Below are 115,343 nucleotides of genomic sequence, written 5' to 3'. Positions count from 1 at the left end.
CGGTGAGTTCGGTGGCGAGTTTCTGCGCCGCGGTCATGGCCGCAATCGCCTCACGCCCGAGCTGTGGCGTGGTGGTCGCACCACTGGTCTGCGGAAGGCGACGGACGAGGTCCTCGGCTTCCCTGCGGACCGCGGCCGGGTCGACGCCCACCGCTTCGAGCAGCGGGCCGGCGATGCCGTCGGTCTGGTCGAGCAGTGCCACGAGCAGGTGTGCCGGACGGATCTCCGGGTTGCCCGCAGCGGACGCCGACTGAAGTGCGGCGGTGAGTGCGGCCTGGGTCTTGGTCGTCGGATTGAACGAGTCCACTGCGCGCCCCTTTCTTTCTCGGTGCACTCCACGCGCAGGCGAGTGCCCCATGTCGATTCTGCAGCCGATTCCCTGCATCGGGCAGGTCTCGGTGATGTCGAATTCTTCAACGGATCGTAAGTTGAGTTTGTTCCACTCAACTTTCCTGAGTGTAGTGACTCTGATCACAAACCGCTCGCAGGTTGTGACGGACCCGGCGGTCAGTGGCCGGGCGCCCTGCAACCGACTACAGTGGCGGCGTTCGCGCAGCACGGATACAGGGAGGATGGCGTGGAGGCTTTCGCCATCGCCCGGGTTCAGCTCAGCTTCGCGTCGATCATCGCCACCCCCACCGGAGCCGAACGGTTCGCGACGGCGTTCTACACCGCCATGTGGAGCGAGTCCACCGGCATCCGCTCACTGTTCCCCGCCGGCATGGAGTCGATGCGGCAGCGTTTCGCGACCGCGGTCGGCTGGGTCGTCGCCCGCCTCCACGAGCCGGGCACCGTCGACAGGTTCCTCGCCCAGCTCGCGCGCGACCACCGGAAGTACGGGGTCGAGCCGCTGCACTACCGCGTCGCGGGCAACGCACTGCTCGCCGCGGTCCGCGAATGCACTCCCCTGATCCTGTGGACGGCCGCGCTCGAACGCACATGGGCCGAGGTCGTCGACGGGGTTGTCGAGACGATGGCGACCGCCGCGGCCACCGACGACCTGCCCGCCTCGTGGGGCGCCACCGTCGTCGGCCACGAACGCGTGCTCCCCGATCTGGCGATCATCCGGCTCGAGGCCGACAGCCCGATCCCCTACTACGCGGGCCAGTACATGAGCGTGCAGATCCCGCAGCGCCCGCACATGTGGCGCTACCTGTCCGCCGCGATCCCCCCGAATCCGTACGGGCAGATCGAATTCCATGTCCGGCGGGTCTCCACCGGATGGGTGAGCCCCGCGCTCGTCGGCGAGACCGCCGTCGGCGACCGATGGACGATCGGCCCACCGCTCGGCGGCCTGCACGTCGACCGTGAGAGCGGCCAGGACGTGCTGATGATCGCGTCCGGCACCGGCCTCGCGCCGATGCGCGCCCAGATCATGGAGATGGCGATGCGCGGCGACAACCCGCGCGTCCACCTGTTCTACGGCGGCAAGTATCCGTGCGACCTGTACGACCTCGAGACACTGTGGCAGATCGCCACGACCAACCCGTGGCTGACCATCGTGCCGGTGCTCGAGGAGAAGGAGAACCCTTGGTGGCACCCGGTTCCCGTGAAGGAACCGCCCACCGGCCTCAACCGGCCGATGTACGGCAAACTCGGTAAGGTCGCCGGGCAGTTCGGCACGTGGGCCGACCGTCAGATCCAGATCGCCGGGTCGCCGTCGATGATCCGCACGACGCTGTACGCACTGTCGGCAGCGGGAACGCCGCGTCAGAACATCAGCTTCGACCCGCTCTGATCTGCTTGCGCAGCTTCCGTGCTGCGAGAACGTTCCGCGCCGGCGACTACATCCGCTGCGCCGCGACCGCCCGCGCGAACTCCGGATGCGCCTGCGAGATGACGAGTTCCGAACCGTCCTCCGCTACCGACATTCCCAGCGACGCCCGCTTCGGTTCGAGCACCCGCAGGGCGACGTAGATCGGGAGGAACGACAGACCGAAGACGCTGAGCAGCGCGAGACCGTAGATCTTGGGAGCGCCCTGTACGAGCGCGAACACCAGCGCGAGGAAGATGACGCCGAGGACCGTGCAGGTCGCGGCGGCGGCGATCTGCCAGCGCGTGCGGACTGCGACGCAGCGAGCGCACACGGGCCAGTCCACCGCGGCGACCTGCACCGTGTAGGCGGCCTCGAGCGCCGAACCGAACCGGTTCGATCCCTGGCGGGGCTCCGACGCGTCGGCCGCGACCGTCACCCGGACACGTCCGGTCTCGGGCTCTCCGTGACGCGGGCAGATCGGGGGGATGGGATCGATCGGTCGCATCGAACCGTCTCCGAGCGTGCTCGTCGCTCCCGAGCCCGGATATTCGACTGCCAACCGCACCTCGACCCGCTGGGCGTCCCCGTTCACCATGCGAGGGAGTATGTCAGCACGGCCCGGGCAGTGAAAGACCGGCTGCACCTGACCGGTACTCGTATGGTCGCGCGGGTACCGACGCAGCCCCTACGCGCTCGTTCCCGAAAGCGCGCACGACCTTTCGGGCAGACCTCCGCGAGAACACAGCACGAACTCCGCCCACAGCAGTAGAACGACGAAGCTCGATGTAACGCAGATCACATTCCTCGCGATGATCCATCATCAGCCACACACAGAGGAACGGACATGAGCAGGATTCACGTGTGGCTCGCGATGATCGTCGTCATCGCGGGGATCGGGCTGACGGGCCCGACCGCGTCGGCCGCAACGCCCTATTGCGGCATCCACTGGGGTTCGCTGGACAAGGTGAACCCGACGATGGTCGCCTCACCGTTCACCGCCGTGCGGGCGGGACGGCACGAGTGCTTCGACCGGATCGTCGTCGATCTCGCCGGGCCGGCCGCGGGCTACCGCGTCGGCTACGTCCCTGCCGTCCACGAGGACGGATCGGGGTTCGAGGTCCCGCTGCGCGGAGGCGCCTATCTCCAGGTGGTCGTCCTCGCGCCCGCCTACTACGTACCGGCGAACCGGCGCGAGGTCGTCGACGTGAGCGGGTACCGGACTCTGCGGCAGGTGGCGTGGGCCAACAGTTTCGAAGGCCAGACCACCCTCGGGGTCGGGGTACGGGCCCGGCTGCCGTTCCGGGTGTTCACCCTCGACGGTCCCGGTAGCGGTTCCCGGGTGGTGCTGGACGTCGCGCACCAGTGGTGAGGCCGGAGACCGGCACCTCCGGATCCGCGGATCCTTGTGATACACAGCCGCTCCCGGCAATCACGGTCGATTGCCGGGAGCGGCTGTCACGGATGCAGGGTCAGCGATAGGACGCCCGCAGCGTCTTCTTGTCGAGCTTGCCCAGCGGCGTCAGCGGCAGCGCGTCGAGGAAGTCGACCGACTTGGGGGCGTGCACCGAGCCCTTTGCGGCACGCACCTTCTCGATCAGTTCTTCGGCCGGCACCGACTGGCCCTCACGCAGCACGACGCATGCCTTGACGGCCTCACCCCACTTGGTGTCCGGCACCCCGACGACGGCCACGGACGCGACCGCGGGATGCGAGGAGATGACGTCCTCGATCTCGCGGGGGAAGACGTTGAAGCCGCCGGTGACGATCATGTCCTTCTTACGATCGACGATCGTCATGAAGCCGTTCTTGTCGGCACGCGCGACGTCGCCGGTGTGCAGCCATCCGCCGCGCAGCGCCTCGGCGGTCTCCTCCGGCTTGTTCAGATAGCCCTTCATCACGAGCGGGCCGCGCACACAGATCTCGCCGAGTTCACCCTGCGGCACCTCGTTCAAGTCGTCGTCGAGCAGGCGGACGTCGAGCCACGGCACGGGGCGGCCACACGACGCGAGGCGGCTCGGATCGTCGGGGAGGTGTTCCTCCTTGCGCAGCACCGAGATCGTCATGCCGCATTCGGACTGACCGTAGAACTGGAAGAAGACCGGGCCGAGCCGCTCGATTCCTTCGCGCAGGCGGGACGGCGACATGGCCGACGCGCCGTAGAACAGGGTCTCGAGGCTCGACAGGTCGCGGCTGTCGAAATCGGGATGGTCGAGCAGCATGTAGATCATCGTCGGCACGAGCATCGTCGCGTTGATGCGATGCTTCTCAATCGCTTCGAGCACGAGCGCGGGATCGAAATGGGGCAGCACGTAGAGGCATCCGCCGCGCAGGAGCGTGGGGACGAAGAACGCCGCACCGGCGTGCGAGAGCGGGGTGCACACGAGGAAGCGCGGCTGCTCGGGCCACTGCCACTCGGCCATCTGGATCTGGTTCAGGGCCGCTCCCGATCGGAACGAGCCCATGACGCCCTTCGGTTTCCCCGTCGTGCCGCCGGTGTAGACGATGGACGAGGTGTCCTCGATGTCGACGGGTGCGGACACGAGCCGCTGCTCGGTGAACTGCTCGGACAGGGCGAGGATGTCGGTACCCACCGAGGACGGGCCGAGGGAGAACAGGTTCTTCAGGGTCGGCACCTGCTCGCGCAGCTCCGCGGCGCGCTCTTCGAAGTGGCGCGGATCGAAGATCAGGGTCTCGATCTCGGCGTCGGTCGCGATGTACAGGTGGTCGGAGAGCGAGCCCATCGGGTTCAGGGCCGTGTTGCGGCAGCCGGCGACCATCGTGGCGCCCATCGAGATGAGTACCTCGGGCCGGTTCTTGGACAGCATCGCCACCGCCGATCCCTGCCCGACCCCGACGGACGCGAGCGCCTGCTGGAACCGGCTGATGGCGGCGCGCATCTCGGCTCCGGTGAGGACGACGTCACCGAGGTGCAGGGCGGGCCGGTCGGCGCTGCGGTCGAGCGCGGTGATGAGGAGATCGGGCGTGAATGCGGGGCGGTAGAGGTCGGCGTACTCCTCGGGCATGGTCGTCCTTCCGGTGTGCTGTGACGGTCCGTTGTGTGACGTCACCGGTCGGCGTTCTCCGCTGTGGTGACCATCACCTGCCGTTGGTCACGATAACCGCTCGGGGGCAAAAACTGAAACACGTTCCACTCTGCCTTTTCGGCGATTTCTCGCCTAGAGTCTTGGGCACGCCACAGCACACCACCGGGGGAACACGCATGCAGTCGGCCACGCCGTCACCGAGCGAGACCGAGACGGCAGTCACCGCAACCGTCGTCGAACATCATCGGCTCCGCCACGATCTCGCAGTCGTGCGTCTCGAATGCGACGACGCGATCGTCGATTTCCGCCCCGGCCAGTACGTCGACGTAGCCGTGCCGCAGCGCCCCACGCTGCCTCGTCGCCTCTCCCCTGCGCTGCCGCCGTCGCTGGACGGCAAGCTCGAGTTCCACGTGCGCACGGTCCCGGGCGGTTGGGTGAGCGGCGCGATCGTCGCCGAGACCCAGCCGGGCGACGTGTGGCAGCTCGGCGCGGCCCGCGGCGGCGACCTCCACATCGACGACACCGGCCGCATCGTCATCATGGTGGCCGGCGGTACGGGCCTCGCGCCGCTGCGGTCGTTGATCCTCGACGCGGCGCGCCGGCCGGATCCGCCCCGCACCTTCCTGTTCACGGGCGCCCGCAACCCGCGCGACCTGTACGCCGCCGACATGCTCATGCTCCTGTCGGAAGCGCTGCCGTGGCTGACGGTGGTGCCGGTCGTGGAGACCCTCGAGATCCCCGATATCCCCGACCCCTGGTTCGATCGCATCGCGCCGCGCATCGACGAGTTCGGACCCGACCCCGACGAACTGCTCGAGGGCAGCGTCGACGAGGTCGTCACGTCCTACGGTGCGTTCGGCGACCACCAGGTGCTCGTGTGCGGCCCGGCGGCCATGGTGCGCACCACCGCTCAGCGGCTGATCGAGACCGGTACCCCGGTCGAGAACATCCGCTACGACCCGTACTGAGTGCCCCCGGCGCACCGGCCGGCACTCTACGAATCGGCCGCGGTTACCCAAGCACGGGCGACGACCGCCCGACCTCATCGAGGTATCGGAGCGTCCGGTCGAGCCGGGCGGACGCCTCGTCCCGATCCTCGCGGGCCCGGAAGCTCAGCGGGCCGGTGACGGGCGGCGCGAAGAACACGAGGTCCACTTCGTCCACCCGGCCACCGGCGAGACAGAGCCCGGTTCCCCGGAGGGACAGCACGGTAGGGAGGGACCGGACGTCCCCGTTCGTGATCGTCACGTACCCTCCCTACCTCTCGGATCGTTCGATCAGGCGACCGGCGCGTCCGACGATGCCGCGTCGCGCGCCGCGATGTACCCGAACACCAGTCCCTGCCCGATAGTGGCGCCGGCACCGGGATAGCGGTGGCCGAACGCGTTGGCGGCGGTGTTGCCGATCGCGTAGAGACCGGCGATCGGGGTGCCGTCCTCGCGCAGGACCCGAGCCCGTTCATCGGCTCGCACGCCACCGCAGGTGCCCAGATCGCTCAGGGTCATCTTCACGGCGTAGAGAGGTCCGTGCGTCAGTGGCCGCATGTTGGGGTTGGGCTGGATGGTGGGATCACCGTAGTAGCGGTCGTAGGCGCTGCTCCCACGGCCGAACTCGGAATCCGTTCCGGCTGCGGCATCGTCGTTGAACTTGCCGAAGGTCGCGGCGAAGTTCTCCACCGGCACGCCCATCGAGGCCGCGAGTTCTTCCGCGGTGGAGGCGCGGTGAGCGATACCCGCCTTGTACCAGGCCTCCGGCAGCGGCTGACGGGGGAACACCCCGGCCGCGAACACGTAGCTGTTGCGGTACTTCTGGTCGAAGACGATCCACATCGACTCGATCGGATCACCGGCGCGCTCCCGTTCGAGCACCAGCTGCCCGAAGGACATGTAATCAGACGACTCGTTCGTGAAGCGCCGACCGCTCTGATCGACGATGAACGAGCCGGGCAGCGAGCGCTCCGCGAGCATGACCAGCGGTGGCTTGCCCGGCCGGGTCGGTGCGACGGCGGGGAACCACCAGGCCTGATCCATGAGGTCCAGGTCGGCGCCGATCTCCTGGGCCGCCTTGATCGCATCGCCGGTATTGGTGTCCGCGCCGAGGCTCTCGTTGTCGAGCAGACGCTCGGACTGGAACTTGCGTCGCATCGCCATGTCGTGGTCGAAGCCGCCGGCCGCGAGCACCACCCCGCGACGCGCGGTCACCGTCACCTCACGCCCGTCCTGTTCGACGACCGCACCGGTGACCCGGTCCCCGTCGGTGAGCAGACGCACCAGCGACGTCTCGGTCCACACCGGCACGCCGGCCTTCAGCACACCCGCGAACAGTCCGGCGGCGATCGCCTGTCCACCGGCGACGTATTCACGCTTGACGGCGAGACCCGCGACCCCCTGGGCGAGCCGCTTGAAGATGCGCGGAAAACCCTTGTGCGGCACGCGCAGCATGAGGTTCATCCACTTGTAGTCCGCGCCGGTGGTGGGCATGGGCAACCCCGCCTCCATCAGGCCCGGACGCAGTCGGCCGCGTTCATCACCGAGGACCGACAGGTCCAAGGGCAGGCACTCGCAGCTGCGGCCGACGGCAGAGCCACCGGGCAGCTCGGGATGGTAGTCGGCGTAGCCCTTCGCCCAGAACAGCTTCATGGGCGTGGTGCGACGGAGCATCTCGACCGTCTCGACTCCGTGGTCGACGAAGGCCTCGCCCCGCTCGACAGGGGCGGTGCCGTCCACGACCGATCGGACGTAGGTGTGGCCACGTTCGACGGTGTCTCCCGAACCCGATTCGGTCAGAACGGGATTGGCCGGCACCCAGAACGCACCGCCGGAACGGGCGGTGGATCCGCCGACATATTCGGATTTCTCCACGATGAGCGTCGACAGCCCCGCTTCGTGTGCGGTGAGCGCGGCGGCCATGCCGGTACCGGACCCGATCACGAGCAGGTCCACGGTGGTGTCGCGGGCGGGTGTCACGGGCGGTACAGGTGTCGAGGCCATCGACAGTCTCCTTCTCGTCGTTGTCTGCGGCACGGTATGGCAGTTCCACGGGCCGTAACGGCGTGATCCCGATCACCGGGAGGCGCGAGGTCGTTCGATCGTGACGTCCTCGTGCGGGCCGTCACGATCGGTAGTCGAAGAATCCGGGGGTGTGATCGACACGGAGCCGGGTGAGGGTGCGGTACGCGATGAGCCACACTCCGTCCACCTTGCGGTACTTCTCGTGGTAGTGGCCGTAGCCGTGCAGATGTTCCTCGGTCGAGCCGTTCGTCCACCACAACTCGTCTTCCATCGCCCAGACACCGGTTGCGGTGGTGTCCGAGGTCAGCACGATCTCGGGGGTATGGCCGTGATGCACACTGGTAACGGACACGGCTCCGTCGAGAACTCCTTCGATCGCGCGCCTCAACGCTTCCCGGCCGACCACAGCCGGTCGTCGCGCCGACTCGTCGTCGACAGCGGCCCCGAAGGTCTCGCTCACGACGTCTTCGGTGTGCACGCTGCCGTACAGGTCCCATTGTTTGGTGTCCATGATGCGCAGCCGCGCGGCGAACACGTTCTCGATTTCCCGGATCGCAAGCGCGCGCTCCGCTGGATCGAGGGTGATCTCTCGTACTGATTCGGTCATACTCCCGCTCTCCCGTATCAATCGGCCACAGGCACCGTGCCGGCGTGTGTGGAGGTGATGCCCATGCGTGTGAACATGGCGTGAGGATCGGCTGGTGGTGCCAGATCGAAAAGCTGCTGTCCGCGTCGATGCATCGCGGCGATGCACAGGTCGTCGTCGGAGTGAACCCAGAACTCGCCACGTGCGATCTGCTCGACCATGTGCTCGGCGGCGACGAGCGGATCGAGGCCCTTCTCGACGTTGTCGCGTTGCATGGCGGCGAACACCGCGTTGGCGGTCGGATTGTCCGTGGGTGCTTCCCGCTGGGCCGACAGGAAGATCTCGCTCCGGATCGAATGCGGGATCACGGCACTCACCTGGATCGGGGCACCGACGATCGCAAGGTCCTGGTGCAGACATTCGGTCATCGCCAGTACCGCGTGCTTGCTCACGATGTACGGGGATTGCACCGCAACGGCATTCAGTCCACCCACGGATGACAGGTTGGCGATACACGACGGAGTTCCCGCAGCGATCATTCGGGGGACAAAGGACCTCAGGCAGTAGAAGACACCGTCGACGTTGATCTGCATCAACCGCTGCCACCGTTCGCGGTCGATCTCCCACATCAGGCCGGCCGATTCGATGCCTGCATTGTTCACCAGGAGTTCGACGCTGCCGTGACGCGCGAAGATCTCGTGCGCCATTGCGTCGACGGCGTCGGCGTCGGCGACGTCGACGGCGTAGGGTTCCGCCTGACCTCCTGCAGCCACGATATCGTCGGCGACCTTCGCCGCGCGGTCTCCGTCGATGTCCGAGACGACGACCGTCATACCCAGGGACGACAGGTGCCGCGCCAGGCCTTCACCGATGCCGGCGGCTGCGCCGGTCACCACGGCCACGCCCTGGGAGAACCGTTCCCGTGCACTGCTCGACTGCATGCTCATGCCCTCAGTCCGTCGTCCGCGATGTTGGGATTACACCAAGCGGGTGGCTCGCGCCGAGGCAGTTCGTCCTTGCCGTCGAGGCTCGTGACCGGCACTCCCTGCGACCACGGGAAGTGCAGGCTGAAACCGACCAGACCGGTACGTTCGGCTGCAGGCAGGGTGCACATCTCGAGAACGGTCTGCGCCAGGTACTCCGGCGGTTCGGTCTCGTACCCCTCGGGTAGCAGCGTGGCCGCCCCCGGGGTCATGATCGCAGTGGACGGCCCGACGGCGTTGACGGCGATATTGTCGTCGACGAGTTCCGCAGCCAGGCCTTGTGTGAAGCGATGCAGGGCGGCCTTCGCCGACGCATAGATGACGTCACCGGACGTCTTGTTGTATTCACGGAACGGCCGGATCGGACTCATGCCGGTCGAGGAGCCGATATTGACGATCCATCCGGCACCCGACTTGCGCATGTGCGGAATGGCTGCTTGCGCGAGCAGGAACGGGACCTTCAGGTAGTGCTCGATCGTCCTGTCGAACGTCTCCTCGCTCATCTGCTCGATCGAGGAGTAATCGGCGAAACCTGCATTGTTGACCAGGATGTCGAGCCCTCCGACGGCGGTCACCGCTGCGTCGATCAGTCCCGCGCGCTGGTCGCGGTCCTCGAGATCGGCCGCGATCGGAACAGCGCGACCGCCCGCCTGCTCTATCAGCTGCACCGTCTCTTCCAACGTGCCCTCGAGCACGTGCTCCCGGCCGTCCCGAATCGATCGGGACGGAGACATGGAACGAGCGGTGACCACCACGGTGGCACCCTCGGATGCGAGACGCTGCGCGATCGCCCGGCCGATCCCCCGGCTGCTCCCGGTCACCAGAGCCGTACGTCCGGTCAGTCGTTGTGTCATATCGGTTCCTGCTGCCTGTTCGTCTGTGTGCTCGGACTTCTCGTCGAACCACTCCGAAGCTATGTCGCAGCACGTACGGGCGGACCGTTCCCTCCCGCTGCGTGGGAGGGAACGCCGGCTACCTCCCGGGTCGACGGAACCGCATCAGATAGGACGGTAGGTGACGAACCGGAACCGACCTGGGCCAGTCGTCGGCACGGAAGTATGCGTCGGAACCGCCGTCGACGTATACCACGCTGCCACAGAGGAAATCCGCGGCGTCCGACAGCATGAAAACCACCCAGGCGCCGAGTTGCTCGGCGTCCCCGAAGCCGCCGACGGGCACGGGGAACGAGCGGATCGCCTTCGCTTCGGACGGCGTGGACAGCTGCTTCTCCAACAACGGTGTCATGATCGCGCCGGGAGCCAGAGCGTTCAGCCGGATACCGGCACCAGCCCATTCCCGCCGTACCGCCGTGCGTCGAACCCACCGGCTGACTGCGATCTTCGAAGCCGCGTAGATGATGGACGGAGCAACCTTGCCGAACCACCGAACCGACCGGACCGCTTTGTCGGCGTCGCCCCGCAGGAAGGCTCGGACCGTCCGCGCGGGAACGGCGGGCGTGGTGGTGGTCGAATTACTGGAGAAGACGACCACCTTCGCATCGGTCGCAGCCGCGAGAGCCTCGCGCCACCCCTCGAGGAGGTCGACGACCCCGAAGTAGTTGACCTCCGCGATCATCCGAGGTCGGTCCACCCCCGGCGACGGCCCGAGGCCCGCAGCGAGTACCGCCCCGTCCAGCCGACCGCCGGAAGCCTCGAGTACCGCCTCACACGCTCGCTTCCTGCCCTGCGTCGTCGACAGGTCTGCGACGACCTCCGCTTCCTGGATATCGACACCGATGACGGTATGCCCGTCGGTGCGAAGTCGCTCCGCAACTGCCCGGCCCATTCCGGATGCGGATCCCGTCACCGCGTATACGCCCATGTCCCGCCCTTCGAGTTTCGGTGCGCCGCCATCCCCAGCGGCGGATATTTGACAGACTATGCCAAAAATGGTGTTCTCGGAATATGCGTCAGGAAACCTCCGACCCGCCAACGACATCGAGCGAGTCGGCAGCCGGGCGCAAACGTGGCCGCCCGTCGGTGATCGACCCGGGAGCAATCGCAGAGACAGCCTTCCGGCTCTGGTCCCGGAAGGGATACGCGGACACCAGTTGGAACGATCTCGCAGAAGCGACCGGTATCAGCGCTCGCACGTTGATCAGGCACTTCTCCACCAAATCCGCTATCGCCTGGATCGGCGTCGCCTCCGCAACCGACCGCCTACGCGAATCGCTCGCCACCACCTCCGAAGAGGTTCCGATGGCGGAAGCCATCCGAACGGCGATCGGCGAATCCGTGTCGCACCGCCCGAGCGTGCAGCGAGTCGGCCCCGAATGGCTGCGACTCATCGCGGACACACCGGAACTGGCCGCGATGGCTTCCGAGGCGTATCGGCCGTGGATCACCGAACTGGCCGGCTACATCACTCGGCGGGTTCCCGAAGTCCCGGCGGCGATCGCTCGCGCCCTCGCGACCGCATACCAGGCCGCATCGTTCGCAGCGTTGACGGAATGGGCCGAGGACGGTGCCCACGGGGATCCCGCAGACGCCGTCGACGCGATGTTGCGCTGGATGGACATCGTTCCTCGCTCTACGCCACTACTCCCTTGAAACCCTTCTCACAGCCCGAGAATCCGGAGATCATCATGTCGACAGTTCCCCCCGAATCGGCTACCGCGCCTACGGTCGACCCACTCGCACCTGCGCGTCTCGGACCGATCACCCTGCGCAACAGAGTCATCAAATCCGCGACCTTCGAGGGTGCCGCCCCCGACGCCCTGGTCAGCGACCGTCTCATCGACTTTCACGTCAAGGTCGGTGAAGGCGGGGTCGGCATGACCACCGTCGCCTACCTTGCAGTCGCACCGGAAGGGCGTACCGAAAAGGACCAGATCTACTGGCGTCCGGAAGCCCTCGACGGACTTCGACGCCTCACCGACGCCGTGCACGCCACCGGAGCGAAGGTATCGGCACAGATCGGGCATGCGGGTCCCGTCGCCAATTCCCGATCGAACGGACTCCCCTCGCTCGCGCCGTCGGCGCGCCCGAACCCGTTGTCGATGAGCATCGACCGGAAGGCGAGCGAAGACGACATCCACCGCATCATCGCCGCGCACGGACAGGCGACGCGGTACGCCCGAGAGGTCGGATTCGACGCGGTCGAAGTCCACCTGGGGCACAACTACCTCGCCAGTTCGTTCCTGAGCCCGAAGGTGAACCGCCGTAAGGACCGCTGGGGCGGATCCCTGGCCAACCGTGCCGAGTTCGCACGGCGCATTCTCGCCGCGGTCGCCGAAGCGGCAGACGGCGAGATAGCGGTCCTCGCCAAGATGAACATGGCCGACGGGGTGCCGGGCGGGCTCTGGCTGGACGAATCCCTGCCGTTCGCGAAGATGCTCGAGTCCGACGGGCATCTCGATGCACTCGAACTGACCGGCGGGTCGTCGCTGCTCAACCCGATGTACCTGTTCCGCGGCGACGTACCGCTCCGGGAAATGGCCGAGACCCAGATTCCGATCCTGCAACTCGGCATGAAGATGTTCGGAAACTTCGTCTTCCAGCACTATCCGTACGAACCCCTGTACTTCCTCGAGTACGCCCGTCAGTTCCGCGACGAACTGGACCTCCCACTCGTACTCCTCGGGGGCATCACCGATCTCGACGGAATGCAGGTCGCGATGCGCGAAGGATTCGAATTCGTCGCGATGGCCCGAGCACTGCTTCGCGAACCGGATCTGATCGCACAGATCCAGCGGGATCGCGACACACGGTCGTTGTGCATCCACTGCAACCGGTGCGCAGCCAGCATCTTCACGGGCACGCGGTGCCCGCTGGTAATCGATTCCCCGGCTTGAGAACACGCCGAAACGGCCCCGCCGCGAAGTTTCGCGGCGGGGCCGTTTCCGTGCTTTCAGTGCAGTCGCGGCAGATTCGGTCCGGAAGGCAGGTCGAGGTGCGTTTCGGTGAGTACACTTCGCGCGACCGCGCGATCGATACTGTCCCGAAGCGCGTTGCACTCCCGGCGGTGGACTCCGGTGGCCGGGTCGCCCTGGGAGATCACCGGGCACTCCGACGTATCGGATTCCCACTGGACCGACGTATGAGCAGGGCTGAACTTCTCGACCAGCACCCCGAGTCCACATCGGTCACAGGCCAGTTCCTGCATTGTCATGACGGACCTTCCCGACCCTCCGCCGGCGCCGAGAACTCGAAATGCTCGGGGTTCGGCGCGCGCAGCAGGGTCCAGTAGTCGACCAGCCGCCACGGACACGGCACGACAGCGCGCCCCTCACTGTTCCGGTAGTAGCCGTTGGTCTCCGTACCGGGATGCACCCACACGGTCTTGTCCAGCGCCTCGTCGACCTTGCGGTTGTACTGTTCGAGCACGTCCTGTCGCACGTCCATCGCATCGTGCCCGTTCTCCACGAGGTACTGCAGGCACTCGACGATGTAGTGGACGTGTTCCTCGCTGAGAATGTTGTGGCCTGCACCGTGGTTGGGCGCCGAGTTCGGTCCCGCAGTGACGAACAGATTCGGGAAGCCGGACACCTGGATTCCCAGATATGCGCGGGGGTCGTCGCCGCCCTTCCACTCCTCGGCGAGGGTACGTCCGCCCACCCCGACGATGTCGATCGACGTCGTGAACTCCAGTTTGAAGCCGGTCGCGAGAATGATGACGTCGGCCGGCACGAACGTGCCCTCGGTGGTGATCACGCCCTTCGGTGTCACTTCCCGGAACGATGCTCGATGCAAGGTCGCATGGTCACGCGTGAGTGCCGCGTAGAAGCCCGGGTCCTTGACGATCCTCTTGCTGTAGGGGCGGAAGTCCGGTGTCAGCTTCTCTACCAGCTCCGGACGATCCGGGAAGTGGGTACGCAGATGGTTCAACGCCGTCTGGAGCACCATCTCGTTGGCCGGTGAAGCGGAGAAATGCGTCTTCGCCCATTCCGGATCGATGCGCGGCATCACGTAGAGGTTGTCCGAGGCGAACCAGTACGAACGCAGTCGGAACCACTCGTGATACCGCGGAAGGTGTGCCAGCGCCCACTTCTCCCCGTCCGGGACCTCGTTCACGACAGCCTTTTCCGGCACGATCCAGTGCGGCGACCTGACCACGACGTCGAGCGTCTTCACCTGGTCGACGATGCTCGCGACCACCTGGACGGACGTGCACCCGGTGCCCAGCACGACGACCCGTTTACCGGTGAGGTCGAGGGTGTCGTCCCACTCGGCGGTGTGCACGATGGTGCCGCCGAACGTATCCATACCCGCGACATCCGGAATGTTCGGTGAATTGAGCATCCCCAACGCTGTCACGACGGCCTTCGCGCGGTGCACCTCGCGAGTTCCGTCGGCGGACTCGACGGTGACCTCCCATACGTGCTGATCCTCGAGCCATCGCGCGGACTGCACCTTCGTGCGGAACGAGATGTGCTCGGCGAGCCCGTAGGTGTCGACGACACCCTTCAGATACTTCTGGTACTCGGTACCGGTCGGATAGTACTTGGACCAATCCGGGTTCAGCGCGAACGAGTACGAGTAGTAGTGGCTGGGCGTGTCGACGGCAGCACCGGGATAGGTGTTACGCGACCAGGTTCCGCCGATCTCGTCGCGTGCTTCGAAGATGCGATAGGTGAAGCCGGCCTCGCCGAGCTTGATCGCTGCGTTGATGCCGACGATCCCGGCACCGATCACGATGACGGAGAATTCCGGCGACGGCTTCCGTGTGACCGGGACGCAGCGCTCGGAGAGGACGAAACCGGCCTGCTCGCGGAGAATCGGAACGAATTCCTCGTCGACCCGCTCCGAGGTCGCAACGGCAGCCATGCGCAGGAACAGCTCGGGGTCGGGAACACCGAGCCGATCTTGCGCATCCGGCGTGAGCACTTCGTGGGCGCGCTCCCGGATGTCCGCGATCACGTCGTCCGGATACTGTCCCGGAGGTGTCACCGGCCGCGTTCCGGTGCGGTAATGGTTGCCCGGTTCTGTGATCGTCAGGCGCGGTGCGAACTCGTCCAGCAGTGCGACGTCGCCGGTCGCGTGCACCATCGACATCAACAGGGGCGCCGGATCGCACACGTCGATGGCAGCGTGCAGACGGGCTTCGCGCTCCCCTATATCCGCATTGGCAGAGATGGTCTCGGTCACAGCCGTGCTCCCTTCGAAGAATCTGCGGCGGAGGTCCCGAGTGCCCTTCGGTCGACGATCTCGAATCCCTTGTACCCGGCTGCCGCGATCTCGGCGCAGATATTGCCGTAGTTCGCGAAACCGCCGATGTACGGCATGAAGACCCGGGGCTTGCCGGGAATATTGGCACCCATGTACCAGGAGTTCGCCGACGGGAACAGGGTTCCCGCAGCCTTCTCGTTGCACTCGGCGATCCACTCGTCGACGGCCTGCGCCGTCGGTTCGATCGAAGCCGCGTCGTGCGCGTCGAGATGGTCGAGGCAGTCGGAGATCCAGTCGACCTGCTGCTCCGCCATCAGCACCATGTTCGCGAGCACACTCGGGCTTCCTGCGCCGACCATGAAGAACATGTTCGGGAAACCGTGGGACGCGAGCCCCAGATAGGTACGCGGTCCTGCAGACCATTCCTTGCGGAGGGTACGTCCCGCGCGGCCCCGGATATCGATGCGTGCGAGCGCACCCGTCATGGCATCGAACCCCGTGGCGAACACGATCATGTCCAGCGGATAGTGCTGTTCGCTCGTGCGCACCCCGTCTTCGGTGATCTCCACAATCGGTGTGGCTCTCAGGTTCACGAGCGTGACGTTGTCGCGGTTGAAGGTCTCGAAGTACCCGTCGTCGGTAACGATGCGCTTCGTCCCGATGGGATGATCGGTCGGAATGAGTTGCTTGGCGATCTCCGGATCCTTCACCATCTCGCGGATCTTCGCCTCGACGTACTCGCGCGCGCTGTTGTTGGCCTCGATGCTGGTCGTCTGATCGGGGAACGCTTTCGCGAACAGATAGCCGCCGCGCTGCCACCATTCGTCGTACACTCGGCGGCGCTCGGCTTCGTCGACCTCCATCGCGCCCTTCGGGTACGGAGTGAACGGCGTGCCCCCACCGCTCATTCGCGCCAGACGCCGTCGCTCCGAATAGGAAGCCTTGACCTCGGCGATCTGCTCTGCGGTGAGCGGGCGATTGCCGGCGGGGATCGAGTAGTTGGGGCTGCGTTGGAAGACGAACACGTGGTCGGCTTCCTTGGCGATCACCGGAATCGATTGGATGCCCGACGATCCCGTTCCGATCACACCCACACGTTTGCCGGCGAAATCGACAGGCTCATGCGGCCATTCACCGGTGTGGTAGGACTCACCGGCGAAGGTGTCGCGGCCGGGAATGTCGGGCCGGTTCGTGGCCGACAGCACCCCCGTGGCCATGATGCAGAATCGCGCGGTCACCGATCGTCCGGTGTCGGTGGTGACGGTCCACAGCGCCGATTCCTCGTCGTACACGGTGGAGACCACCCGTGTCAGGAACTCGAAGGCATTTCGCAGGTCGTGCCGGTCTGCGACGTGTTCGAGGTACGCAAGGATCTCTTCCTGCGTGGCGAACCGCTCGGACCACGTCCATTCCTGCTGCAGGTCTTCGTCGAAGGAGTACGAGTAGTCGATACTCTCGACGTCGCAGCGGGCACCCGGATAGCGGTTGTGGAACCAGGTCCCTCCCACTCCCGCAGCGGATTCGAAACCGTGGACGGTCATCCCGCGCTTGCGGAGCTTGTAGACGGCGTACAGCCCGGAGATGCCGGCACCGATCACGACGGCGTCGACGTCGCTCGAAGGAGTCTCGGGAATCATACTGCGGCTTCCTTCATCTGCTTGGCCCACAACCATTCGTGGCCCCAATAGCTGTCTGCGGTGATCTCTTCGGCCGTGTAGTAGGTCTCGTCGACGAGCATGCCCTCGGTGCCGTATTCGATGTCCCATCCGCCGGGAACCTGAACGTAGAACGAGACCATCTTGTCGTTGGTGTGGCGACCGAGCGTGGACGACACCGGAAAGTCCCGGGCGGTCACCTGATCCAGGGCACGACCGACTGCGTCGAGCGAGTCGACCTCCACCATCACGTGAACGAGTCCCGGATCTCGATCCTCGGGGCTGGGCATGAGAGCCAGACTGTGATGACGCTGGTTGACACCGAGGAAACGGATCCGCATCGGGTCCATACAGGGAGGCGTCGGCAGCCGGAACGCTCCGCGCGGAAGGAATTCGAGCACGTCGGTGTAGAAGTGGAACGACTCGTCGAACGCGGTGGTGGGCATGACCACGTGCCCGAGGCCTTGTGCCCCCGTCACGAACTTCTGGCCGTAGCGCGTGATGACGGGACTGTGATCGAGAGCCGGTCCGAAGAAGAACTCGAGCGGTGTACCGCCCGGGTCCTTCATGATCAGTCCGCCTTCGACTCGTCGTCGCTCGCATGTCTCGAACGGCATGGCCTCGAAGTCGTACCCCGCGGTCGTCAGCCGGTCCGCAAGGGACCGCAGAGCCGTACCGTCCCGGACCTCCCATCCGACCGCCGTGACGCGGTCGACCTCGCCGGGCTCGACGGTGATCCGAGCCGGACGTTCGTCCATACGGAAATGAAGTGCGTCGTCCTCCGGACCGCTGCCCTCCGCGAAGCCGAGCACGTCGAAGCCGAGCTCCTTCCAGCGGACCATGTCGGTGGCCTGGACACGAACGTATCCGAGTGCCTTGATCTCAGTCACAGAATTCCTTTCCAGTACGCAGAAGTGTCAGATCATCACGCGGAGAGGCCCGTCCGGAACGTCGACTCCGAGGGACGCCATGGCCGACGCGTGGTAGGTGGTACTGGTCACGTGGATGGCATGGTGCAGGCCGGCGTGTGCATCGCGCCAGAAGCGTTGCAGGGGATTGTCGACCCGGAGCGCGTTTCCTCCGGACCGGTCGAAGATCTCGTCGGCCGCGCGGACCGCGCGCCATGCGGAGCGCACCTGATTGCGCCGTGACGTGGCACGGGTCTCGAAGTCGACCTCCTTGCCGGCGTCGACGATGTCCCAGATGCGGTCGACATTCGAAAGGAGTTGTTGCCGGGCCGCGTCGATTTCGGCGGCTGCCTCCCCGAGGGCGTGCAGTACGTACGGATCGTCCTTGATGGCGGTTCCGGCAGCACCGACACGGCTGCGCTGATAGTCGATACCGGCGGCGAGTACACCTTCGCAGATTCCGATGGTGGCGGAGGTGATGCCGAGGGGGAACATCGTCGACCACGGCATCCGGTACAACGTTTCGGTGACGCCGTATTCCTTGGCGGCTGTCCCGTCGATTACGTCCTGGCCCTTCATCACCCGGTAATCCGGGATGAATGCGTCCTTGACGACGATGTCCTTGCTTCCGGTGCCGCGGAGACCGACGACGTCCCATGAGTCGTCGATGATCTCGTAGTCGGAGCGCGGCAGGATGACGTGCAGACCGACCGGCGGCATGATCGGCTTTCCGTCCTCGTCACCGACCATTGCGCCGAGGAAGATCCACTCGCAGTGGTCGGTTCCGGACGAGAACTGCCACCGGCCCGACATCCGGTAGCCACCGTCGACGGGAACTGCGATACCCCCGGGCATGTAGGGCGACGCCTGCCAGGTATCGGCATCGGTACCGAGCACCTCGTCCTGAACCTTGGGGTCGGCGAACGCAAGCTGCCACGGGTGGACACCGACGATTCCTCCGACCCATCCCGCAGAACCGTAGATGCTCGCGGTCTTCATCACCGTCTCGGCGAACTCGCGCGGGTGCGCCTCGTAGCCGTTGTACTTCTTCCGCTGGAGCAACCGGATGATCCCGGTTTGCCGCAGGCCTGTGGCCATACGGTTCGTCAGTCGGCCGAGTTCATCGGAATCGTGCGCCTCCGCACGGATCTCGTCGGCAATTGCGACGATGTTGTCGAGCACTTCGTAACTCATGGTTTCTCCCGGAGGATCGGTAGTAGTGCGGAATTTCGGGTCAGGATCCCGATTCGGCGGAGGCCGTCTCACGAGCACGAGTGAGGTTCGGCGCGAAGGCACTGCGCCCGGCGGCGACGTTCTCGTCGACTTCGGCCTGCCAGTTCGTCAGGGCGCGCTCGGTGTCGATCTCGTACTCGAAACGGTTGACCATCTCGGGTCGGATGTCGTCGACGTCGACGTAGAACTGCTCGTACCACCGGCGTAGCTGGTAGACGGGACCGTCCTCCTCGCACAGAAGAGGGTTGTCGATCCGCGACTTGTTCTTCCAGATCTCGACGTCCTGTTCGAATCCGATCGCGATGCCCTTGGCGACGGCCTGAGCGATCTGCTCCGCCTCTTCCGCGGGCACTCCCTCCGGCCGCTCCACGATCACTCCGTACTGCAGACGGAAAGCGGTCGGCGAGATCGGATAGTGGCAGTTGATCAGGTAGATGTTCGGCGCTTCTTCGGGATCGCGACCGGGACTCCACAACTTGTCGATCATGTACGACGGACCGTAATAGGTTGCGTCGGACATGTTTTCGGAACTGTAATTGGTGGTCTGGCTGACACCGACTGCATCGGCTCGGGGCCGCGACCGCATCACCTGGGTCGCCGTATGACCTTCGAAGACGTTGCGGAAATAGGTCGGCATTCCGTAGTGGACGTAGAAGAAGTGCGCCATGTCGACGACGTTGTCCACGATCTCACGGCAATGGGATCCGGTCACCTCGATCGAGTTCCACACCCAGTCGGTCCAGCCGGGATCGCCGTAGGTGGGAATTTCAGGAATGGCCAGCTCTGCCGGCGGCTTGCTGCCCTGCGGATCGTGCCACACGAAGAGCTGACCGCTCACTTCCGCCACCGGCCACGCCCGTGTGCGGGCGAGCGGGGGGACCCGACGGGCGTAGGGAATCGCAGCGCACTTGCCGTCACCGCGCCAGCGCCAGTCGTGGAACGGACAGGCAATGGTGTTGCCCTTGACAGTCCCCTGTGCCAGGTTCCCACCCATATGCCTGCAGTAGGCGTCGAGGACGTTGATCTTGCCGTCCTCACCCGCGAACACCACGAGAGCCGTCCCGAACGCGTCGACCTGATGAGGCTTGCCGTCCGCGAAGTCGCGCACGAGCCCCAGGCAGTGCCAACCTCGTGCGTACCGCTCCGGCGGTGTGCCGGCATCGATGATGCGAACCTGATCTTCGGTGTCTATGGAATCCACGGTGCCTCCTGGTCGGCCGATCGCGACAAACTCGCGCGTCGCACAATGACCAGGATCGAGAACCCGGACGCCGCTGTGATGTCCGTCTCCCGCAGAACGGGAGGGTAGTTTCGACGGAAGGAGGGGCGCCTGGCACGGTTTGCCCATGCTTGCCGCGCTCGGCACATCGCAGGTACCGTGACGCGCGTCACACCGGGGGTGTCAGGAGGAAGAATTGAGTACGTCACGCAGTGATGGTCTGCCCGTGTCCGTGGTGGACCGGATCTCCCTGGTTCTCGAGGCATTGAGCACGGGCCCGATGACGCTGGCCAAGGTCACGGCACGCACCGGACTTCCGAGGTCCTCGGCGCACCGCCTGCTGGAACAGCTCGCGACTGCCGGCTGGTTGGCCAGATCGCCCGAACAGACATACGAGCTGGGGGTGAAGGCATACGAGATGGGCCAGGCGGCGCTCAATCAGAACCGCCTTCTCCATCATGCGCGTCCCCTCATGCATGCATTTGCGCACCGGACCGGATTCACGGTGCAGCTGGGAGTCGTGGACCATGGGGATACCGTCTATCTGGTCAAGGTGAACGGACGCGCATCGGGCGCGACGCCGACGGCTGTCGGCCAGCGCGTGCCGGCGCACCTGACGGCCCTGGGCAAGGTCATCATGGCGTACTCGACCGTCTCGGCCGGATCCACGCCCGACAGGGCTCGAACCGACTCGGCGACTACGCCTTCGGCGACGCTCCGGTTCGACAACGAGATGGCGCAGGTGCGTGATCGCGGTGCCGCGTTCGACCGCGGTGAGGCGTTCCCCGGCACAGCCTGTGTGGGGGTGTCCATCGGTCCTCCCGATCACATGTACGGGAACCTTGCAGCGCTGTCGGTGTGTGCTCCCGTGAGCGTGCTGGATCATCAGAAGATGATCGGCCCCTTGCGAGTTCTGGCCGGTGAGATCTGGCAGCGTTGTGTCGCAACGGATCTTTCGCGGCAGTGAGCGACGAGCGGCTGTCGCGGGCCATGAGCATCCCGCGACAGCCGCCCTCCCTCGGCAAGGTCGTGTCAGTTGCGCTGTACGAACTCCACCAGGTAGCCGTCGGGATCGCGAACTGTGCCGATCACCATTCCATAGGCCTCGAGCTCCGTTACCGGTGTCTCCTCGACGCCGCCGTGGTTACACGCGTCGGCCATCGCCCCCGTGACGTCATCGGTGTTCAACACGATCTTGACGAACATGTTGCCGTGCTCCGGTGAGAGCCGCGCGTCACCGTTCGTCGGCAGGACGAGTTCGAGACCTGCAGCGCCGGCCCGGACGATCGACGCCCGGAAGGCCGGGGTCTCCAGATCCTTGTCGTGCACGAATCCGCATCCCCGGATATAGAACTCGGTCGATCTTTTCAGGTCGGCAACTCTGAGCGCGGTGAGCGAGAGCACCGTCTGCGCATCCGGATTCCGCACGGTCATCGCGTCTGGGACCCGCCGTTGAAGTCCAGCGTCTGACCGGTGATTCCACCGGCCTCGTTCGAGGCCAGGTAGGCGCAGAACGCGCCGACCTCGATGGGATCACCCAAACGGCCGATCGGGATGGTCCGGAGAATCTGCTCGATCATTTCCGCACTCATCTTCTCTTCGAGGTTCTTCTGATGACCCAGCGCCACGATGTTCGCGGTGACACCGTACTGCCCGGTCTCGGCCGCCAGGTGACGGATGAACCCTTCGATGCCGCTCTTGCCCGTGGCATACATCGATTGATTGATGTTCTGACCTGTGCGCGCGGACCCCGAGGAGATCTGGACGACCCGCCCCCAGCCGGCCTCGCACATCCCGTCGAGGGCGACCTTGATGCAGTTCATCGCGCCGTAGATGTTCAGATCGATGGGGGCACGCCACTCCTCGGGCGACAGCTCGCGGAACGGTTTGATGACCCGCCCCTCCGCCACTCCGGCATTGTTGACGACGATGTCGACGTGCCCGCCGAGTTCTTTCTCCGCCGCGCGTACACGGCCGAGGACTGTGTCGTAGTCGGTGACGTCGAACGCCGATGCGACGGCCACGTTTCCCTCTTCGACGATCGCGGCGGCGACCTTCTCCGCACGTTCCGCGAAGAGATCGTTGACGATGACCGAGGCGCCCTGCCGTGCAAGAACCTTCGCGATTCCCTCACCGACACTCTGACCCGCTCCGCTGACCAGCGCGATACGTCCCTCGAGACTGAACACAGGTACTCCTTCCCGTCGACATTCGACGAATCGTGGTGTGGCCCAGTGCACAGCAGTACACCGTTTTTTGTCAACCAATATTGGATCCAATAAGCGCATCGGATCTGCTACGGTCACCGCATGACCCAGATCTCACCCGATTCGGACCCGGGTGCAGGCCCGGCCGAGCCGATTCTCTGTTCCGTCACAGATGGCGTCGCCCGCCTCACCCTGAACAATCCGCGCCGCAAGAACGCGATCACCCTGGACATGGCCGCCGAGATCGCAGCCTTCTGCGACCGGGTCGAATCCGACACGACAATCGGTGCCGTGGTGGTCGATGCCAATGGCAGCTACTTCTGCAGCGGCGCCGATACGCGCGACCTCGCATCCTCTTCTGCCGATCCGGCATCTCCCGAAGCAGTGCGACGCACGTCGGCGGTCTACAACGCCTTCGTGCGAGTCGGCTCGCTACCGGTACCCACGATCGCCGTCGTGATCGGCGGCGCCGTGGGAGCAGGCCTGAACCTCGCCATGGCCGCCGACATCATGGTGGTCACGCCGGACACCGTCCTCGACAGCGGATTCTCCGCCCGCAACATCCATCCCGGAGGCGGCCACATCTCGCTGCTGGGACGGGCGATGGGTTGGCCGGGGGCGATCGCGCTCGCAGCATGCGGGCAGTCCCTGACCGGGGCCGAAGCCGTCGCGCGAGGACTCGCCTACACCGCTGTGGCCGCCGAGGACATACCGGCCACCGTCGAGGAGCTCACCCGCACGGCCGCCGCTGATCCCGAACTGACGCGACGCATCATGACGAGCGCACGCCTCGAACTGGGGCCGCCCGCCGTGAGCTGGGAATCGGCACTGGAGATCGAACGCGGCGTGCAGATGTGGTCGATGGCTCGCAAGGGCCGGGCGTCCTGGTCGTCGCGCGGACCGGGCCGCTCATGACCGCCACCCACACGGAAGACCTCGACGAGATGGAGTCACGTCTCGACGCTCTCCGCACCGAGGTACGGGCCTTTCTCGCCCACGAGATCGCCACGGGCGCATTCGCACCCGACATCGACAGCTGGATGACCGGATTCGACCCCGGTTTCAGTACGCGTGTGGCCGAACAAGGTTGGCTGGGCATGACGGTCCCCGTCGAATACGGCGGACACGGACGCAGCCCGCTCGAGCGTTTCGTCGTCAGCGAGGAGATGCTCGCGCACGGCGCTCCCGTCGCCGCACACTGGATCGCCGACCGGCAGATGGCGCCGAGCATCCTCGCCAACGGTTCGGAGGAGCAGAAAAAACGGTATCTTCCGGAAATCGCCTCGGGCCGTGCCTTCTTCGCCATAGGCATGAGCGAACCCGACGCAGGATCCGATCTGGCCGCGGTGCGCACCCGCGCCGTCGACAACGGCAGTTCGTGGACGATCACCGGAACCAAGGTCTGGACGACCGGTGCCCACCTCGCGCACGCGATGGTGCTGCTCGCCCGCACCAACGGACAACCGGGCGATCGCCACGAGGGCCTGTCCCAGTTCGTCGTCGACCTCCCGCATCCCGATATCGAGATCCGGCCCCTGCGGAGTATCGACGGACAGGCCCATTTCAACGAGGTCGTCTTCCACGGCGCGCAGGTGCCTGCGTCGGCTCTGCTCGGCAGGCGCGGAAACGGCTGGGCACAGGTCATGGGCGAACTCGCGTTCGAACGTTCCGGACCCGAGCGCTATCTGAGCACGATGCCTCTCCTGCGAGCATGGGCAGCCCACCTCGCAGCGACCGGGGCCACTGCCGAACAGCGGCAGACATTGGGCACTCTCACCGCACGCGCGTGGGCGCTGCGCCGCATGTCCTTGCAGGTCGCAGCCGAACTGACGGCCGGCCGTAAGCCGGATGTACTCGCTGCGATGGTGAAGGATCTGGGGTCGACCTTCGAAGGTGATCTGGTCGAAGCCGTGCGAGCCTCGAGCGGTCTCGTCGCCCGGCGCAGTGGAACCGATCCGCTCGCGCGCATGCTGGCCCACAGCGTTCTGCATACACCCGTGTTCACCCTCAGGGGTGGTACCAACGAAATTCTGCGCGGGATCGTCGCGCGCGGATTGGGGGTTCGATGAGCGAGTTGACGACCGAGCTGACCGCGGCCACCGCTGCGATCGTCGAGCGTGTCGGAGTCGATCCGCAAACGCCGTCGGAAGGCGTGTCCGAAGAGCTCTGGAGGCATCTCGTCGACGGCGGTTTCGCCACCGTCGGCGTGCCCGAAGCGGCAGGTGGGGGTGGCGCGACACTCGGCGACGCACTCGCGGTCGTGGCGACCGCAGCGAGGCACGGCGCAGTGGTGCCCCTCGTCGAGCACGGCATCCTCGCAGCTTGGCTCGCAGCCACCGCGGGGTACGTATCGACCTCGGAGTTCGCGACCGCGGCAGTAGGTGATGTGCACTGCTCGATCCGCCGCGACGGCGACGCCCTGCTGTTCGACGGCACGGTGACGGGTGTCCCCTATGCGGCCGATGCGGACACTCTCGTCGTGGTCCTCCCCCCGGAATCCGGTGCGGACGGTTCCTCCGTCGCCGTCCTACCCATGTCGGGGAGCGGCGCCGAGGTATCGGCCGACACCGATCTGATCGGAGTTTCCTACGCCGACATCGTTTTCCGGGATACGCCGGTGGTCTTCCACGGAAGTTCACCGGTGCCCCTCGCCGAATTCCTGCACCGTGGCGCTCTCGCCTACGCAGCTGCCACAGCGGCTGCGGCCGCGGCGGTACGGGATCACACCGTTCGCTATGCGTCCGAGCGCATCCAGTTCGGTCGTTCACTCGCGAAATTTCAAGCCGTTCAGCAACAACTCGCTCGGCTCGCCGCCCGGACCACGATGATGGAGGTCGCCGTCGACGCCGCGATCGCCGCGCACGACGATCCGGCGATCGGCCGGCTCGCGGCAGCAGCCGCGAAAGTGGTCACCGCGATGTCCGCGCACTCCGTGGCTGCCGCCGGCCATCAGATCCACGGCGCCATCGGCACCACCTCCGAACATCGTCTCGGCCGTTTCACCACTGCATTGTGGAGCTGGCGGGACCGGTTCGGCTCCGAGCAGTTCTGGGCGGAAGATCTGGCGAGCCGGATACTGGACGACGGCATCGACGTCTGGGATGTCGTGACCGGAACCCGCGCGCAGGACGACAGCACACAGACCACGGACAGGAACCCGGTATGAGCCTCTCCCCTCCCCCAGGAAACACGACCGCACCGACGACCGTCGACGACGCTTCCGTGATCGACGGTCGCGCCGCGTGGCGAGCGGCCGATCGGAACCCCGGGATCGGTGCGCTCGCCGGGCTCCGAGTTCTCGACCTCAGCAGAGTGCTCGCCGGTCCGTATACGGCTCAGACCCTCGCCGACCACGGCGCCGAGGTGATCAAGGTGGAAGCACCGTCGGGCGACGAAACCCGCGGTTGGGGTCCGCCTTTCGACGATTCGGGCGAGAGCAGCGCATACTACGCCGGCCTCAATCACAGCAAGGACAACATCTGTCTCGATCTCCGGACGGATGCGGGCCGCGAGGTGCTCTCGCACCTGCTGCGCGGCGCCGACGTGGTGATCGAGAACTTCAAAGCCGGCACGATGGCCCGTTGGGGTTTCGACTACGAGACCGTGCTGGCCGAGGAGAACCCCCGCCTGGTGTACTGCAGAGTGACCGGCTTCGGAGTCGACGGTCCGATGGGCGGCCTACCCGGATACGACGCGGTTCTGCAATCCTTCGGTGGCTTGATGAGCGTCAACGGATATCCCGACGGCAATCCGCTGCGCGTCGGCGTTCCGATCGTCGATATCGTCGCCTCACACATGGCGGTCAGCGGCATCCTGCTCGCATTACGGGAGCGGGACAGCAGCGGTCGCGGACAGCTCGTCGACATCACGCTTCTCGACTCGGTGATCTCGCTTCTACACCCCCACGCAGCCAACTGGGTCTCCAGCGGGAAGGTGCCTCGACGTACCGGCGACTACCATCCGACGGTCGTGCCGTACCAGGTGTTCGCCGCCCTCGACGGCGACTTCTTCGTCAGCGCGGCCAACGACCGGCAGTTCCGCTCCTTGGTCACCGTCCTCGGCAGACCGGACCTCGCCGATGATCCACGATTCGTCTCCAACGGCGTGCGTTCGCAGAACCGCGACGACCTCGCTGCTCTGCTCGGTGAACTCATCGCCGGGTGGAAACGCGACGACCTCGCGGCCGAACTCGAACGCGCCGGCGTCGCCGCCAGCCCGGTCAACACCGTCGACCAGGCCCTGACCGCTCCCCAGACCGTTCACCGTGGGCTCTTCATCGACACCGTCGACTATCGTGGCCTGGGTGTGCCGATCAAGCTCGGACGAACCGCGACACGCATACCCCGGACTGCAGTTCCCCTCGGAACGGACACCGCGGCGGTGCTCCACTCGATGGGGTACGGCACGGAGGCCGTCGACACGCTGCGTGCCGCGGGCGCGTTGGGGCGTTCACAGCCGACCCGGCCGTAGACGACTCGGAGCGAGACTGCAGGAAGGAGCGAGGTGAGCCGACGATCGACGCAGGCAGGTGACAGTGCCGGAACCGGTGCTTCCCCGGCAGTTCGCGGCGCCGAATGGGTCGCGACCGAGATCGAGCGGTTGATCGTCACCGGCGACCTGCTGCCCGGCCAGCCGGTCCGGCAGGAACTGATGGCCGAGCGCCTGGGAGTCAGCCGGCTTCCCATCCGGGAAGGACTCCGCCAGCTCGCCTCGCAAGGTCTCGTCGAACACCGTCGCAACGTCGGGTACGCGGTCGTCAGGCTCGAACAGTCCGAGTTCGATCAGATCTACCTGATGCGCCATGCCCTCGAGCGGGAGGTACTGGCGTCCCTTCCGAAGTTCGACGCCGACGCGCTCGCCGAGATCCGCATGCTGGGCGAGCGCGTCGCGAAGGCGGCGGAACGCGGGGACCTGCTCGAGATGCGCCTCGCGAACCAGGACTTCCACTTCGCGATGTTCGACCGCTCCCCGTTGCGCCTCGTCGTGTCGGAGATCCGCCGATTGTGGCGTCTCGCGATGCCGTATCACGCGGCCTATCTCTTCGACGCCGAAGTGCGACGACGCGTGATAGCCGAACACGACGCCATGATCGACGCCCTGGCCGACCACGACAACGAGCGCCTGATCGCGTTGATGAACGAACACCGGCGCGGAGGCGAGGCGGGGACGAACATGCTGCTGCGGAACACCACCCGCGAAGGCTCGTAACGCGCACCTTCCACAGATGACGACCGGCTCGGCGCGTATGCACGCCGGGCCGGTTCGACAGTCGGCTCATGCCGAACGGACGGCGCTCAACAGCTTCTTCAACGGAACCGTCTCGTCCGCGAACAGTTCTCGAGGCGGGCGGTACCCGCGCGCGAGCGCCGACCGCAACGCTACGAAGTCGGCAGGCGCGTTGACACATTCGGCAGCGAGCAGCCGGTCGTCCTCGAAGTAGAGTGCGACACGGCGACGCGGCTTGCTCGGATCGGTGCGGACCAGCACATCCGTGTGGCCACCGACCAGTCCGACGATCTGCAGCTTCCACGATCCCTGGTCGGACCAGAACCACGGCACCGGCCGTTCGGCCGCCTCGTTTCCGAGCAACGTCGCGGCTGCCACCTCGGCCTGCTCGGTCGCATTGTCGACGGATTCGAGACGGAACCGTGCTCCTTCGTTCGTCTCCTGTACGGTGCAGTCGCCGATGGCGAGGATGCGCCCGTCCGAGGTCGAACACCGCTCGTCCACCACGATGCCACGATCGCAGGTGAGTCCGAGTTGCTCGGCGAGGTCGGTGCGCGGTTCCGCGCCGACACCCACGAGCACCGTGGCTGCGCCGATCTCACGACCGTCGTCGAGACGGACCGCACGAATTCGATCACCGTCGAGTGCGATCTCGACGGGTTTCGAATCGAGATGGACGTCCACGCCCATCTCTCGGTGTGCCGCGAGCAGGAACTCGGCCGTTCCCGCTCCGACAGCACGGCCCATCAACTGCGGGCCCGCCTCGACGACCGTGGCCGAGACACCGAGGCCTCGCAGCGTGGCGGCCACCTCGAGCCCTACGAAACCACCTCCGACGACCACCACCGGCCCGGCAGCAACACGTTCCGCCAGCCGGCGTGCGTCGTCGAGTGCGCGCAGCACCAGGACATCCGGATGATCGGAACCCGGGACGGCCAATCGCCGCGCCCGCGCGCCGGTGGCGAGCACGAGTCGATCGAACGTACGCGTCTCGACGGACCCGTCGGACTGCTCCAGATGCAGAGCGACGCCATTGCCCTCACGCTCGGCCCGGCGGACCGTCGTACCCAGCAGAATTTCGATCTCGTTGTCCGAGTAGTAATTCGCGGAACGCAGCGCCAGCTGGTCCGGCGTCGCTTCACCCTTCAGCCACGCCTTCGACAGCGGTGGCCTCTGGTAGGGCAGATGCGTCTCGTCACCGACCAACGTCAGCTGTCCCGTATACCCTCCGAGCCTGAGCCGATCGGCCAGGTGCACCGCCGCGTGTGAGGCACCGACGACGACCACGCTGCGTGGCCGGTCGTCGGTGCTCGTACCGTATCCGGTCATCTCACGCCTGCTCGTCCGGGATCGTCACGTGCAGGTCCACACCCTCGCGGAGGATCAGCTGGCAGGACAGGCGTGACGAATCCTCACGATCACTGGCGGTGCAGTCCAGCATGTCGTCCTCGTCCTCCGACGGAGCCTCGAAATGGCGGTGGTCCTCCTCGGCGAGGTAGACATGGCAGGTCGCGCACGACAGCGAACCTCCGCACTGCCCGACGATTCCGGACACCCCGTTGCGGACCGCCGTCGACATCACCGAATCACCTGCCACCCCGTCGATCACGCGCTCGGTGCCGTCGGGCTGGACATAGAAGACTTTGGGCATGTCGGATCCCTACCAGGTCACGGGGAGATCGACGATGGGCTGGGTGAGGTTGTCGTCGTCCACCACTGCCTCGCCGGCGAGCCTGAGGGACGGGAGTCGCTTGAACAATTCGGTGATCGCGACCTGCATCTCCATCCGCGCCAGTGGCGCACCGAGGCAGTGATGCAACCCGTAGCTCAGCGTCAGATGCGGATTGTCCTTCCGGCGTACATCGAAGGTTCCGGGATCCGTGACGGCGATGCCGTCGTGATTGACCGAAGCCGGATCCACGAGAACTGCTTCGCCCTCGGCGATGACCTGGCCGTCGATCTCCACGTCCTCGGTGGCGACGAACGGAACGAGCCCACCGCCTCCTGCGACGGTGTCGTAGATGGACATACGGCCGTTGCGGAGGATCTCCTCGACCGCCGTGGGGGCCACGGCGTCGACATCCTCGAGAAGAACCGCCAGCTGGTCGGGGTTCTTCAGGAGCGACAGGACCCCGGAGCAGATGAAGTTCGCCGTGTTGTCGAATCCTGCAACGATCAGGATCATCGCGATGGGGAGGATTTCGCCGTCGGTGAGCGAATCGTCCTTGTCCGGCGCGTTGGCCAGATCGCTGAGGAGATCCTCCCGGGGATTCTTGCGCCGGTCCTCGATCAGCGCGGTCAGATACATGAAGAGCTCGGTCATGTTCTGCACGACCTCGTCCTCGGGCATGTTCGCCACCGCGAGCGTGGCGGCACTCCACTTCTGGAACTTCGGTCGGTCCTCCGGCGGAACGCCCAGCAGGTTGGACAGCATCTGGATCGGCAATGCCACGGCATAGTCGTTCACCAGATTCGCCGAGTCACCCTTGGCGACCATGGCGTCGATGAGCTCGTTCGCGAACTCGACCGCCGATTCCCGCATGGCGCGCACACGCTTCGGCGAGATCGACTTCTGTACGAGCTTGCGAAGCTTGGTGTGGTGCGGCGGATCCTCGAACTGGATCGTGGACTTCAGGAAGTCCGGGAACTCCACGAAGTAGGGCACGGCCCGCTCACCGGTCCGGAAGGGCTTCCGAACGAAACGGGGATCGCTGAGCATGTCTCGCGCCGCAGCGTTCCGGTGGATGACCCAGACGTCGCCACCGATCGGCATCGTCATCTTGGTCATGGGCCGATCGGCCGAGATAGCGACATACCGCTGGACGGCGTCCTGCGGCGGGACGGGCGCGAACGGGTAGGAAGTATCGACCACCCGATCGGTGGGAGTCGTGGAGGTTTCCGTTGAGCTCACTGTAATTCTCCTGGGGCTGAACCGATGTCGTGAGTCTTGCTCAGGACGAGGCGGGAAATTCCGCCGGGGCGACGACCTGTGGCACGGCATCGGCGGTGATCGCCATGATGTCCTCGAACCGCTCGGCCACGGTCTCCACCGTCAAGCCGGGATCGTGGATGCCCACCGTGTTGACCAGAGCGAGACGATTGACGATGCCTCCGGCGACGTTGAACACCTCACCGGTGACCGTGCAGTCCGGATGGACGAGATATGCCGCGACGGGCGCGACGTGCTCGGGACGCAACTGCGTGCGCATGTACTCCATCACCTCGGGCGACAGAGTGTCCGCCGAGGCCTCGGCCATCCTCGTACCCGCGCCGGGAGCGATGGCGTTGACCTTCACACCCGATGCCAGGCCTTCGACCGCCAGGTTGCGGGTGAGACCGAACAGCGCGCCCTTCGATCCGCCGTAGTGCGACATGTCGGGATTGCCCAGCATGGCCTGGGAAATGGTGTTGACCACGCGGCCGGCCGGCGACTTCAGCAGGTGCGGCCACGCCGCGCGGCACAACCGGAGCGCACCGAAGTAGTGGACGTCGAGATGCCGCTGGTACTCCTCGTACGGAACCTCGTCGAACCGCCCGGTTCGCACGATCCCTGCGTTGTTGATGACGGCGTCGAGACGACCGAACTCCGACACAGCGATGTCGACGAGAGCGTTGGCTCCGTCCTCCGTGGCGACGTCGGCGGCACATGCCACGGCGCGTCCACCTGCCGCGGTGATTGCCGCGACGACCTCCGTGGCCGGGTCGTCTCCATCTACTCCGGAACCGTCGATGGTGGCTCCGAGATCCCCGACGACCACTGCGGCACCACGAGCGGCGAGCAGTTCGGCGTGGGCGCGGCCGATTCCGCGGCCCGCTCCGGTGATCACGACCACCCGGTCGCTGAAATCCAATGTCATAGCTTGTCCTCGAATGTGGTGGGAAGAACCGGAGTCAGGGACGAGTGTCGCCGCCACCGATGGAAACGTCGGCGGTCCAGATGGTCCCCAGCGCTTCCCGTGCGGACTTCTCGAAATCGAAAACTTCGACACCGACCGTCATGTAGAGCGTGGTGCGGTCGGGACCACCGAGCAGGCAGGCCGAGGCGACACCGTTCTCGAGCGGGACCGGAACGGCGTCCGTCATGCCGTCCTCGGTGAAGCGGGCTACGTAACCGCTGCCGGGCATCGCCGCCCACACGCCGCCCTCGGCATCGAGCCCGATCCCGTCGGGAAGGAACGGGCAGGCGGCGAACGGACGCGGATTGGACAGCGATCCGTCGGCGGCACGATCGATGACCGTCAGCCTCTGCGCCGTCACCTCCGCAGTGAAGACCTTCGTCCCGTCCGCGCTGATGGTAATACCGTTGGCGCACAGCAGAGGACCCACCTGATCTGCGGTGGATGCGGTCCCGTCGGGCTCGACGACGATGATCGGGGACGCCACCGGCTCGGCGCCCGCGAAGAGGTCGAAGCCGAGTTGGGTGACGTACGCGCGTCCGTCCGCATCGACCACCATGTCGTTGATGGGAGCCGGAGCGAAGGCCGAGACATCGGCATACACCTCGAGGTCGTCGGGTCCCTTCCCGCCGTGAACGAGGACGAGCTTCTCGCGCATGGAGGTGACGATCAGCCGACCGTCCGGGAGCCATCCGAAACCGCCGAGGTGGATCGGCACGTCCGTCCCTTCACGCCGGCCCGAAGCGTCCACCACGACCGTCGCGTTGCCGTCGGCATCGAGGGCTTTCAATGTCGCGGTGTACATGTCGGTGAACCAGAAGGTTCCGTCGTGCCAGCGCGGGCACTCGGGCCACGAGAATCCGCTCGCGATCCTGCGGGGTTCGACGATGCGCGCCTTCGCCTCTGCGACAGCGGCGGCGGTGTCGGCAACTACGTTGGTCATGTCGTGCCTTCCAGTGAGAGGGACCGGGCAGGTGTCCTGCGGTGGTTCTGCCAACGCGACGAGGACGACCCGAAGGGGCCGTGAACTACGTCACAACTGCGTTCATGAGGGACCCTAGGTCCCGGAAAATCGCCTGTACGGGGTGCATCCCGCTGAGCGGTCAGCTTCCTTCCGGGTGCGTCCGGAGCACACTCTTCATCTGCCTGGCGACGAGATTCGTCGTCCACCGGGGCACGAGACGGACGAGTCGGTCGAGGACGTTCGCGTCCTGGCCGATGACCACGCGGAAGCTGCCCTTCTCCATCCCGGAGACGATCAGCTCCGCCGTCCGCTCGGGCGTCGTCGCACGCACCTTACGACCACCCGCGTCGATCATCTTCACACCCGAGTTGCCGCTGAGATTCGTACTGATGTTGCCCGGGAAAACCGTCGTGACCACCACACCGGTATCCGAGAGTTCCTGGTACAGGCCCTCGCTGAACTGTTTGACCGCCCCCTTAGAGGCGCTGTAAACCGTCTGTCCGGCAAACGGGACGAGACCGGACAGGCTGGCGATGTTCACCAGCGAGGCCTCCGGTCGCTGCCGGAGCTCGGGCACGAACGCCAGGCACATGTTGACGACACCCCAGAGATTGACCTGCAGAACACGTTCGATCTCGCTCCGTTCGAGCTCGAGAACCGGGACGAACCGGTGGATGACGCCGGCAATGTTGACGAGGCCGTCGATCCGTCCGTGTTCGGCGAGGACGGCTGCGGGCAACGCATCCACCGCCACCCGATCCGTGACGTCCACGACGTGCAGCGAGACCTGTGCGCCCCGGTCACCGGCGAGCACCTGCGTCTCGCGCAACCACTCTCCTTTCAGATCGACGAGCGCGACCCTGGCTCCCCGCTCGAGCAACGTCAACGCTGTCTGTCGTCCGATACCGTTGCCGGCTCCCGTGACGACGACGACCTTCCCGCCCAATCGCATGCGACACCTTTCCCTGTCCGGTGGCGCACCACGCGACACCACCCGTCTCTTCGTCTACCGGCCAGACGTCCTCGGATGTTCGGAGCCGACCGCACAGCGGGAGACCGAATGTGGTTCGTCTTCGGATCACGTGTCCGCGGTGGCCCGGCTCTCCTTGCCGTTGTGCTGCACGGAGCCGTCGTTCTGCACGGAGCCCAGGTAGGCATGTTCGATCCGGCCGGGATCCGCCGCGAGAGTCGCTGCTGCCTCCGAGAGCACCACCGACCCGTGCACCAGCACGGCGGCACGGTCGGCGACGTCGAGAGCAAGGCGCACGTGCTGTTCGACGAGGAGCACGGACATCTCCCGTTCCTCCACCAACCGCCGTAGCACCGATAGGATCTCGTCGACGATCACGGGTGCGAGGCCCATACTCAGTTCGTCGATCAGCAGAACCTTGGGCCGCTGGAGAATCGCCCGGGCGATGGCCAGCATCTGTTGCTCGCCCCCCGACAGGCGACCTGCGGCCACACGAAGCCGCTTTTCCAACGCGGGAAAGTACTCGAGCATCTCGTCGACGGCGCTGGAACGGCGACGGCGATCGTGTACTGCGAGCCGGACGTTGTCGGTCGTGCTCAGTTCCCGGAAGAGTGCACGGTCGTCGGGGACGAGCACCATTCCCGAACGCACGGCATCACGCGGCCGGCCCGGCACCACATCGAGTCCGTCCACGACCACGTCGCCACCGAACCGGGGTATCAGCCCTGCGAGGGAGAGCAACAACGTGGTCTTACCGGCTCCGTTCGGTCCGAGCAGGCAGGTGATCGTCCCCTTCTCCACTCGCAGGTCGACCTCCCGGACACAGGGACGCTGCGGCAGGTAACCCGTCGAGAGATTCCGAATCGTCAGTCCGCTCACGAGAGCGCCTCCTGGGGATCATGAGTCGGTGCGGCGGCCGACTCGGGAATCGCGTCGTGCCCGGGAGCCGCCGGATCCGGAGGGAGACCGAGATAAGCGCTGATCACAGCTTCGTCGGCCCGAATTTCCTCCGGTGTACCGCACGCGATCACCCGCCCCAGATCCAGGACGACGACGCGGTCGCAGATCGTGAGGACGAGTTCCATATCGTGATCGACGAGCAGGATCGACGTACCGGCGTCGCGAGCTGCGCGAAGCCGGTCACCGAGCCAGCGGCTCTCGGAGCTGTCGAGGCCTGCGGCCGGTTCGTCGAGCAGTGCCACTTTCGGCGACGAGACCAGCACGCGCGCCACCGACACCAACTGGCGCCTGCCCTGGGACAGGGTCGACACCTCGGCGTCCGCGACATCTCCGAGACCCACCGTGTCGAGGACGGTACGCACTCGCTCCGAGACCGCTACCGCGGAGGACTCGTGTCCTCTTGCCGCACCGACGGTCACGTTCTCGACGACCGACAGGTCGTCGTACAGTTCGACATCCTGGAAACTGCGGCCGAGTCCTCTCCGGCTGAGACGGTAGGGCCGCAGGTCGCTGACGTCCTCCCCGTCCAGGACGATGGCACCGGTCGCCGGAGCGAATCCGGTGACGGCGTCGATAACGGTGGTCTTTCCCGCACCGTTCGGGCCGATGAGCCCGACGATCTCTCCGGCGCGGACCTCGAAGGAAGCCCCGGACACCGCGTGCACCGCACCGTATTTCACATCGAGGTTCTGCACCGACAGGAGCGGGCCGTCCGTCTTCGACGTCGGCACCTGCGCGGCCACCGGTTCGACCTCGCGGGTGTCCGCTGTTCCGCCGAGGGACGTCTTCCGTCTCGACGGCCAGGGGATCCTTGGCAGCTTCCCGGCGATACCGTCCGGATTGACCATGATCGTGACGATGAGCAGAATTCCGCTGATCACCGCGTAGTAGTCACCGATGTGCAGGAATCTGTCGACGAGCAGGAACAACAGTCCACCCGGCGCTATGATCCCGGCCAACACTGCACCCGTGATCGACGTGATGCCGGCGATGTACATGATCGCGAACAGAGTGATTCCGAGGAACACCGTGAACGGCTCCGGTGTCGCCAGCGTCTGTTGATACGCCATGAGCGATCCGGCGAGTCCGGCAAGAAAGGCACCGATGGCGAATGCCGCCAACTTTGTTCGGGGGACGTCGATTCCGGATGCCGCGGCAGACCGCTCGTTCGCTCGGACCGCGAGCATGTCGGTCCCCAGGCGACTGCGTCGCAGCCATGCCACCCCGAGCGCCGCTGCGACGAGCACCGCCAGACACATCAGGGCGAAGGCGAGTCGTGGATAACCCTCCCCCGCACCGATCCCCAGATCGATTCCCAACAACCGCGGGCTGTCGACGGGGGCTCCCGCGACACCGCCGTTGAGTTGCGGATTCCGGAACCAGAATGCTTCCAGGAAGACCGCCAGCGCCAGCGTGACCACCGTGAGGGGCAGACCGCGCACCCGGAGAGCCGGCAGCCCGATCACGATGCCGATCACCATTGCGAACAGCGCACCGATGAGCGGCGCGAACGGGAACGGGATCCCGAGATTCGTGTTGAGGACACTGATCGAGTAGGCACCCACTCCTGCGAGCGTGAGCTGCGCCAGCGACACCTGCCCCGTATAGCCCGTGACCACCACCTGGGACAGTGCGATCACGGCGAAGATGATGCTGCTGATGATCGCGGCGCGATAACTACCTCCGGTGACGAGCAGCGCGACGACAGCGATCGCGACGGCCACGAGCGCGGGAGCGAGGATCTGCTCGGGACGAGGTGCGTGACCGAGTCTTTGGCGGACGATACTGCCGCGATCGGGCAGTGGCCGTCCTTTGAGGACGAGGAAGACGAGGATCAGCAACAGCGTGATGGCCTCCGCCGCACCTGCTCGCGGGAACCAATCGAAGGTTGCTTGCAGGTTCGTGGTCTCCGCTTGCAGCGCTCCGATCACTATTCCCGCAACCACGGTCAGCCAGATCGACCGGAAGTTCCCGACAAGGGTCGCCGCGAGGGCGGGAACGATGAACATCGAGTAGGCAACAGGATTCAGGGCCACGATCGGCGCTATGAGGATGCCACCGAGGCCGGCCACCACGGACGAGAGCGCCCAGTTGCCGAACGCGATCCGATCCGGTGAAAGACCCGTCAGATAGGCACCCTTCTCCGACTCGGCCGCCGCCTCCGTCGCGATTCCGAAGCGACTGCACCGGAACACCAGTGTGGCCACCAGAGCTATCGCGATGATCGTGGCAGCCAGCCAGATCCGGTCGGTCGGCGCTTGCCGGACGCCGATGGTGATGCTGTCGAGAGCGAAGATCGGTTCCACAGCTACGATCTCGGTTCCCACACGCAGGGCGATCAATGCCTGCAGCACGATCATCAGGCCGATGGACGCCACGGCCTTGGCGATCACCGGTGCGTCACGAAGCGGCCGGAAGATCAGTGCATAGAAGACCAGGCCGAGCAGCGCCGCGATCACGAGCGACAGGGCCATCGCCGGGGCGACCCCGAGCGGTCCACCGAGATCGACCGTTCGGGGCAGCCCCGGGATCGGGACCATCAGCTCACCCGTACGCAACAACGCATAGGTGTAGGCGGTGTAGAGGGCCACGGCACCGGTGGCGAAGTTGACGACGCCGGAACTCTTGAACGTCATCACGAGTGCCAGCCCGATTGCTGCGTACACGGCTCCGTTGCCGAGACCCAGTACGAGATAGGCAAGATGGTCGGTCATGTTGTGTCCTTGTGGGATTCAGCCGGTCCGTCAGCCCGTGACCGTGAGATCGACAGGGATACCCTGATCGTCGATCTCACCGATCAGCATCTGCGACGAGCAGATCGACGGCATCATCGGGAATGCGGTTCCGTTGCAGGTGAAGGTGATTCCACCGCCTGCAGGCATCTCGACGTTCTCGCTGGTGCGAAGCGCTTCACGGATGGACGCCGCATCGACCTCACCGGTGATGCCGTCCGTTGCACCGGCAAGAGCCATCACCGTCTGGTAGCCGGTCGAGCCGTATCCCGTGGGGGAAAGATCGGGGGCGTACTCCGCGAGAATCGAGCGGAACAACACGGTGTCCGGCCGATCCGACAGCGCGTCGGTCGCGGTGATTCCGATATTGCCCTTCACGTTGTCGATGCCGATGGCCTTGACCACGTTCTCGTCCAGACAGGTGGGGATCAGCACCTTCTTCACGGTCGGCGCTGTCGTTTGCACTGCCTTCAGCACCGAAGTGCAGGTGGCGGCATCCCCGATGAAGCTGACGCCTTCGGGGTTGTTCGCCAGCCCCGAGGTGACGACGGGGGTCGGATCCGGGATGCCCAGAGCGACGGGAACCACGTCGAGTCGAACTCCGAAGCCTTCGAAGATCGGCTTGCCCATCTGGTCGATCATCGCCGCGATTCCGCCGCCGTCACTGGCGAACATGGTGAACGACGACATTCCTTCTCGCTGCGCCGCCGTAGCAGCTGCTGTGAGGGTTCCGGGCAGACCGGCGGAGAGCGATGCGACATCGGGCGACGTCAGCTCGATCGGCGCGACCCCGTTGAGCGTGACGTACGGGATGCCGGCTCCGATGACGATCGGAACGATCGCGGGCCCCATGGATGTGCCGGGCGACAGCACGGCTGCCACCTTCTGCTCGACGAACTGATTCGCACAGGCTGTCGCCGAGGTGGGTTCCTCCTGTTGCTTGCAGACGACGAGTTCGACGGGGCGGCCCGCAAGTCCGCCACCGTTGTTGTTCAGGTACTCGACCGCAGCCTCGGCCCCCTCACGCATCTCCGGCAGTGATACCGCGGCACCGCCCTCCGTCGAGACGAACCCGATCTTCACCGGCTCGCCGCTCGCCGGGTCGCTCGGCAAGGCGGATGTGGACGAAACTTCCGCCGCTGCATCATCTTGCGTTTCGTCACTTGCACATGCTGCGGTGCCGAACATTCCGGCGAGCATCAATGCACTCACTCCCGCAACCGTACGGAACTGTCGATTCCGACCGCTCGAATTCATAGCGCGGACTCCTTCAAACGATGGTGAGGTCCGACTGGAAGAGATGCCGGACACATATTTCCAGCCCGGTGATCTGCATCACTTCCGACGTGGGCGCTGAATTATGTGCGCATGCCCCGTACCGGTGGACGGTGGCCTCCCGTTCAACGGGATGGCATCCGGACGAAGACATCCACTCGACCTCGGCCTCGAGGACCCGAGAAGCCGATGGGCGCGTCCTGGCCGGTGGCCACCGAGGCGAGGCCGGCATCGGAGACCACCGCCATGTCGACGATCTCGTCGAAGGCTCGCGATGAACCGCTCAGCGGAACTCCGTCTTGCCGCGCGGGATCGTTACCGGCGAAATGCATACGAACATCTCCGAATCACAGGGCATCCGGCAAGGAGTTTCATGGGCATGAGCACACGATTTGCGTTCACGAAGATTTTCGTCGAGGACATCGAGGCCGAAGCGGATTTCTATGCAGCAGTTTTCGGTATGAAGGAAAAGAATCGCCTCACGGTCCACAAGGGTGAGGACACCGTGGAAGAGATCATCCTCACCAGCGGCCGGGATGACGATTCCTCACTGATCGTGTGGCGGTTCGTCGGGCGGCCCACTCCCCCGGCCGGAGAATCCGTGCTCGGATTCAACGTGACCGACGTCCACGCCACCGTGCGGGCAGTCGAGAAGGCCGGCGGAACTGTCGACACACCGGTCGAGGAGATGCCCGACATCGGCTTCGCAGTCGCCTTCGTCAAGGACCCCGAGGGGCATCTCATCGAGATCACCCAGAATCTGTAGACAAAAAGGCGCTACCTGCGCACGCCGGTCGCAATGGCGGCAGGTAGCGCCCGAGGTGACCTCGCGACGAGGCACGTACTGTCGGCGCCGCTCTTCCGTGTCCGGCACGGACCGGACACGGAAGAGCGATCACTCATCGAACTTCGAGAGGAGCTTCTGCCGGATAGCGACTGGGCGCCATCGCGTAGAACTCGGTCAACTGCGCAACGAATGCCATGTCGTTCATCGGGTCGCTCGGCTCGTCGACGGTGTGACCCTTGGCCCGCATGTCGGCGATCAGCATGTCGAACACCTTGGCGGGAGTCAGGTCGTCGGTGTGGTCCTGATAGCGGCGGACGTCGTCGACATCGTCGAACAGCAACGCCGTGTAGTGAATGAGCAATCGTATGTCGTCCTCACCGAAACGGCGAATCTCCGTGTCGCCGTTCCGGACCGACCATTCCCCGTCCCCGACGGCATGCAGCCGGGAGGTCATGTCCAATTCGGGATAGTCACGCTGGTCTCTGGCTCCGTTGGACTCTCTGCGGTGGTACATCCGGGAATTGTCCGTGAGAAAGGCGGTATTCCAGAACGGGGCCTCGATTCGAGCAGGGTCCTCGTCCGGGCCGTCCGGCCAGTACGTGAAACCACCGTCGATATCGGACTTGTTGAAATACGTGAGTACCTGGGCCGACTTGACCTCCCACGCGTCGAAGAGTCCGGATTTCGACATGATCGCCAACAGCCAGATCGGCGTGTTGAACAAACCCATACCGCGGAAGACAGCGGTGTCGAAATGGCCCGGATCGTAGCTGTGCGAGGGACCGCACAGGTTGAAGAGCAGGTCGTGCACCATGCCGTACTTCGCTCCGTGAAGCGACCGTGCAGTGTCGAGAAGCTTACGTCCGAAGTAGATGTCGTGTAACTCGGGGTAGAAGACTACGCCGTCGTTACCGAGAAATCCCCGGAACACCGGTGCGACGAAATCCGACAGTTTCGCATCCGCTTTGCGGTCCTTTCCGCCGGAGATCGCGAGGTATTCCTCGGTCGACGAGAAGTGATGGGCGAGGATGAGACGCCACGGCCCGTTCTCCCGGATGACGGAGAAGATCGTCGCGATCTCTTCCGGTGTATAGAAGTTCTCGATCACGGAAGGCGGCGCCGCAGGAATCATCGGATGGCGGTCGAGGGTGGTCATTGGGGCTCCTCTCTGCCGGGGCATCAAGCCCGGCCGGAACGGCGATCCGCGTCACAGTAGGCACTGTCGAACGCATCGGATCAGGCCGGATTCCACGCAGTGGGACGTTACCGTCGCCGTTCTCTGTTCGATCCGATTCGAAATTCATGGGCTGTCACGGCCGAGTATCCGATCTCTTTGCTCCATAGCGGCATTCGCGCATGCCCCTCCCGCCCGATCACCCGCTCAGTGGAACAACCGGTTCGGCCGCTCTTGTGACCTGTGACCTAATGCAGCCACTGCGTTTTGGTTTCGGTTCTATCCGTGCCTGCCTACCCGACTACGTGGAGGAGAAGTGCTGTGAAGATTCGTTCACACCCGACGGTGGTTGTCTGCCTCGGGGCCGCTGTCGCCTTGTTCGCGTCCGCGTGTGGAAGCGGAGAAGCTTCCTCCCTATCGCCCGCAGGCGACCCTGTGCGTGGTGGAACGTTGGTGTATTCGTACAACACCGAGGCACAATCGGTCGATCCCGCAACCTGTGCCATCGGCATCGGTGTCGGTCCGTGCCAAGCGGTGTACGGTGCGCTGCTCGACTACGATCTCGAGACCGGTGAGATCGAGCCGGGGATGGCGGAGTCCTTCACCACCGAGGACGGCAAGGCCTGGACGCTGAAACTGCGGCCCGGTCTGACCTTTTCCGACGGCACTCCCTTCGACGCGGCTGCCGTCGCGTTCAACTGGGACCGCATACTCGATCCTGCTCTTCTTTCGCCGAGCGCCTCGGTCGCCAAGACCATCGACTGGGAGATCGTCGATCCGACGACCCTGTCGGTTACCTCGAAAGAGGTCAACTACCAACTCGATTTCGGTCTTACCGAAGCACTCGCGTACATCGCCTCCCCGACCGCGATCGAAGCGCTGGGCGCGGATTTCGGCAACAATCCCGTGGGCGCCGGACCGTTCACCCTCGCCTCCTGGGCTCGCGGCACAGAGATGGTCCTCGACCGTAATCCGACCTATTGGGATCAGCCCCGTCCGTACGTCGATCGACTCGTGCTGAAGACGATTCCTGCCGACGACCAGCGTTTCAATGCCCTCCAGGCCGGCGAAGTCGACGTCATGGCAGTCACCGTGCAGAAGTACGCCGATCGAGCCGAGAACGCAGGTATGAACGTCACCTCTGCTCCTCTGCTCGGAGGCACGGGCTTCCGACTCAGCCATCGTGGTCCGCTTGCCGACCCCAATGTGCGAACCGCGATCGCGAAGCTCATCGACAACGAGCAGATCATGAATGCTGTCTATGCCGGTGAACCCGTCGCGTCCGGTTTCACCCCCGAGGACAGCCCGCTCTACGATCCGGAATCGGCGTGGCCCGAACCGGACGTCCCAGGGGCACAGAAGCTTCTCGACGACTACCGGTCCCGCACCGGCAGTGGTGACATCGAACTGACCTACGTTCTCACTGCCGGAAGCCCGGTACTGAGCCAGACAGCCGAGCTGATCCAGTCCCAATTGCAGCGAGTCGACGGTCTCCGGGTGCGTATCGTTCCTCTCGAAGGCGCGGCCTTCGCGGCGGCGATGACGTCCGGTGATTACGATCTGATCGTCAGCGGTCTCGGGGGCGCCCACCCCGACAATCTCTACAAGGTCTTCCGCACCGGAGGGTCGTCGAACAACTCGGGCTACTCGAACCCGGCGGTCGACGAGGCGCTCGACCTGACTCATACGTCGAACGACCCCGCAGTGGTCGAGAGCGCGTACAAGACGACCATCAACGAACTGGTCGCAACGAACGCCTACCGGTTCTGGCGTCACGCCCGCACCAACCTGATCAGCCCTCCGAACGTTCACGGAGTCGAGGTTGCGTACCAGTACTGGTTCCGTCCCGAACTGGTCTGGATTCAGCAATGATGTACCGAGCCGTAGCACGGCATGCCGCAAAGCTCGTCTCGGTTCTCACCCTGGTGAGCGTAACGACTTTTCTTCTCCTGGAGACCATCCCGGGCGATCGTCTCGCCTCGGTTCTGCCCGAGGGCGCGACCCCGGAGATGCGCGCCGCCGCCGAGGAGCGGTTCGGCTTGAACGGATCGCTGGTGGAGCGCTTCGCCGCGTGGCTGGGGTCTGCCTTCCAGGGCGACCTCGGACGTTCGATGCAGTCGCAGGTTCCTGTCACGGAATCGATCCTCGAGCGTTTGCCCGTCACGCTCGAACTCGCGACCTTGTCGATTCTCCTCGCGCTGCTCATCGCCATTCCCGTCGGTGTCTACTCGGGCTATCGGCCCGGTGGCCTCGTGGACCGTATTGCGACATTCCTGTGTTCGATCACCCTCTCGATCCCGAGTTTCCTGCTGGGCGTGTTGCTCGTCTTCGTTTTCGCGGTGACACTGTCGGCACTGCCGGTCACCGGATGGACACCACTGTCCGAAGGACTCGTGCCCCACATACGTAGCCTCGTTCTCCCGGTGGTGACACTGGCCGCAGTCGAAACGGTGGGCTTCATTCGCCTTCTCCGGAACGACATGGTGTCGACGCTGCAACAGGACTTCGTTCTGTCTGCCCGGGCACGAGGACTGTCCACACCGCGGATCCTGCTGGTCCACGCACTGCGCCCCTCCTCGTTCTCACTGCTGACGGTGATGGGCGTGTCACTCGGTCGCCTGATCGGTGGGACGGTGATCGTCGAGTCCCTGTTCTCGCTCCCCGGACTGGGCACCCTGGTGATCACCGCGATCACCGGCAGGGACTTCCTCCTGGTGCAAGGGATCGTCCTCGTGGTGGCAGTCGCATACGTCCTGCTCAACGCCCTCGTCGATCTGACCTATCCCCTTCTGGATCCGAGAGTGAGGACTTCGTGAGTCACAGCCTCGACAAACCCATGCCGGTCGTTTCAGACGAGCAGCTCCCGATCCTCGATCCGCAGGACGGCAGTGCCCCCGTCGACGAACTCACTCCACCGTCCGCCGAGGCGAGGCCCGTCGGGCGCCGTCGCCGTCGTCGGGACGTCGGAGCATTTCTCGGCGGGTGCTGGCTGGTGGCGATCGTCCTCGCCGCCGTGTTCGTCGACCTGCTGCCATTGCCGGCCCCGGATGCGGTGGGAGACCTGTACTCGCTACCCCCGTTCCAGAGCGCCCAGCACGTCCTCGGCACCGATCAACTGGGCCGCGACCAGCTCAGCCGGGCATTGCACGGTGCACGAATCTCCTTGGCGGTTGCGATCGGTGCCACCCTGGTCGCGATGGTGATCGGAACCGCCACCGGTCTCGTCGCGGGATATTTCCGTCGCGCGTTCGACGTGGTCTTCGACCTGTCGACCAATACGATCCTCGCGTTCCCGCCGCTCATTCTCCTGATCGCACTGGTCGCGCTGCGGGAACCGAGTGCGGTGACTCTTGCGATCGGACTCGGTGTCGTCGGAGCACCGACGTTCGCGCGCATCGCCCGCGCCAACACCATCGCCTACGCAGATCGCGAATTCGTCATCGCCGCGAAATCGATGGGCTCGAACAGCATCCGCATTCTCCGTCGCGAAATCCTGCCCAACGTGCTGTTGCCCGTGGTCTCGTTCGCCACCGTCGTCGCGGCCACACTCGTCGTCGCGGAGGGCTCTCTGAGTTTCCTGGGTCTGGGCGTTCCGCCGCCGGCACCGAGTTGGGGCGGAATGATCGCCGCCGGACGCGAGAGTCTCTACGAAAACCCGTCGTTGGTGCTCGTCCCGGGCGTGTTCTTCTTTCTCACCGTGTTCTCACTCAATCGGGTCGGCGACTGGGCACGTGGGCGCGTAGGCCGGGAGTCCTCGCTGTGACCGTCGACGGAAAGGAGACCCGTGCCATGACGGGGATACTTCAACACCAGGACACCGAAGCACCGACGCTGTCGGTGACCGATCTACGCGTCTGGTTCGATACGCCGCGCGGGATGGTCCGGGCGGTCGACGGCGTGACCCTCGACGTCGCGCCGGGACGAACCCTCGGCATCGTCGGGGAGTCCGGATCCGGCAAGTCCGTGCTGTCGAGGGCTGTGATGAACATCCTCGCGCCGAGTGCCGTGGTGCGCAGCGGCTCGAGGATCGAATTCGAAGGTCGCGACACTTCGACCCTCGGCCGGGAGGAAACCCGCAAGCTGTGGGGTGCGCGGATGGCGATGGTGTTCCAGGACCCGATGACCTCGTTGACTCCGGTCCTCACGATCGGCGCACAGCTCACCGAGACCCTGCGCCGGCACCTTCCGATGAGCAGGTCCGAAGCTCTCGACCGGGCGGAGGAACTGCTCGAATGGGTGGGCATCCCCGAACCGCGCAAACGTTTGAAGCAGTACCCGCACAATCTGTCCGGAGGTATGCGCCAACGCGTCGTGATCGCCTTGGCATTGGCATGTTCACCGCGACTGCTGATAGCCGACGAGCCGACGACGGCACTGGACGTGACGGTGCAACACCAGATCCTCACTCTGCTCGAAAGGCTGCAGCGGGAGCAGGGCATGGCGATGGTTCTCATCACACACGACCTCGGCGTCGTGGCCGGAAGGTCCGACGAGATCGCGGTGATGTACGCGGGGCGAGTCGTCGAGCAGGCACCGACCAAGGTCCTGTTCCAGGAGATGCGGCATCCCTACACGCGTGCGCTGGTGGGGTCGATCCCACGGATCTCCGACCCCAGCCATACCCGGCTGCGCGCGATTCCGGGTCGACCGCCCACCGTCATCGATCCGCCGCCGGGATGCGCGTTCGCTGCGCGTTGCCCGCACGCGCGGCCGCGATGTCTTGCCGAGACACCGGCACTCACGACGGACGCAACGGCCGGTGACCGGCACCGTCATGCCTGCTTCTTTCCCGTCGGTACACCTGCCGGGGACGACGCGTGGACCACCAATCTGGACGAAGGACGGACCGCCGCCGGTCTTCCCGTGGACTCGAGGAGCGTGCTCTAGATGGCCGGTACAGGAACCGCTCACCTGCGGGAAGCGGACAGCCACGATCTGTTGCTCACCGTCCGCAATCTGGTCGTCGAATACGACACCGGGCGCGCCGGGAAGGTGCAAGCGGTTTCGGACGTCAGCTTCGACATCGCACGCGGCGAAACACTCGGCGTGGTGGGTGAATCGGGTTGCGGAAAATCGACAGTCGCCAAGGCCGTCATGCAACTGCCGCGGCCCACCTCGGGAGAGGTGAAATTCAAGGGTGTCGATCTGGCTGCGATGTCGCCGCGTGAGTTGCGTTCGGCGCGACGAACCCTCCAGATGATCTTCCAGGATCCCATCTCGTCGCTCAATCCCCTACGCAAGGTTCGACACATCGTCTCCGAAGGACTGGACGTGGCCGGCGGACGCAGTCGCACGGAGAAGCAGGCCATGGTCGACGACATCCTGTCGGTGGTCGGGCTCGACCCGACCGTCGCGGGAGATCGGCGACCGCACGAGTTCTCGGGTGGCCAGTGCCAACGCATTTCGATCGCTCGCGCCGTGGTGGTCGAGCCCGAGCTGGTGATCTGCGACGAACCCGTCTCCGCTCTCGACGTGTCAGTCCAAGCCCAGATCCTCAATCTGCTCGAGGACATGAAGGAGCGGTACGGGCTGACACTGTTGTTCATCGCTCACGATCTCGCTGTCGTCAAGAACGTCAGCGACCGGGTGATGGTGATGTACCTGGGCAAGATCTGCGAGGTCGCGTCACCGGACGTGCTCTATGATGCTCCACTGCATCCGTACACCGAGGCGTTGCTCTCGGCGATTCCCGAACCCGATCCCGAGGTCGTGCCGACACAACTCACCCTGTCCGGTGACCTGCCCTCGCCCATCGATCCCCCGACCGGGTGCCGGTTCCGCACGCGATGCCCTCGCGCAGAATCCCTCTGCGCTGAGGAGGAGCCTCGGATGCGGGAGGTTCGCCCCGACCACTACGTCGCATGCCATTTTCCTCTGGACTCGGCGTAGCGAAATGCTCTTCGAACACATCGATGCTGCGGTGCCTGCCACGGACATGCATGCAACATCTCACGTCTTCGACAAAGGAGAAGGACTGTGAAGGAACTGGCAGGACGTGTCGCCGTTGTAACCGGCGGGGCGAACGGGATCGGGCGCGGGCTCGCCACCCGGTTCCTGGAGGAAGGCATGAAGGTCGTCATCGCCGATCTCGATGAAGCCGATCTCGCCAAGACGGCCACAGAGCTCGGCGCACTCGGGGAAGTCCTGCCCGTGCGAACGGACGTCGCCGATGCCGAGTCGGTCCGGGCGCTCGCCGATGCCACCATGGAGCGTTTCGGCGCGGTCCACGTTCTCTGCAACAACGCAGGAGTCGGCGGGATGCAGCGATTCGCGGCTACCAGCCTGGCCACCTGGGAATGGACGATCGGTGTCAATCTTTGGGGGGTCGTCAACGGCTGCAACATCTTCCTGCCGCTACTGGCCGCTCAGGACGAAGCCTACATCGTGAACACCGCGTCGATGGCGGGCTTCACGACCACTGCACCGCTACATCCGTACATGGCGTCGAAGGCGGCTGTGGTCGCAATGTCGGAAAGTATGGCGCACGAGTTCGCGACGGAGTTCCCTCACGTGGGCGTGGCGGTCCTCTGCCCGGCATTCACCGCAACCTCCATCCGCAACGACGAGCGCAATGCTCCGGCCGGCCACATCCCGAGATCACAGGCCGATCCGGAGCTGGAAGAGCTGCGTAATCAGGTGAACAGCACCATCGAGAAGGGGGTCTCGACCGAATACGTCGCCGACCTCGTCGTTACTGCCATGGCCGCCAGGAAGACTCACATCTTCCCGTCGCCCGAGTGGCTGGATCGTTGGCAGGAACGCGTCGATCGGGTGCGCGCACAGCTCGATTGAGTTCGTACCGAACGCCCGAGGGCCGGCCCGGATCATCGCCCGGGCCGGCCCTCGCATAGCACCGTCAGTCCCGAACGCCGACCTCGGCAGCTCGGTTTTCGTCCGCCTGGAATGCTTCGATGCGAGGATCCGACGTGATGAATCGCCCGGCGGCGATGTTCTCGTCCACTTCCTTGCGCCAGAAGCTGATCGCACGCTCGGTATCGATCTCGAACTCGAAGCGCCGCGTCATCTCCGGCTTGATGTCTTCGACGTCGACATAGAACTGCTCGTACCAGCGCCGCAGTTGATACACCGGGCCGTCCTCCTCGCACAGCAGCGGGTTGTCGATCTTCGCCTTGTTCTTCCAGATCTCGACGTCCTGGACGAACCCGAGTTCGACGCCCGTGGTGAAGGACTCGGCGATCTCCCTCGCCTGCTCGTCGGTGAGCCCCGCCGGCTTCTTCACCGCCGCACCCCACTGCAGTACGAAACTCGTGGGCGATACCGGATAGTGGCAGTTGATCAACACCGTTTCGAGCTCGCCGACCGGCGAGTCGTTCCACAAGTAGTCGATCATGTACGAAGGGCCGTAGTACGACGCCTCCGAACGCCCGATCGAATCGTCTTCGCGCGAATAGCTCGTGCCCAGGTCCACATCGTGCCGCGGTTTGGTGTTCATGTTCTGGGTGGCGATGTGACCTTCGAAGATGTTCTTGAAGTACACCGGGAACGAGTAGTGAATATAGAAGAAGTGCGCCATGTCGACGACGTTGTCCACGATCTCCCGGCAGTGGGAACCCTCGATCGTCAGCCGGTTCCAGGTGAAGTCCGTCCACTCTCCTTCGGCGTATCCCTCGATCTCCGGAATGGTGACTTCCGGGGGCGGCGGATTACCTTGCGGATCGTGCCAGATGTACAACTGCCCGTTGCGTTCGAGCGTCGTCCACGACTTCGTGCGTGCCAGCGGCGGAACACGGCGCGCATACGGAATGCTCGAGCACTTACCGTTGCCGGCCCACCGCCAGTCGTGGAACGGGCACGCGACCGAGTCGCCCTTGACCGTGCCCTGGGTCAGGTCACCACCCATGTGTGGGCAGTAACCGTTGAGTACGTTCAGCGAACCCTTGCTGTCGGCGAAGACGACCAACTTCGTCCCGAATGCCTCCACCGCGTGCGGCTTGCCGTCGCGAAATTCGTCGAGGAGTCCGAGGCAGTGCCAGCCTCGGGCATATCGGGTCGGGGGCGGTCCGGATTCGATGACGCGAACTTCGGTTTCTGAGGACGTCATAGTTACCTCCGTGTCACACATGGCTCGGCCTGTGAGGTGGGCGGTTGTACCCACCGGACGAGATCGCGTCGAACGATAGTGACGCCGACCACCCTCGGACAGGGAACGTTGCGCTGAGTGGGAGAGTTGCCGGTCCAGCCGGCGAAGGCTCGGCTATGGCAGGGCGAGGACCGATCCGTTCAGTGGGTAGCCCGCTCCGGCAGGCATTCCGACCATGTGCGCCCGAGATAATCGACCATGTGCTCGAACAGTTCCTGTGCCGCCGAGAGTGCGGTGGTCATTGTGGCGAAGCCGTGCATCACGCCGTCGTAGCGATGTAGTTCTACGTCGACACCACAGGCCTGCATACGCCGGGCATAATCCTCCGTTCCGTCGCGAGTGGGGTCGACCTCGGCCGTCGCAACGAAAGCCGGTGGCAATCCACTCAAATCGGAAGCGAGAGCGGGATTGACGTAGACCGAATCGCGTTCGGCCTTGTCCGGCACGTACAGATCCCAGAAGCGATGGCAGTCGGCCGGCGAGAGCAGTACCGTCTCGTGTTCGGGGTTCGTGATCTCCATGGTCGTGGTGCCGTACAGGCTGACCTGCCCGACCGGCAGCGGCAAGCCGCGGTCCCTCAGTTGCTGGGACAGTGCGAACACCAAAGTCCCTCCCGCACTTTCGCCCGCCAATACACCTCGGTGCACATCGGCCGCGGCAAGCTGATCCGGATCCGACACGATCCATTCCCATACTGCGCGACAGTCGTCGAGTGCTGCCGGGTAAGGATGTTCCGGCGCCAGACGGTAGTCGACCGAGACGACGACGGCACCCGTGGCGTTGCTGAGCTTGCGCAGGTACTCCTCGTTCTGGTCGAGGCCACCGACGGTGAAGCCACCGCTGTGCATCCACTGGATCAGCGGCAGACCTTCGCCGTCCGACGGCCGGTAGATCCGTATCGGCACTCCTCCGGCCGAGGAGGGGACGACGAGATCTTCTCGGTGATGGATCGGCGTGGTGCCGGGGGCGGCGCCGGCCGCCAACGAAGCTCGTAGTTCGGGCACGGGTATCTCGTGCATCGGCCTTCCCATACGTTCGGCCGATGCATCGACGATTTTCCGGGCGTCCGGGGACAATGGCATGTCGATCAGCTCGTTTCGTGGAGGAATCGTTTCGGATCCGTAGTCGAGGTGACCCGGGATATCAGGGCGTGGCCTGGGCGGCACCCATGTGGTCGGCGAAACGGACGGACTCCTGCGTGTCGAGTACGACCTGCACGCTGCTGAACGCAAGTGCACCTTCGACAGACCGAACAGTGCCACGAACGACACCGCTCGAGACGTTGTGCGGCCTGCCGTCGACGATCTTGGTGACGAAGAGATACGACGTGAACGACGCGCTCTCGTGGTCGCTTTCCGTGAGGAACACGTTCGTGCCGAAGTGACGCAACGGGTACGGGCTGTTGTTGCGATGGTCGTCCTTCCACGCCATCACAGCGTCCGCACCGCGCAGGTCGACGCGAATGAAATCCTCGTAGTCGGTCGTTCCCGTGTCGCTCGCGCAGCTGAATGCGAGGTCGTCGCACATCAGTGCCCGCAACGACTCGGCGTTCCATTCGTCGTAATGGAACCACCACGCTGCAACGAGTGCCGCGACATCTCCGGGTGTGATTGACGAAACCAAGGTGTGTTCTCCTGTCTACGGTCGACGCCGCCGCGCTGTCCGTACAGTTGCACGCGGTCGAATCAGCAGTTCGACCGGACGGTAGCCACGGCACGACGAGTGGAGAAGGACGTGTCCCGGTCGGCGGGCCGTTCCGACGACGAGTGGCACCGGTCCCGGGCCGGACTATCCACGAGCGGCACCGATTCCCGCGCGTCGGCCGAAGAAGCTGCCGTCTCCGAGGCTCGCACCACTGGCGTAGCCACCCGCGCAGACCCCGGCCGTGCACCGTCCCGCTGCGAAGAGTCCTGCGATCGGCTCGCCCGAAACATGCAGCACGCGCGAGTCCGTGTCGGTCTTCAGTCCGCCCAGGGGGAATCCGCTCGTCATGCCCCGCAGGTCGAATGCTGCGATCGGTGTCCCGATGGGCCGCACCCATTTCTCGTGCTTGGAGAACAGCGGGTCCGCGCCGCTCTCGGCATGCGTGTTGTAGACCGTCACCGTGGAGGTGAGCGAACCGGCGGGTAGTCCCATCTCGGTCTCGAGTTCTGCGGCGGTTTCGCACACCCACGTCGGTTGTGGACCCGCAGATCCCGGTCCCAGCACTTCGTCGTACGCGCGTTGGTCCAGGATCAGGAAGGCTTCGTTGTTCTGGTGGAACAGCATCGCCTGACCGATACGGCCCGGATAGGTGTCCTCCGCGATGAACCGTTGACCGTGCGCGTTGACCAGGATTCCCCGAACCATGAGTTGAGGCGAGGCATGGACGGCGACCTCTGCCGCATCCATGTGGGCCGTGGCGGCACCCAGCGCCTGTCCGATGCGGATAGCTCGGCCGTCGTGAGCTTCGACAGCGGAGCCGGGGCGTCCGACGAGTGCCGGTGCATAATCGCGCACCATCTCCTCGTCGAATGCGAAACTCCCCATCGCGAGCACGACACCGCGACGGGCGCGAACGGTGATCGTCTCGCCGTACCTGCGTGCGAGCACACCCACGACCCGGCCGTCATCGTCCACGACCACCGTCTGGACGCGGATGTCGTATTCTGCTTTCACACCCAGTTTTTCGGCCGTCTCGACGAGCGGCTTCATCAACATGTACCCGCCGCCGCGTTCACCGGTCTTCTTGTTGTCCATCTGCGGTAGATGTCCACGCGGCGCCGGAGGAATCATGTCCTTGAAGGGCGCTGCGTTCTCCCCTCCCGAATACATGAGTCCTTCGTCGTGCGCAGGTTCCCAGCCGGGGTCGCCCCAGAACTCCTCCTTGAAAGGCACTCCGGCCTCCACCAGCCAGTTGTAGTGGTCGACGCTTCCTTCGCAGTACGCGTCGACCTTCGCGTCGTCCGTGGCCGGGCCCAGCGCAGCTTTCAGGAAGGCCTTCATGTTCTCGACCGTGTCGTCGAATCCGCATGCCTTCTGCAACGGTGTACCGCCGCCGAGGTAGATGAATCCGCCTGCCATGGAGGCGGCGCCGCCCCAGCCACCGGATCGTTCGAGCACGAGTACGTCGGCACCGGCACGTGCAGCTTCGACGGCAGCGGTGACACCGGCGATCCCGTAACCGGCGACGACGACGTCGGCGGACAGATCCCATGTCGAGATCTCGGATTCGGATATGGGACGCACAGAATCGTCGGACATCGCGTTCTCCTCGGGGTAGCGGCGGTGGGTCGGCCGCACCGTCCCACTCCTCCCACACGGAAAGGGATGGATCGTCCCGCTCAGTGGTCGGTGAGCGAGGCACTCACGATGGTGACCGCCGACACTCGTCCCGAATCGGTTCGATCGGCGTGGACCGATGGAGAACGAAGGTTTCGCCGCAGCGGGCGGTGAAACCACCCTCGCCTCGTCTCAGGAGGACAACGGATGTCCGATCCCTCAACCCCGCCGCCCGGTGGTCGTCTCGATCGTGCAGTGGCGGCCAGATCCACGACCTTCATCATCGCCGCCCTGGTTCTGGCGGAATGCGTGAGCGCCTTCGAGGCCGGGATGATCTTCATCGCCCTCCCACGGTTCGGTGAGATCTTCGATGCGCCGGCCTCGACGACCGGATGGGCGGTGACCGCCTACATGCTCGTGGCGGCTACGACGGCACTGGTCGGCGGCCGCCTCGGCGACATGTACGGCCGTAAGAAGGTCCTGATCATCGCGATGATGGTGTCGACGCTGGGGTCCGTGATCAGCGTCTTCGGCGATTCGATGGGAGCGATCATCGCGGGCCGAGGTGTGCAGGGCGCGGCCGGCGCGATCCTGCCGCTCTGCTATGGACTTGCACGAGAAGCACTTCCACCGAGCAAGGTCTCCCTCGCGGTGGGATATATCAGTGGCGCGGCACTTCTCGCTGGTTCGGGTGGCTACTTCGTCGCGGGCGTGCTGCTCGATGTGGCCGACTGGCATATGATCTTCGTCTTCGCCGCCGTACTCGCCGTCGTCGCCTCCGTGGTCGCGGCGTTCGCCCTGCCCGGCGCCCACACCCGCACGCAGCTCCCCCGGTTCGACTACCTGGGCGCTGCACTGTTGACTCCGGGCCTGGTCGCACTCCTCTACGGCATCACGCAGGGGCCGACGTGGGGCTGGACCAGCTTCGGTGTCCTCGCCCTCATCGTCGGGGGCCTTGCCGTCCTGGGTGTGTGGACCGTGTGGGAGTTGCGATTGGAAGAACCGCTCGTCAATCTCCGAGCACTCGCAACCAAGCGGATGACTCTCAATCTGATCGGTGTTGCAGTCCTGGCTCTCGGCCCTGTCGGAGCCGTTCAGATCGTGACTCCGATGATTCTTCAGGCTCCGACATCCTTGCCCGTCGGACTGGGCATGTCGGCAACCGTGGCGGGGCTCATCGGCGGTGTCGGCGCCATCGTCGGATTCGCGGCATCTCCGGTAGCCGGACTGGTCGCGGGGCGCTGGGGAGGCCGGTCGGCGTTCTTCATCGGTGCCGTCCTCTTCGCCGTGGCCAATCTTCTGATTCTCGTCGGACACAAGTCACTGGCAGTCATGATCGCCGTCTTCGTCGTTGCTGCCGTCGCAACAGCTTTCGCTTACACCGGCTATCCGAAGATCGTCATCGAGTCCGTTCCGGAGGATGTCACCAGCGTCACCACCGGGGTGCTGGCCACGGCACGCCAGGCGTTCTCCGCTATCAGCGTCGCCATCGTCTCGGTCATGCTTTCGATCTGGACCGTGCCGGAGACGACCATGCCGACATCCGCATCCCTGAATCTGGCAGTCGGATGGTTCGTTCTGTGCTCGCTCGTCGTGGCCGCGATCTGCCTGTTCATCGGCCGTCCGAAACAGGAGACCGCCCCCACAGCGGACGCCGGGGACGATGTCGACTTGTCACCCGTTCAGGCCTGATCACACCCTTCCCGAATCTGGCGCGGCAGAGATCGCCATGGCCTCCGGTCCGCAGGCAGGTCCACACGGCAACCCGTGTGGACCTGCTTGTTTCTATCAGGAAAACCATCCCGCGAAGCGGGACGCTCACGTGCCGGTCCGACCTGTCGATCGTAGGGTTTCAGGCATGGCAGACGAGAAGATCTTCGTGGTCGACCGAGTGGTCACGAAGCCCGGATGTGCTCGCACGTTCATCGACAGGTACATCGACGAATATGCACCCGGGGGGCGCGAACGAGGAATGACTCTCGACCGAATTCTCGTCAGTCCACCGATCTGGTCCGACGACGAAACCAACGTCGTCACCATCACGTGGTCGGTCTCCGGCGTGGAGTCGTGGTGGAACATGACGCGTCAGGGCCGCCGGGATCCCGAACTGGGACGTTGGTGGACCGCGATGAACGAGTACGTAATCGAACGGTCACGGACGATGGCAGCCGAGGCCGGCGACGTCGAAAGGCTTGCCGATGTATAACGTGATCCGAGTTGTACATTTCGACGAATCCGCACCTGCTTCGGCGCGCTCCGAGTACATCGAAGCCGCGCGAATCGCCGTCAAGGAAGCCGACTCCGAGGGATACTTCGTCGCCCCCACTCTGCCCGGCGTGATCAACGGCGGAGACGTCCTGATGCACCTACGTTTTCCCTCCGCCGACGTCGCCGCTCGACATACTTCCCACCTCGACGCCGAGCTCCGTACCCCGATCGCGGCATATGTGGACGGGGTGGGCTACTCCACTGCTCCGGCACAGACACGTCCCGACGAACCACGGTCGATCTACCGGGTGCTGCTCGTCCGAGTAGATCCCGACACGCCCGCCGAAACCGTGGAGCAATTCGAAACCGACCTGTTGAAGATGCCCGGCTACATCCCGTCGATCGTCGCGTGGCGGTTGAGCCCCGTGACCGACACGATCGGTCGTACCGGGTGGACCCACGTCTGGGAGCAGGAGTTCACCGACCACGACGCCCTCATGGGCCAGTACCTGAATCATCCGGTTCACTGGAGTATCGTCGACCGCTGGTTCGACCCGGAGTGCCCGGAAGTGATTGTCCGCGACCGCGTCTGCCATACCTTCTGCGCTGTCGACGGCGTCACCATTGCATAGGCGACGGGCATCGTCGGCACCGAGGATCGACCTGACTCCCGAATGAAGGACCGAGCACGAAGAGGAGAACGCGACTATATCTCCCGGGCCTCGTTTCCACCGCTGACGTGGTCCGGGACGGCTTCGGTCACAGCGAGCCTTGCAGTGTGCTGCGACCGAAGCCCGAAGCGACTCAGTCGAACAGTGAGCGCACCATCTTCCAGATCTCCTGCCGAGCCGGCTCCGTCAACGACAGGGACGGAAACGTCAGGAAGCCGTGGAAGAGTCCGTCGAATCGCCTGTGCCGAACGTCCACACCGGCAGCCGCGAGTCGCTGCGCGTAATCGTCACCGGACGAACACGGCGGATCGAGTTCGGCGGTGATCACGACAGCCTGCGGCAATCCCGCAAGCGAATCGGCCCGGGTCGGGATCACCCGAGGATCGTCCCTGCCGTCCGGGGCGTACTGCTCCCAGTACCACTTCATCGCTTTCGTGGTGTTGTAGTACCCCGAACCGTACTTGCGGTACGACTCGGTGTCGAAATCGTCGTCGATGACCGGATAGAAGAGCGCTTGGCCGAATACCCGGGGGCCGTCGTTGTCGCGGGCCGCGATGGCCACGGTCGCGGCGAGATTTCCTCCCGCGCTGTCTCCGGCCAGCACGATCCGCGCAGGATCTCCACCGTAGGTCGCGGCGTTGGCGGCGGCCCATTCGAGCGCTGCATACATGTCGTCGTGGGCTGCCGGTGCCCGATGTTCGGGGGCCAGCCGGTAGTCGACGGACACCACGACGGCGCCTGTCCCGTCCGCCATCGAACGGCAGAACTCGTCATGACTGTCGAGATCGCAGAACACGAAGCCACCACCGTGGGCGAAGACGACGACCGGGATCTCGGCCTCGGAACGGTCGGGGCGATAGACCCGAAGCGCGAGATCTCCGCCCGGCCCGGCGATCGTGATGTCGTGCACGTCCCGCATGGCGGGCAGGTGTTGAAGGGGCGCGCGGCGGCTGCGGATGAGGTCACGGAGTTCCGGAGGCGGAACCGTGGTGACGTCGGGAAAGCCGGCGTCCAGGGCCTTCAACATGGTCTCGACTTCGGGGTGCAATGACATACGGGTCTCCTCGGTGTGGTGCGTGGGGCCACGCTAGGTACGCGAACGGCTGATTCGGAACCCGGTCTCCCGGCCAGCGGTCGACCGAAATGCCGTCACGCTCAGTGGGACGAAGGCTTCGCTCGGGTGTATCCGGGGGCGACGATGGCGAGCAGTTCGGACCGGCGGCCCATCGCCCCGGTCGCCCGAGACGTGGAGGAATCGACACCATGGCCACCACTCACAGCGCTCGACCGGCATCCGACGCCGCCTACGACCCCGACGTCTCGAAGCTGGTCGAGGCGATGCGTTCGCGAGGTGCCGGTCCTCTCCGGGACCTCGGGGTCGAGGCTGCCCGGCAGTCGCTGGAGTCCATCGTCCGTCCACCCGGACCCGACATGCGTTCGGTGCGAACGCTGACATTTCCCGGGCCTCACGGAGCAGTTCCCGTACGCGTCTACCGTCCTCGTTCCGCCCCGGAACAGAACACACCTGCACTGATCTGGTTCCACGGTGGCGGCATGATCATGGGCACTCTCGACTCGTTCGACCGTCTTGCGCGAGAGGTCGCGGAGTCGACGAATGCCACGGTCGTCAACGTCGGTTACCGACTGGCACCCGAACACCGCTATCCCGTGGCCCACGACGAAGCCTACGCCGCGCTCCGATGGGCCCACGAGAACGCTCACGACCTGGGACTGGACCCGGACCGCATCGGAGTAGGCGGAGACAGCGCCGGAGGTGGACTCGCCGCGGCCACGGCTCTCCGGGCTCGCAACGAAGGCGGCCCCCGGATTGCTCAGCAGGTGCTGGTCTATCCCGGCCTCGAACGTCGTTCCGATCGACCGTCGATGCGCCAGTTCGGCGACAGCCCTTTCCTCCGGGCCGAGGACATCGACTGGATGAAGTCGTTGTATCTGGGAGACGACCCGAGCACCGATGACGAGTACGGAACCCCTTTGTTGGCAGAAGATCTCACGAATCTTCCTCCTGCGGTGGTGATCTGCGGCCATGCCGACCCCCTACGAGACGGCGTGGAGGAGTACGGACGACGCCTGCAGGACGCACGGGTGCCGACGGCGATCATCCGCTACCCCGGGGTCGGGCACGGCTTCTTCATGCAGACCCACAACTTCTCACGGGCCAGGGCCGCGATGACAGAGGTCGGTGTGCTGGTCGCCGCACGGTTCGCCGGATGAACCCATCCGGGATTCCTCCCGGTGAGCAGACAGTCTGCATTCCACATTCCCGATCGTCCTCGTAGCTTGGCCGCGAGCGGCGCAACCCGGCTCGCTCGTAGACGCCGAGGAGGCGACGATGTCCCGCAAGCCCGGAATCCAGAGGGATCTCGACGAAGTCGAACAGGTGGACGTGGTGGTGGTGGGGATGGGCGCAGCCGGATGCGCCGCCGCCCTGACTGCCCACGACGCGGGCGCTCGGGTACTCGTGCTGGAGAAGACCGGGGCCGAAGAGGCCGGCGGAAACACCCGCGTCTCGGGTGGCGGCTGGTTCCACCACGAGGATCCCGAACGCGCTGCCGTGTATCTGCGTGCGCTGTGCGGCGACCGGGCACTGCCCGAACCCGTCGTCCAGGCGTGGTCTCACGGCACCCGCGAGGTGTCTGCGTGGGTGGCGTCGCTCGGTGTCGATGTGGGGCCGCACGGCCACTACAACTCGGCCGGAGCAGAGTATCCAGAGTTGCCGGGCAGTGATTGCTACGGCGGATTGCATTGCGTTGAGGGAGTACTCGGTCACGGACGACTCTTCGCTGTTCTGGAGAAGGCGTTGAGCGAGCGTGGAATCGTCGTCCGGTACGACACACCCGTGGCACGGCTGACGACCGATTCCGCAACGGGTTCGGTGACCGGCGTCGTCACCACGGAAGGCGAACGAATCCACGCTCGGCGCGGCGTCGTGCTTGCCACCGGCGGCTTCGAGGGCAACCCCGAACTGGTGCGCACTCATCTCGGCCTCGAGGACGTACCGGTATGGGGAAGCACCGCCGCAACCGGCGACGGCCTTCGCATGGCTCAGGAGGTCGGGGCGGATCTGTGGCACATGGACAACATGATGGCGGTCAACGGCATCACCGACCCGGCCTCACGCCACGGCTACTTCGCGATGTTCATCCATTCACGTGGGGTGATCTGGGTCGACGACACAGGCAATCGGTTCGTCGACGAGTTCGTTCCGTCCGGGCACGGACAGGCGTTGATCGACGGACAGTACGTTCTGCATCCGCATCGCCCCATGTGGGTCGTGTTCGACGAGAAGACCAGGTCGGCAGGCCCGATCAGCGGGTCTGCCGACGTCCTGCCGGTCGGATGGAACGTGCTGATGAACGGCTACCGGTGGAGCGACGACAACATGACGGAGATCGACGCGGGATGGATCCGGCGCGGTGAGACTCTCGAAGAACTTGCTACGGCGACAGGATTGCCCGCCGATGCTCTCGCAGAAAGCGTTTCGGCGTACAACACTGCATGCGCGGCGGGAGTGGACGAACGTTTCGGGCGTTCGGCTGCCACACTGGTGCCGCTCCTCGAACCGCCCTTCTATGCCTACCGCAGCGGACCGATGCTGGCGTGGACCAACGGCGGTCCACGTCGTGACGAACACGCTCGTGTGCTCGATACAGACGGCACTCCCATCGAGGGGCTCTATGCCGCGGGCACGGTGAGCTCGACATTCAGTTGGGCCAAGGACGGCGGTTTCCACATTGCCGACGCGTTCGTGTTCGGTCGCATCGCAGGCGCCCACGCTGCTCGTCGAATCGGTTGAGTTCGCGGTCCGATAACTCACTCGTTGGGAGGACGAAGGAGTTTCGCTCCGGACGCCTCCCATAGATCGGGACGATCCGTGCTTCACGCACCCGCCGCGCGCAGACTGCCGGGAAACGACGTTGCGAAGGAGTGTCATGGTACCTGTGCCGAACCGAGACCCGAAGGTGCGAATCGGAATCACCAGCCCGATCGTCACGCGGCTGCCGGGCGTGTCCAGCGAATGGGAGGCGACCGCCGGTATCGACGAGCTGACACGGATCGCGGTGACCGCGGACCGCCTGGGATTTCATCACCTCACCTGTAGCGAACATGTTGCCGTGCCGGTACCTGTCGCCGAAGTTCGTGGCGGGACGTACTGGGATCCACTGGCCACCCTCGGCTACCTGGCGGCACGCACCGAGCGAATCCGGCTCGCCACGCAGGTTCTGGTCCTCGGTTATCACCATCCGTTGGAGATCGCCAAGCGTTACGGCACTCTCGACGCTGTCAGCGGGGGGCGTCTGATTCTGGGTCTCGGCGTCGGCACGCTGCAGGAAGAGTTCGATCTGCTCGACGTGCCGTTCACCGACCGCGGTGCACGGGCGGACGATTCCCTGACTGCGCTTCGTGCCGCGCTCTCCGAGCGCGTACCGTCCTATCGCGGAGAATATTTCGAGTTCTCCGACATGGTCGTGGAACCTCACGCGGTACAACCTCGGGTGCCGTTGTGGATCGGCGGGCGCACACCCCGCTCCTTGCGACGGGCGTGCGAGCTGGCCGATGGCTGGGTTCCTTTCGGCCTGTCGTTCGACGACGTGCAGGCCATGTTGAACAGGAGACAGCCGCAGCCCGGATTCGAGGTCGTGTTGTCGGCTGCCGGACTCGATCCGCTGGGCGACCCGAACGGGGTGAGGAGGAAGCTCGATCGCGCCGTAGCGGCGGGGGCAACGATCATCGGAGTCGGTGTGGCCGCCCGGTCGGTCGACCACTACTGCGAGCAGCTCGAGGCTCTCACGACCCTGCACGCCGACGCCTTCCGGAGGACGACGGACTGAGCCGCCCTTTCGTGATCCGCTTCACAACGACATCGGGATGTGGCACTATTCCTAATCGAAATACCCACGTCCTCGCGCTCAGTGCGCCGCGGTTGTAGGAGCAATTATGACGATTCAGGCTGAAGCCGACCACACGGCACCCAGCGCAGTTCTCGATCGTGTCGGACTCGTGCTCGATGCGTTCGACGGGGCGGGCCGGCTCACTCTTGCCCAGATCGTGCGTCGGACCGGCCTCCCCCGCTCGTCCGCCCATCGCATGCTCGAACGCCTGGTGTCGATGCGATGGTTGCACCGGGAAGGCCGCGACTACACCCTCGGACTACGCCTGATGGAACTCGGCTCGCTCGCCGTCCACCAGGACAGACTGCACGCGACCGCCCTACCGCACCTGCAGGAACTGCATCGTGTCACCGGCTTCGTCGTCCACCTGGCCGTCCTCGACGGCGACGACCTCGTCTATCTCGAGAAGATCGGCGGACGTCTCGCCACCGCTGTGCCTACCCGTATCGGAGGGCGCCGCCCTGCGCGCAGCACTGCCCTCGGCAAGGCGCTCCTGGCATACGAAGGCGCCCCTGGTGACACATATGATCACATCCGCGAGCACGGTATCGCCTTCGAAAAGGAGGAGTCGCTGGCAGGATTCGGGTGTATCGCGGTTCCGATCGGTCCCGTGGGTTCCGCAGTCGCAGCGGTATCACTCTGCGGGCCCCTCCCCCATCTGCGTTTCGAACACCGGCTGACCGCACCCGTCCGCATGACGGCCACCACCATCTGGCGCAAACTCGACCGCAACCACGTCGTCCCGACCCTGCAGAATCGCCGCACGTTACGCGCAGCACCCAGCGTTCGAGAACACCAGTACGCCTGACCGAGCGTTCTCGCCCCGGAACTGCGGTTACTGCTGTTCAGGACCGGCTTCGTCGGACGTATCGCCGTTCGAGAGACCTCTCCAGCTGCCCGGGTTCCGGGGACGAGGCATACCGAACTCGTCGATCTCGCTGTGCGCGAACCGTTCTGCAGCACTGTCGATATCCTCGATCAATTGATTCGACAACTCGATCTCAGCTCGGAAGTACCGCTCGGCCCATCGCAGACTCATCTGCGAGAAGCCCCAGCCCGGCTCCCGATCGGAGTGCTCGGCATGTTCTCCGGCGCGGCGTAACTTGTCTTCGAGGTTGACGATGTGGTCGCGCACGATCGCCTTCAACTGTTCCGGATCGTTGAGATGCCCCATGTACATCCGAAGCATGACACCGTGTTTGAGCACCGGGATTTCCACCGGTGCCTCACGCGACCACGTCCGCACGGCCTCGATGCCGGACTCGGTGATGGCGTAGACCCGCCGCCCCCGCGCACCCGGCTCGCTCACTGCGCGGGAACGTACGAAACCGAGCTTCTCGAGCTTCTTCAATTCCGCATAGACCTGGCTGACGGACGGACTCCAGTAGAAGAAGCCGATACTCCAGTCGGCCCACTTCTTCAGATCGTTGCCGGTGAGTTCCTCGCCGAACGACAGCATGCCGAGGACCGCCCAGCTCGTGGCGGGAAGAGCCGGGTACGAATCAGCACCGTGTTCTGACACCGCGAAAGCGTAACAATGCCGGTGAACGACGTACGGCTCGAATCTCCCACTGCGCGGGAGCAGGACCCCACATCGACTACGACACGAATAACGTCGGCCGAACCACCCTTGCCCATGCCATCAGAGGAGCTGACATGACCGTTTCCGAAGCCGACGCCCGCACTCAGCGCATCCGCACCACCGTGCACGCCTATCTCGATGCCGTGGCCGCAGGCGTGGCCGCCGACATCGCCGCCCTGTACGCCGACGACGCTACCCTCGAGGATCCTGCCGGCAGCGAGCCTCGCGTGGGCCGGGCAGCGATCGCCGAGTTCTACAAGGGTGTCGAGGCCACCGAGAACACCACCGAACTGCTCACGCTCCGGGTCAGCGGGTCGACCGCGGCCTTCCACTTCCGCGTCGTCACGAAGGCGGGCGATCAGACCTACGAGATCGAACCCATCGACATCATGACGTTCGACGACGAGGGACGAATCACCAGCATGCGGGCGGTCTGGGCACCGAGCGACATGCGTGTTCGCTGACCGATCGGCGGGACACGGTTCGCACGCCGCACCACAGGTGACGGACACTGGAACGAACCGACCGATAGGAGCTTCTCGATGACAGCGGAACACGCGGTGCTGGATCCTCGGCGGATCCGCGACGTGATGGGCAACTTCTGCACGGGTGTCACGGTGATCACCGCGCTCGACGGCGACGAACCGCTGGGATTCGCATGCCAGTCGTTCGTGTCGGTCTCGCTGGACCCGCCGCTCATCTCGTTCTGTCCCGCCCGCACGTCGACGACCTGGCCCAAGATCCGCGAGGTCGGCACCCTGGCAGTCAACGTCCTTTCCGAGAGCCAGCGCACCCTGTGCGGCGCGTTCGCGGTGAGCGGCGGTAACAAGTTCCGCGGGGTTCGGTGGGAGCCGGGCGACAACGGCGCTCCGGCGCTCGAGGGAGCCCTTGCGCGGGTCGAGGCGACCGTGGAGACCGAGTACGAGGCCGGCGACCACACGATCGTGCTGGCCAGGGTCACGGGGCTGACGTCGCTGCACTCCCGCGGTCCGCTCCTGTTCTTCCAGGGCACCTACGGCGGTTTCGAACGGCGGTGATGCCGCACGCGGGGTGAGGGAATAGACGGTCACCGGTCGAGGTTGCTCCGAAGGTGTGCCCGGCGGCCGATACCGGGCCCCGACGCGAAGGATTACCGGTGACCGTTCCCCTCTCCATCCTCGACCTCGCACACATCGGCAAGGGTGAGACCGCCCGTGAGAGCTTCGACGCCAGCGTGAAGATGGCCCAGCTCGCCGAGCAGTGGGGTTACCGGCGAATCTGGTACGCCGAACACCACAACATGCCGACGATCGCCTCGTCGGCGACGAGCGTGCTCATCGCGCACGTGGCCGCGCACACCTCGTCGATCCGTCTCGGCGCCGGCGGCATCATGCTGCCGAACCACTCTCCGCTGACCATCGCCGAACAGTTCGGCACCCTCGCCACCCTGCATCCCGGTCGCATCGACCTCGGTCTCGGCCGCGCCCCCGGCAGCGACCAGAAGACCATGCGGGCGCTGCGCCGCGACCCGACGTCGGCCGACAGCTTCCCGCAGGACGTCCTCGAACTGCAGGCCTATCTGAAGGGCGAGTCGCGGATCCCGGGAGTCGACGCGATCCCCGGTAAGGGCACCGACGTTCCGCTGTACATCCTGGGCTCGTCGTTGTTCGGCGCGAAACTCGCTGCCCTGCTCGGTCTTCCGTACGCCTTCGCGTCGCACTTCGCGCCGCAGGCCCTCGAGGACGCGGTGCGGCTGTACCGCCGCGAGTTCCAGCCCTCCCCCGACCACCCGGAGCCGCACGTCATCGCGGGTGTCGGCGTGATCGCCGCCGACACCACCGAAGAAGCGCAGTCGCTGTTCGAGGCGACCAAGCGGGCCCGGGTCGTCCAGATGGTCGGACGCGGGCGCACGTTCAGCGAGGAGGAGATCGACATGCTGCTCGACTCTCCCGCCGGCATGCAGGTGCTCGAGATGCTCCGGTACACCGCCGTGGGCACGCCGCAGGAGGTGCGCGACTACCTCGACCGGTTCACCGAGCGCGCGCAGGCCGACGAGCTGATCGTCGTGTCGTCGGCTCCCGGACGCGACGCGTGGCTGCGCTCGCTCGAGCTTGTTGCGCAGGTCAGCGACCTCGTCCCGGCCTGATCGCCGAACACCGGCGGATCGGGCTACCGACGGGTACACTTCAGCGGCCGGCCAGGCACGGCTGAGAACCACGAGTCGTCAACCGCCAGGAGCACGATGAAGTACCGCACCCGCGCTGTTGCAGCGGCAGTGCTGACCGCCGCAGCGGCGATCACTGCACCGGCCGCCGCGACAGCCGATTCCCTCCCCACCGACGGGCCCACCATCTCGGTGACGATCCGCAACGACACCGACGCACCGATGGTGCTCACGTCGACCGAGAACCCCTACGGCAGATGGGTGGACGAGCCGGCCGCGGTGGTCCCGGCCCGTTCCACCGAGACGGTCTCGGCGAGCAGCGCCGACCGGCGCGGGTTCGGCATCCAGATCGACTACACGATGCCCGGCGCCGCGACCGTGGCGCTCATGGCCAACAACTACGGCACCGGCGTCGCGAACGGCGACGGCACCCACATCGAGGGTGCCAACCGACACGGCTTCGCGGTCGCTGCGATCGTGGAGGACGGATATCCGTTCATGACAGCGGACTTCGTCGTCACCAGGCCCTGAGACGACGAACCGGGCCCGAAGGGATACCTGCGTATCCTCCCGGGCCCGGTTCGTTTGTGTGTCAGCGGGTGGCCGCGTCCATCACGGACAGGTGCGCGAACAGCGCGCTCGTGCCGATCGGATTACCGCCGCCGGGGTAGACGGTGCCGCTCGGTGCGGCCATCGTGTTGCCCGCCGCGTACAGGCCGGGGATCGGAGCGCCCTCGCTGTCGAGCACGCGCCCGACGGTGTCGGTCCGCAGACCGCCCTTGGTGCCGAGGTCGGAGATGCCGAACTGCGCCGCGTGGAAGGGTCCCTGTTCGATGGGGACCAGTGCGGAACCACCGCCGGTGAAGGCGAGATCGTAAGGTTCGTCCCCGCGACCGAAGTCCTCGTCGACTCCCTTCGCGGCCAACTCGTTCCACCGCGCAACGGTCGCCTTCAGGGCTTCGGCGGGCACACCGATCTGCTCGGCGAGTTCCTCGAGGGTGTCGGCGGTCTTCCACAGTCCCGCGTCGACGTACTTCTCGGTCTCGACGAGAGGCACGTTCGTCGCCCCGACCGGCGGGACCTCACCGCTCCGGTCGTCGTAGATCATCCAGAACGGCAACGTCATCTCGCCGCGCTCCATGCGGGCGATGACGTCGCGGCCCAGACGGTCGTAGGGCGCGTACTCGTTGGTGAACCGCGCACCGTCCTGGTCGACGAAGATGCCTCCGGTGAAGCACAGCGCGAACGCCGAACGTCCGTCCGGATGGGTCAGACCCGGCGACCACCAGGCCTCACCCATCAGGTCGACATCGGCGCCCACGGCGATACCCGCCTGGTGTGCCTTGCCCAGATTCGACCACGGACCCATGGAATCCCGTGCGGCGCCCGGAACGCCGTACTTGCTGCGCATCTCGTCGTTCTGATCGAAACCGCCGGCGGCGAGGACGACGCCCTTGCGCGCGCGGATCGTCCGTCGCTCACCGTTGTTCTCGACGATCGCGCCCACCACCACACCGTCTTCGACGATCAGTTCCTCGAGCGGAGTGTTCCGGTACAGCTGAACGTTCGGGTACTTGCGCATGGCGATGAGGAAGCGACCGATGAGGGCACGGCCGCCGATCAGCATGTCGGGAAGCGGGTCCCCGTTGCGTTCACGGCCCAGCGGCCCGCGGATCGACTCGTTGAGTTCGGGATCGCCGGCGATGGGCAGGGGCGACGGGACGATGTGACGGCCATCGGCCCGGGCCTTGGGAGCCTTGCCGAAGTAGTCGGGCCACGGGTAGACCATGAACTCGAGGTCGTCGTCCGATTCGAGATAGTCGATCAGCGGCGCACCTCCGCGGACGTAGGCCTCCTGCAGTTCACGAGGCGTTCGATCACCGACGACCGCGTGGTAATAGGTCAGCGCGTCCTCGATGGTGTCGTCGTCACCGGCACGCTGCAGGACCGCGTTGGTAGGAAACCAGACGCCCCCGCCCCCGGAGTACGCCGTGGTGCCGCCGAAGTACTCGGACGCCTCGACGAGGATCACCGAGAGTCCCTCGCGCGCGGCGGTGTACGCACCGCAGGCACCTCCGGCTCCCGATCCGACCACGAGGACGTCGCATTCTTCCGCCCACTCCGCCATGACTGTTGCCTTCCGTCGACCGTTCGTGTGGAACACGCCACACTAGGCAGATTGCGGAGGGTCGCGACACGAATATCTCGCTGTACGGGAGGAATTGTCCGCTCGGGCGCGCTCGACCGCGGTGCGGTCAGTCGCGCTCGACCGCGGTGCGGTCAGTCGCGCTCGACCGCGGTGCGGTCAGTCCCGCCGGTTGCGCGGCTTCCACACCACGAGGGCGTTGCTGCGCGGAATGGGCACCAGATCGCCGCGTGTCGAACGCAACTGGGCGACCTCGGCGTGGAGTTCGGCGACGCGCTGCTGCAGCGCCTCGACCTGGTTGGTCAGCTCTATGATCCGTTTGATCCCGGCGAGGTTGACACCTTCGTCCTGGGAGAGGCGCTGCACTTCGCGCAGCAGTTCGACGTCGCGCGGCGAGTACCGGCGGCCGCCGCCGCTGGTGCGGTGCGGGGTGACGAGTCCGAGCCGGTCGTAGTTACGCAGCGTCTGCGCATGCATCCCGGCGAGTTCTGCCGCCACCGAGATGACGTAGACGCGCGCATCGGGGTCCGGTGACAGATCCCGTGGCATTCTCGTCTCGCTCATCACGCACCTGCCCATCCCTCTCGAGGATCGAAACCGCTAGCCTCTTCTGCACGAAGATAGTTGTGCAGCGCTTCCGTCGCCTTCTCGTCGAGATTCTGCGGGATCGCGACCTTCACCGTGACGAGAAGATCACCGGCGCCGCCCCCGCGCTTGGGGACGCCTCGTCCGCGGACCCGCAGGACCCGGCCGTCGGCCGTTCCCGGCGGGATCTTCAGCCCGACGCGGCCGTCGAGGGTCGGCACCGAGACGGTGCCACCGAGGACGAGTTCGCCGTAGCTGACGGGCAGCACGAGGGTCAGGTCGTCGCCCTCACGACCGAACACGCGGTCGGGGCGCACGTGCACCGTCACGAACAGGTCGCCGGACGGGGCGCCGCGCAGACCGGCCTCGCCCTGACCGGCGAGGCGGATACGCGAACCGTCCTTGATGCCTGCGGGAACCCGCACGGTGATGGTGCGGGTGCGGTTCTGCACGCCGGTACCGCGGCAGTCGCTGCAGGGGTTGTCGATGATCGATCCGCTGCCCCGGCAGTCGTCGCAGGGTTCCGAGAATCCGAACGCGCCCTGGTTGCGGGAGACCACACCGCTTCCGTTGCAGTTCGGGCAGACCCGCGGGCTCGTTCCCGGCTGGGCACCGCTGCCGTGGCAGGTGGTGCACGGCGCCGGGCTGGTCATCCGCAGGGGAACCGTGACGCCCTGGACGGCGTCGCGGAAGTCGAGCGTCGTCTCGGTCTCGACATCGGACCCGCGGCGCGGACGCGAACGGCCGGCGGTGGAAGCGGTGCCGCCACCGGCGCGGGTGAACAGACCGCCGAACAGGTCGCCGAGACCACCGTCGCCGCCGCCACCGCCGAACAGGTCGCCGATGTCGAAGGTCGCTCCGGTACCAGCTGTGAAACCGCCGGCGCCGGGTCGGAAGCCACCGCCGCCGGGGAAACCACCGGAGGCGAACATGCGCCGGGTCTCGTCGTATTCCTTGCGCTTGGCAGGATCCGACAGGACGGCGTTGGCCTCGCTGACGGCCTTGAAGCGCTCTTCGGCCTTCTCGTCACCGTGGTTGGCATCGGGATGCAGGTCCCGCGCCAGTTTCCGGTAGGCCTTCTTGATCTCGTCCTGCGTTGCGTCGGGGGAGACGCCCAGGTCCTTGTAGAAGTCCTTCTCGATCCACTCCCGCTGGCTCACCGGGCGCCTCCTCCTCTCGCGTTTTCTTGTTCTTACTCTGTGCCCGGCTCCGCCGACGGCGCGTTGCCCGGCGTGTCCGCCGGATCGCCGTCGGTCACCGTCACCATCGCGTGCCGCAGGATGCGGTCGCCGAAGCGGTAACCCTTGCGGAGCACCGTCCCGAGCACCGGGTGGTGACCGTCGCCTTCCATCTGAACCGCCTCGTGCAGTTCGGGATCGAAGGTGTCGCCTTCCTCGCCGAACGCGACGAGGCCGAGGCTGTCGAACACGCCGGTCAGCTTGTCGGACAGCGCCTTCAGCGGACCCGTCTCCAGGTCGCCGTGGGCGCGAGCCCGGTCGAGGTCGTCGAGGACGTCGAGGAACCTCGCCGCGACGGAGGCCTTGGCCTCCTCCGCGATCGCCGTGCGCTGCGCCTCGGCGCGGCGACGGTAGTTCGCGTACTCCGCGGTCACGCGCTGCAGGTCGGCGGTGCGCTCGGCGAGTTCCTTCGCCTCCTGCGACTGCCCTTCGGTCTGCTCGGCCTTCTCGGTGTCACCCTCCGCAGGAACCGACTCGATCACCTCGCCCTCCTCGGCGCGCGGCTCCTCGGTGGAGTCGCGCACCTCGAAGGTCTCGGGGTCGATCCGTCGCTTGTCGGTGACGGTCACCGGTTCCTGCTCGGGCTTGTCGGCACTCACTTCTTCTCCGAATCGCTCGGCTCGTCGACGACCTCGGCGTCGACGACGTCGTCGGCACCTGCGGCCGTGCCGTCACCGGCAGCGGCACCCTCGGCGCCCTGCGCCTCGTAGATGGCCTGGCCGAGGGCCTGCGACTCGGTCGCGAGCTTCTCGACGGCGGCCTTGACCGCGTTGATGTCGGAGCCGGAGAGGGCGTCGTTGGCCTCCTTGATGGCAGCCTCGACCTTCTCCTTGACGTCGGCCGGAACCTTGTCCTCGTTCTCCTTGATGAACTTCTCGGTCTGGTGCACGAGCGACTCGGCCTGGTTGCGGACCTCGGCCTCCTCGCGACGCTTGCGGTCCTCCTCGGCGTGTGCCTCGGCGTCCTTGACCATCCGGTCGATCTCTTCCTGGGAGAGGCCGGAGCCCTCCTGGATCCTGATCGTGTTCTCCTTGCCGGTGCCCTTGTCGCGGGCGGTGACGTGGACGATGCCGTTGGCGTCGATGTCGAAGGTCACCTCGATCTGCGGGACACCGCGCGGAGCCGGCGCGATGCCGCCGAGCTCGAACGAGCCGAGCAGCTTGTTGTGCGCCGCGATCTCACGCTCGCCCTGGAAGACCTGGATCTGCACCGACGGCTGGTTGTCGTCGGCGGTGGTGAAGGTCTCCGACCGCTTGGTGGGGATCGTGGTGTTGCGCTCGATGAGCTTGGTCATCACGCCGCCCTTGGTCTCGATACCCAGCGACAGCGGGGTGACGTCGAGCAGCAGCACGTCCTTGACCTCGCCCTTGAGGACGCCGGCCTGCAGGGCTGCACCCACGGCGACGACCTCGTCGGGGTTCACACCCTTGTTGGGCTCGCGGCCACCGGTGAGCTCACGCACCAGGTCGGTGACGGCGGGCATACGGGTCGAGCCGCCGACCAGCACGACGTGGTCGATGTCGCCGACGGAGATGCCGGCGTCCTTGACGACCTGCTGGAACGGAGCGCGGGTGCGCTCGAGGAGGTCGCCGGTGATCTTCTGGAACTCCGAGCGGGACAGCTGCTCGTCGAGGAACAGCGGGTTCTTGTCCGCGTCGACGGTGATGTAGGGCAGGTTGATCGAGGTCGACTGCGAGGACGACAGCTCGATCTTGGCCTTCTCGGCAGCCTCACGCAGACGCTGCAGGGCCATCTTGTCCTTGGTCAGGTCGACGCCGTGCTGCGCCTTGAACTTGTCGACGAGCCAGTTGACGATGCGCTCGTCCCAGTCGTCGCCACCGAGGTGGTTGTCGCCGGAGGTCGCGCGGACCTCGACGACGCCGTCGCCGATCTCGAGGAGGGAGACGTCGAAGGTGCCGCCACCGAGGTCGAAGACCAGGATGGTCTGCTCCTTCTCGCCCTTGTCGAGGCCGTAGGCGAGGGCAGCCGCGGTGGGCTCGTTGACGATGCGCAGGACGTTGAGGCCGGCGATGGTGCCGGCTTCCTTCGTAGCCTGACGCTGTGCGTCGTTGAAGTACGCCGGGACGGTGATGACCGCGTCGGTGATGTCCTCACCGAGGTAGGCCTCGGCGTCGCGCTTGAGCTTCATCAGCGTGCGGGCGCTGATCTCCTGCGGCGTGTACTTCTTGTCGTCGATGGCCACGGTCCAGTCCGTGCCGATGTGGCGCTTGACCGAACGGATGGTGCGGTCGACGTTGGTGACCGCCTGGTTCTTGGCGGGCTGGCCCACCAGAACCTCACCGTTCTTCGCGAATGCGACGACGGACGGGGTGGTGCGCGACCCCTCGGCGTTGGCGACCACAACGGGCTCGCCGCCTTCCAGAACGGAAACGACCGAGTTGGTGGTTCCGAGGTCGATGCCGACCGCACGAGCCATAATTTTCCTCCAATGTTCCTGCCGCGACGCGTGCGCGCCGCGAAAACGTTCCATGCCCGACCTGAGCCTGTTCGGCTCAGGTGAGCGCGGTCGACTCAAGCCTGCACCCGAGCGGTCCACGCCGTCAAGTGAAGTTGAGTCTCATGCGCTCAAGTTGTCTGACTCATCCAACGGCAGGTCGTGGGGATTTGTTCCGGGAGTGGCACACATCACTCCTCCGGATTGCATCGGCTCGCTTCGGGGACGGATACACGACGTCGGCAAGGCGCCTCTGTCCGCACCGGTGCGCAGGGACGGGTTGTCCACAGGGGCCGCGTCGATCCACAGATCGGCAGGTCGAGGGCTTCGATGCTCCGGGTCCGTCGTCGCCGTACACGACCCTCGCTGCATGAACGAACCGAACTTCCTTCTGCGCTCCGACCTGCTGGCCGGCGGGACGACCTCCGACGAGATCCGTCAGGCCGTCCGCTCGGGACGACTGCGGAACATCACCCGCGGTGTGTACGTCGACGGTGGCGTGGACGTCGACGCGCTCACCCTGCACCATGCGCGCGTACTGGCGCGACGGGGACGGACCACCCCGGACGCCGTCGTCAGCCATGTCTCCGCTGCAGTGCTGCACGGCCTGCCTCTCTGGAACGTCGACCTCTCCCCCGTCCACATCAGCCGCGACCGGTCGAGTGGACGTCGCACCCCGACCCTCCATGTACACAAGTGCGCCTATCAACCCGAGGAGGTCTGCGTCGTCTCGGGTCTGCGCACCACGACCGTCGCGCAGACCGTTGTCGACCTGGCACGAACGCTGCCGGCAGACTCGGCGGTGATCGCCGGCGACGCGGCGCTGCGGGCACATCCCGATATCGCACCCCTACTTCTCGATGCGCTGGCATCTTCGGGGATGCGGCACGGGATCGCTGCCGCCCGGCGGATCGTTGCCTTCCTCGACGGTCGCAGTGAAAGTCCCGGCGAGTCGCTCAGCCGACTACGGATCCGGTCTACGGGGCTACCGACACCGAAGCTGCAGTACGAGCTGCGGACCCCTTCCGGAGCATTCGTCGCTCGTCCCGACTTCCTCTGGGACGACGAAGGTGTGGTCGGGGAATTCGACGGACGGAGCAAGTACGGTTCGGACGAACCCGGCGCGACGGCCGAGACCGTCCACCGCGAGAAACTGCGGGAGGACGCGATCCGAGCCCTGGGCTTCGAGGTCGTGCGGTGGACGTGGGCGGATCTGTTCCGCTTCGAGGCCGTCCACGCCCGTCTGCTGCGCGCCGCCGGCAGAGCCCGTCGACGTTGATTGCACGATTCGGGGACGGATGCTCGATGACGACACCGAGCATCCGTCCCCGCGCTTACGCTGACCGCGCGTCGTTCGCCGCGACCAGCCCTTCCGCACTACGCGCCGCCACCACTGCAGCCTTCGCGGTGAACGGATCGAGCAGCGGATGCTCGGCGCGGGATCGCCAGTGCCGCACCGCATCGACGGCCGCCGCACGGATCTCGGCGGGCGACGCGTCGTCGGCGAGACCGAGGCGCCGGGTGGCGCCGATCCCGGACCCACCGATCACGCGATGCAGAACCTGGACCTCCTCGTCGGGCAGCGACACCGACGACGACCGCAGTCTGCCCAGCAGGCGGAGTTCGGCGAAACCGTGGTCGTCGGCCAGTTCGCGTCGCACGGCTCCCAGCAACTCGTGGTCGCCGCACGCGTGCAGGACCCGCTCGAGCGCCAGCAGCGCCGAATGGGTCTTGAGCTGATCGGCACGCTGACCGAACTGCACGTCGATGACCTGACGCAGCTCGTCGAGCCCGCTGCGCGCGACGAGTTCCGCGGCGAGGGAGGGTGAATCGCGCGCGCCGAGCTGCACGAGCAGCACCGCGGTGCGGATGCCGAACAGACCGAACCGGTCGACGAGACGCGTCCGCATCCCGGGGTCGACGGGCAGGTCGACGTCGGGCCGTGCGAAACGGTCGGCCGACAGCATCGCGACCTGCAGTTGTTCCGCCGGCACCTGTGCGAGCGCCTCGAAGGCTGCGAACTCGTTCTGCCGCAGGGTCCGTGCGGCGAGGGCGAGCAACCCGGCGACCGGCACGACCGCCTGGCACAGTCCGGTGCGTTCGAGTTCGTCGGTGAACCTCGCCGCGACCTGCTTCGCCGACATCATCGCGTCGGCACGACCGGCACCGACCTCGTCGGCACGCGACACCACCCCGACGATGCCGAGCGGACCCGATCCCCCGCCGACGTGCCGGCCGATCCGTTCGAGGAACTCGACGTCGGCGGCACCGAGCGAACGCATCAGGTAGACGACGGCGTCGGCCCCGGAGGCCGATTCCTCCGGGGTGAGCAGCGCCAGGGTCCGCGCCGACACGTCCTGCGACAGCGACGACGTGCCCGGGGTGTCGATGATGGTGGTCTGTGCCAGCGCGCTGGCCGGCCATTCGACGTCGATGAAGTCGACGTGGTCGGCGGTGAGTTCGCCGAGGTCGAAGGTCAGACGCCCGTCGGGACGCTGCACCGGCACCGGCATGCGGCGGTCCCCGTCGTACCAGGCGTTCACCGACGGCACCGGGCCGTTGCGGTACCACGTCACGACACGCGTGCACTCCGTCGCGTCGGTGGGCGCGATATCTTGTCCCACAAGCGCATTGAGCAGAGTCGACTTGCCGGCCTTGAGCGATCCGGCGAGCGCGACCCGCAACGGCTGATCGAGTCGTGCGGCGCAGTGGTCGAGCCGGTCCGCGACGGCCGGGTTCCCGCCGTACGACGCGCGGGCCCGGTCGAGCAGGTCCCGGGCGCGCGCGAGAGCCGGGGTCACGCCGACACTCCCGCGAGTTCCGCGGCGCGCTCGCGCAATCGGCTCAGTTCCGCGACCTGCGTGTCGAGTTCACCGATCCGACGGCGGCGTTCCTGTTCCTGCACGGTCGCGGCCTGACGGGTCGCTTCGAGCGACTCGTCGAGCGAACGCAGTGTCTGTTCAGCGATCTCGGTGAAGTGATCGCGCAGCTGACGCTGGATGAGGCGAAGTCGGTCCTTCGATTCCTTGCCGACCTGGAAGCTCACGTCGTCGGTGAAGGCGCGGATCGCGTTCTTCGCGTCGGCGCGGCGCTTGGCGAGCCGGACCTGCTTGTCGTCGCGATACGCCTTGGTGCCCAGGACGACTCCGGCTCCCACCGAGATCGGGTTCACCAGCGCCATCCCCATCAGGGTGGTGACGAGACCGAACATCAGCACGCCACCGTAGGAGCCTTTCATGCCGACGAGCACCTTCTGACCGATACCGATCCGGCCGGATTCGAGATCGGACAGGTTCTCGACGGGATCGAGCAGCTTCGACAGGTCGCCGAGATGCAGCGAGGGCAGGGACGCGTCGTCGAGCGCGAAGTGCTCTGCGACCCTGCCGGCGAGGATCTCGGCGCGTTCGTGCGCCCACACGAAGTTGTCGCCGACGGATTCGGCGACCTGCTCGGCAAGCCACTGCCCCAGCCGCGGCCATTCCTTGCCCGGATCGCAGTCGTCCACGGACGCTTCGGCATCGCGGGTCACCGTGCGCAACCGGTCGCGCAGGTCGTGGTCGATGTCGGCCGCGAGATCGGCGATACCGTCCGACAGCGTGATCTGCCACCGCGCCGCCCGCGTCCGCAACGCCTCGGTCGCAGCACGCGCCCGGTGCAGGTCCTCGATCGCGGCGTTTCCCGATTCGGGGTCGCGCAGGGCGGCGAGTTCGCTCTCGCGTCCGAGTGCGAGATGGTCGACGACGGTCTTCACGTCGTGTGCGACCGACAGTCGCGCCGAGTCGGCGTTGCGCGCGACCACCTGGTCGCGCAGGAAGTCGTAGATCGCGTCGAAGCCGGATTCCTGCTGCAGCGAGGCGTCTTCGGTGCGCAGGGCGTACTCGCGCAGCAGAGACGAGACGGGCAGCAGCGGCAGGTCGAGTCCGGCTCGTTGCAGGTGTTCGCGGTCGGCGTCGACGATCGCACGCCAATGCGGATACACGTCGGTCTTGGTGACGAGCACCGCCGACGCCGGGCACAACGTCTGCACCTGTCGCAGGAACGACATCTCCGGTGCGGTGAACTCCTGGCTCGCGTCCGAGACGACGAAGACCGCGTCCGCAGTGGCGAGGAGGGTCAATGTGGCTGCGGTGTGCGGGTTTCCGTGTCCGCCCACGCCCGGGGTGTCGACGAACACGAGTCCGTCGGCGAGCAGTGGGCTCGGCACGCTCACCTCGAGCCGTTCGACGTCCCGGCCGGCACTGCGCGGCGCGACCTGCTGCAGGTCGTCGAAGGGGACGGCGATGCGCGGCGCCGAGCCGGTCGGGACGAGTTCGGCGGACGGCTCCTGCCCGTGCTGCACGAGCGTGGGGACCGCGGTGGTCTCGTCGTCGCCGACAGAACACACCTCGAGGCCGAGCAGTGCGTTCACGAAGCGGCTCTTGCCCTGGTTCAGTCCGCCGACGACGACCACCCGCAGTCGCGGGTCGGAGACCTTCGTGCGGGCGGCCGTCAGCCGGTCGATGAGATCGTTGCGCCCGGCGCTGCGGGAACGCGCGATCGCGGAGTCGATCAGGTCGAGAAGCGCTCGGCGTCTCGAGGGATCGGATGAATGCTGCGTATCCGGTGAATGCTGCATGGGCTGCGTCGACTCGCCTTCCATCGGTGCGGGCTCCGGCCATTATGTCCCGGAGCCCGCACCGCTGCGGTCAGGGCAGCAGTCCGTCGAGGTCGGTGGAGTCGGCGACACCGAGCGAAGAGTCGCCACCGGTGCCGGCGAACAGGCCGCCGCCGAGACCGGAGGTCGCGGTGAGGACGCCCTCGCCGAAGAGTCCCGCAGCTCCCGAGGCGGAGCCGAAGACGTCCTCACCGACCGACGCCCAGCTCTCCGCACCGCCCGACAGGGCCGTATCGACCTGCGTGGACAGTTCGGCACCGAGGTCGGCTGCGCTCTCCAGACCGCCGGAGACACCGAGGTCGGCGGCAGCGCCCAGGTCTGCTGCACCACCGAGATCCAGCGCGCTTTCGAAGTCGGTGGCTGCACCCAGGTCGACCGACGTTCCCAGTCCACCGGCCGCGCCGATCCCCGAGTCGATCGCCGCGCCGAGGTCCGCTCCCACGTTCACTCCGGCCCCGAGTTCCGCCGCCGCGTCCAGCGCACCGTCGAGGGCATAACCCAACTGACCGGTGGCTTCGGCACCGGCATCGAGGCTGCCGCCGATCGTCGTCGCGAGCTGCGTGCCGAGATCGGCACCCGCATCGACGGGCACCGACCCTGCGGCAGTCTCGAGTGCGCTGCCGAGCTGCAGACCGAGTTCGGCGCCGGCCGAACCGCCGGTCGCGAAGGTCGAGCCGAGGACGGACGACAGATCCGTTCCGAGGCTCGTCCCCACCTGCACGGTCGAATCGACGGTCGCGCCGATACCCGTGGTGGATCCGATGGCGACGTTCAACGCCGACGACAGTTCGGTGGTCGCGGTGGTCTCGAGGCCCAGCGCGCCGCCGAGCACCCCGCCGACCAGCGTGCCGAGTTCGATGCCCGTTCCGGCCTCCGCGTCGATCTCGCCACCACCCGAGAGGACCGCGTCGAGGTCGACGCCGCCGAGCAAGCCTCCCTGCGCGCTGCTCTCGATGACGGTCCCGAGCGCGGCACCGAGATCGGCCGCAGCTCCGCCACCCGCTCCGAGCAGGGCCGAGAGGGACGCACCGAGCCCGAGGGTCGCGCCCACGCCGGCGTCGAGACCGGCGGAAAGGTCGGTTCCCAGTCCGGCCCCGAGATCGACCACACCCCCGAGGACGCCGCCCAGGCTCGTGCCGAGCGCGCCGGTCAGTTCCGTGCCCACGCCGAGAACGCCACCGAGCGTCGTGCCGAGCGCGACCCCCAGTTCGGCACCGCCGTCGAGGGCCGCGGTGAGCTCGGTCGAGAAAGCACCACCGGCATCGACGGCCGATTCCAGCAGGCCACCGAGAGCGAGCCCGATGTCGGCGCCGAGCGTCCCGCCGATACCCAGGGCTCCTTCGAGGGTGGTCGCGAGGTCGGCGCCGAGACCGCCCGATGCCTCGACGGCAGCGTCGATCGCGGCGGCGAGATCGGCGGCGGCACCGACGCCCAGGCCCAGACCGCCTTCGAGCGCCCCGGCCAGCGCACCACCGACATCCAGAGCACCCCCGACGGCGAGGTCTCCACCGAGTTCGAGACCCGCGCCGAGTGCACCACCGAGCGCAGCACCCAGGGAAGCACCGAGCTCGCCACCGGCTTCGAGTGCCGCTCCGAGCTGCGCACCGAGGTCGGCGACGATCCCGGTCTGCGCGCCGACACTCCCGCCGAGGTTCAGTCCGCCACCGAGACCCAGGCCCCCACCGAGGCCTGCACCCACACCGAGGCCCAGGCCGGCAGCGCCACCCAGGCCCACTGCTCCACCGAGACCTGCCGCTCCGCCGAGGCCGGCCGCGGCGGTACCGGCGATCGACGCTCCGACGTTCGCCGCACCGTTCAGCGCTGCGGTCAGTTCGGCGGCGGTCCCGGCGAACAGACCGCTGTCCGCAACGAGCGGGGCGACGGCGACGATGTCGGCGTGGCACACGTCGTCCAGTCCGGCTTCGGCGAGGACGGCCTCGGGGTTGCTGCAGTACCGGGCGAGTTCCTTCTCGTCGCGGAACAGGCCGAGGATGAAGTCGAGTACGGCGTTGGTGGCCATCACGTGTCTCCTGAGTCGTCGGGATCTGGGAACGACGCTACGAATCCGCGGGTCATGGGCACAGGGGGTGCGGCCCCCTGTCTGCCGTCGCCCGTTAGGGGATCGGGGTGCGGGGGCATCGGGGCCGTTAGGGGATCGTCCCCACGATCGGGCAGGTGGGCGGTGTGGGAGCTAACAGGTCACGGGGTGGGAACGACAGGCTCATCGAGACCGAACGATGGAACGAGAACGCGGACCGATGTCCGCCCAGAACCCGGGAGCGTGCATGTACTCAGGACTCGGCGTCACGATCGGGGCGGCCAACTCGGTGGCCCTCACCGTGCTCGACCAGCCCCGATCCGGCGATCCCAGCGTTCTGTCGATTCCTACCGAACTCCACCTCCCCGAGGGCGGGGCCCCCGTCCTCGGCGCCGGTGCCCCGATCCCCGGCACGCAGGTGTTCTCCGGCTATGCGGCCCGGGTCGGCGATCCGGTCGGCATCCTCGCCGACGACGGCTCCACCTACCTCGGTGAGGATCTCGTCGCGTCGACCGTGGCCTGCCTGCAGTACCGCACCGGTACCTCCGATGTGCCGACGATGCTGGCGCATCCCGCCGCGTGGTCGGCGCACACCGTCGAGGCCCTGCAGGCGGCACTCGTCCGCGCCGAAGTGACCGCACGGACGATCCCCGAACCGATCGCGGCGGTGCGCTGGCTCGACGCCATCCACGGGCCGCTGGGCGACGACGTGACGGTGGTCTACGACCTCGGTGCGCGCTGCCTCGACGTCGCCGTCGTGCAGGGCGGCGCCCACCCGACGCTGCTGGGCCGACCGCTGAGCAGCGACGACGTCTCCGGCGATCACCTCGACCACCTCGTCACCACCTATCTGCTGGGAACGCTCGGTGAGGACGCAGCCGGCCTCGATCCGTTCGATTCCGAGACCGTCACGGCACTCGCCGACTTCCGCTCCCGGTGCCGCGCGGCGAAGGAAGCGCTGTCCAGCGACACCGAGACGGTGGTGCCGGTCGCGCTGCCCGGCCTGCACCGCGACCTGCGTCTGGTGCGCAGCGAGTTCGAGGAACTCGCCCGGGAACCGCTCGAGGCGTCACTCGCCGTGGTGCAGGACGCGATCCGCGGGGCCGGGCTCGATCGTTCGGACATCGGACGCGTGCTGTTGATCGGTGGTGGCTCGTCCACCCCGCTCGTCGCCGAACTGATCTCGTCGGAGCTGGGTCTGCCGATCGTCTCGTCGGCGCGACCGGCCTTCACCGCCGCGCACGGAGCCGCGCTCGCAGCGGCCGAGGCAGGTGCCGCAACTGTGGCTGCCCCGGTGGCGCCTCCTGCACCTGCCGTCGACGACGAGCCCGAGACCGTCGCGCTGCCGGTGGTGTCCGCCGCGGAGGCGCAGCCGGTCGCTGCCGCGCACCGGCCGGCGGTCGTCGACACCGCGACCGGCACCCCTGCACGCGCCCGTGCCCGTTCGTTCACGCTGGTGGGTGCCGCTGTCGCTGCCGTCGTCGTCCTCGCCGGTGGCGGACTGGCGATCGGCACCCTGTCGTCGGAGGCCGAGACGCCCGGTTCGGAGGTACGTCCGTCGAGCGAAGTCGTGGCCGGGAACCCGACGACCACCGAGAGCGTCCCCGGTACGGCCGTCCCCGGCACGACCGGCGCGCAGCCGTCCGAGTCGGGAACCGTCGTCCCGGTCCGGGTGCAAGGTCCGGACGGGACCGTGACCGCTGTCCCGGCCGCCGCGACGCCCGCTTCCGGTGCCGCACCCACCGGCGCTGTACCTGCACCGGACCCGACCGCACCTGCGCCGGCGACACCCGGGGAGACCACGCAGGCACCCCAGCCGGCACCGCAACCCGCTCCCGCCCCGGCCCCGGCGCCCGCTCCTCAGCCGGCCCCGCAACCGACCGCGCCGAGCACGGGTGGCAGCGGCGTCGGCGACGCCCTGTCGGGTGCAGGCCAAGGTGCGGGCGCGGTCGTCGAGGGTGTCGGCAACGGCGTGGGCCGGGTGCTCGACGGCACCGGCAACGTGGTCGGTGGTGTCCTCGACGGCACGGGGCAGGTCGTCGGCGGACTGCTCGGAACCGAGCGCTGACCGATCCGATGACGTCCGCTCCCGCTCCTCCCCGACGCCCGATCCCCCGGGAGGTCACGCGCGCCCTGACCGTGGCCGCTTCCCCGCGACTGTTGCTCGTCGGCGGCACCGGAACCGGGAAGTCCGCCGTACTCGCTTCGCTCCGCACCGATCTCGCCGATGCCCGCATCGTCGACGACGCACACCGCATGACCGCCGCGGAACTGCAGGAGCTCGTCGACCACATCCGGGATGCACCGACGGGGATCGTCGTGGCCACCGAAGCCCGACCGCACCGAGCCGAGATGCGTTCGCTGACAGCAGCGTTCGCGGGACACGGGACGGTGGTGGAACTGGGTTCGTGGACGCCTCGTGAGATCGCCGGTCGCGCGGCGTCGTTCGAGCTCCGGCTCGCACCGCCCCAGATCCGTGCCCTGCACCGCCTCACGGGCGGCGTACCGCATCTCGTCGACACCGCCTTCGAGGCCGTGCGGACGGAGGGTGATGTCCGGCGGGTCGTCGAGGAGGCGATCCGCCGGCAGCTCCTCGCGGATCTCGATCTCACCGCGGCCCTGGCGCTCGTCGATCTCGGTGCCGCGCTCGATCCCGGCGAACTCGCCGCCGTACTCGACATCCCTGTCGAGCGCGCCCTCGACCTCGTCGATGCCGCTCGTGCGAGTGGCCTGCTCGGCACGGATGCCGCGAGCCTCACCACCGGGGCGAGCGGTGTGCCCGCCGGCGTCCTGGGGAGACACAACCTGTTCGCCGTCGCGCGTCGTCTCCTCGCGACCCGCATCGATGCCGGAACGCTGACGCCGCAGCTCGCCCGCGGTCTAGCGACGATCGGTCTCACCGACCCGCACCTCGCCGATCGGCTCGTCGACTTCGCGGCCGACGCGCCACCGCACGAAGCCGCCGAGCTCCTCGACGCCGCCGTACCCGCGGGAGCCGATCCAGCGACCCTTGCGGTGCGACGAGCCGAAGTCGCCTTCGCAGCAGGGGATCTCGAGCGAGCCGAACAGATCACCGACCGGTTGCTCGACCGCGCCGACACGGCGGACGTCGACGACCTGCGCGCCGCCACCCGGATCTCCGCGAGCATCGCCGCACATCGTGGCATGCTCGACCGCAGTGCCGACCTGTTCGAATGGCTCGGCCCCGACCGGGTCGGTACGGACGCTCCCCTCGCCGCCACCGTGCTGCTCGCCGCCGGTCGCCCCTCGGCCGCAGAACATCTCCGCGGTGCCGCCACATCGGGTGCGCCGACCTCGTCGGCCTCCGCCGCGCGACTGCTCGAGGAGGGCCTGCGCGAATCCGTCGGCGGCGACGGCCGGATCGCAATGAACCGCCTCGCCCGCGCCCTGACGAGCCTCGGCTCCGACGGGTCGCTGCGCGCCTGGCCCGACACGGTCGACGCCGTCGCCGCACTGCTGTGTCTGCACTCGGGTGAACTCGGGCACGCACGCGCGATCCTCGACCGTCCGGAGACGCCCACCGTGCGCAATCGCATCCTGGTGGCGTGGACCGAGATGCTCGGCGGTGATCTCGCAGCCGCCGCGGCCACCGCCGAGGCCGTCGCTCCCGAGGTGACCGGGCAGCGCGACCTCCTCTTCTTTCATGCCCTGCAGGTCGGGTTGGCGCGACGGAACGCCGACCTCGGAGCGTTGACGGTGCGGTGGCAGGCCGCGCAGTCGGTGGTGGCGGAGTATTCCGTCGACCTGTTCGGGCTGCTGCCCCTGGGGGAACTGTGGCTGGCCGCCGTCCGACTCGGAGAGTCCGCGCGGGTCGCGCATCTCGTCGCCGCTGCCCGCGCACTGCTCACCACCCTCGGTGAGCCACCGCTGTGGGGTGCGGCGCTGCACTGGTACGGGGTGCAGGCCGCGATCGCCGCGGACCGTCCGGCCGACCTCGTCCCGCACGCCCGCGCCCTCGCTCTGGCCGCGGAGACCACCGCCTACGCCGCGGTGCTCGCGCGGGCCGGGCACGCATGGCTCTCGGTGCTGCGCGGTGAGGTCGACGCGGTGCGCATCCGCGAGGCGGCCGAGTCCCTCGCGTCCGTGGGTCTTCCGTGGGACGGCGCGAAGCTCGCGGGAGAAGCAGCGCTGCGGACGGACGACACCACCGTCGCCACCGGATTACTGCAGGTCGCGCGGACGATCCGGCAGGACGGTCCGGCCGGTCGCGCCCCGGTCGACATCGCCCCCGATGCTCCCCCGGGCGGTCCGGACGAATCCCCCCTCGGTGCACGGGAGAAGCCGGGTGCACTGTCGGAGCGCGAGGCGCAGGTGGCCGACCTGGTTGTTTCGGGCCTCACCTACCGAGAGGTAGGAAACCACCTGTACATTTCCGCGAAGACCGTGGAACATCATGTCGCCCGTATCCGGCGCCGACTCGGTGCCGGTTCCCGCTCGGAGCTCCTGTCACTGCTCCGGGCCATGGGGCACGGCGCAGATGTACCCCGTCACACACACTCCGACCGGAATGGAGGCAAGCCGGCATGTCCGTAGGCGTAGGCCTGAGGGTGGGGACCACCGTGTCGTCGGTTGCGGTCACCTCACCGACGCCGGGACGGCCGGACCCCGCACCGATCGAGCGGTTCACCGCCGTCCACCTGCACTCCGACGGCACCGCGACACTGGGCGACCACGACGTCGTCGACGGGCACACCAGTTCCTTCACCGGCTTCGTCGATCGTCTCGGCCACTCCGGTGGTGTCCGCGCCAACGACGGTTCGCTCTCCCGCGCCGAAGACCTCGTCGCCACGGCCATGGAATGCCTCCTGGCCGACGCAGCCTCTCTCATCGGCGACACCCCGTACACCGCAGTGGCGACGTACCCCACCGACTGGCCGAGTTCGACGGTCGCGGTACTGCGCAACGCCCTCGACTACGTCGGGTTGCGTCATGTCTCGCTCGTCTCCGACGCCGAGGCCGCCGCGGCATGGTTCGAATCGCAGGTCGCGCACCAGACCGGGCGGCTCGTCGCGGTCTACCACATCGACCCGCAGGGCTCGACCGTCACGCTCGTGCGCTCGGGAGTCGCGGCGGGTAAGGCCTTCCGATTCCCCGAGGACGACGCTCCGTCGGTCGCCGCGCAGCTCTCGTCGGCGCTCGGCGCGTTCGGCTGGCTCGTGAGCAACCTCGACGCCATCGTCGTCACGATCGACGAAGCGGTCGACCCGAGCGCAGCGCAGCTCGTCGCACAGTCGGTGAAGACCGGACTCGGCGTGCGGTGTGCCCTGGCGCCCGAGCCGCACCAGACGATGGTGCGTGGCGCCGCTCTCGCGGCGGCCGCCGGCTCGGTCGACCTCCTCGGCTCGACGCAGATCCTGCCCACCGCCAAGCTCGCCGAACCGCGACGCAGCGAACTCGACCCCGAGATCACCGCGGTGATCTCGAAGATCACGGCGACTCCCCCTCCGGGTGCCACGCCCCCTGCCGCCGCGACGCCCGCGGCGAACACGTCGAAGGCGACGGTCGCCGCCGTCGCGTCCGGGGAAGTCGCCGACGAGAAGCCCTCGGGTCGTTCGTCGAAGGTCACGGCCATCGCGGCGGCTGCGGCGATCGCGCTGCTCGTGGGCATCGGCGCGTTGGTGTTCGGGCTGCGGGACTCCCCGACGGCCACCGCGGGCACGCAGGTCGCCGAGACCCCGACCGCACCCACGACCACGACGACCTCGAAGGCGCGCCCCACACCGGCTCCCCGCAGCACCGAGGAGACCACCACCGAGGAGTCGACCGAGCCGGCCACCGCCGAGCAGACGATCCCGGTGGCTCCGCCGGTCGTGCAACAGACCTGGGTCGATCCCACCACCGGCACGAGCGAACAGTCCTCTTCTTCGTCGTCGTCGCCCGGCTCGACCACCTCGAGCACGTCCGACACGTCCTCGACCACGTCGAGCACCGGCTGGTCGCGGCGGAACCAGCCCGATGATTCCTCGGGTGGCGGACGCGGTAGCGGAGGCAGCGGCGGAGGCGGTGGTAGCGCCACCACGACGACGCCGCCGGCAACCGACACGACCGATCCCGAGCCCTCCGAGGAACCGACGTCGACGCAGACGCCGACCGTGGAGCCCACCGACGCTGAGACCGGCAACTAGACAGAGCAGGTATCCGGGTGGTGACCTACGGCACTATCGGCGGTCGCCGGGCCGTCCCGTAAGCTGTCCCGCGGGTCGGCTCGCCGATTCCACGAAGCACCTGTTCAAGAGCACATCGAGCACACATGAAAGGCCTCCATGCGTCTCTCGTCGGCGTCGCGCGCCGCAGTCCGTTCCACCACCCGCCGCGTCGCAGTCGCAGCGGCCTCCGCGGTTCTGCTGGCAGTGCCCTTGAGCGCCACAGCGAGTGCCGCGCCCGCCGAACAGTTGCCTTCCGCTGAACTTCCCGCCGAACTCGTCGAGGCGATCCAGCGCGACCTGGGTCTGTCCCCCGAGGAGTACCTCGATCGTGCCGCCCGCGCGCAGGAGCTCGGCGACTACGCCCGCGACTTCCGCTCCGAGCACCCCTCCGAGTTCGCCGGTGCCTGGCTCGGCGAGGACGGCAAGCCGGTCATCGCCGTCACGAATCGCGAGGCCGCCGAGCGCGCTGCGCAGGACGGCTTCCACGCCACGGTCGCGCCGGTCTCGGCCGACGGACTCGAGCAGGCCCTCGCCGAACTGAACCGCTGGGTGGCGGGACTCCCGCGCGAGGTGTCGTCGCAGATCAACTCCGCGTCGATCGATGTGCTCAACAACCAGATCGTCCTCGACATCGTGAACTCGCCCATCGGGCGCGCACTGAACCTGCCGTCGCTGGTCGCGAACGTGCAGGTCCAGCTGTCGCCGGGCATGCCGCCGAACGATCCGGCCCCGATGGGTGGCGACACCTACATCACCGCCGACGGCGACGTCCGCGCCACGCCCATCGAGCGCATCGGCATCTGCTCGTTCGGCTTCAACGGTGTCGACGCCGACGGTAACGCCGTCAACCTCACCGCCGGTCACTGCGACGCGGTCGCCCGTGCCGACGGTGGTTCGACGGTCTACCTGCCCAACCGCGCGAACATCGACGAGAGCGTGCGGATCGGCAAGTTCACCGAGTCCACGGTGGGCACCGACAGCACCCTCGACTACGGCATCGTCTCTCTCGACGAGGCCGGCGTCGAGGCCGGCCTCGACCGCCCGTCGGTCCGCGGCGGCAACGGTTCGACCCTCACGGTCACCGGCACGGCCGTTCCGGTCGTCGGCGCGCCCGTCTGCAAGTCGGGCCAATCCTCGTCGTTCACGTGCGGCCTCGTCGTCGCCGATCGCATCGAGACCCAGCTGACCTACGACTCGGGCTTCTCGAGCACCATCCGCGGCTTCGCGACCTCCGCCTGCACCCTCGCGGGTGACAGCGGTGGCGCCATCGTCACCGGCACCCTCGCCCTCGGCGTGATCAGCGGATCGAACAGCGCCGGCGCACCGAACTGCGTCGAGGCGAACCTGGTACTCGCGCCCAACGGTGGCACCTCCAGCCTCGGCATTCCGATCCAGGAGATCGAGAACGCCACCGGCACCCGGGTCCGTACTGCGGCGAACCCGGCATAACGGCCGGAACCGTCCGGTCCGTTCGTCACAACAGTCACACGAGTCTCATCCGTAACCGAGAAGTACCTATGTACTTCCTCGCTCACCCCTTAGGATCGGACGGACGCCGATCCGCGGGGGAACGGCGCCTTCGCGCGTGCATGCGTGAAGGAACGAGAAAGGTATCCATGCGACGCACCTTCGCACGTCGGACGGCCGTCATCGGTTCGGCCGCACTGCTGCTCCTCGGTCCTGCCGTTGCCATCGCGCAGGCCGAACCCGAGACCGAACCCGCGCAGACGTCGTCTCTGCCGGCCGAGCTCGTCGAGGCGTTGCAGCGCGACCTGAACATCGATGCCGAGCGCTTCCTCGCCGATGCGCAGCGCAGCCAGGATCTCGCCGCGTTCGCCGAGAAGGCACGGGAGCAGTTCGAAGCCGTCTTCGCCGGTGTGTGGCTGGACGACCAGGGCACCGCCACGGTCGGCCTCACCGAGGGTGACGGCTTCGAGGAGGCCCGCAAGGCCGCCGAGGATGCCGGATTCACCGTCGCCGAGACCGAGCGCAGCGAGGACGCCCTCGAAGATCAGCTCGGCGCACTGGGCGACTGGCTCGAGACCCAGCCGCCCGCCGTCGCCGACGTCATCCGCGGTATCGCCATCGACGTGGTGAACAACGACGTCGTCGTGCGCACCGACAACGTGTCCGGTGTCGAGCTCCCCGACTTCCTCGACGGGGTGCGCGTGCTGTTCGCTCCCGCCGAGCTGACGCCGGAAGGCGCGACCGACCTGCAGCCCATCGCCGGTGGCCTCGACGCCCCCGACGCCCTCTTCGGTGGCGACGCCTACGCCGCGCTCGGCGCCGGCGAGGGCCTGCGCTGCTCCCTCGGCTTCAACGGCGAGGACGGCAGCGGACAGCCCGTGAACATCACCGCCGGTCACTGCGACCCCAACCGCGCGCAGGCCGGCACTCGGTGGGCCTCCCAGGTCCACCAGCTCATCGGCGACAACCTCGGCCAGCACCTCGGCTCGTTCGAGAAGACGGTGCTCGACGGCAGCGACTACGCGCTGATCCGCCCCACCTCCGATGCCGCGGGTCGCTTCGAGAACAACGGCGTGCGCGTTCCGTTCGCCGCTCCGCTGCCCATCACGGGTATCGCGGATCCCGTCGTCGGCGCTCCGGTCTGCAAGTCGGGCCTGCGCACCGGCTACAGCTGCGGCGTCGTGACCGCCACCGGCCAGAACGTCGAGATCGGCCACCGCGTGCTCGAGAACGGCTTCTCCACCAACCTGTGCGCCCTGCAGGGCGACAGCGGTGGCACCCTCGTCACCGGCACCCTCGCCCTCGGCATCTCCAGCGCCTCGAACGTCGGCCAGTACGGCATGTGCGAGATCGCCGGGTTCGTCAGCGGCCTGCTCGGTGAGAGCCCCGAACTGTTCGCCACGCCGATCAAGACGGTCCTGGCGGAGAACCCGGGCCTGAAGGTCCGCACCTGGTAGGACAGGCTCCATACAAGAACGCGGCCCGGCTTTCCCAACATGGAGAGCCGGGCCTCGTCGCATACTCAGCGGTATGTGCTGCCACAGGAGCGTCACCGAGGAATCAAGATCGAGTCAGGTTAGGCTCTCTCCAACTCGGTCGGAACACGTGAGTCGGCCGCAAGAACAGAGGGAGAAGAAGTGCTCGGATCATCACTCCTGGGAAGCCTGGCGGTAGTGCTTACAGATCCACAGGTGCTGTGGAACTTGATCAGACTTTTTCTGGCCGCCTGACCAGGGTACGAAACAGCCCCGCCGCCCTTCCGGGCGACGGGGCTGTTCTCGCTCTTCCTTACTTGGCCCACTGCGTGGTTCCCGGAGGCGCGAGCAGATCCTGGACCACTGCGATACCCGCGACCACAGCGGTCGGGCCACCGGCGACGAAAGCACCGATGGTGCCGCCACCACCTGCTCCGACCACACACCCACCGATGGCACCCGGAATCGTCCCGACAAGGCCGACGGCCGCGCCGACGATGCAGCCGATGATCGCACCTGCAACGGTGCCGATGGCCGTAGCCATGCCCAGCTGCGAAATGAAGTTCTGCTGCGACTTCAGGTTCTCCTCAGGCGACGCGACGTCGGTCAGCTTCAGGGCAACCGGGGTGATCGACGGCCCGACCTTGTCCTCGGGATCAACCGGCACGGCCTTATTCAGGTCCGTCGTCGGGGTCAGGGTCAGCGTCTTGCCGTCTTCGCTGATCTCACGCTCGAAGGGGAGCTGCAGATCGCCGAGCTGGATCGCGAGGGGCAGGCTGAGGACAGTGTTGCCGTCGTCGTCCTGCAGCTCGACGCTTTCACCGTCGCCGGAGATCCGGAACTGTCCGGCGTCGATGACAGTCTCGATGGACTCACCGTCGGGACGAACCTCGTAGTTGATGGCGTTCTCGTCCTGCGCAGCGGGCGCCGCGTACGAGGTACCGGCGGTGATGCCCATGGCGGCGATCGTCATCGTCGCCACAGCGGCAAGCTTCTTCAGCTTCATCTTTTTCCGTTCTGTGACATGGCGCACGCCTGTTAAGACGCCCCCATTCTGCTGTATTGACCTGGAGTTCTACGTCCCCCGACGCGCACAGCCCACATGCGAACCCCATGTACCGGGCGAATCATAACCGACATCACATCCGGAGTGTTATACCCCTTTGTCCGAATGGATACCGCATCGTGGCCGGTAGAGCGTGTCGTGACGTCCGTGTGACACACGCCTCGTTCCGGGCAAGTTAGGACATCCTGCGTGAAGGCGGCATCACGTTTGACCTCTAGCGTGTCCGGGCACACGGTCTCCGATTCGACGCGGATTTTGCTACTGACGGGTAACTCCAGTTCAGACCAAGTTACCGGTGGGTAACTTAGCTTGCGTTACGATGCGGTGACTCATACCAGGCGGCACGACGCCGCCCCCGACACGAAAGGCCACGTATGAATGCCCTGACGATTACGTTGGGCACGATCGGCGTGCTGCTGAGCCTCGTGTGTTGGTTCGCGTTCATCAGCGGCGCATTGAAGATGGTCAACACGATTCGGGTCGGCCAGCCGGCCCCGGACCGCTGGCGGCCGTTCTTCCCGCGCTTCAAGCAGATGGTCGTCGAATTCCTCGCGCACACGAAGATGGTCAAGTTCCGGACCGTCGGCTGGGCGCACTGGCTGGTGATGGTCGGCTTCATGCTCGGCGCGATCGTCTGGTTCGAGGCCTACGGCCAGACGTTCGATCCGGAGTTCCACTGGCCCCTCATCGGTGACACCGTCGTCTATCACTTCATCGACGAGATCCTCGGCCTCGGCACGGTGATCGGCATCCTGACGCTGATCTACATCCGCCAGCGCAACCATCCGCGTCAGCCCGGTCGGATGTCGCGCTTCAGCGGCTCGAACTTCAAGGCCGCCTACTTCGTCGAAGCGGTCGTGCTGCTCGAGGGCCTGGGCATGATCATGGTGAAGGCCGGCAAGATCGCCCTCACCGGCCACTACAACGCCTACACCGACTTCTTCACCATGCAGGTCGCGAAGCTTCTCCCCGCGAACGCCGTCATGGTGTCGATCTTCGCGTTCGTCAAGCTCATGTCGGGCATGGTGTGGCTCTACATCGTCGGCCGCAACATCACCTGGGGTGTCGCATGGCACCGCTTCTCGGCCTTCTTCAACATCTACTTCAAGCGTGAGGACGACGGCGGTCCCGCCCTCGGTGCCGCACGTCAGATGATGTCCGGCGGCAAGCCCGTCGACATGGAAGACGCCGATCCGGACAAGGACACCTTCGGTGCCGGCCGCATCGAGGACTTCACGTGGAAGGGCTGGCTGGACTTCACGACCTGCACCGAGTGCGGTCGTTGCCAGTCGCAGTGCCCCGCCTGGAACACCGGTAAGCCGCTGTCGCCGAAGCTGCTCATCACGTCGCTGCGCGACCACGGTTACGCCAAGGCTCCCTACCTGCTCGCCGGTGGTCGCACCGATCTCGGTGGCGACGAGGTCGGTCTGGTCGACGCCGAGGGCAACCCGGACGAGGCCAAGCTGGCGAAGATCCCGGCGTCGGCTCGCGAGGAGTCGGGTCGCAAGCTCGTCGGCGAGACCGAGGGACTGCTGGAAGCAGGCGAGCTCGCTCCCGTCATCGACACCGAGACCCTGTGGTCGTGCACCAACTGTGGTGCGTGCGTCGAGCAGTGCCCGGTGGACATCGAGCACGTCGACCACATCATCGACATGCGTCGCTACCAGGTGCTCATCGAGTCGGACTTCCCGTCCGAGCTCGCGGGTCTGTTCAAGAACCTCGAGAACAAGGGCAACCCCTGGGGCCAGAACGCCAAGGACCGTCTCAATTGGATCAACGAGATGGAGTTCGACATTCCGGTCTTCGGCCAGGATGCCGACAGCTTCGACGGCTACGAGTACCTCTTCTGGGTCGGCTGTGCCGGTGCCTACGAGGACCGCGCCAAGAAGACCACGAAGGCCGTCGCCGAGCTCCTCGCGACCGCCGGCGTGAAGTTCATGGTCCTCGGTGCCGAGGAGACCTGCACCGGCGACTCCGCTCGCCGCGCGGGCAACGAGTTCCTGTTCCAGCAGCTGGCGCAGCAGAACATCGAGGTCCTCAACGGTGTGTTCGAGGGCGTCGAGCAGAGCAAGCGCAAGATCGTCGTGACCTGTGCGCACTGCTTCAACGCGCTGAACAACGAGTACCCGCAGGTGGGTGGCAGCTACGAGGTCGTCCACCACACGCAGCTGCTCAACCGTCTCGTGCGGGCGAAGAAGCTGGTCCAGGTCAAGGCCGTCGGCCAGGACGTGACCTACCACGACCCGTGCTTCCTCGGACGGCACAACAAGGTCTACAACGCTCCGCGTGAGCTGATGGCGGCGTCGGGCGCGAAGCTCGTCGAGATGCCGCGTCACGGCGAGCGGTCCATGTGCTGTGGTGCCGGTGGTGCTCGCATGTGGATGGAGGAGAAGATCGGTAAGCGCATCAACATCGACCGTGTCGACGAAGCGCTCACCACGAATCCCGCCAAGATCGCGACGGGCTGCCCGTTCTGCCGCGTCATGCTCACCGACGGTGTGACGGCGCGTCAGGAAGAGGGCAAGGGCGAGGGCGTCGAGGTCATCGACGTCGCGCAGCTCATGCTCGAGTCCATCTCCCGCGTCGAGGCTGCCAAGCTCAGCGACAACCTCAAGGTCGTCCAGCAGCCGAAGACGCCGGTCGAGGTCGAGGAGACCGCGGAAGAGGTCGAGAAGGAGCGCGTCGAGGAGGTCGAGGTGGCAGCGGCAGCGCCGGCTGCTCCGAAGACCACCGGTGCCCCGAAGGCCGGCGGTCTGCAGATGAAGGGTGGTCTCAAGGCTCCGGGCGGACCGAAGGCTCCCGGTGGTGCGAAGGCTCCTGTTTCCGAGGCAGCCGAGGCTCCCGCAGCTCCGAAGGCGAAGCCGGGCGGGCTGCAGATGAAGGGTGGCCTGAAGGGTCCGGGCGCGAAGAAGGCTGCGGCTCCGGCTGCACCTGCCGCGTCCGAGGCTTCTGCTGCTCCTGCGGCCGAGGCACCGGCAGCGCCGAAGGCCAAGCCGGGCGGACTGCAGATGAAGGGCGGCCTCAAGGCTCCGGGTGCGAAGGCCCCGGGTGCCGCGAAGCCGGCCGCACCTGCTGCCCCTGCCGAGTCGTCGTCGGAAGCTCCCGCAGCCGAGGCACCTGCGGTGCCGAAGGCGAAGCCGGGTGGCCTCCAGCTCAAGAGCGGCCTGAAGGGCCCCGGCGCCAAGAAGGCGGCTTCGGCAGCGAACTCTGCGCCCGCGGCTCCTGCCGGGGAAGCACCTGCTGCGGAGGCTCCCGCTGCGGAAGCCCCTGCGGAGCAGCCGAAGGAGTCGGCGATCCCGAAGGCGAAGCCGGGCGGACTGCAGCTCAAGAGCGGTCTGAAGGGACCGGGTGCGAAGAAGGCTGCGCCTGCCGCTCCGGCTGCTGCGCCGGCGAAGGCGGAGCCGACGCCGGAACCCGAGCCGGTCGCCGAGGCTCCTGCGGAGCCCGAGGCGCCCGCGACCCCGGCGAAGCCGGAGGTCGAGGCACCGAAGGCGAAGCCTGGCGCGCTCGGCTTCAAGCCCGGCGCGAAGGCACCTGGCCGCAAGTAGGTACGCAACGCGAGGTTGAGGCTCGCAACGCTGGCAGTGACTGCTGGCGTTGCGAGCCTCACTTCTTTGTTGCGTACCTCCCCGTCGGCCCGCTCCCCCGCGCCGCCCGCGCGAACGCCTCCCGCACCTTCGTTGCGACGGCGCCGCGGGTCCCGAGGTCCTGCCACGTCCACCGCACCACCGTCCACCCTGCGTGACGCAGTGCGTCCTCCCGCAGCTTCTCGCGGTAGACCACGTCCTCGGCGGCGGTGGTCGCGACCCCGTCGCGGCGGTACTTGATCCGACCGTCGAACTCGCCGATCACACCGTGCTCCGGCCACAGGAAGTCGACGCGAGCGAGCCACCTGCCGTCGGCGGAGAAGACGTCCACCTGCGCGAGCGGCAACGGGATCTGCTCACGGACGAACAGGACCCTGCTCCGCGACTCGCCGGCGCTGTCGCTGCACCCGCTCGACAGCTGCACGGCACGACGCGCATGCGCGATGCGGGGATGGCTCCCCATCCGTTCCACGGCACGGGTCAGATCGACGGGGGCAACCAGCCCTGCTCGCAGTGCACTGTCGGCAAGTACGACGGCCTGCTCCACCGGCACCGTTGCGGCCACATCCGTGATCGTCCGTGCGACCGACAGCACCCGCGCTCCCCTCCGATCCACGACGTCCGCCTCACGGAAGAGCGCGGCGTGCATGACGCGGCCGGGTGTCCTCCGCGCTCCACTCGGCGCGTTGCGGGTGAGGTGCACATCGTCGAGTGGGATCTGCCAGACGTCGAGCCCGTGCAGTACCGCGGCCGATACGTGGCTCAGCGCCGAGGTCGGTCCGGCATTCGCGATGAACGCCCGTGCCCGCAGAGCATGTCGAGCGTGATCGTCGGCCCCCGCATACTGGTCGGACTGGACGAAGACTCCCGACGCGAGCCGAGTCCACGTTCCGTTCCGCACCAGACGTCGGATCTCCGTATCGGTGACGCCGCGCGCATGTGCCTCGCGCCGCAGGATCAACTCCCCCATGACGCCCAGCATCGCCCGTCGCCCCGGGCCCGTAGGTGCCTACAAGGACGAATCGGCCGGATCTGTGGATGAACCGACCGCCTGTGGAGAACTCGTCAGGAGACGCCGATCGCGGGGCCGAGGACGGGCCACGAGTTGTGCAGGTCGTCCTGCCAGTAGCCCCAGTTGTGGGTGCCGTCGTCGTGGATGTCGATGGTGGCGGGGATGCCCAGTTCGTCGAGGCGCGTCGCCATGCGTCGGGTGCAGTCGGCCGCGGCGGCTTCGATGAGTCCGCCCTTGATGACCACGTCGGCGAGGTCTTCCTCGTCCTTGATCCACTCGGATTCGAGATTGTCGTAGCGGCCGGGCAGGCCGGTGCGCGACGACAGGTACAGAGTGGTGCCGCGGAGTTTCTCGGCGTTGACGTACGGATCGTTGGCGACCCAGGTGGGGTCGTCGAACGACCCCCACATGTTGAGCGGGTTGCCGAAGAAGTTGACGACGGTCGTAGTGACGAAGGCCTGGCCGAGGGGGTCGCTCGTGCGTGCACAGCCGCTGAAGCTGCCCACCGCGTCGTACAGATCCGGTGCAGCGATGGCGAGATTGAGCGACGACGTACCCGACATCGAGAAACCGATCAGGCCGTTGGTGCCGGTGGTCGCGTAGGTGCTGTCGATGACGGGCGGCAGTTCCTCCGTGAGGAAGGTGGCCCACTTGTAGCGGCCGAGGTTCGGGTCGTCGTGCTTCCAGTCGGTGTAGTAGCTCGACTCGCCGCCCTTCGGGATGACGACGTTGACGTGCTTGTCGGAGAAGAAGTCGACGATGTCGGACTGGTCCATCCAGCTGTTGTTGTACGACCCGCCGTCGACGCCGCTCAGCACGTACAGCGTGGGGCCGGGAGTGTCGGTGTCGGTGGGGCGCAGGATCCGCAGCTCGATGTTCTCGTCCATGGACGGCGAGTAGACCTCGATGTCGAGCTGCTGGTCGTCGACGACCGTGGTGCTCACGAGCCGGGCTTCATCGGGTTCTGCGGACGCCGTCGACGCTCCGAGTCCCCAGGTCGACGCCACGACCGTCGTCACGACCGCCAACGCGGATATCCGCCGCATAGATATACTCCGATTCCGTTCCCCTGCGCAGCCCCCGGAACACCTTATAGGGCCGCAGTGCACTTGCCGATAATCGTCACTGTTCGAAGGATGACCCGTGTTTGGCCGATCGCTCCTGCTGACCGTTCTCGCCGCGGGTCTTCTCGGATCCGGCGTGGCGGCCGCCTCGCCCGCCACGCTGCCCGTTCCGTACGAACTTCCCGACACGGTGGCTCTCGAGCTCGAGAATCCGGGTGGTTCGGCTCCCGGCTCGAACGACCCGAATTGTCGCCCGACCGCCGACAAGCCCAATCCTGTTGTGCTGGTCCACAACACCAGTGGCAATCGGCAGGTCGCGTGGCAGACGTTCTCGCCTCTGCTCGCCAACGCCGGCTACTGCGTCTTCGCTCCGACGTTCGGCGCGTTCCCCGGTCCGTGGCCCGTCAGCGCTCTGGGTGGGATGGCGCCGCTCGAGCCGAGCACACATCAGCTCTCCGCATTCGTCGATGAGGTGCTCGCGCAGACCGGCGCCGAGAAGGTCGACATCGTCGGCCATTCGCAGGGCACGTTGGTCGCGGCGAAGTGGATCGGTGACGGCGGCGCCGACAAGGTCGATCGGCTCGTGTCGCTCGCTCCCCTCTGGGACGGGACGACCATCGTCACCAGCGACGGTGTGATGCGCGACTTCGAGTACGCGACGTGCCCCGCCTGCGCCGACATGCTTCCCGGTTCGCAGTTCCTCGAGGATCTCGCCGCGACCGGCCGTTTCGTCGAGCCGGTGGAGTACACGAACATCCTCACCGCCCACGACGACGTGGTGCAGCCGTACACGAGCGGCCTGGGCGAGGACCCGAACGTCACCGACATCGTGCTGCAGGACGTGTGTGCCTCCGCGAAGACCACGCACCTGCAGATGCTTGCCGATCGGCTCACCGCGGAGCTCGTGCTCTCCACCCTCGACGGGTCCGTTCCGGCGCCCACCGGCTGCGTCGACTGACCGCACCTCAGCTCTCCCGCGCGGAGAGCACCGCGTCGAGCACGGGCACGATGACGTCGAGCGCGTCGGGTGAGGTCATCTGCCAGTGCGTCGCCGGCACCTGATGGTTGTCGACGGCACCCGTCACAGCCGCGTCCCATCCGGACGCGCCTCGGGTTCCGGTCGGGTCGTCGGCTGCCGCGGTGAAGTAGACGATGTCGCCGTCGTACGTCCCCGGCCGATGCTCAGTCATCAACTCGGAGTTCCGCTGTGCCGCCGCGACCAGCCTGGTCACCACGCGTCTCGTGTCGTCCTCGGTGTTGCCGGTGAGTGAAGCGACGGACGTGACGAGGTCGTCGACGTCCTCGGCACCGGCTGCGGCCGCGTCGTCGATTCCGAATCCGGCGAGCAGCTCTCTCATCGACACATCGCTCGACTCGCCGGTCCGTGCACCGTTGCCGGCGAAGCTGTCGAGCATCACCAACGTGTCGACCTGTTGTCCCTCCGCTTGCAGACGCACAGCCATCGCGTGGGCGATCACGCCGCCGAGCGACCAGCCGAACAACCGGTACGGCCCCTCGGGCTGCACGGTCCGCAATTCGTCGACGTAACGCGCCGCGAGTTCGTCGAGGGTGGCGGGTTCGAAGTCGTCCTCGGTGACGGCCGGGGTCTGCAGACCGTAGACGGGCGCGTCGTGATCGAGCTGACGTGCGAGAGCGGTGTAGCACCACGACAATCCGACGATCGGGTGGACGAAGAACAGCGGCGTACCCGCGCCCTGCATCCGGATCGGCAGGACCGGAACCACGGATTCTTCGACGTCACCGGCACTTTCACGATCGATGAGTGCCGCGAGTCCTTCGACACCGGGTTCCCGGAACAGCCACTGCAGAGGTACTCGCGTCGGGAGCTCCGCATTCAACCGGGAGACGAGCTTGGTGGCCACCAGGGAATTGCCGCCGAGTCCGAAGAAATCGTCGTCCAGGCCCACCTGCTCGACACCGAGCACCTCGGCGAACACCGACGCCACGATCTGCTCGACATCGGTGACCGGAGCCCGGAACTCACGAGCCACGACGGCCGGTTCCGGCAGTGCCCGACGATCCAGCTTGCCGTTCGACGTCAACGGCAGTTCGTCGAGAACCATCACGATGTCCGGAACCATGTATGCCGTCAGGAAATTGCCGACGGTCTCTCTGATCGCCATCGGATCGATGGTCACACCGGCTTGTGGGACCACATACGCGACCAGTCGTTCATCTCCCCAGTTCCCGGCACGCACGACTGCAACTGCGTGAGCAACACCGTCACACGAGGTGAGAGCAGCCTCGACCTCGCCGAGTTCGATACGGAATCCACGGAGTTGGACCTGGAAGTCGGAACGGCCCGCGTACTCGAGCAGACCCGAACTGTTCCACTCGGCCAGGTCTCCGGTGCGGTACATCCGGCCTTCGCCGAACGGATCCGCAACGAACCGGGAGGCACTGAGGGACGGCCGACCGAGGTATCCCTGCGAGAGCTGTTCTCCGGCAACGTAAATCTCACCTTGCACGCCTACCGGGACCGGATGCAGCCGTTCGTCGAGCACATATGTGCGCAATCCTGGCAAGGGACGACCGATGACACTCGAACGGGCCTGTCTGGACATCTCTTCGGTCAGCGCCAGGAACGACACATGCACCGTGGTTTCGGTGATGCCGTACATGTTGATCAACTGCGGCGCATCATCCGCGTGGCGGTCATACCACCCCGTGAGCTTCCCGAGGTCCAGCGCTTCGCCACCGAAGATCACGTACCGGAGCCGGAGGTCGTCTGCAGACGCCGCAGCACGATCCGCTTCATCGAACTGGTAGAAAGCCGACGGCGTCTGGTTGAGGACGGTTACACCGTGTCGCGCAACCAGAGCCCGGAACTCCTCCGGTGACCGCGACGTCAGGTAATCGACCACTACCAGAGTTCCGCCGAACAGCAAGGGACCCCACAACTCCCAAACGGAGAAGTCGAACGCGTACGAATGGAACATCGTCCATACGTCGGACTCGTCGAATCCGAACTTCGTCTGCGCATTGGACATGAGTTCGACGACGTTGCGGTGGGTGACCGCAACTCCCTTGGGTCGTCCGGTGGACCCGGACGTGTAGATGACGTACGCAAGGTTCGACGACCGCAACGGCGCCAACCGGTCCACGTCGGTAACCGGCGCGGACGAGAACTCGTCGAGCTCCAACCGATCGACGTGGAGAATCTCCGCACCTTCGACTCGGGGAAGCTGTTCGGCTTCGTCCGTCGAGGTCAGAACGACGGTGGGGTCACCGTCCGTGAGAATGTATGCGAGTCGGTCCTTCGGTGAAGTGACATCGACAGGCAGATATGCGGCTCCCGCCGTGACCACCGCGAGAATCGCCACAACGAGTGATTCGTCCCGAGGAAGCGCGACCGCCACGAGAGAACCCGGCCCCACGCCGGATTCGATCAACCTGCGTGCCAACTTGTTCGACCGAGCGGACAGCTCCGCGTAAGCCGACACCGCATCCCCCGCAACGGTGGCCGTGTTGGCCGGCCAGTTCCGGGCAGCCCGAGCGAACAGCGCAGGGAGCGTCGACGACGTATCGACCTCGGCACCGGGCACAACCCATGCAGAGACGAGTTCTGTGCTCTCGTCCTCGGTCACGAACGGGATGTCGCCGATCGGTTTCGATGGATCCTCGACCGCACCGGACAGCACACGCGCGAATCGATTCGCGAAACCGACCACCGTCGCCTCGTCGAACAGATCGGTCGCATACGTCATTGCGACCGCCATACCCACAGCTTCACCGCGGTCGTCGAACTGCTCCGACACCGTCACCTGCAGATCGAACTTTGCCAACGACACATCCGCATCGATCGCAGACAGTGACAGGCCCGGCAACTCGAACTGCGTACGTCCCGTGTTCTGCATCGTCAACATCACCTGGAACAGCGGATTCCATGCGGTGGACCGAACCGGATCGAGCACCTCGACCAACCGCTCGAACGGCACCTCGGCATGACCGAAGGCGCCTAGATCCACCTCACGCACGCGGCCGAGCAGATCCTCGAACGTCTCCGAGCCGTCGACCTGCGTCCGCAGCACCAAGGTATTGACGAACATGCCGATCAGGTCGTCGAGGGCACGCTCGCCGCGACCCGCCACGGGTGTGCCGATCGCGATGTCCTCGGTGCCCGACAGCCGAGCCAGCAGGACGGCCAGAGCAGCGTGGACAACCATGAAGCGGGTGACGCCGTGTTCTGCGGTCAATGCATCAATGCTGCGCAGGAACGACGGGTCGAGAACGAACTCGTGTGTTGCACCCCGATTCGAAGTCGCTGCCGGACGCGGTCGGTCCGTCGGCAGAGCGAGGACGTCGGGAAGATCCGCCAGCTGTTCCGTCCAGTACGACAGCTGCCGCGAGATCAACGACTCCGGATCCGTCTCGGATCCGAGTACCTGGCGCTGCCAGAGCGTGTAATCCGCGTACTGCACGTCCAGCGGCTTCCACGACGGCATCTCACCCGCAGCACGGGCCGCATACGCCACCATCACATCCCGAGACAACGGACCCATCGAGAATCCGTCCGCCGCGATGTGGTGCACCACCACGACCAGCACATGTTCGGTCTCCGAGACCTGCAGCAACTCGATCCGCAGCGGCGGCGCGACCGTCACGTCGAACCCGGTGCTCACCGAGGCGACGACCCGATCGAACACTTCTGCCTCGGAAACGCGCGCCACCTGGAGCGCGACTCCGGCGTCGTCGACACCGAGCACGATCTGGCGCCCCGCACCGTCGACCTCCGGATACACGGTGCGGAGGATCTCGTGCCGCTCCACCACGTCCGCCACAGCGGCCCGTAGTGCCTCGACATCCAGGGCTCCGGACAGGCGGATGACCACGGGGATGTTGTTCACCGCCGAGTCCGGATCGAATCGGTTGAGGAACCACATCCGCTGCTGCGCCAACGACAACGGGATTCGTTCAGGACGAGCCTGGGGAACGAGCGGAGCGATTCGTCCGGATCCGCGTTGATCCGACACGGCGATCGCGAGTGTCTCGACGGTGGAGGCTTCGAACAACATTCGAACCGGGACTCGGCTGTCGAGGGCTTCCCCCAGACGCGCGACCACACGCGTCGCCATCAGAGAATTGCCACCGAGACCGAAGAAGTCGTCGTCCAAACCAACCCGTTCGACGCAGAGCACGTCCTCGAACACCGACGCCACCGCACGCTCGACTTCCGTCACCGGCGCCCGGAACTCGCGCGTCAGGATCTCAGGCTCCGGCAACGCCCTACGGTCGAGCTTCCCGGACGCATTGAGGGGCAACACATCCAGCACGACGAACTGTGACGGGACCATGTACCGGGGAAGGGATGCCCCGAGCGCGTCACGAACGCCATCCAACTCGATGGTGGCACCCGAAGCAGGAACCACGTAGGCCACCAGCTGCGGGCCGAGTTCACCGTCGTGCACCACGACGGCCGCCTGCCAGATCTCGGGCAGACCTGTCAGCGCCGTCTCGATCTCCCCGAGTTCGATCCGCAGACCGCGCACCTTGACCTGGTGGTCGGTGCGGCCGAGGTACTCCAGCATGCCGTCGGTGTTCCACCGCACCCTGTCGCCCGTGCGGTAGAGCCGGCCACCTCCCCTCGTGAACGGGTCCGCGACGAAGCGCTCGGCGGTCAGGTCGGGTCGTCCGATGTACCCGCGCGCCACCTGGACGCCCGACAGGTACAACTCGCCCTGCACTCCGACCGGGACCGGGCTCAAACGTCCGTCGAGCACGTAGGCACGGACACCGCGGAGCGGTTCACCGATCGGAACCGACACGGATTCCGTGCCAACACATCGGAACGCCGTAGACGTCACGGTCACCTCGGTCGGGCCGTAGGTGTTGTCCAGCACCGCATCCGAACGCGACGCGACACGTGCGACGAGATCCGGCGAGAGCGCCTCACCGCCCGCAGACAGATACCGCAGCGACGGCGGAAGCTCGAGTCCTTCGTCCGCGACGAACAACGCCAGCATGGACGGGACGAACTCCATGATGCACACGTCCCACCGACGTGCGACCTGCACCAGGTACTCCGGGTCCCGGTGGCCGCCGGGCTCCGCGATCACGAGACGCGCACCCACCTGCAGCGGATAGAACAGCTCCCACACGCTGGCGTCGAAGGTGATCGGTGTCTTGTGCATGGCGGTGTCTCCCGGACCGAGCCCGTACCGCTCCGCCATCCACGCGATCTGATTGACGACCGACCTGTGCGTGATGGTGACACCCTTCGGTCGTCCCGTCGATCCCGACGTGAAGATGACGTACGCCGTGTTGTCGGGATGCGGCGCAATCGGCGGAACCGGGCTCGCGCCGGGTGCATCGAAATCGATGGCATCGACGTCGACTGCGTCCACAGACGGCGGAAGCGCATCTCCATCCGTTGCCGTGGTGAGAGTCAACAACGGTGCGGCAGTCTCGAGGACGTACGCCGTCCGGTCGAGCGGGTGTTCCGGATCGATCGGCAGATATCCCCCGCCTGCCCGCAGGATCGCGTAGATCGCGACCAGCATGTTCGGGGACCGGCTCATGCAGACGCCGACCAACACTTCGGGTCCGACCCCACGTCCGATGAGATACCCCGCGAGCGCGTCGACCCGACGATCGAACTCGCCGTACTCGAGGACGTCGTCGCCGAACACAACTGCCGGTGCGTGCGGTGTGCGCTGCGCCTGAGTGGTGAACCCGTCGAGCAGCAGTGCATCGGTTACCGGTACCGCGGTGTCGTTCCATTCTGTCAGGATGCGGTGCCGCTCGGCATCCTCCATTACGTCCACATCGCAGATGAAAAGATCAGGATCGGCGGTCGTCGTCGAGAGAAGCCGGACCAGGCGCTCCGCCATCAGATCGACGGTGTCTGCATCGAAGATGTCTGTGGCGTAGTCGATCTGACCGCGGTACCCGTCACCGCCCGGCGTTTCGACAAGGGTGAAGGACAAATCGAACTGCGCGGACTTCCGATCGAATTCCAACGCCGAGAGAGAAAGTCCCGGGAGTTCGACTGCAGACTGGGTGTAGTTCTGGAAGGCCAGCATCACCTGGAACAATGGAGAGAACGACTGGGACCGTACCGGGTTGATCCGGTCCACCAATTTCTCGAAGGGTACATCCGCATGCGCAAACGCATCGAGATCCGCCCGGGTCGTGGTCGTCATCAACTCACGGAAAGACGAGCTCGGGTCGACGTTGGTCCGCAACACCAGAGTATTGACGAACATCCCGACCAGGTCGTCCAGCGCGCGCTCCCCACGACCGGCCACCGGAGTGCCGATCGCAATATCGGCGGTACCCGACAATCGGGCCAGCAACACCGCCAAGGCCGTGTGCACCACCATGAACGGAGTAGCGTGCTGCGCGGCGGCGAGTTGCCTGACGCGAGCCACGACTTCCGGCGGGACCGTGAAATCGACGCGTGCCCCCAACCCGTCCCGAGTCGCCGGGCGTGGCCGATCGGTAGGAAGCTCCAACGCGTCCGGCAGATCCGCAAGGAACGCGGTCCAGTAATCGAGTTGCTGGGAGATCAACGAGTCCGGATCGGATTCGTCACCGAGCACGGCACGTTGCCACAGGGCGAAGTCCGCATACTGCACCTCGAGCGGTGGCCATGCGGGCGCTTGCCCTGCGATGCGAGCGGTGTAGGCAACGACGACGTCCCGTGCCAACAGTCCGATCGAAACCCCATCGGCCGCAATGTGGTGCACAACCAGCGCAAGGACGTGCTCGTCCTCGTCGATCCGCAGTAGTGCACCACGAATCGGCGGCGCGTTCGTGACGTCGAAACCACCGGTGAGAAGCTCGGTGACGCGAAGTCGTAGCTCGTCCTCATCGGCCACCCGGACACGTTCGAGGCCGGGCGGTATCCAACCCGCAGGAAGCACCTTCTGGGTGCCTACGCCGTCTACTTCCGGATACTCCGTGCGCAGCACCTCGTGCCGGGAGATCACGTCCCGCATCGCTCTCTCGAGGGCCTCGATGTCGAGGTCGCCGCTCAGGCGAATTGCAAACGGAATGTTGTACGCCGCCGACTCCGGATCGAACCGGTTCAGGAACCACATCCGCTGCTGAGCGAGCGAGAGCGGAATCTGATCGGGACGTTCTTGCGCCACCAGCGGAACCACAGCATCGGCACCGACCCGCCCTTCGAGGTTCGCAGCGAGAGTTTCGACGGTCGGTGCATCGAACAACGAACGCAACGGGACCCGCGCGTCGAGAGCCGCTCCGAGACGGGACACGACCTGGGTCGCCACGAGGGAGTTGCCTCCGAGGGCGAAGAAGTCGTCGTCCAGGCCGACCTGCTCGACACCGAGTACGTCTGCGAACACCGATGCGACAGCACATTGGGTTTCCGTGACCGGAGCACGGAACTCCCGCTCCTCGAGCTCCGGAGCCGGTAGCGCCTTCCGATCCAGCTTTCCGGACGCATTGAGGGGCAACGAATCCAGCATGACGAACTGTGTCGGAACCATGTACGACGGCAGCACTTCACCGACAGCGCCGCGCAGCTGGGTCGCGTCGACGTCACCGACCGGAACGATGTAACCGACCAGCTGATCCGAACGGACGTCGACCGCTGCTGCAGCGATCCGATCCATGCCGCGCAGCACCGCTTCGATCTCGCCAATCTCCATGCGCTGGCCACGCAGTTTGACCTGAAGGTCGTTGCGGCCGACGTATTCGAGTTCGCCGCCGCGATTCCACCGGACGAGATCGCCGGTGCGGTAGAGCCTCTCGCCGGTACGCCCGGCCGGGTCGGCCACGAAACGTTCGGCAGTCAGTCCCGCACGTCCCTCGTATCCACGCGCGACCTGGATGCCCGACAGATACAGTTCGCCCATAACGCCGACGGGCACGGGACGCAGTCGCGCGTCCAGCACACGCGCGTGCGTGTTCCATACAGGTGTACCGATGGGAACCACGACGCCGTCGTCGGCGCTCGCCTCACGGTGAGTCGCCTGAATCGTCACTTCGGTTGGGCCGTACAGATTGTGCACGTCCGCGCCGAACTTCGAGCGGGCACGCTCGGCGGTCGCCGACGACAATGCTTCTCCGCCGGCGAACACCGCTCGCAATGCCGGGGTCGGCACCGTCGACTCGTCGAGCACGGCGTCGAGCACGGTCGGTACGAACTGTGCGATCGTGATGTCGAAGTCCACCAGCGCCCGAGCGAGATAGGCGGGGTCGCGGTGTCCGTCGTGCGATGCGATCACGAGTCGGGCACCGGAGATCAGCGGCAGCATGAACTCCCACACCGAAGCGTCGAAGGTCGCGGGAGTCTTGAGCAACACCACATCGGAGGGTCCGACATCGAACCGTTCTTGCATCCAGGCAAGTTGGTTGACCACAGCGGCGTGCGTGACCGCGACGCCCTTCGGCCGCCCTGTCGAGCCCGACGTGAACAGTACGTAGGCGACGTTCGCCGGCCGCAACTCTCCGCGACGTTCATCGGCTGACAACGGCTCGGAATCGAAGCCGGAAAGTTCGACGGTGTCGACCACAACCACTTCACGATCGGTACGGAACTCTGTTCCAGAAGTCGTCAGAACGACGGCCGGATCGGTGATGTCGAGAACGTAGCCGACACGCTCCGACGGCTGTTCGGGATCCACGGGCACGTAGGCGCCGCCGGCCGCGAGGACCGCGTAGATGCTCACCACGAGATCGACAGACCGCCCGATTGCGACCGCGACGGTGGAGTCCGGAGAAACGCCGACCGAAATCAGATACCGAGCAAGAGAATTGACTCGTCTCGAGAACTCGCGATACGTGAGAGTCGTGTTCTCAGCGGAGACCGCGGCAGCGTCGGGGGTTGCCGCTGCGCTTTCGCTGAACCATTCGGGGACAGTCATCGGCCCCACGAGTTCACGTGTCGCAGACTCACCGAGTGCGCGTACTGTCTCCGTCTCCGCAGGTAGCATCCACGGCAAGTCACCGACCGCCACTGCTGCGTCGGTGACGACGGCGTCGAGTATTCGCAGGAAACGCTGCGCGATCGCGCCGACCGTCGCATCGTCGAACAGGTCGGTGGCATACGTCCACGCCATCGCGATACCTGCGGGCTCGTTGGCATCCGATATCGTTTCGTGCACTGTGACCTGAAGGTCGGTCATCGCATGACCGAGCGGCACCTCGACCGGCGACATGCGGACTCCACCGAGACGAAAGTCGGTGGGCTGTGCATTCTGCAGGGTCAGCATGACCTGGAACAGCGGGTTCCGAGACTGCGATCGAGTGGGCGCGAGCACGTCGACCAGCGACTCGAACGGGATGTCCGCGTGGGAGAACGCCTTCAGGTCGATACTCTTGACCGAGTCGAGCAACTCGAGGAACGGTACACTCGGTTCGATTTCGGTTCGCAATACGAGAGTGTTCACGAACATGCCGACGAGATCGTCGAGCTCAGCGTGGCCACGTCCGGCGACAGGTGTGCCGATGACGATGTCGGTGCTGCCACTCAGTGCTGCAAGCTCCACTGCCAACACGGAGTGAAGCACCATGAAGAGGGTTGCATTGCGTTCTCGCGCCAAGCGTGTCAGCCCGGCGTGGACCGTCCGGTCGACCGTGATGAGGTGTGTCGCGCCGCGGTGGGATGCGATCGCCGGCCGAGGCCGGTCCCACGGCAACTCCAACTGCTCGGGGGCACCCGTGAGCGTCTCGATCCAGAAGCGAATCTGACCGGCCATGACACTGCTCGCGTCATCGGCCGAACCCAACATCTCACGTTGCCACAATGCGTAATCTGCGTACTGCACGACCAGGGGCGACCACGTGGGTACGGCCCCTTGGGCCCGGGATGCGTACGCCAGCATGATATCCCGCGTCAGCGGCCCGGCAGAGAAGCCGTCACCTGCGATGTGATGCACGACGAGTACGAGAACGAACTCGTTCGCTGCAGGTTTGTACAGTCGCGCGGCCAGCGGCACTTCGGTCGTCACATCGAAACCGGTGGATACGAATTCGGCGAGGCGACCGAGGATCTCGCTCTCACTCACCGGTATGGGAGAGAGGTCCACGTCGACGTCCGATGCCGGCAGGATTTTCTGCACGCCGATTCCGTCGATCTCCGGATACACGGTGCGCAGGATCTCGTGACGGTCGAGAAGGTCCTCGACGGCGTGCTGGAGTGCCGGCACGTTCAGGTCGCCGGACAACCGGATCGCCAGCGGAATGTTGTAGGTCGCGGACGCCGGATCGAAGCGGTTGAGGAACCACATCCGCCGCTGAGCGAGGGACAGCGGCACATGTTCGGGTCTGGTCCTCGCTGTGAGTGCAGGTCGGTCGCCGGAACCACTTCGCCTTTCCGCAGCAGCTGCGAGGTCGGAGACCTTCGAGGATTCGAACAACAGGCGCACTGGAATCTGCGCCTCGAATGCGTTGCCGAGACGGGCAGCGACACGTGTGGCGATGAGCGAGTTGCCACCGAGATCGAAGAAGTCGTCGTCGGCACCGACTCGTTCCAGGCCGAGGACCTCCGCAAATACGCTGGCAACGATTTCTTCTGAAACCGTACTCGGAGCGCGGAATTCGCCGCTACCGAATACGGGATCGGGGAGTGCGCGACGGTCGATCTTTCCGGATGCGTTCAGCGGCATCCTCGGCAGCGCGATGATGCTCGAGGGCACCATGTAGCGGGGAACCTTCGATGCAACTGCGACGGCGAGGGAGTCCGTATCGATATCCGCGCCGCCTTCCGGCACGACATAGGCGACGAGATGGTCTCCGAGTGTTTGGTGGGAGTGCACGACCACCACGCACTGACGGACCGTCGCATCACCGAGAAGCGCCGACTCGATCTCACCCAGTTCGATGCGGAGGCCCCGCAACTTCACCTGGAAGTCCGAGCGTCCGACGTACTCGAGTTCCGATTCTCGATTCCATCGAACGAGGTCACCGGTACGGTACATCCGACCGCCGTCGCCACCGAACGGATCGGCGACGAACCGCTCGACGGTCAGATCGGGGCGTTCCACGTAGCCGCGGGCAAGCTGAACTCCGGCGAGGTACAGCTCCCCTGTCACGCCGACGGGCACCGACCGGAGATGCGCGTCCAGTACGTACATCCCGACGGAACCCTGCGCCGTCCCGATCGGAATTACATCCAGGTCGGTGGCGGAGACCGCGTGGCGGCTGACGGATACTGCCGCTTCGGTCGGACCGTACTCGTTCGACAGCGCCGTCGCGGCGTTGACAGCGCGGAAGGCCCCGGCGAGCTTGGGGGTGAAGACTTCTCCACCACAGAACACCTGGCGAAGGGAGGCGAGTTCGCCCGGTTCGGCGGACGCAACCACCTCGGTGAGCATCGACGGGACGAAGTGCGCAGATGTCACCTGGTTCTCGACAATTGCCTCGATGAGACGTCGAGGATCGCGGTGCGCGTCAGGTGCGGCGACGACAAGTCGGGCGCCCGATGTGAGGGGCCACCAGAACTCGCGGACCGACGCATCGAAAGTGAACGGTGTTTTCTGCAGGACTGTGTCATCGGTGCCCAGGCCGTAGGCATTCTGTCGCCACGACAATGAAGCAACGACCGCATTGTGGGGAACTGCAACACCCTTCGGCCGCCCGGTCGAACCGGACGTGAAAATCACGTAGGCGATGTTCTCGACATGCAGCGGCGCGTTCCTGTCGGCGTCCGAAACGGTCCGTTCGGAGTAGTTCCCGAGCTCGAGGGTGTCGATCTGAACGATCTCGAGATCATGGTCCGTGGCGAAATCGTCGCCGGACGTCGAGAGGACCAGGAGTGGGTCGGCGGTCTCGAGGACGTAGTCGTTGCGGTCCTGCGGCAAATCGGGATCAACAGGAACGTATGCGCCGCCCGCCTTGACCACTGCGTACATACCGATCAACAGGTTCGCCGATCGACGCTGCGCCAGGGCGACCAAGGTGTCGGGACCGACCCCGCGGGACACCAGGTACCGGGCCATCGCATTGACCTGCGCATCGAACTGCGCGTACGACAGGGTCACGCCGTCGGCCGACAGTGCCGGCGCGTCGGGGGTCCGCGCCACCTGACGGTCGAACAGATCGACGAGAGTCTCGCTGTGCAGGGGTTTGACGCCACGGTCCCACTGGACGAGTGCCCGTTCGGCGGGTTCCAAGATGTCGATGTCACCGACCGCTACCTCAGGCTCGGCAGTGACGGCACCGAGTATCCGACGGAACCGATCTCCGAATGCATCGATCGTGGAACCGTCGAACAGGTCGGTAGCGTAAGTGAATTCAGCTGTCCACCCCGAAGGATCTCCTGCTACGTCGTGCGAATCGGTCAGCGTCAACTGCAGGTCGTACCGAGCTTCGGTGAAATCCGTGTCGAGCGCAGAGATGGTCAGCTCGTCGAGTTCGAACACCGACAGCTGCATGTTCTGGAACACGAGCATGACCTGGAACAACGGTGTCCGCGACTGGGAGCGGGGCGGATCGAGCACCTCGACGAGCCGCTCGAACGGCACGTCCGCGTTGCCGAAGGCGCCCAGGTCGGTGTCGCGCACCTGCGCGAGCAGCTCGGTGAACGGCAGCGACGGGTCGATGTCGTTGCGCAGCACGAGGGTGTTGACGAACATGCCGATGAGGTCGTCGAGTTCGGCCTCCCCGCGACCCGCGACGGGCGTGCCGATGGTGACGTCGCGCGTACCGGCGAGTTTCGCGAGCAGGACGGCGAGCGCGGCGTGCACGACCATGAAGGTCGTCGCGTTGTGTTCGCGTGCGAGTCGTTGCAGCGCACCGATTGTGGCGGGGTCGATCTCGAAGGTGTGGCGGGCACCGCGGTTGGTGGCGACCGGCGGACGCGGATGGTCGAGCGGCAGTTCGAGCGGCTCGGGCAGGTCTCCGAGTCGTTCGGTCCAGTAGGCCAGTTCGCGTGCGACGAGACTGTCCGGATCGTCCTCGGATCCGAGCAGGTCACGTTGCCACAGGGCGTAATCCGCATACTGCACGGCGAGCGGCGACCACGACGGCGCCTCACCGCGGCGACGCGCGTCGTAGGCGACCATCACGTCGCGGGTCAGCGGTCCCATCGAGAAGCCGTCCGCGGCAACGTGGTGCACGACGAAGACGAGCACGTACTCGTCGTCGCCGACCCGGTAGAGGCGAGTGCGGACCGGTACCTCCGAGGTGACGTCGAATCCGGCGTTCACGAATTCGACGACGGTGGGCAGGATGTCGGCCTCGTCGATCGGCACCGGTGTGACGTCCGGGCGCACTTGTGCGACGGGCAGCACGACCTGGTGCCCGACACCGTCGACCTCCGGGTAGACGGTGCGCAGGATCTCGTGGCGCGCGAACAGATCCGCGACGGCGTCCGCGAGGGCCGTCAGGTCCAGCGAGCCGGTGAGGCGGATGGCGACCGGGATGTTGTACGCGGCGGAGTCGGGGTCGAGGCGGTTGAGGAACCACATCCGCTGCTGCGCGAGCGACAGCGGTACCGAGTCGGGTCGCGGCTGCGCCTGCAGTGCCGGGCGGCCACCGGAGCCGGCGTGTTCCTCGGCCCGCACGGCCAGTGCTGCCACGGTGGGTGCCTCGAACAGCACACGCAGCGGGACACGCGCGTCGAGTGCGGTGGCGAGTCGCGCGATCACCTGGGTGGCGATCAGCGAGTTGCCGCCGAGTTCGAAGAAGTCGTCGTCCGCACCGACGCGGTCGACGCCGAGCAGGTCGCGGTAGATGCCGGCGACGATCTCCTCGATCGGGGTGGACGGCGCGCGGTACGCGCGGGTCGCGACCTCGGGCGCGGGTAGCGCCTTGCGATCGATTTTGCCGTTCGCGTTGAGCGGCAGCGCGTCGAGGATCATGACGACCGACGGCACCATGTAACTCGGAAGGCTCTGCGCGAGTGCGTCCTTCACCGTGTCCGCGTGGAGGGACTCGTCACCGGTGAGGTAGGCGACGATCCGGTCGCCGGTGTGCGGGTCGCTGTGCACGACCGTCACGGCCTGCGCCACACCCGACTGTTCCCGCAGGGCGGTGTCGATCTCGCCGAGTTCGATGCGGAAGCCGCGGAGTTTGACCTGGAAGTCGGCGCGGCCGCGGTAGTCGAGGGTGCCGTCCTCGTTCCAGGCGACGACGTCGCCGGTGCGGTAGAGACGCTCGCCGGAGCCGAACGGGTCGGCGACGAACCGGTCGGCGGTGAGGTCGGGGCGTCCGGCGTAGCCGCGTGCGAGCTGGGCACCCGCGAGATAGAGCTCGCCCGTCACACCCACCGGCACGGGACGGAGGCGACCGTCGAGGACGTGGACGCGCGTGTTCCATTCCGGGCGGCCGATCGGCACCGAGTCGGTGTCGTCGCCGGTCACCGCGTGCGCTGTCACGGAGACTGCGGCCTCGGTCGGCCCGTACAGGTTGGCCAGGTCGACGTCGGGGTGGAGCGACCGGAATCGCTGCGCGAGCGCGGGGGGCAGCGCCTCACCGATCGCAAGCACGCGCCGCACCGACTGGCTCAGCGCACCGCCCGCCGTGTCGAGCAGTGCCTCGAGCATCGACGGCACGACGTGCAGGGTCGTCACAGCCTTCTGCCGCATGACCGCGTCGAGATAGACCGGGTCGCGATGACCGTCGGGTGCAGCGATGACGAGTCGACCACCGGAGACGAGTACCGACCAGAATTCCCACACCGACAGGTCGAACGTCGCGGCCGTCTTGAGCAGCGCAGCGTCGTCGGAGGACAGTCCGAAATGCTGCGTCTTCCACAGCAACTGGTTGACGATCGCCGCGTGCGGAACCGCGACCCCCTTGGGCCGCCCGGTGGAACCCGAGGTGAAGATGACGTAGGCGGGGTGCTGCGGGTCGAGCGGAAGACGACGTTCGGTGTCGCGCACCGGGCTGTCGTCGAGCGCGTCGAGTTCGGGTGCGTCGACGTGCACCACGGCGCGACCGCCGGCATCGAAGTCGTCGTCGCGACCGGTCAGCACGCACACCGGGTCGGCGACCGACAAGATGTAGTCGATTCGCTCGCGCGGGTGGTCGGGGTCGAGCGGGACGTACGCGCCGCCGGCCTTCGCGACGGCGTACATGCCGATGAGCAACTCGACGGAGCGGCGCATCCCCAGCGCAACGGCCGTCTCGGGCCCCACGCCGAGGTCGATCAGGTGACGGGCGAGGCGGTTGACCCGTCCGTCGAACTCGCGGTAGGTGAGGGTGCCGGTCTCGTGGTCGAGCGCGACGGCGTCCGGTCGGGCCGCGACCTGCGCGTCGAACAGCGACACCAGCGTCCCGGTGGGTACGTCGTGTCGAGTGTCGTTCCACTCGTGCAGGATTCGCGTGCGCTCGACGGCGTCGAGGATGTCGAGATCACCGACGGGACGGCCGGGTTCGGCGACGATTCTGTCGAGCAATCGGACGAACCGATCGACGAACACGCGGGCGGTCGACTCGTCGAACAGGGCCGACGCGTAGGTGAGATAGCCGACGACGCCGGTGGGTGTGCCTGCCTCGTCGTAGCGGTCCTGGACGATCCAGTGCAGGTCGAATTGCGAGGTGTCGTGTTCGAGGTCGACGAGGGCGACGTCGAGTCCAGGCAGCGCGAGGGTGCCCTGTTCGAAGTTCTGGAACGAGAAACCGACCTGGAACAGCGGGTGCCGCGCGGTGGAGCGCTGCGGGTTGAGCACCTCGACGAGCCGCTCGAACGGCACGTCGGCGTGCGCGAAGGCGCGCAGGTCGGATTCGCGGACGGTAGCCAGCAGGTCGTCGAAGGTGACACTGCCGGACACCCGGGTGCGCAGCACGAGGGTGTTGACGAACATGCCGATCAGGTCGTCGAGTTCGCGCTCGCCACGACCCGCGATGGGCGTGCCGACCGCGATGTCGTCGCTGTCGGACAGTCGCGCGAGCAACACCGACAGGGCCGCGTGCACGGCCATGAACAGCGTGGCGTGACGACTCTGGGCGAGGTCGACGAGCCGGGCGTGGAGGTCGGCGTCGATGCGGATCTCGACGCGTCCGCCCTCGTAGGACTGCACGGCGGGTCGCCGGCGGTCGGTCGGCAGCGACAGCTGGTCGGGCAACCCGGCGAGGGCACCGCGCCAGTAGTCGAGTTGCTGCGACACCAGCGAGTCGGGATCGTCCTCGGACCCGAGCACACGACGCTGCCACAGCGCGTAGTCGGCATACTGCACCGACAGCGGCGCCCATTCGGGCTCGGAACCGGTGAGAGCCGAGGTGTAGGCGACGAGCAGGTCGCGCACCATCGGGGCGATCGAGAAGCCGTCGCCGGAGATGTGGTGGACGACCATCGCGAGGACGTAGTCGTTCGCGCCGAGTTCGAAGAGCCCGATCCGCAGCGGCACCTCGGTGGTGACGTCGAAACGACCGGTCGCGAACGGAGCAACCGCCGCGAGCAGGGCGTCGTCCCCACCGGTGACGGTGTGCATCTCGATGTCCGGGGCGGCGTCGGCGGCCGGCAGCACGACCTGCACCGGCCCGTCGGGAGTGTCGGGGTAGACGGTCCGCAGCGATTCGTGTCGCTCGACGACGTGGGCGACCGCGATCCGCAGCAGGTCGACGTCGACCGAGCCCGACAGGCGGATGGCCATCGGCAGGTTGTAGGCCGCCGAGTCGGGATCGAAGCGGTTGAGGAACCACATCCGCTGCTGGGCGAGCGACAGCGGCACCTGCTCGGGCCGCTCCCCCGTGACCAGTGCAGGTCGTGCGGCCTGCCCACCGTGCTCGGCGACCGCGGCAGCGAGCGCGTCGACGGTGGGGTGCTCGAACAGCGTGCGCAGCGGGATGTCTGCGCCGAGGGCCGCACCGATGCGGGCGATGACGCGGGTCGCGATCAGCGAGTTGCCGCCGAGGGCGAAGAAGTCGTCGTCGAGACCGACCCGCTCCATCTCGAGCACCTCGGCGATCGCGGCCGCGACCGCCTGTTCCGTCGGGGTGACGGGAGGTCGGAACTCGCGGACGGCGGCGACGGGTTCGGGCAGAGCGCGACGGTCGAGCTTGCCGGATGCGTTGAGCGGCAACGCGTCGAGCACCATGAGCACGTCGGGCACCATGTAGCGCGGCAGCGACCGGCCGACCGCCGTACGCGCCGCCTCGACGTCGACACTTGCGCCCGAGGACGGAACGACGTAGCCGACGAGTTGCTGACCGTGGTCGCCGTCGTGCACGACCATCACGGCCTGCGCGATCTCCGGCAGCGCAGTCAGAGCACTCTCGATCTCACCGAGTTCGATGCGCAGACCGCGCACCTTCACCTGGAAGTCGGTGCGGCCCAGGAAGTCCAGCTCCCCACTCGGCAGGATCCGGACGAGATCGCCGGTGCGGTAGAGACGTTCGCCGTCGGGTGCGGCGACGAACCGTTCGGCGGTGAGGTCGGAACGGGCCTGGTAGCCGCGTGCGACCTGCACTCCCCCGAGGTAGAGCTCACCGGGCACCCCGACCGGCGCCGGACGCAACCGCGCGTCGAGCACCTGCACGGTGGTGTTGCGGATCGGCCGGCCGATCGGGACGCTGCCCGCATGCTCGCCCTCGACCCGCAGAACCGTTGCGGTGACGGTGGTTTCGGTGGGTCCGTAGGTGTTGTCGAGTGCCGCTGTCGATCGTGCGGCGAAGTCGGCGGCGAGATCGGCCGGCAGAGCTTCACCACCGACCGACAGGTAGCGCAGCGACTCGGGAAGTTGCAGTGCCGGATCGGCGAGGAACACCGCGAGCATCGACGGGACGAACTCGAGGATGCTCACGCGCTCCTCACGCGACACGCGTGCCAGGTATGCGGGGTCGCGGTGCCCACCCGGAACTGCGACGACGAGGCGTGCCCCGACCTGTAGGGGGTAGAACAGCTCCCACACCGACGCGTCGAACGTGATCGGTGTCTTGTGGAGCGCGGCGTCACCGGCGCCGAGGTCGTATCGCTCGCGCATCCACGCGATCTGGTTCGCGGCCGAACGATGGCTCACCGCAACACCCTTCGGACGTCCGGTGGAGCCGGACGTGAAGATGACGTAGGCGGTGTTGTCGGGTCGCAGCGGTGCGACGCGGTCGGCGTGGGTGAGCGGCGCGTCGGAGACGTTCGACGGCGCATCGATCTCCAGCATCGGTGCCGCGGCGGGCAACGAACCCCGATCGACTGCGGTGGTGAGCACGACGACGGGCCGCGCGAGGTCGAGCACGTACTCGGTACGGTCGGCGGGATGTTCGGGGTCGAGCGGAACGTACGCTCCCCCGGCCTGCAGGATCGCGTAGATCGCGACCATCATCTCGATCGACCGGCCGGTGTACACGCCGACGAGGCTCTCGGGGCCCACTCCGAGTCCGACGAGGTGCCGCGCGAGACGGTTCACCCGCGACGCGAACTGCGCGTACGTCAGTGTCGTGTCCTCGAAGATCAGTGCCGGCGCGTCCGGGGTGCGGGCGACCTGCTCGCCGAAGCGGGCGAGCAGGGTCTCGTCGACGGCCCCCGCATCGGTCGCATTGATGTCGGACAGCAGACGGATCTCGTCGTCGCCGCGCAGGTCGATGTCACCGACCGCGACCTGTGGCGCACTCACCGCGGCGTCGACGAGAGCGACGAGGCGCTGCGCGGCCTGCGCGATGGTGTGTTCGGTGAACAGGTCGGTGGCGTAGGTGATCGAGCCGTCGATGCCGAGGCGTCGGCCGTCGGCGTCGAAGGTTTCCCCGAGGTGGATCTCGAGGTCGAGCTTGGCGCCGGTCGCGCCGGGCTCGACGGTACTCAACCGCAGCCCGGGCAGGTCGATCTCCGAGCGCATGAAGTTGTGCACCACGAGCAGGGTCTGGAACAGCGCCGAGTAGGCCGTGGAGCGAACCGGGTCGAGCAGTTCGACGAGACGCTCGACCGGCACGTCAGGGTGCGAGAAGGCTGCGAGGTCGACGTCGCGCACCTGGTCGAGGATCTCGTCGAAGGTGGCGCCGGCGTCGATGCGGGTGCGCAGCACGAGGGTGTTGCCGAACATGCCGACGAGGTCGTCGAGGGCTTCCTCGCCGCGACCGGCGATCTGGGTGCCGATCGGGATGTCGCTGCTCCCCGACCAGCGGGCCAGCAGCACCGCGACGGCCGCGTGGGCGAGCATGAACAGCGTGATGCCTCGTTCGCGGGTGAACTGTTCGACGCGGTCGGCGAGCTCGGCGTCGAGAACGATGGGGACGGTCGCGCCCCGCGACGACTGCACGGGCGGACGCGGCCGGTCGGTGGGCAGTTCCACCAGGTCGGGCAGGTCGGTGAGGGTGTCGGTCCAGTACGCAAGCTGGCGGGCGAGCAGCGACTGCGGGTCGTCCTCGCTGCCGAGCAGCTTCTGCTGCCAGAGCGCGTAGTCGGCGTACTGCACGCGCAACGGCGACCAGCCGGGCTCGGCACCTTCGCGACGCGCGAGATAGGCGGTGACGACGTCGCGCGACAGCGGTGCCTGCGACCCACCGTCACTGGCGATGTGGTGGGCGACGACGGCGAGGACGTGCTCGTCGTCGGCGAGACGGAACAGCCGGGCACGCACGGGCACGTCGACGGTGAGGTCGAAACCGCGCGACGCGAAATCGGTGAGGACCGCGGTGATCTCGTCGGCCGCGACGTCCTGCGGCCCGAGATCGGACGCGGCCTCGCCGGCGGGCACGATCACCTGCGACGGACCGGTGTCGCTGTCGGGGAAGACGGTGCGCAGCGCTTCGTGACGGTCGAGGACGTCGAGCAGCGCGGCCTGCAGCGCAGGCACGTCGAGCTCGCCGCTCAGGCGCAGCACCATCGGGATGCTGAAGGCGGCCGAGCCGGGGTCGAAGCGGTTGAAGAACCACATGCGCTGCTGCTGGAGCGACAGCGGGATGCGGCCGGGTCGGTCGACGGCTACGAGGTCGGGACGACCACCGGAACCGGCGGTGCGTGCGACGGCGGCGGCGAGCGCGGCGACCGTGGGAGCGTCGAACACCGTGCGCACGGGCACGGTGGTGTACAGGGCGGCACCGAGCCGCGCGACCAGCTGGGTCGCGTTGAGCGAGTTGCCGCCGAGCGCGAAGAAGTCGTCGTCGAGGCCCACGCGGTCGACGCCGAGCAGGTCGGCATAGACGGACGCGACTGTCTGCTCCACCGGTGTCTCGGGTGCGCGGAAGGCGCGCGCTTCGAAACCGGGGACGGGCAGTGCCTTCCGGTCGAGCTTGCCGTTGGCGGTGATGGGCAGCGCGTCGAGGACGAGGATCTGCGCGGGCACCATGTACGTGGGCAATTCGTCGACGAGCCGGTCCCGCAATGCGTGCGGGTCGGCCGTGGCGCCGGTCGTGGGAACGACGTAACCGATGAGGCGTTCGCCGGTACGCGCGTCGGTGTGCAGGAGGACGACGGCCTGGGCCACCTCGTCGGCGCGGCTCAGTGCCGCCTCGATCTCGCCGAGTTCGATGCGCAGGCCGCGGACCTGCACCTGCGCGTCGCTGCGGCCGACGAAGTCGAGTTCGCCGGTCGCGGTGCGGCGCACGAGGTCGCCGGTGCGGTACATGAGCCCACCGGTGAACGGGTTCGCGACGAACCGCGCGGCCGTCAGTCCCGGCTGCGCGTTGTAGCCGCGCGCGAGACCGGCACCCGACAGGTACAGCTCGCCGATGACACCGTCGGGCACGGGATGCAGACGCGTGTCGAGGACGACGGCACCGGCACCCTCGATGGGCACACCGATGGTGATGCGGTCGCCCGGCGTGAGGGGCGCGGTCTCGGTGATGATGATGGTGGTCTCGGTGGGACCGTAACTGTTGACGAAACGGCAGACGGGACCGAACTTCTCGACCAGTTCAGGCGGACACACGTCGCCGCCGATCACCACGGATTCGAGGTCGGGCAGGTCGTCGGGGATGACGGTGCCGAGCGCGGCGGGCGCGGTGATGATGTGCGTGATGCGTTCGCGGCGCAGCAGGTCGGTCAGTTCGGTGCCGGCGACGATGTGCGGCGGGACGACCACCACGGTGGCACCGGCGGAGAACGCCGAGATCTGCTCGAACACCGAGGCGTCGAAGCTCGACGACGAGAACCGCAGCATCCGCGAGCCGGTGTCGATCCCGAGTTCGGGCCGATGGTCGGCGGTGAAGGCATTGAGGCCGCCGTGGGTGACGACGACACCCTTCGGCGTGCCGGTCGAGCCGGACGTGTAGATCATGTACGCCGCCGAGTCCGCACGCACCGCGGAAGTCACCGGCGCAGAAGAGTAATCGTCGGCGTCGACGCTCAGCCACGGAACATGCGACGGTCCGTCGCCGAGTCCGAGGATCGCGCGGGAGTCGGTGAGCAGGTATGCGATACGCGCTGCCGGGAGCGCGGGATCGACGGGCACGAACGCCGCACCGGTCTTGACCACGGCCCACAGGGCAACGACAGCGTCGAGGCTGCGCGGGAACGACAGTGCCACCACCGTTTCCGGTCCGGCGCCGTGGTCGATCAGCTTGTGCGCGAGACGGTTGGAGGCGTGGTCGAGTTCGGTGTAAGTGAGCTGCCGGTCGCCGTCCACCACCGCGATACCGTCCGGGTTCGCGGCGACACCGGTGGCCAGGATCTCGGGGAAGGTCTTCTGCGGCAGCGGCGTCGGCGCCGAGTACGACAGTGCCCGATCGGTTTCGGCGCCCGACAGGAGTGCGATGTCGCCGACGGCAGCAGTCGGGTCGGCCGTGCTCGCGTCGAGCAATTGCACCCACCGCGCGGCGAGATCGGCGGCGGTCGTCTCGTCGAACAGGTCGGTCGCGTAGGTGAGTTCGGCGGCCAACCCGCCGGTTTCGTCCTCGCGCAGCGCGATGTCGATGTCGAACTTGGCGATGCCGAGATCCGCTTCGAGCGGCTCGACCCGCAGACCGGGCAGTTCGAGTTCACCGATGCCCTGGTTCTGCAGCGACAGCGCGACCTG

Annotated in this window: 81 protein-coding genes and 1 pseudogene (2 of these 82 cut by a window edge); 38 read left to right on the top strand and 44 right to left on the bottom strand. The window is 66.5% G+C overall.

All coding sequences use genetic code 11. The features are described from left to right. Positions 1-307 carry the start of an ATP-dependent chaperone ClpB gene (gene clpB / locus ACNJ7K_RS26390; RefSeq protein ID WP_230791451.1) on the bottom strand. The gene continues 2,249 nt to the left of window position 1, outside the view, so 307 of the gene's 2,556 nt are visible here — the first part of the coding sequence; the start codon lies at positions 305-307; its stop codon lies beyond the left edge, outside the window. 270 nt (positions 308-577) lie between these two features. On the opposite strand from clpB, the gene ACNJ7K_RS26385 reads away from it, so the two are divergent. Next, positions 578-1,738 (top strand): FAD-binding oxidoreductase, encoded by a 1,161-nt coding sequence (locus tag ACNJ7K_RS26385; RefSeq protein WP_120283639.1) that lies wholly within the window; start codon positions 578-580, stop codon positions 1,736-1,738. A 46-nt stretch (positions 1,739-1,784) separates the two neighbouring features. Here ACNJ7K_RS26385 and ACNJ7K_RS26380 read toward each other — a convergent pair whose 3' ends face one another. After that, the gene (locus ACNJ7K_RS26380) at positions 1,785-2,351 is read right to left on the bottom strand and encodes a hypothetical protein (RefSeq protein WP_006553007.1); all 567 of its coding nucleotides are present in this window, start codon (positions 2,349-2,351) and stop codon (positions 1,785-1,787) included. 249 nt (positions 2,352-2,600) lie between these two features. Here ACNJ7K_RS26380 and ACNJ7K_RS26375 point away from each other — a divergent pair, with 249 nt between their 5' ends. Then, positions 2,601-3,125: an AMIN-like domain-containing (lipo)protein gene (locus ACNJ7K_RS26375; RefSeq protein WP_026061274.1), complete on the top strand. Its 525-nt coding sequence runs from the start codon at positions 2,601-2,603 to the stop codon at positions 3,123-3,125. Positions 3,126-3,225: 100 nt separating this feature from the next. Here the strand turns inward: ACNJ7K_RS26375 and ACNJ7K_RS26370 are convergent, their stop codons facing one another. Continuing rightward, positions 3,226-4,779, bottom strand: coding sequence for an AMP-binding protein (locus ACNJ7K_RS26370; protein WP_120280220.1), 1,554 nt, complete (start codon positions 4,777-4,779; stop codon positions 3,226-3,228). A gap of 197 nt (positions 4,780-4,976) precedes the next feature. Between ACNJ7K_RS26370 and ACNJ7K_RS26365 the strand changes: the two genes are divergently transcribed. Next, positions 4,977-5,768: an FAD-binding oxidoreductase gene (locus tag ACNJ7K_RS26365; RefSeq protein ID WP_120280221.1), complete on the top strand. Its 792-nt coding sequence runs from the start codon at positions 4,977-4,979 to the stop codon at positions 5,766-5,768. Between the two features lie 43 nt (positions 5,769-5,811). Here the strand turns inward: ACNJ7K_RS26365 and ACNJ7K_RS26360 are convergent, their stop codons facing one another. The 6 genes from ACNJ7K_RS26360 to ACNJ7K_RS26335 form a co-directional block, all read right to left on the bottom strand. Next, positions 5,812-6,048: a hypothetical protein gene (locus tag ACNJ7K_RS26360; RefSeq protein WP_487042538.1), complete on the bottom strand. Its 237-nt coding sequence runs from the start codon at positions 6,046-6,048 to the stop codon at positions 5,812-5,814. Positions 6,049-6,077: 29 nt separating this feature from the next. Further along, positions 6,078-7,790 (bottom strand): 3-ketosteroid-delta-1-dehydrogenase, encoded by a 1,713-nt coding sequence (locus ACNJ7K_RS26355; protein WP_487042537.1) that lies wholly within the window; start codon positions 7,788-7,790, stop codon positions 6,078-6,080. Between the two features lie 121 nt (positions 7,791-7,911). Continuing rightward, positions 7,912-8,418: a nuclear transport factor 2 family protein gene (locus ACNJ7K_RS26350; RefSeq protein WP_487042536.1), complete on the bottom strand. Its 507-nt coding sequence runs from the start codon at positions 8,416-8,418 to the stop codon at positions 7,912-7,914. Between the two features lie 17 nt (positions 8,419-8,435). Continuing rightward, positions 8,436-9,344: an SDR family NAD(P)-dependent oxidoreductase gene (locus ACNJ7K_RS26345; protein WP_487042535.1), complete on the bottom strand. Its 909-nt coding sequence runs from the start codon at positions 9,342-9,344 to the stop codon at positions 8,436-8,438. After that, complete coding sequence (locus ACNJ7K_RS26340) at positions 9,341-10,234, bottom strand: SDR family NAD(P)-dependent oxidoreductase (protein ID WP_487042534.1); 894 nt, start codon at positions 10,232-10,234, stop codon at positions 9,341-9,343. The genes ACNJ7K_RS26345 and ACNJ7K_RS26340 overlap by 4 nt, the downstream gene beginning before the upstream one ends. A 118-nt stretch (positions 10,235-10,352) precedes the next feature. Further along, entirely contained in the window at positions 10,353-11,201 is an 849-nt protein-coding gene (locus tag ACNJ7K_RS26335; RefSeq protein ID WP_487042533.1) for an SDR family oxidoreductase, read from the bottom strand. Here ACNJ7K_RS26335 and ACNJ7K_RS26330 point away from each other — a divergent pair. The 3 genes and pseudogenes from ACNJ7K_RS26330 to ACNJ7K_RS26320 all read left to right on the top strand — a co-directional run. Further along, a pseudogene (locus ACNJ7K_RS26330) lies at positions 11,171-11,494 on the top strand (helix-turn-helix domain-containing protein); the annotation flags it as partial. The gene ACNJ7K_RS26335 and the pseudogene ACNJ7K_RS26330 overlap by 31 nt on opposite strands. Positions 11,495-11,578: 84 nt before the next feature. Continuing rightward, complete coding sequence (locus ACNJ7K_RS26325; RefSeq protein ID WP_487042580.1) at positions 11,579-11,929, top strand: acyl-CoA-like ligand-binding transcription factor; 351 nt, start codon at positions 11,579-11,581, stop codon at positions 11,927-11,929. A gap of 35 nt (positions 11,930-11,964) precedes the next feature. Further along, complete coding sequence (locus ACNJ7K_RS26320; protein WP_487042532.1) at positions 11,965-13,173, top strand: NADH:flavin oxidoreductase; 1,209 nt, start codon at positions 11,965-11,967, stop codon at positions 13,171-13,173. A gap of 313 nt (positions 13,174-13,486) precedes the next feature. On the opposite strand, the gene ACNJ7K_RS26315 is transcribed toward ACNJ7K_RS26320, so the two are convergent. From ACNJ7K_RS26315 to ACNJ7K_RS26295, 5 genes are read right to left on the bottom strand one after another with little or no spacing between them, the layout of a single operon-like run. Then, the gene (locus tag ACNJ7K_RS26315; protein WP_487042531.1) at positions 13,487-15,466 is read right to left on the bottom strand and encodes a flavin-containing monooxygenase; all 1,980 of its coding nucleotides are present in this window, start codon (positions 15,464-15,466) and stop codon (positions 13,487-13,489) included. Next, complete coding sequence (locus ACNJ7K_RS26310) at positions 15,463-17,124, bottom strand: flavin-containing monooxygenase (protein ID WP_487042530.1); 1,662 nt, start codon at positions 17,122-17,124, stop codon at positions 15,463-15,465. The genes ACNJ7K_RS26315 and ACNJ7K_RS26310 overlap by 4 nt, the downstream gene beginning before the upstream one ends. Next, a complete protein-coding gene (locus ACNJ7K_RS26305) occupies positions 17,121-18,032 on the bottom strand; it encodes a VOC family protein (RefSeq protein WP_487042529.1) in 912 nt (303 codons plus the stop codon). Before ACNJ7K_RS26305 ends, ACNJ7K_RS26310 begins: the two co-directional genes overlap by 4 nt. A gap of 27 nt (positions 18,033-18,059) precedes the next feature. Further along, entirely contained in the window at positions 18,060-19,244 is a 1,185-nt protein-coding gene (locus tag ACNJ7K_RS26300) for an acyl-CoA dehydrogenase family protein (protein WP_487042528.1), read from the bottom strand. Between the two features lie 40 nt (positions 19,245-19,284). After that, complete coding sequence (locus ACNJ7K_RS26295) at positions 19,285-20,484, bottom strand: 3-ketosteroid-9-alpha-monooxygenase, oxygenase component (RefSeq protein WP_487042527.1); 1,200 nt, start codon at positions 20,482-20,484, stop codon at positions 19,285-19,287. A gap of 244 nt (positions 20,485-20,728) precedes the next feature. On the opposite strand from ACNJ7K_RS26295, the gene ACNJ7K_RS26290 reads away from it, so the two are divergent. After that, the gene (locus ACNJ7K_RS26290; RefSeq protein ID WP_487042526.1) at positions 20,729-21,469 is read left to right on the top strand and encodes an IclR family transcriptional regulator; all 741 of its coding nucleotides are present in this window, start codon (positions 20,729-20,731) and stop codon (positions 21,467-21,469) included. 65 nt (positions 21,470-21,534) lie between these two features. On the opposite strand, the gene ACNJ7K_RS26285 is transcribed toward ACNJ7K_RS26290, so the two are convergent. Next, a complete protein-coding gene (locus ACNJ7K_RS26285; protein ID WP_487042525.1) occupies positions 21,535-21,936 on the bottom strand; it encodes a VOC family protein in 402 nt (133 codons plus the stop codon). After that, positions 21,933-22,691 carry an SDR family NAD(P)-dependent oxidoreductase gene (locus tag ACNJ7K_RS26280; protein WP_487042524.1) on the bottom strand — a complete coding sequence of 253 codons (759 nt, stop codon included), beginning with the start codon at positions 22,689-22,691 and terminating at the stop codon, positions 21,933-21,935. Before ACNJ7K_RS26280 ends, ACNJ7K_RS26285 begins: the two co-directional genes overlap by 4 nt. A 120-nt stretch (positions 22,692-22,811) precedes the next feature. Here ACNJ7K_RS26280 and ACNJ7K_RS26275 point away from each other — a divergent pair, with 120 nt between their 5' ends. Genes ACNJ7K_RS26275 through ACNJ7K_RS26255 form a run of 5 tightly spaced genes read left to right on the top strand, consistent with a single transcriptional unit; the run spans position 22,812 to position 27,917 of the window. Continuing rightward, positions 22,812-23,624 (top strand): enoyl-CoA hydratase-related protein, encoded by an 813-nt coding sequence (locus ACNJ7K_RS26275; protein ID WP_487042523.1) that lies wholly within the window; start codon positions 22,812-22,814, stop codon positions 23,622-23,624. Then, entirely contained in the window at positions 23,621-24,778 is a 1,158-nt protein-coding gene (locus ACNJ7K_RS26270) for an acyl-CoA dehydrogenase family protein (RefSeq protein WP_487042522.1), read from the top strand. Before ACNJ7K_RS26275 ends, ACNJ7K_RS26270 begins: the two co-directional genes overlap by 4 nt. After that, a complete protein-coding gene (locus tag ACNJ7K_RS26265; protein ID WP_487042521.1) occupies positions 24,775-25,875 on the top strand; it encodes an acyl-CoA dehydrogenase family protein in 1,101 nt (366 codons plus the stop codon). Before ACNJ7K_RS26270 ends, ACNJ7K_RS26265 begins: the two co-directional genes overlap by 4 nt. After that, entirely contained in the window at positions 25,872-27,179 is a 1,308-nt protein-coding gene (locus ACNJ7K_RS26260) for a CaiB/BaiF CoA transferase family protein (protein ID WP_487042520.1), read from the top strand. The genes ACNJ7K_RS26265 and ACNJ7K_RS26260 overlap by 4 nt, the downstream gene beginning before the upstream one ends. A gap of 33 nt (positions 27,180-27,212) precedes the next feature. Beyond that, the gene (locus ACNJ7K_RS26255) at positions 27,213-27,917 is read left to right on the top strand and encodes a GntR family transcriptional regulator (RefSeq protein ID WP_487042519.1); all 705 of its coding nucleotides are present in this window, start codon (positions 27,213-27,215) and stop codon (positions 27,915-27,917) included. A gap of 66 nt (positions 27,918-27,983) precedes the next feature. Here the strand turns inward: ACNJ7K_RS26255 and ACNJ7K_RS26250 are convergent, their stop codons facing one another. The 9 genes from ACNJ7K_RS26250 to ACNJ7K_RS26210 all read right to left on the bottom strand — a co-directional run bounded on the left by ACNJ7K_RS26250 (position 27,984) and on the right by ACNJ7K_RS26210 (position 38,570). Next, the gene (locus ACNJ7K_RS26250; RefSeq protein WP_487042518.1) at positions 27,984-29,264 is read right to left on the bottom strand and encodes an NAD(P)/FAD-dependent oxidoreductase; all 1,281 of its coding nucleotides are present in this window, start codon (positions 29,262-29,264) and stop codon (positions 27,984-27,986) included. Position 29,265: 1 nt separating this feature from the next. After that, the gene (locus ACNJ7K_RS26245) at positions 29,266-29,586 is read right to left on the bottom strand and encodes a 2Fe-2S iron-sulfur cluster-binding protein (protein ID WP_487042517.1); all 321 of its coding nucleotides are present in this window, start codon (positions 29,584-29,586) and stop codon (positions 29,266-29,268) included. 9 nt (positions 29,587-29,595) lie between these two features. Continuing rightward, a complete protein-coding gene (locus ACNJ7K_RS26240; protein ID WP_487042516.1) occupies positions 29,596-30,846 on the bottom strand; it encodes a cytochrome P450 in 1,251 nt (416 codons plus the stop codon). Positions 30,847-30,886: 40 nt separating this feature from the next. After that, complete coding sequence (locus ACNJ7K_RS26235) at positions 30,887-31,792, bottom strand: SDR family NAD(P)-dependent oxidoreductase (protein ID WP_487042515.1); 906 nt, start codon at positions 31,790-31,792, stop codon at positions 30,887-30,889. Positions 31,793-31,826: 34 nt separating this feature from the next. Next, positions 31,827-32,774: an SMP-30/gluconolactonase/LRE family protein gene (locus ACNJ7K_RS26230; RefSeq protein ID WP_487042514.1), complete on the bottom strand. Its 948-nt coding sequence runs from the start codon at positions 32,772-32,774 to the stop codon at positions 31,827-31,829. Positions 32,775-32,934: 160 nt separating this feature from the next. Continuing rightward, the gene (locus ACNJ7K_RS26225) at positions 32,935-33,747 is read right to left on the bottom strand and encodes an SDR family NAD(P)-dependent oxidoreductase (protein WP_487042513.1); all 813 of its coding nucleotides are present in this window, start codon (positions 33,745-33,747) and stop codon (positions 32,935-32,937) included. 126 nt (positions 33,748-33,873) lie between these two features. Next, complete coding sequence (locus ACNJ7K_RS26220) at positions 33,874-34,644, bottom strand: ABC transporter ATP-binding protein (protein WP_487042512.1); 771 nt, start codon at positions 34,642-34,644, stop codon at positions 33,874-33,876. After that, complete coding sequence (locus ACNJ7K_RS26215; protein WP_487042511.1) at positions 34,641-37,439, bottom strand: ABC transporter permease subunit; 2,799 nt, start codon at positions 37,437-37,439, stop codon at positions 34,641-34,643. The genes ACNJ7K_RS26220 and ACNJ7K_RS26215 overlap by 4 nt, the downstream gene beginning before the upstream one ends. Positions 37,440-37,469: 30 nt before the next feature. Beyond that, positions 37,470-38,570: an ABC transporter substrate-binding protein gene (locus tag ACNJ7K_RS26210; RefSeq protein WP_487042510.1), complete on the bottom strand. Its 1,101-nt coding sequence runs from the start codon at positions 38,568-38,570 to the stop codon at positions 37,470-37,472. A gap of 541 nt (positions 38,571-39,111) precedes the next feature. On the opposite strand from ACNJ7K_RS26210, the gene ACNJ7K_RS26205 reads away from it, so the two are divergent. Then, entirely contained in the window at positions 39,112-39,498 is a 387-nt protein-coding gene (locus tag ACNJ7K_RS26205) for a VOC family protein (RefSeq protein ID WP_487042509.1), read from the top strand. Between the two features lie 133 nt (positions 39,499-39,631). Here the strand turns inward: ACNJ7K_RS26205 and ACNJ7K_RS26200 are convergent, their stop codons facing one another. After that, positions 39,632-40,675, bottom strand: a complete 1,044-nt coding sequence (locus tag ACNJ7K_RS26200) for a hypothetical protein (RefSeq protein WP_487042508.1) — start codon at positions 40,673-40,675, stop codon at positions 39,632-39,634. A 471-nt stretch (positions 40,676-41,146) separates the two neighbouring features. Here ACNJ7K_RS26200 and ACNJ7K_RS26195 point away from each other — a divergent pair, with 471 nt between their 5' ends. The 6 genes from ACNJ7K_RS26195 to ACNJ7K_RS26170 all read left to right on the top strand — a co-directional run bounded on the left by ACNJ7K_RS26195 (position 41,147) and on the right by ACNJ7K_RS26170 (position 47,485). Further along, positions 41,147-42,565, top strand: coding sequence for an ABC transporter substrate-binding protein (locus ACNJ7K_RS26195; RefSeq protein ID WP_487042507.1), 1,419 nt, complete (start codon positions 41,147-41,149; stop codon positions 42,563-42,565). Further along, positions 42,562-43,509, top strand: coding sequence for an ABC transporter permease (locus ACNJ7K_RS26190; RefSeq protein WP_487042506.1), 948 nt, complete (start codon positions 42,562-42,564; stop codon positions 43,507-43,509). Before ACNJ7K_RS26195 ends, ACNJ7K_RS26190 begins: the two co-directional genes overlap by 4 nt. 20 nt (positions 43,510-43,529) lie before the next feature. Further along, entirely contained in the window at positions 43,530-44,456 is a 927-nt protein-coding gene (locus ACNJ7K_RS26185) for an ABC transporter permease (protein ID WP_487042505.1), read from the top strand. 26 nt (positions 44,457-44,482) lie between these two features. After that, positions 44,483-45,580 (top strand): ABC transporter ATP-binding protein, encoded by a 1,098-nt coding sequence (locus ACNJ7K_RS26180; RefSeq protein WP_487042504.1) that lies wholly within the window; start codon positions 44,483-44,485, stop codon positions 45,578-45,580. Beyond that, positions 45,581-46,582 (top strand): ABC transporter ATP-binding protein, encoded by a 1,002-nt coding sequence (locus tag ACNJ7K_RS26175; RefSeq protein ID WP_487042503.1) that lies wholly within the window; start codon positions 45,581-45,583, stop codon positions 46,580-46,582. It abuts the gene before it with no gap. Positions 46,583-46,669: 87 nt separating this feature from the next. Next, complete coding sequence (locus ACNJ7K_RS26170) at positions 46,670-47,485, top strand: SDR family NAD(P)-dependent oxidoreductase (protein ID WP_487042502.1); 816 nt, start codon at positions 46,670-46,672, stop codon at positions 47,483-47,485. A 64-nt stretch (positions 47,486-47,549) separates the two neighbouring features. Here ACNJ7K_RS26170 and ACNJ7K_RS26165 read toward each other — a convergent pair whose 3' ends face one another. From ACNJ7K_RS26165 to ACNJ7K_RS26150, 4 genes are all read right to left on the bottom strand, one after another. Further along, positions 47,550-48,755 (bottom strand): 3-ketosteroid-9-alpha-monooxygenase, oxygenase component, encoded by a 1,206-nt coding sequence (locus ACNJ7K_RS26165; protein WP_487042501.1) that lies wholly within the window; start codon positions 48,753-48,755, stop codon positions 47,550-47,552. Between the two features lie 179 nt (positions 48,756-48,934). Further along, the gene (locus ACNJ7K_RS26160) at positions 48,935-50,056 is read right to left on the bottom strand and encodes an alpha/beta hydrolase (protein WP_487042500.1); all 1,122 of its coding nucleotides are present in this window, start codon (positions 50,054-50,056) and stop codon (positions 48,935-48,937) included. Continuing rightward, positions 49,938-50,417, bottom strand: coding sequence for a nuclear transport factor 2 family protein (locus ACNJ7K_RS26155; protein WP_487042499.1), 480 nt, complete (start codon positions 50,415-50,417; stop codon positions 49,938-49,940). The genes ACNJ7K_RS26160 and ACNJ7K_RS26155 overlap by 119 nt, the downstream gene beginning before the upstream one ends. Positions 50,418-50,582: 165 nt before the next feature. After that, positions 50,583-52,037, bottom strand: a complete 1,455-nt coding sequence (locus tag ACNJ7K_RS26150; RefSeq protein ID WP_487042498.1) for an FAD-dependent oxidoreductase — start codon at positions 52,035-52,037, stop codon at positions 50,583-50,585. Between the two features lie 225 nt (positions 52,038-52,262). Here ACNJ7K_RS26150 and ACNJ7K_RS26145 point away from each other — a divergent pair, with 225 nt between their 5' ends. From ACNJ7K_RS26145 to ACNJ7K_RS26135, 3 genes are all read left to right on the top strand, one after another. Continuing rightward, positions 52,263-53,747: an MFS transporter gene (locus ACNJ7K_RS26145; RefSeq protein WP_487042497.1), complete on the top strand. Its 1,485-nt coding sequence runs from the start codon at positions 52,263-52,265 to the stop codon at positions 53,745-53,747. Positions 53,748-53,913: 166 nt separating this feature from the next. Beyond that, entirely contained in the window at positions 53,914-54,261 is a 348-nt protein-coding gene (locus ACNJ7K_RS26140; protein WP_487042496.1) for a hypothetical protein, read from the top strand. Next, a complete protein-coding gene (locus ACNJ7K_RS26135) occupies positions 54,254-54,895 on the top strand; it encodes a Dabb family protein (protein ID WP_487042495.1) in 642 nt (213 codons plus the stop codon). Before ACNJ7K_RS26140 ends, ACNJ7K_RS26135 begins: the two co-directional genes overlap by 8 nt. A gap of 172 nt (positions 54,896-55,067) precedes the next feature. On the opposite strand, the gene ACNJ7K_RS26130 is transcribed toward ACNJ7K_RS26135, so the two are convergent. After that, on the bottom strand, positions 55,068-55,988 hold the full coding sequence (locus ACNJ7K_RS26130) for an alpha/beta hydrolase (protein WP_487042494.1): 921 nt from the start codon (positions 55,986-55,988) through the stop codon (positions 55,068-55,070). Between the two features lie 209 nt (positions 55,989-56,197). On the opposite strand from ACNJ7K_RS26130, the gene ACNJ7K_RS26125 reads away from it, so the two are divergent. The 4 genes from ACNJ7K_RS26125 to ACNJ7K_RS26110 all read left to right on the top strand — a co-directional run bounded on the left by ACNJ7K_RS26125 (position 56,198) and on the right by ACNJ7K_RS26110 (position 60,652). Then, positions 56,198-57,166, top strand: coding sequence for an alpha/beta hydrolase (locus tag ACNJ7K_RS26125; RefSeq protein WP_487042493.1), 969 nt, complete (start codon positions 56,198-56,200; stop codon positions 57,164-57,166). Between the two features lie 118 nt (positions 57,167-57,284). Beyond that, complete coding sequence (locus tag ACNJ7K_RS26120) at positions 57,285-58,748, top strand: FAD-dependent oxidoreductase (RefSeq protein WP_487042492.1); 1,464 nt, start codon at positions 57,285-57,287, stop codon at positions 58,746-58,748. Between the two features lie 166 nt (positions 58,749-58,914). After that, entirely contained in the window at positions 58,915-59,784 is an 870-nt protein-coding gene (locus ACNJ7K_RS26115; protein ID WP_487042491.1) for an LLM class F420-dependent oxidoreductase, read from the top strand. A gap of 106 nt (positions 59,785-59,890) precedes the next feature. After that, a complete protein-coding gene (locus tag ACNJ7K_RS26110) occupies positions 59,891-60,652 on the top strand; it encodes an IclR family transcriptional regulator (RefSeq protein ID WP_230791541.1) in 762 nt (253 codons plus the stop codon). A gap of 27 nt (positions 60,653-60,679) precedes the next feature. Here ACNJ7K_RS26110 and ACNJ7K_RS26105 read toward each other — a convergent pair whose 3' ends face one another. Next, entirely contained in the window at positions 60,680-61,303 is a 624-nt protein-coding gene (locus ACNJ7K_RS26105; RefSeq protein ID WP_230791595.1) for a PadR family transcriptional regulator, read from the bottom strand. Between the two features lie 197 nt (positions 61,304-61,500). Here ACNJ7K_RS26105 and ACNJ7K_RS26100 point away from each other — a divergent pair, with 197 nt between their 5' ends. From ACNJ7K_RS26100 to ACNJ7K_RS26085, 4 genes are all read left to right on the top strand, one after another. Continuing rightward, positions 61,501-61,890 carry a nuclear transport factor 2 family protein gene (locus ACNJ7K_RS26100; protein ID WP_230791542.1) on the top strand — a complete coding sequence of 130 codons (390 nt, stop codon included), beginning with the start codon at positions 61,501-61,503 and terminating at the stop codon, positions 61,888-61,890. A 78-nt stretch (positions 61,891-61,968) separates the two neighbouring features. Further along, the gene (locus ACNJ7K_RS26095; RefSeq protein ID WP_016695963.1) at positions 61,969-62,463 is read left to right on the top strand and encodes a flavin reductase family protein; all 495 of its coding nucleotides are present in this window, start codon (positions 61,969-61,971) and stop codon (positions 62,461-62,463) included. 98 nt (positions 62,464-62,561) lie between these two features. After that, positions 62,562-63,551, top strand: coding sequence for an LLM class flavin-dependent oxidoreductase (locus ACNJ7K_RS26090; protein WP_159417597.1), 990 nt, complete (start codon positions 62,562-62,564; stop codon positions 63,549-63,551). Positions 63,552-63,647: 96 nt separating this feature from the next. Continuing rightward, the gene (locus ACNJ7K_RS26085) at positions 63,648-64,100 is read left to right on the top strand and encodes a hypothetical protein (RefSeq protein ID WP_268654461.1); all 453 of its coding nucleotides are present in this window, start codon (positions 63,648-63,650) and stop codon (positions 64,098-64,100) included. Positions 64,101-64,161: 61 nt separating this feature from the next. On the opposite strand, the gene ACNJ7K_RS26080 is transcribed toward ACNJ7K_RS26085, so the two are convergent. The 5 genes from ACNJ7K_RS26080 to dnaK form a co-directional block, all read right to left on the bottom strand. Continuing rightward, positions 64,162-65,697: an FAD-binding protein gene (locus tag ACNJ7K_RS26080; RefSeq protein ID WP_487042490.1), complete on the bottom strand. Its 1,536-nt coding sequence runs from the start codon at positions 65,695-65,697 to the stop codon at positions 64,162-64,164. A gap of 177 nt (positions 65,698-65,874) precedes the next feature. Then, positions 65,875-66,279, bottom strand: a complete 405-nt coding sequence (locus tag ACNJ7K_RS26075; protein ID WP_088898854.1) for a heat shock protein transcriptional repressor HspR — start codon at positions 66,277-66,279, stop codon at positions 65,875-65,877. Further along, complete coding sequence (dnaJ, locus tag ACNJ7K_RS26070; protein WP_120280251.1) at positions 66,279-67,460, bottom strand: molecular chaperone DnaJ; 1,182 nt, start codon at positions 67,458-67,460, stop codon at positions 66,279-66,281. The genes ACNJ7K_RS26075 and dnaJ overlap by 1 nt, the downstream gene beginning before the upstream one ends. Positions 67,461-67,492: 32 nt before the next feature. Further along, positions 67,493-68,137 (bottom strand): nucleotide exchange factor GrpE, encoded by a 645-nt coding sequence (gene grpE, locus ACNJ7K_RS26065; protein WP_487042489.1) that lies wholly within the window; start codon positions 68,135-68,137, stop codon positions 67,493-67,495. Then, complete coding sequence (dnaK, locus tag ACNJ7K_RS26060; RefSeq protein WP_268654466.1) at positions 68,134-69,975, bottom strand: molecular chaperone DnaK; 1,842 nt, start codon at positions 69,973-69,975, stop codon at positions 68,134-68,136. The genes grpE and dnaK overlap by 4 nt, the downstream gene beginning before the upstream one ends. A gap of 388 nt (positions 69,976-70,363) precedes the next feature. On the opposite strand from dnaK, the gene ACNJ7K_RS26055 reads away from it, so the two are divergent. Next, complete coding sequence (locus tag ACNJ7K_RS26055; protein WP_268654468.1) at positions 70,364-71,272, top strand: hypothetical protein; 909 nt, start codon at positions 70,364-70,366, stop codon at positions 71,270-71,272. 55 nt (positions 71,273-71,327) lie between these two features. Here ACNJ7K_RS26055 and ACNJ7K_RS26050 read toward each other — a convergent pair whose 3' ends face one another. From ACNJ7K_RS26050 to ACNJ7K_RS26040, 3 genes are all read right to left on the bottom strand, one after another. Beyond that, positions 71,328-72,794 carry a dynamin family protein gene (locus tag ACNJ7K_RS26050; protein WP_487042488.1) on the bottom strand — a complete coding sequence of 489 codons (1,467 nt, stop codon included), beginning with the start codon at positions 72,792-72,794 and terminating at the stop codon, positions 71,328-71,330. Beyond that, a complete protein-coding gene (locus ACNJ7K_RS26045) occupies positions 72,791-74,608 on the bottom strand; it encodes a dynamin family protein (RefSeq protein WP_159419131.1) in 1,818 nt (605 codons plus the stop codon). The genes ACNJ7K_RS26050 and ACNJ7K_RS26045 overlap by 4 nt, the downstream gene beginning before the upstream one ends. 70 nt (positions 74,609-74,678) lie before the next feature. After that, positions 74,679-76,667, bottom strand: coding sequence for an IniB N-terminal domain-containing protein (locus ACNJ7K_RS26040; RefSeq protein WP_487042487.1), 1,989 nt, complete (start codon positions 76,665-76,667; stop codon positions 74,679-74,681). Positions 76,668-76,932: 265 nt separating this feature from the next. Here ACNJ7K_RS26040 and ACNJ7K_RS26035 point away from each other — a divergent pair, with 265 nt between their 5' ends. From ACNJ7K_RS26035 to ACNJ7K_RS26015, 5 genes are all read left to right on the top strand, one after another. Continuing rightward, positions 76,933-78,753, top strand: coding sequence for an Hsp70 family protein (locus ACNJ7K_RS26035; protein WP_225623623.1), 1,821 nt, complete (start codon positions 76,933-76,935; stop codon positions 78,751-78,753). Between the two features lie 8 nt (positions 78,754-78,761). Further along, positions 78,762-81,239, top strand: coding sequence for a LuxR C-terminal-related transcriptional regulator (locus ACNJ7K_RS26030; RefSeq protein WP_487042486.1), 2,478 nt, complete (start codon positions 78,762-78,764; stop codon positions 81,237-81,239). After that, entirely contained in the window at positions 81,230-82,831 is a 1,602-nt protein-coding gene (locus ACNJ7K_RS26025) for a DUF7159 family protein (RefSeq protein ID WP_487042485.1), read from the top strand. Before ACNJ7K_RS26030 ends, ACNJ7K_RS26025 begins: the two co-directional genes overlap by 10 nt. 138 nt (positions 82,832-82,969) lie before the next feature. Then, the gene (locus ACNJ7K_RS26020) at positions 82,970-84,301 is read left to right on the top strand and encodes a S1 family peptidase (protein ID WP_085469142.1); all 1,332 of its coding nucleotides are present in this window, start codon (positions 82,970-82,972) and stop codon (positions 84,299-84,301) included. A gap of 167 nt (positions 84,302-84,468) precedes the next feature. Next, a complete protein-coding gene (locus ACNJ7K_RS26015) occupies positions 84,469-85,776 on the top strand; it encodes a S1 family peptidase (RefSeq protein ID WP_085469143.1) in 1,308 nt (435 codons plus the stop codon). Between the two features lie 331 nt (positions 85,777-86,107). Here the strand turns inward: ACNJ7K_RS26015 and ACNJ7K_RS26010 are convergent, their stop codons facing one another. Then, positions 86,108-86,800, bottom strand: a complete 693-nt coding sequence (locus tag ACNJ7K_RS26010) for a DUF8020 domain-containing protein (RefSeq protein ID WP_268654478.1) — start codon at positions 86,798-86,800, stop codon at positions 86,108-86,110. Positions 86,801-87,234: 434 nt separating this feature from the next. Here ACNJ7K_RS26010 and ACNJ7K_RS26005 point away from each other — a divergent pair, with 434 nt between their 5' ends. Continuing rightward, positions 87,235-90,408: a (Fe-S)-binding protein gene (locus ACNJ7K_RS26005; protein ID WP_487042484.1), complete on the top strand. Its 3,174-nt coding sequence runs from the start codon at positions 87,235-87,237 to the stop codon at positions 90,406-90,408. Between the two features lie 58 nt (positions 90,409-90,466). Here ACNJ7K_RS26005 and ACNJ7K_RS26000 read toward each other — a convergent pair whose 3' ends face one another. Beyond that, on the bottom strand, positions 90,467-91,417 hold the full coding sequence (locus tag ACNJ7K_RS26000) for a hypothetical protein (RefSeq protein WP_487042483.1): 951 nt from the start codon (positions 91,415-91,417) through the stop codon (positions 90,467-90,469). A 95-nt stretch (positions 91,418-91,512) separates the two neighbouring features. Next, on the bottom strand, positions 91,513-92,505 hold the full coding sequence (locus tag ACNJ7K_RS25995) for an alpha/beta hydrolase (RefSeq protein ID WP_228525641.1): 993 nt from the start codon (positions 92,503-92,505) through the stop codon (positions 91,513-91,515). A 97-nt stretch (positions 92,506-92,602) separates the two neighbouring features. Here ACNJ7K_RS25995 and ACNJ7K_RS25990 point away from each other — a divergent pair, with 97 nt between their 5' ends. Next, positions 92,603-93,481: an esterase/lipase family protein gene (locus ACNJ7K_RS25990; RefSeq protein WP_230791562.1), complete on the top strand. Its 879-nt coding sequence runs from the start codon at positions 92,603-92,605 to the stop codon at positions 93,479-93,481. 7 nt (positions 93,482-93,488) lie between these two features. On the opposite strand, the gene ACNJ7K_RS25985 is transcribed toward ACNJ7K_RS25990, so the two are convergent. Further along, positions 93,489-115,343: the 3' portion of a non-ribosomal peptide synthase/polyketide synthase gene (locus ACNJ7K_RS25985; RefSeq protein WP_487042482.1), read on the bottom strand. It continues 11,946 nt past the right edge of the window; the window shows 21,855 of its 33,801 coding nt (coding positions 11,947-33,801); its start codon lies beyond the right edge, outside the window; its stop codon occupies positions 93,489-93,491.

Source organism: Rhodococcus shunpengi (assembly GCF_048381395.1).
GTDB lineage: Bacteria > Actinomycetota > Actinomycetes > Mycobacteriales > Mycobacteriaceae > Rhodococcus.
This window is presented reverse-complemented; position numbering and strand designations above follow the sequence as displayed.

Excerpts from the sequence above, each read along its gene's own strand:
- ACNJ7K_RS26380 (WP_006553007.1), bottom strand. The coding sequence starts at position 2,351 with ATGGTGAACGGGGACGCCCAGCGGGTCGAGGTGCGGTTGGCAGTCGAA.
- ACNJ7K_RS26375 (WP_026061274.1), top strand. The coding sequence starts at position 2,601 with ATGAGCAGGATTCACGTGTGGCTCGCGATGATCGTCGTCATCGCGGGG.
- ACNJ7K_RS26370 (WP_120280220.1), bottom strand. The coding sequence starts at position 4,779 with ATGCCCGAGGAGTACGCCGACCTCTACCGCCCCGCATTCACGCCCGAT.
- ACNJ7K_RS26365 (WP_120280221.1), top strand. The coding sequence starts at position 4,977 with ATGCAGTCGGCCACGCCGTCACCGAGCGAGACCGAGACGGCAGTCACC.
- ACNJ7K_RS26355 (WP_487042537.1), bottom strand. The coding sequence starts at position 7,790 with ATGGCCTCGACACCTGTACCGCCCGTGACACCCGCCCGCGACACCACC.
- ACNJ7K_RS26350 (WP_487042536.1), bottom strand. The coding sequence starts at position 8,418 with ATGACCGAATCAGTACGAGAGATCACCCTCGATCCAGCGGAGCGCGCG.
- ACNJ7K_RS26345 (WP_487042535.1), bottom strand. The coding sequence starts at position 9,344 with ATGAGCATGCAGTCGAGCAGTGCACGGGAACGGTTCTCCCAGGGCGTG.
- ACNJ7K_RS26340 (WP_487042534.1), bottom strand. The coding sequence starts at position 10,234 with ATGACACAACGACTGACCGGACGTACGGCTCTGGTGACCGGGAGCAGC.
- ACNJ7K_RS26335 (WP_487042533.1), bottom strand. The coding sequence starts at position 11,201 with ATGGGCGTATACGCGGTGACGGGATCCGCATCCGGAATGGGCCGGGCA.
- ACNJ7K_RS26325 (WP_487042580.1), top strand. The coding sequence starts at position 11,579 with ATGGCGGAAGCCATCCGAACGGCGATCGGCGAATCCGTGTCGCACCGC.
- ACNJ7K_RS26320 (WP_487042532.1), top strand. The coding sequence starts at position 11,965 with ATGTCGACAGTTCCCCCCGAATCGGCTACCGCGCCTACGGTCGACCCA.
- ACNJ7K_RS26310 (WP_487042530.1), bottom strand. The coding sequence starts at position 17,124 with ATGATTCCCGAGACTCCTTCGAGCGACGTCGACGCCGTCGTGATCGGT.
- ACNJ7K_RS26300 (WP_487042528.1), bottom strand. The coding sequence starts at position 19,244 with ATGAGTTACGAAGTGCTCGACAACATCGTCGCAATTGCCGACGAGATC.
- ACNJ7K_RS26285 (WP_487042525.1), bottom strand. The coding sequence starts at position 21,936 with ATGACCGTGCGGAATCCGGATGCGCAGACGGTGCTCTCGCTCACCGCG.
- ACNJ7K_RS26275 (WP_487042523.1), top strand. The coding sequence starts at position 22,812 with ATGACCCAGATCTCACCCGATTCGGACCCGGGTGCAGGCCCGGCCGAG.
- ACNJ7K_RS26270 (WP_487042522.1), top strand. The coding sequence starts at position 23,621 with ATGACCGCCACCCACACGGAAGACCTCGACGAGATGGAGTCACGTCTC.
- ACNJ7K_RS26265 (WP_487042521.1), top strand. The coding sequence starts at position 24,775 with ATGAGCGAGTTGACGACCGAGCTGACCGCGGCCACCGCTGCGATCGTC.
- ACNJ7K_RS26260 (WP_487042520.1), top strand. The coding sequence starts at position 25,872 with ATGAGCCTCTCCCCTCCCCCAGGAAACACGACCGCACCGACGACCGTC.
- ACNJ7K_RS26250 (WP_487042518.1), bottom strand. The coding sequence starts at position 29,264 with ATGACCGGATACGGTACGAGCACCGACGACCGGCCACGCAGCGTGGTC.
- ACNJ7K_RS26245 (WP_487042517.1), bottom strand. The coding sequence starts at position 29,586 with ATGCCCAAAGTCTTCTATGTCCAGCCCGACGGCACCGAGCGCGTGATC.
- ACNJ7K_RS26235 (WP_487042515.1), bottom strand. The coding sequence starts at position 31,792 with ATGACATTGGATTTCAGCGACCGGGTGGTCGTGATCACCGGAGCGGGC.
- ACNJ7K_RS26230 (WP_487042514.1), bottom strand. The coding sequence starts at position 32,774 with ATGACCAACGTAGTTGCCGACACCGCCGCCGCTGTCGCAGAGGCGAAG.
- ACNJ7K_RS26225 (WP_487042513.1), bottom strand. The coding sequence starts at position 33,747 with ATGCGATTGGGCGGGAAGGTCGTCGTCGTCACGGGAGCCGGCAACGGT.
- ACNJ7K_RS26215 (WP_487042511.1), bottom strand. The coding sequence starts at position 37,439 with ATGACCGACCATCTTGCCTATCTCGTACTGGGTCTCGGCAACGGAGCC.
- ACNJ7K_RS26205 (WP_487042509.1), top strand. The coding sequence starts at position 39,112 with ATGAGCACACGATTTGCGTTCACGAAGATTTTCGTCGAGGACATCGAG.
- ACNJ7K_RS26200 (WP_487042508.1), bottom strand. The coding sequence starts at position 40,675 with ATGACCACCCTCGACCGCCATCCGATGATTCCTGCGGCGCCGCCTTCC.
- ACNJ7K_RS26190 (WP_487042506.1), top strand. The coding sequence starts at position 42,562 with ATGATGTACCGAGCCGTAGCACGGCATGCCGCAAAGCTCGTCTCGGTT.
- ACNJ7K_RS26185 (WP_487042505.1), top strand. The coding sequence starts at position 43,530 with ATGCCGGTCGTTTCAGACGAGCAGCTCCCGATCCTCGATCCGCAGGAC.
- ACNJ7K_RS26180 (WP_487042504.1), top strand. The coding sequence starts at position 44,483 with ATGACGGGGATACTTCAACACCAGGACACCGAAGCACCGACGCTGTCG.
- ACNJ7K_RS26175 (WP_487042503.1), top strand. The coding sequence starts at position 45,581 with ATGGCCGGTACAGGAACCGCTCACCTGCGGGAAGCGGACAGCCACGAT.
- ACNJ7K_RS26165 (WP_487042501.1), bottom strand. The coding sequence starts at position 48,755 with ATGACGTCCTCAGAAACCGAAGTTCGCGTCATCGAATCCGGACCGCCC.
- ACNJ7K_RS26150 (WP_487042498.1), bottom strand. The coding sequence starts at position 52,037 with ATGTCCGACGATTCTGTGCGTCCCATATCCGAATCCGAGATCTCGACA.
- ACNJ7K_RS26145 (WP_487042497.1), top strand. The coding sequence starts at position 52,263 with ATGTCCGATCCCTCAACCCCGCCGCCCGGTGGTCGTCTCGATCGTGCA.
- ACNJ7K_RS26140 (WP_487042496.1), top strand. The coding sequence starts at position 53,914 with ATGGCAGACGAGAAGATCTTCGTGGTCGACCGAGTGGTCACGAAGCCC.
- ACNJ7K_RS26135 (WP_487042495.1), top strand. The coding sequence starts at position 54,254 with ATGTATAACGTGATCCGAGTTGTACATTTCGACGAATCCGCACCTGCT.
- ACNJ7K_RS26130 (WP_487042494.1), bottom strand. The coding sequence starts at position 55,988 with ATGTCATTGCACCCCGAAGTCGAGACCATGTTGAAGGCCCTGGACGCC.
- ACNJ7K_RS26125 (WP_487042493.1), top strand. The coding sequence starts at position 56,198 with ATGGCCACCACTCACAGCGCTCGACCGGCATCCGACGCCGCCTACGAC.
- ACNJ7K_RS26120 (WP_487042492.1), top strand. The coding sequence starts at position 57,285 with ATGTCCCGCAAGCCCGGAATCCAGAGGGATCTCGACGAAGTCGAACAG.
- ACNJ7K_RS26110 (WP_230791541.1), top strand. The coding sequence starts at position 59,891 with ATGACGATTCAGGCTGAAGCCGACCACACGGCACCCAGCGCAGTTCTC.
- ACNJ7K_RS26105 (WP_230791595.1), bottom strand. The coding sequence starts at position 61,303 with ATGCTGTCGTTCGGCGAGGAACTCACCGGCAACGATCTGAAGAAGTGG.
- ACNJ7K_RS26100 (WP_230791542.1), top strand. The coding sequence starts at position 61,501 with ATGACCGTTTCCGAAGCCGACGCCCGCACTCAGCGCATCCGCACCACC.
- ACNJ7K_RS26095 (WP_016695963.1), top strand. The coding sequence starts at position 61,969 with ATGACAGCGGAACACGCGGTGCTGGATCCTCGGCGGATCCGCGACGTG.
- ACNJ7K_RS26085 (WP_268654461.1), top strand. The coding sequence starts at position 63,648 with ATGAAGTACCGCACCCGCGCTGTTGCAGCGGCAGTGCTGACCGCCGCA.
- ACNJ7K_RS26080 (WP_487042490.1), bottom strand. The coding sequence starts at position 65,697 with ATGGCGGAGTGGGCGGAAGAATGCGACGTCCTCGTGGTCGGATCGGGA.
- ACNJ7K_RS26075 (WP_088898854.1), bottom strand. The coding sequence starts at position 66,279 with ATGAGCGAGACGAGAATGCCACGGGATCTGTCACCGGACCCCGATGCG.
- dnaK (WP_268654466.1), bottom strand. The coding sequence starts at position 69,975 with ATGGCTCGTGCGGTCGGCATCGACCTCGGAACCACCAACTCGGTCGTT.
- ACNJ7K_RS26055 (WP_268654468.1), top strand. The coding sequence starts at position 70,364 with ATGAACGAACCGAACTTCCTTCTGCGCTCCGACCTGCTGGCCGGCGGG.
- ACNJ7K_RS26045 (WP_159419131.1), bottom strand. The coding sequence starts at position 74,608 with ATGCAGCATTCACCGGATACGCAGCATTCATCCGATCCCTCGAGACGC.
- ACNJ7K_RS26040 (WP_487042487.1), bottom strand. The coding sequence starts at position 76,667 with ATGGCCACCAACGCCGTACTCGACTTCATCCTCGGCCTGTTCCGCGAC.
- ACNJ7K_RS26035 (WP_225623623.1), top strand. The coding sequence starts at position 76,933 with ATGTACTCAGGACTCGGCGTCACGATCGGGGCGGCCAACTCGGTGGCC.
- ACNJ7K_RS26030 (WP_487042486.1), top strand. The coding sequence starts at position 78,762 with ATGACGTCCGCTCCCGCTCCTCCCCGACGCCCGATCCCCCGGGAGGTC.
- ACNJ7K_RS26025 (WP_487042485.1), top strand. The coding sequence starts at position 81,230 with ATGTCCGTAGGCGTAGGCCTGAGGGTGGGGACCACCGTGTCGTCGGTT.
- ACNJ7K_RS26020 (WP_085469142.1), top strand. The coding sequence starts at position 82,970 with ATGCGTCTCTCGTCGGCGTCGCGCGCCGCAGTCCGTTCCACCACCCGC.
- ACNJ7K_RS26015 (WP_085469143.1), top strand. The coding sequence starts at position 84,469 with ATGCGACGCACCTTCGCACGTCGGACGGCCGTCATCGGTTCGGCCGCA.
- ACNJ7K_RS26010 (WP_268654478.1), bottom strand. The coding sequence starts at position 86,800 with ATGAAGCTGAAGAAGCTTGCCGCTGTGGCGACGATGACGATCGCCGCC.
- ACNJ7K_RS26005 (WP_487042484.1), top strand. The coding sequence starts at position 87,235 with ATGAATGCCCTGACGATTACGTTGGGCACGATCGGCGTGCTGCTGAGC.
- ACNJ7K_RS26000 (WP_487042483.1), bottom strand. The coding sequence starts at position 91,417 with ATGGGGGAGTTGATCCTGCGGCGCGAGGCACATGCGCGCGGCGTCACC.
- ACNJ7K_RS25995 (WP_228525641.1), bottom strand. The coding sequence starts at position 92,505 with ATGCGGCGGATATCCGCGTTGGCGGTCGTGACGACGGTCGTGGCGTCG.